This is a genomic window from Streptomyces sp. NPDC094034 (genome assembly GCF_040303865.1).
Taxonomy (GTDB): domain Bacteria; phylum Actinomycetota; class Actinomycetes; order Streptomycetales; family Streptomycetaceae; genus Streptomyces.
Genome location: NZ_JBEOUD010000001.1, coordinates 402,849 through 518,191 on the forward strand (window position 1 = coordinate 402,849; position 115,343 = coordinate 518,191).

Here is a 115,343-nt window from a genome sequence, read left to right on the forward strand (position 1 = left end):
CGGACGCGCTGTCGAACGCGCTGGTCGAGGCGACGATCGCCGGTTTCGCCCGGTCGAACCAGCGGGAGCTGCTCGCGCCGTACGCCGCGACGTACTTCGAAGTGATCGAGCGGGTGTGGGCCGAGCGCTCGATCCAGATCGCCATGGATGTGGTGCGCGGACTCTTCCCGGGACTCCAGGGGGACCGTCGGACCCTGGACGCGGCGACGGCGTGGCTCGACGCGCACCGGGACGCGGCGCCCGCCCTGCGCAGGCTGGTGCTGGAGGCGACGGACGATCTGGCGCGTGCGCTGCGCGGTCAGGAGTGCGACACGGCGGCGGCCGGCTGACGGGCGGCGTTCGGACACCTCGTCCCGGGGTGCGGTGCCGGGCGTGCTCGCGGGCCTCTGATCGGCAGTCGAACGCCCTTACTTTAGGACGATCTTGTCCGGTTTTGCCGACAAACGGGTAACGGGGGTTAGAGGGACGCCTGAGGAGGGGGAGACACCGGGACATGAACAACAACACCCCGGTCTCCCCCCGCCCCCTCGGCCACCTCTCCGATGATGTGCGGAGTCGTGTGCTCTCGCTCGCGCAACTGCGTGAGCGCGGTGTCCCTGGTGGCCGGGCCACCGCCCAGTGCCGGCCCGGCGGCCCCTGGCAGCAACCGCTGCCCGGGGTCTTCCTGTTGCACGCGGGTCCCCCGACCGCGGATGAGCGGCTGCGGGCGGTACTGCTGTACGCGGGGCGGCCGAGCGCGGAGAGTTCCCGGGGGGTGCCTGCCCAGCCGGGCCGGCAGACCCCGTCCGCCCCTCCTGTCTCCTCCTCCGCTTCCTCCTCCGTCTCCTCCGCCACCTCCGCCTCCTCGTCGGCGACTTCGGCGTCCCCGTACGGCGCGGTGATGATCACGGGACTGGCGGCGCTGGCGCTGTACGGATTCACGTCCGCTCCCCCGCTGCTGTCGCTGGAGCGGATCGATGTGCTCGTACCACGTACCCGGCGGCTGCGGTCCACCGGGTGCGCCCGGCTGATCCGGGCCCACACCCTGCCGCGGCCCGAGGAGTTCGACGGGATGCCGGTGGCACCGGTGGGGCGTGCGCTGGCCGACGCGGTCGCGGAGCTGTCCGACGCGGACGCCGTCGTCGCGCTGCTGACCGAGGCGGTACGCGCGGGACACTGCGAACCGGCCCTGGTGGTACGGGAGCTGAGCCAGTCCGGGCTGTTGGCGCGGCCGCATGTGGTGGAAGCGGTGGACTCCCTGCTCGCCGAGGGGCGGACGCTGGCCGAGGGCCGGCTCTATGAACTGGTGCGGGTGTACGGGTTCCAGGAGCCGCTGTGGAACGTGGATCTGCGACTGCCGGGCGGACCGCGGCTGGGCGGCGTGGACGCCTACTGGCCCGACCAGGCGGTCGCCGTCGAGCTGGACACCCGGGCGCCGAGGCCGGGCGGCCGGGCCGCCGACCTGACGGACGACGAGGACGACGAGCGGTGGTCCGCGGCCGTCCGCAAGCGCGAGCATCTGGAGCGGCTGGGGATCACGGTCGTCCATCTCACGCCCAGAAAGCTGCGGGAGGCGCTGGATCAGCAGGCGACGGTGGTCCGTACGGCCCTGATGGCGGCGAACGACCGGGATCCGGCCGCACAGGTGGTCATCCTGCCGAGATGACCGCGGCGGGGCGGGGGCGGTGCCGGCCGTAACGGAGACACCGGCCCCGGCCCCCGCACAAGCACCCGTACCCGGCACCCGCGCCCGCATCACCAGCGTCACCAGCGTCACCAGCACGCGGATTTCGCCCCATTGGTCCCCGATGGCGCACACGCCGCGCTGGCGGGTCTACGCCACGACTGAAACCCGCCCCTGACAGCTCTCCACAAACCCCCGCCCTTGCGAAAAAGTGAGCGGTCATCCGGTACCGAACTCCGGACTGTCTCTTTCACCACACAGGGATGCTGATGACCTCCGAATCCGAGAGCTCCATATCCGGGCCGAGACGCGTGGCCAGGATCGCGGCGGCCGCCGGTCTGGTGGCCGCGCTGATAGCCACCGGCGCGGTACCCGCCTTCTCCGCGACGGGCGCCGACGACCCGGCCGCACCCGTCAAGTCCTCCCCCGTCTCCGGCTCTTCCGACAAGCTCGGGGCGGCCGACGCCGATCTGCTCGACAAGGCGAAGGCCAAGGGCGAGAAGAACATCACGATGATGGTCGCCACCGCGCCGGGGGCGACCGAGCAGGTCGCCGGTCAACTGGACGCCGTCGAAGGCGCCATGGTCGGCAAGACCGATGACAAGCTCGGCTATGTACGGGCCACCCTCCCGACCGCCAAGGCGGACGCCGCGATCAGGGCGGCCCAGAAGCTCTCCTCCGTCCACGGCATCGATCTCAACCAGGAGATCATGCTGGACGACCCGGCGCCCGCGGCGGACACGGTCAAGGCCGCGAAGGGCGCCACCGGTTCGGCCGCCCAGAAGTACCCGGCGCCGAGCAGCAGGACCCCGGCGAAGAACCCGTACAACCCGTCCTTCGAGACCGGCGCGGTGGACTTCGTCAAGAAGAACCCGAAGGCCGACGGCCGCGGTGTCACCATCGGCATCCTGGACTCGGGGGTCGATCTCGGCCACCCCGCGCTCCAGAAGACCACCACCGGCGAGCGCAAGATCGTCGACTGGGTGACCGCCACGGACCCGGTGTCCGACGGCGACGGCACCTGGCGCCGGATGGACACCGCGGTGTCGGGCCCGTCCTTCACGGCGGACGGCCGTACGTGGAAGGCCCCGGCCGGCTCGTACAAGTACCGCGCGTTCCGCGAGGACGCCACCCTGGGTGGCGACATGGCGGGCGACCTCAACCGTGACGGTGACACCACCGACGCCTGGGGCGTGCTCTACGACCCGGCCAACGGGACCGTACGCGTCGACCTGGACAACGACGGCGACTTCACCAACGACACCGTCATGAAGCCGTACAAGGACGGCTTCCAGATCGGCTACTTCGGCAAGGACAACCCGGCCACCCCGGTGGTCGAGCGCATCCCGTTCGTCGTCGAGATCCGCAAGGACGTCGTCTACAACGCGGCGGGCGCGAAGTCCGACTTCGTCAACATCGGTGTCATCGAGGGCGCGCACGGCTCGCACGTCGCGGGCATCACCGCGGCCAACGGCCTCTTCGGCGGCAAGATGAACGGCGCGGCCCCCGGCGCCAAGCTGGTGTCCTCGCGCGCCTGCTCCTGGAGCGGCGGCTGCACCAGCGTCGCGCTGATGGAGGGCATGATCGACCTCGTCGCCAACCGCGGTGTGGACATCGTCAATATGTCGATCGGCGGTCTGCCGCCGCTCAACGACGGCAACAACGCCCGCGCCCGGCTGTACACGCGCCTCATCGACACGTACGGCGTGCAGCTCGTGATCTCGGCCGGTAACGACGGCCCCGGCACCAACACCATCAGTGACCCGGCCCTGGCCGACAAGGTCATCTCGGTCGCCGCGTCGATCTCCAAGGAGACCTGGGCCGCCAACTACGGCTCCGGAGTGACGACGAAGTACGGCCTGCTGCCGTTCTCGTCCCGCGGCCCCCGCGAGGACGGCGGCTTCACGCCGACCCTCACCGCTCCGGGCGCGGCCATCAACACCACCCAGACCTGGACCGCCGGCGGCCCGGTCGCCGAGGCGGGCTACCAGCTGCCGCCCGGCTACTCGATGCTCCAGGGCACCTCGATGGCCTCTCCGCAGGCCGCCGGCGCGAGCGCGCTGCTGCTCTCCGCCGCCAAGCAGAAGCGGATCAGCCTCACCCCCGCCACCCTGCGGACGGCGCTCACCAGCAGCGCCACCAAGATCCCCGGTCTCCAGGCCCATGAGCAGGGCGCCGGTCTGATCGATGTCGTGGGCGCGTGGAAGTCCATCGAGAAGGGCGCCACCGCCCACGAGTACACGGTCAGGGCGCCGGTCGACACGGCGCTCGACCAGTACCTGGCGACCCCCGGCTTCGGCACCGGTCTGTACGACCGCGAGGGCGGTCTGAAGGCCGGCCAGAGCCGGACCTACGACATCACCCTCACCCGGACCACCGGCGCCGAGGGCGCGCTGGAGCACCGGCTGAAGTGGAAATACGACAACGGCAACGACAAGACCTTCCGGCTGCTGGGCAGTGACCGGATCAAGCTGCCGCTGAACCAGCCGGTGACCGTGACCGTGCAGGCCAGGCCCGGTTCCGCCGGGGTGCACAGCGCGATTCTGGAGATCGACGACCGTCGTACGGAGGGTGTGGACAAGCAGGTCCTCGCCACCGTGGTCGTCTCGAAGGAGCTGGCCAAGCCGGCGTACGCGTTCTCGGCGTCGGACTCGGTGCAGCGCAACGCCTCGAAGTCGTACTTCGTGACGGTGCCGGCGGGCGCGAAGACCCTGGAGGTGGCGCTCGGCGGACTCGCCAAGGACAGCCAGACCCGGTTCATCGCCATCAGCCCGTACGGCGTGCAGATGGAGGACAGCTCGACGATCTTCTGCTACCCGAACTACCCGAACCCGGCCAACACCTGCCGCCCGGACGTGCGTTCGTACCCGGACCCGCTGCCGGGTGTCTGGGAGATCGAGGTCGAGTCGCGCCGTACGTCGCCGCTGCTCGACAACCCGTACACGCTGGACACGACCCTGATGGGCGCGGTCTTCGACCCGGCGGTCACCACGATCCCCGAGGCGAAGATCGGCACCCCCGCCCCGGTGTCCTGGAAGGTCACCAACGGCTACGCCGCCATCGACGGCACGCTCGGCGGCGGCTCGCTGGGCTCGGCGAAGGTCGCCCGTCCGACGATCGCGGACGGCGAGGTGCGGGAGACGACCGTCACCATCGGCGCGGGCGTCGAGCGGCTCGACATCGCGATCGGCGGCGCGGCCGACACGGGGGCCGACCTCGACCTCTATGTCGCGAAGGACGGCCGTACGGTCGGTCAGTCCACGACGGCCAGCTCCGAGGAGTCCGTCAGCCTGGTCAACCCGGCGGCCGGTACGTACACGATCACCGTCGACGCCTACGCGGTCCCGGCCGGGTCCACGGCGTACGACTACCGCGACGTGTACTACTCGGACGCGCTCGGCTCGATCAAGGCGGACGGCGCCGTCAGGCTCGACAGCGGTGCTTCCGCGCAGGTCGCGGCCGAGGTGCTGGTGAGCAGCGCGGCCCCGGCGGGCCGGCAGTTCTTCGGCGAGGTCCAGCTGCTCAACGCGCGCGGCACCGCCGCGGGCACCGGCAGTGTGATCATCGAGAGCGTTACCCCGTAACGGGACGTAACGTATGAGGTGGTACCAGGGGGCGGGCGTCCGTACGGGCGCCCGCCCTCTGTCCGCTCCCTGGACAATGGATTGGACAAGCCGCCCCGGGACAGACGCATGATGAATGGGACGCGTGCCCGGGACAGTCGCGAATGAAGGAGCCCCAGTGAAGGTCGGAATCGTCGGAGCCACCGGTCAGGTCGGCACAGTCATGCGCAGGATTCTGGCCGAGCGGCGCTTCCCGGTCGCCGAGCTGCGGCTCTTCGCCTCCGCGCGGTCGGCGGGGTCCGTCGTCGAGTGGCAGGGCACGGCGATCACCGTCGAGGACGCGTCCGCCGCCGACTACTCCGGGCTCGACATCGTGCTCTTCTCCGCCGGGGGCGCCACCTCGAAGGTGCTCGCGGAGAAGGTCGCCGGCCAGGGCGCCGTCGTGATCGACAACTCCTCCGCCTGGCGGCGCGACCCCGAGGTCCCGCTGGTCGTCTCCGAGGTCAACGCGCACGCGATCAAGAACCGTCCCAAGGGCATCATCGCCAACCCGAACTGCACCACGATGGCCGCCATGCCCGTGCTGCGCGCGCTGCACGCCGAGGCGGGGCTGACCGCGCTGGTCGCCACGACCTACCAGGCGGTGTCCGGCTCCGGCCTCTCCGGCGTGGCCGAGCTGCACGGACAGGCGCAGAAGGTCGTCGCCGAGGCCGACCGGCTCACCCATGACGGCGAGGCCGTCGACTTCCCCGAGCCCAGCGTCTATCAGCGTCCCATCGCCTTCAATGTGCTCCCGCTCGCGGGCTCCCTCGTGGACGACGGCTCCTTCGAGACCGACGAGGAGCAGAAGCTCCGTAACGAGTCCCGCAAGATCCTGGAGATCCCGGACCTGAAGGTCTCCGGGACCTGTGTCAGGGTGCCGGTCTTCACCGGCCACTCGCTCCAGGTCAACGCCCGCTTCGCCCGCCCGATCAGCGTGCAGCGCGCCTATGAGCTGCTGAAGGACGCGCCGGGGGTGGAGCTGTCCGAGATCCCGACGCCGCTCCAGGCGGCCGGCAAGGACGCCTCGTACGTGGGCCGGATCCGGAACGACGAGACCGTGGAGAACGGTCTGGCGCTGTTCCTCTCCAACGACAATCTGCGCAAGGGCGCGGCGCTCAACGCCATCCAGATCGCGGAGCTGGTCGCGGCCGAGCTCAACGGCTGACGGTCCGCTCACTCGGCGGGCGGGGCGGGATTCCGTTACGTACGGGCCGGGAGGCGCCGTACGGGGACCCCGCCCCGCCGCCATGACCGCCCGCGCACGGCGATTACTGCCGGGCGTCGAGCCCGATCCCCGTGGAAGGATGGCCGCAAACGTCACGAACCGAGGAGATGAACCGGGTGCCTGGCACAAATCTGACCCGTGAAGAGGCGCAGCGGCGCGCACGCCTCCTCACCGTGGACTCGTACGAGATCGATCTCGATCTCAGCGGCGCGCAGGAGGGCGGCACCTACCGGTCCGTGACCACGGTGCGCTTCCTGAGCGCGGAGGCCGGGGCGGAGACCTTCATCGATCTGGTGGCACCCGCGGTGCACGAGGTCGTACTCAACGGCACCTCCCTGGACGTCGCCGCCGTCTTCCGTGATTCGCGGATCGCGCTGGCGCATCTGCACGAGGGCCCCAACGAGCTGACGGTCGTCGCGGACTGCGCCTACACCAACACCGGCGAGGGGCTGCACCGTTTCGTCGACCCGGTCGACGAGCAGGCCTATCTGTACACGCAGTTCGAGGTGCCGGACGCGCGGCGTGTCTTCGCCTCGTTCGAGCAGCCCGACCTGAAGGCGACCTTCCAGTTCACCGTGAAGGCGCCGGAGGGCTGGACGGTCGTCTCCAACTCGCCGACGCCGGAGCCCAAGGACCACGTCTGGGTCTTCGAGCCGACGCCGCGCATCTCGTCGTACATCACGGCGCTGATCGTCGGTCCGTACCACTCGGTGCACAGCTCCTACGAGAAGGACGGCCAGTCCGTGCCGCTGGGCGTCTACTGCCGGCCCTCGCTCGCGGAGTATCTGGACTCGGACGCGATCTTCGAGGTCACCCGGCAGGGTTTCGACTGGTTCCAGGAGAAGTTCGCCTACGACTACCCCTTCGCCAAGTACGACCAGCTGTTCGTGCCGGAGTTCAACGCGGGCGCGATGGAGAACGCGGGCGCGGTCACCATCCGCGACCAGTACGTCTTCCGTTCGAAGGTGACGGACGCGGCGTACGAGACGCGGGCCGAGACGATCCTGCACGAGCTGGCGCACATGTGGTTCGGCGATCTGGTCACCATGGAGTGGTGGAACGATCTGTGGCTGAACGAGTCTTTCGCCACCTACACCTCGATCGCCTGCCAGGCGCACGCGCCGGGCTCGAAGTGGCCGCACTCCTGGACCACGTTCGCCAACTCCATGAAGACCTGGGCCTACCGGCAGGACCAACTGCCCTCCACACACCCGATCATGGCGGACATCCGTGATCTGGACGATGTGCTGGTCAACTTCGACGGCATCACCTACGCCAAGGGCGCCTCCGTACTGAAGCAGCTGGTCGCGTACGTCGGCCAGGACGAGTTCTTCAGCGGCGTGCAGGCGTACTTCAAGGCGCACGCGTTCGGGAACACCCAGCTGTCCGATCTGCTGGGCGCGCTGGAGAAGACCTCGGGCCGTGATCTGAAGACCTGGTCGACGGCGTGGCTGGAGACGGCCGGTATCAATGTCCTGCGCCCGGAGATCGAGCTGGACGCCTCGGGCCATGTGGCCTCGCTCGCCGTACGGCAGGAGGCGCCGGCGCTGCCGGCCGGGGCCAAGGGTGAGCCAGTACTGCGCCCGCACCGGATCGCGATCGGCTGCTACGACCTGGACGGGAACGGCAAGCTGGTCCGCACGAGCCGGATCGAGCTGGACGTGGACGGCGAGCTGACGGAGGTGCCCTTCCCGGCGGACAGCCCGCGTCCGGCCGTCATCCTGCTCAACGACGACGATCTGTCGTACGCGAAGGTCCGGCTGGACGAGGAGTCGCTGCGGGTCGTCACCGAACACCTCGGCGACTTCGAGGAGTCGCTGCCGCGCGCGCTGTGCTGGGCGTCGGCCTGGGACATGACGCGCGACGGCGAGCTGGCCACGCGCGACTATCTGGAGCTGGTGCTCTCGGGTATCGCGAAGGAGTCGGACATCGGGGTGGTGCAGTCGCTGCACCGCCAGGTGAAGCTGGCGCTCGACCTGTACGCGGCGCCCGCCTGGCGCGAGGCCGGGCTGACCCGGTGGACGGACGCCACGCTGGCGCATCTGCGGGCGGCCGAGCCGGGCGGCGACCACCAGCTGGCCTGGGCACGCGCGTTCGCCGCGACGGCGCGTACGCCCCAGCAGCTCGACCTGTTGCAGGGCCTGCTCGACGGCACGGAGACGGTCGAGGGCCTGACCGTCGACACCGAGCTGCGCTGGGCGTTCGTACAGCGGCTGGCGGCGGTGGGGCTGCACGACGAGGAGGAGATCTCGGCGGAGTACGAGCGCGACCGCACGGCGGCGGGCGAACGCCACGCCGCCGCGGCCCGCTCGGCGCGACCGCTGGACGAGGCCAAGGCGGAGGCATGGGCGTCGGTGGTGGAGAGCGACAAGCTGCCGAACGCGCTCCAGGAGGCGGTGATCAGCGGCTTCGTCCAGACCGACCAGCGTGAGCTGCTGGCCCCGTACGCGGAGAAGTTCTTCGCGGCGGTCGGGGAGGTCTGGGAGTCGCGCTCGCACGAGATGGCCCAGCAGATCGCGGTCGGTCTGTACCCGTCGCTCCAGGTCTCCCGCGCCACGCTGGACGCGACGGACGCCTGGCTCGCCTCCGCGAGCCCGAACGCGGCGTTGCGGCGGCTGATCTCGGAGTCGAGGTCGGGCGTCGAGCGCGCGCTGAAGGCGCAGGAGGCGGACGCGGCGGCCGCCGTCGCGTAACCCGGTTCCGAGGACGGGCGGGCCGGGGCGGATCCTGTGGGAGCCGCACCCCGGCCCGCCGGTCAGCGGCGGAGGTCCGGCCGGTCAGCTCGACGCCGTACGGCCACGACGACGGCGCCGGGCGCACGAAAGCGCCGCCCGGCACAGGAGGTGCCGGGCGACGCCCAGGAAGTCCGGGTGGGTCAGGCCTGCTTGCGCGACTTGTCGAGCACGATCACCAGACCGGCGATGATGCCGAAGATCACCAGCGGCGCGGCCACGAACAGGCCGAGGGTCTCGCCCACACTCAGGCCCGGACCCGGGTCGTCGCCGTCGTCCCGGGTCAGCGCGAGCGCCGGGGACGACATGAGCAGCATCATCAGCGTCGTACCGGTCGCCAGGGCGCCGGCGCGCAGAGCGTTCTTCTTGTCCACGGTGCAAACGTAGCGAACCCGTCCGCGGGCCGCGCGCCCGGGGTGCCTTAGGCCCTGTCTGAGGCCACCCCTCCCCGTCGGCGCGCGCGGCCTCCACCAGTGCCTCAGTCGCCGCGCAGGGCCTCCATCAGGCCGTGCAGCCGGGGCGAGGCGGCCAGTTCCTCCAGGCTCATCGGGCGGCCCTCCGCGTCGGCCACCGGCAGCCGCCAGTTCGGGTACTGGTTCCAGGTGCCCGGCAGGTTCTGCGGTCTGCGGTCGCCGACCGCGTCCGGCAGCCAGACCCCGATCATCCGCGCGGGGGTGAGCGTCAGGAAGCGGTAGAAGGCGCGGATCTCCTCCTCCTCGTCCCCGTCGCCCCCGGGCAGCAGCCCCAGGCGCGCGAGCCGGCCCAGCCACTCCGCGATCTCCGCCTGCTCCTCCGAGCGCTCCTGCTCCAGCGGACGGGTGAGCAGACCGAGCCGGTGGCGCAGCTCCGCGTACTCACCGGTGAGCCGGGCCGCCGTGGGCGGCAGATCATGGGTGGTGGCGGTGGCCACACACCCCTCGCGCCAGCTCTCGGGCGGCAGCGGGCGGCCCGTGCCCACCCAGTCGCGCTCGAACCAGAGCACGGACGTGCCGAGCACCCCGCGCCGCTGGAGCGCCTCGCGTACGCCGGGCTCGACCGTGCCCAGATCCTCCCCTATGACGACGGCGCCCGCGCGGTGGGCCTCCAGGGCGAGGACCGCGAGCATCGCCTCGGCGTCGTATCGGACATACGTTCCCCGGGTGGGGTCCTGGCCCCGGGGAACCCACCAGAGCCGGAACAGCCCCATCACATGGTCGATCCGCAGCGCTCCCGCGTGCCGCAGCAGACCCTGGAGCAGCCCGCGGAACGGGGCGTAGCCGGACGCGGCCAGCACATCGGGGCGCCAGGGCGGCAGGCCCCAGTCCTGGCCGAGCGCGTTGAAGGCGTCCGGGGGCGCGCCGATCGAGATGCCCGCGGCGAACGCGTCCTGCTGGGCCCAGGCGTCGGCGCCGCCCGGATGCACCCCGACGGCGAGGTCATGGACGATCCCGACGGCCATCCCCGCGTCCACGGCGGTCCGGGAGGCGGCGGCCAGCTGCTCGTCCGTCAGCCAGGCCAGCCGGCAGTGGTAGTCGATCCGGTCGAGCAGTTCCCGGCGGGCCGCGGCCGTCTCGGCGGAGCGCGGGTCGCGCAGCGGCTCCGGCCAGTCGTGCCACTCCGGGCCGTGCACCTCGGCGAGGGCTCCCCAGGTGGCGTGGTCCTCCAGGGCACCGCCCTGCGCGGCCAGGAAGTCCCAGTAGGCGGCGCGCCGCCCGGGGCCGAGCGGGACCGTGTCCAGGATGTCCAGGGCCGCGCGCTTGAGCGCCCACACGGCGTCGCGGTCGATCAGCGCGCCCTCGCCCGGGGTCTTGTCGAGAACGGACTCCCGCAGCGCCGCGGCCCGTTCCACCAGCGCGTCGAGGCGCGCGCGGTCGGGTCCCCGTACATACGCGTACTCGGGGATGTCCTCGATCCGCAGATGCACCGGGTCGGGGAAGCGGCGTGAGGAGGGGCGGTAGGGGGACGGGTCGGTCGGATCGCCCGGTACGGCGGCGTGCAGCGGATTGATCTGGACGAACCCGGCCCCCAGGGTCCGGCCCGACCAGCCGGCCAGCTCGGCGAGATCGGCCAGATCGCCCATGCCCCACGAGCGCGCGGAGAGCAGGGAGTAGAGCTGCACCAGAAAGCCGTGGGTGCGGGCGGGCGGGCGCGGCACCCGGGCGGGCGCGACGATCAGCACCACCCAGGCGGTACGCCCGTCGGGGGCCTCGACGGCCAGCCGGTGCACTCCGAGCGGGATCCGCGCCCACGCGGCGGGCTCCTCGGGGGCGGAGTGCGGCAGCTCCAACGACTCGCCCTCCTCCGTCTCCACCCGGAGCACCGAGCCCGGCGGGAGCGTGGCCAGGGCGGGCGGCAGCTCGGGGGACGGCGGGGCCGGTGCGGGACGGGAGGCGGCGGATTCCTCCGGGGCGCCCGGGGCACCGTCCCGCGCGGTCCACAGCACGAGCGTCGCGGGCAGCAGCCGCCTCGCCTCGGCGGACTCGGCGTCGCTGAGCGCGTCGTCCACGGCCCCGGGCGTGGCCGCGTCGACACCCAGTGCGGCGAGCACCGCGACCACGGTGTCGTCGGGGACCGGGACGGTGACGCCCGGGGAAGGTGAGTGCGCGGTGGCGACACCGTGCAGCTCGGCGAGCCTGGCCAGACCCATACGCACTCCGTTCAGACGGTCAGACTCCTGGGGACTCCGTGCCGCCCGCCGTGCCGGGAGCGGTCGGCTCGCTGGTCAGGGGGGCGGTGTCGGCGAGCGGGGGCTCGCTGGTGAGGGGCGCCGCGTCGGCGAGCGGGGGCTCGCTGGTCAGGGGTCCCGCGCCGATGCCGCCGAGCGGGGGCTCGCTGGTCAGCGGGGCGTGCTCCGCCTGTTTGGAGAGGGCGGAGAGCAGAAGCTGTGCGGATGCGGCCATGACGGCGCCTCCAAGGAACAGGGAACAGGTCATCGCAGCCCTACCCAGCGGGCGGAGCCGCAGACGTGTACGCCCCGTAAACGTGTGTCGAGTCACGATCCGTTCCCCGTGCGGCAGTTGAAGGTCCTGCCTATCACAAACGGGCATTTGCGACACAACGGCCACGCGCATGGCCACTGTCACCACGGGAGGCCCCGCCGCGGCTTTCGGGGGGCCGGAGGACGGCCGGCGACGAGGTGCGGCCCTGGCCGAACCAGCTCGGCGAAGCCGCCTTCCGGCATTCGGGTGACGGTGCCCAGGCGGACGCGGGTGCCGCGTACAGGGGGCGCGCTGGGCTGTTCCGGGCGCGAGCCCGGCGCGCGCCCCGGGGACAACCCGCGCCCGGAAACCGGCCCCCGCCACGGGCCGTCCCCGACCACCGCCTAAGACGCTCGGGGCGCGCTCCCTAAGACGCTCGGGGCGCGTCGATCCGGGCCACCGCGTCCTCCGCCCCGTACGGCTGGAGGTACGGCATCCAGCGCGGATCACGGTGGCCCGTGCCGATGATGCGCCAGGCCAGGCCCGACGGGGGTTCGGGCTGGTGATTGAGGCGCCAGCCCAGTTCACGCAGGTGTCTGTCCGCCTTGACGTGGTTGCAGCGGCGGCAGGCCGCCACCACGTTGTCCCACCGGTGCTGTCCGCCGCGGCTGCGCGGGATGACGTGGTCGACGCTGGTTGCGACGCCACCGCAGTACATACAGCGACCGCCGTCTCGGGCGAAGAGGGCACGGCGGGTCAGCGGAACGGGCCCCCTGTAGGGGACCCGCACGAAGCGCTTGAGCCGTACGACGCTGGGGGCCGGGATGACTCGGGTTTCGCTGTGCATGAAGGCGCCGGATTCCTCTAGGCAGAGTGCCTTGTTCTCCAGAACGAGGACGAGCGCGCGGCGGAGCGGTACGACGCCGAGTGGCTCGTACGACGCGTTGAGGACCAGGACATGCGGCACGGATGCCTCCTTGTACGCCGGCGGCACGTGGCTCGCGCCGGGACGATCTGCTCTCAGTCTCTCCTCATGCCTGGTCGAAACGCCACCACGTCCAGGTAACGGGCCATGAGTGTTTTCGACCACATGACGGCTCGGCCCCGTGTGCGGGCCCGCTCAGGGGCCGGGAAGAGGCCGGGAAGGGGCCTTGGGAGGGGCCTTGGGAGGGGCGGATACGTGAGGCACGTCTCTCCGGCCTCCGGGGCGGCGGTCGCGCGGGACCTCCCCGTTAGTGTGGTTGGTCCACCCCTGCCGATACCCGGAGGTTTCTGTCGTGTCCTGGTCCGCCCCGCAGGCCGCCGGCCCGTCGTCCGACCCCGTCACATTCGACGAGGCCGCGGACCGGGCGAACGACGCCGCGAGCTGGGTCGGGGACAACTGGGCCACCTGGCTGAGCACCGGCCTGCGCATGCTGCTGATCCTGGTGATCGCGCTGGTGCTGCGCCATGTCATCCGCCGCGCCCTGACCAAGCTGATAGACCGGATGAACCGCAGCGTGCAGACGGTCGAGGGCACCGCGCTCGGCGGGCTGCTGGTGAACGCGGAGCGGCGCCGGCAGCGTTCCGAGGCGATCGGGTCGGTGCTCCGCTCGGTCACGTCGTTCCTGATCCTGGGCACGGCGGCGCTGATGATGCTGGGCGCGCTCAATATCAATCTCGCCCCGCTGCTGGCCTCGGCGGGCGTCGCGGGGGTGGCGCTGGGGTTCGGTGCGCGCAATCTCGTGACGGACTTCCTGTCCGGGGTCTTCATGATCCTGGAGGACCAGTACGGCGTCGGGGACACCATCGACGCGGGGGTCGCCTCCGGTGAGGTGATCGAGGTCGGTCTGCGGGTCACCAAGCTGCGGGGTGACAACGGGGAGATCTGGTACGTGCGCAATGGTGAGGTGAAGCGGATCGGCAACCTCAGCCAGGGCTGGGCGACGGCGGGTGTCGATGTGATGGTGCGGCCGACGGAGGACCTGGAGACGGTCCGTACGGTCATCACGGCGGTCGCGGAGAAGATGGCCAAGGACGACCCGTGGAACGAGCGGCTGTGGGGCCCGGTCGAGGTGCTTGGTCTGGACGCCGTGCTGCTGGATTCGATGACGGTGCGGATCTCGGCGAAGACGATGCCGGGCCAGGCGCTCGGGGTGGAGCGCGAGCTGCGCTGGCGGATCAAGCGCGCGTTCGACGAGGCGGGCATCCAGATCGTTGGCGGTCTCTTCCCGGCGGTGGAGACAGCCGCCGCGGCGCCGGACCCGGCGGCGGGTGTCGCCGCCCCCTCGGCGCTGGCGAGTCCGACGTCCCCGCAGTCCCTGGCCGCGGCCCCGATCGCGCCGCCCCCGAACCTCGCGAAGTAGCACGGCCCTTTCCGGCCCTCCTTTCGACCACCCCCGCAGGTAACGCTTTGGTTGCCGCGGGGGTGTCTTGTGCTGGAGAGTATTGACGCCTTCGAGCCTTGCGGCCTACTTTCCTCGCACCCGATAGGAAACTTTCCTAACAGTGTCATCGGGTGAGCGAACAGTGGAAGGGCAGGTGCCGGGTCCATGACCGATGCGACCGGATCACCCACTCCGTCACCGGGGACGCCGCGTGTGCTGCGGGCCATGAACGACCGGGCCGCGCTCGATCTGCTGCTCGCCCACGGCCCGCTCTCGCGGACCCGGATAGGCAAGCTCACCGGCCTCTCGAAGCCCACCGCCTCCCAGCTGCTCGCCCGTCTCGAAGCGGCCGGTCTGGTCGTCGCCACCGGGACCACCGAGGGACGGCCGGGGCCCAACGCCCAGCTGTACGCGGTCAACGCGCACGCCGCGTACGCCGGGGGGCTCGATGTGAATCCGCGCCGGATCCTGGCCGCCGTCGCCGACATCACCGGAACGACCGTCGGGGAGTTCGAACTGCCCACCCCGGGCCGCCGCGCCGACAGTGTCGTCCGTCAGGTCACGGACGCGCTGGAGGGGGCCGTGAAGGCAGCCGGTCTCGCCACCGCCGACGTGCGCCGGGTCGTGATCGGCACGCCCGGCGCGTTCGACCCGTCCACCGGCCGGCTGCGGTACGCGTCCCATCTGCCCGGCTGGCACTCCGCCACGCTCCTCGACGAGCTGGCCGCGGTCCTGCCGATGCCCGTCGAGTACGAGAACGACGTGAACCTCGCGGCGGTCGCCGAGCAGCGCCTCGGAGTGGCCCGCGGCGACGAGGACTTCGTCCTGCTGTGGAACGAGGACGGCCTCGGCGCCGCCCTGTTCATCGGCGGGCGGCTGCACCGGGGGTTCACCGGCGGCGCCGGCGAGGTCGGCTTCCTGCCGGTCCCCGGAACTCCGCTGGTACGCCAGGTGGTCCGGGCGAACAGCGGTGGCTTCCAGGAGCTGGCGGGCGCCCAGTCCGTGCCGAGGCTCGCGAAGACCCTCGGCATCGACACCCCGGAGACGCCCTACGCCGAGGTCGCGGCCGGGCTGCTGACCCGCGCCGCCGCCGGGCACGAGCGGGACGAGCGGCTGGCCGAGCTGCTGCGGCTGTACGCCCAGCGGCTCGCCACCGGTCTCGCCTCCGTGACCGCCGTACTCGACCCCGAACTGATCGTCCTGGCGGGCGGGGTGACCGCCGCCGGCGGTGAGCCGCTGCGCGCCCTCGTCCAGGCGGAGCTGGCCGAACTGGCCGCGTCCCGCCCCCGGCTCCTCATCGGCGAGGTCCAGCACCGTCCGGTTCTGCGGGGCGCGCTGGAGAGCGCCCTGGCGACCACGCGCGACGAGGTCTTCGACACCGCCCGCTGATCACCCTCCGACTCCGCCCGTCCCCTTCCGCCGCACACCCCCCCGTATCTCCCTTACCGACCCCGTACCCATCACCGGGAGTACCGCCATGCTCAGAAACCGTCGTCTCGCCGCCTCCGCCGTCGCCGTCGCCGCGATATCCGTGCTCGCCACCTCGTGTACCGGGCAGTCCGGCGCCGACGCGTCCGATGATCCGAACGCCAAGACCTCCATCACCTTCTGGCACGGCTGGAGCGCGCCCGGCGAGGTGAAGGCCATCCAGGACAACATCGACCGGTTCGAGAAGGCGCATCCGAACATCACGGTGAATGTCGTCGGCAACATCAACGACGACAAGCTCAACCAGGCGCTGCGCGCGGGCGGTTCCAAGGGGCCGGACGTGGTGTCCTCCTTCACCACCTCGAACGTCGGCAAGTTCTGCTCGTCGGGCGCCTTCGCCGATCTGGCCCCGTTCATCGAGAAGTCCAAGCTGGATCTGGCGAAGACCTTCCCCAAGGTGCTGCTGGAGTACACACAGTTCGAGGGCAAGCGCTGCGCGCTGCCGCTGCTCAGCGACGCGTACGGGCTCTACTACAACAAGGACGCCTTCGAGAAGGCCGGGATCACCGCCCCGCCGAAGACGATGTCGGAGCTCGCCTCCGTCGCCAAGAAGCTCACCAAGACCAAGGGCGACAGCTACGAGCAGGTCGGTCTGATGCCGACGTACCACGGCTACGAGACGGTCGTCGACCACTACATGTCGAGCTGGGACCACGCGTACTTCGACGAGGACGGCAAGTCCAACGTCGCCAAGGACCCGGCCTTCGCCAAGATGTTCACGTACCAGAAGAAGCTGGTCGACGACCTCGGGGGATACGAGAAGCTGGAGAAGTACCGCTCCACGTTCGGTGACGAGTGGGGCGCCAAGCACCCGTTCCACACCGGCCAGGTCGCCATGCAGCTGGACGGCGAGTGGCGGCTCGGCATGGCCGAGGACGCCAAGGTGCCGTTCGAGATCGGTGTCGCGCCGATGCCGGTGGCGGACGACGAGGCGGACAGCTACGGCAAGGGCTTCCTCTCCGGCACGATCATGGGGATCGCACCGCAGAGCAAGAAGCAGAACGCCGCGTGGGAGCTGGTGAAGTACATGACGACCGACACCGAGGCGGTCGTCCAGTTCGCGAACGGCATCCGCAATGTGCCCTCGACGCTGGCGGCGCTGAAGTCCCCGAACCTGAAGTTCGACCCGCGCTTCACGACCTTCCTCGACATCGCGCAGCACCCGAAGTCCAACACCCCGCCGGCCGCCGTCAACGGCTCGACGTACCAGCAGACGCTCCAGGACTTCGGGTACCAGTACGAGCAGGGCAAGGTGAAGGATCTCCAGGCGGGTCTGGAGAAGACCGCCCAGCAGATCGACCGTGACATCGAGCAGGCCAAGTAGCGGGCCGGGACGTCACCGATGTCCACGCACACGCTCCGTTCGAAGCGCCGCGCGTCGGCGCTTCGGACGGCGGCGTTCATGTCGCCCTGGTTGATCGGCTTCACCGTCTTCTTCGCGTATCCGCTGATCTCGACCGTCTACTTCTCCTTCATGAAGTACGACGGCTTCAACTCGCCCGTCTGGAACGGCCTGGGGAACTGGTCGTACGTCTTCAACGACTACCCAATGTTCTGGCCGTCCCTGCGCAACACCCTCTGGCTCGTCGTGATCATGGTGACCTGCCGGGTGGTCTTCGGACTCGGCGTCGGCATGCTGATCACCAAGATCAAGACGGGCACGGGGATCTTCCGCACCCTCTTCTATCTGCCGTATCTGGCGCCGCCGGTCGCCGCGACGCTCGCGTTCGTCTTCCTGCTCAACCCGGGTACGGGGCCGGTCAACACCATTCTCGGGGACCTCGGCCTGCCGACCCCCGGCTGGTTCAACGACCCCGGCTGGTCCAAGCCCGCGCTCACCCTGCTGGCCGTCTGGGGCATCGGCGACCTGATGGTGATCTTCATGGCCGCACTGCTCGACGTACCCAAGGAGCAGTACGAGGCCGCCGAGCTGGACGGCGCGTCGGCCTGGCACCGTTTCCGGTACGTGACCCTGCCGAACATCTCGCCGATCGTGATGTTCGCCGTGGTCACCGGCGTGATCTCGGCGATGCAGTACTACTCGCAGCCGCTGGTCGCGGGCAAGGTCGCCTCCGGGGTCATCGGCGGCTCCGGCCAGGCGTTCGAGCCCGGCTACCCGGACAAGTCCACGCTGACGCTGCCGCAGCTGGTCTACAACCTGGGCTTCCAGCGCTTCGACTACGGCGCCGCGTGTGTGGTCGCGCTCGTGCTGTTCGCGCTGGCCATGGCCTTCACGGCGCTGCTGATGCGGCGGCGCGGCGGACTGATCGGATCGGGTGACTGAGATGACACAACTCCTCGGCCGGCCCGGCTCGCCGACGACGGCGGCGCCCGACGCGCCCGACCGTACGCCCGCCGCCCGCAGCGCGCGCCGCAAGGCGTTGCTGCACTGGATCGCCGTGCACTCCCTGGGCGTCGCGGCCGCGCTCTTCTTCGTGCTGCCGTTCGTCTTCCTCTTCCTGACCTCGGTGATGAGCGACCATCAGGCGCTCACCCGCGATCTGACCCCCAACTCCTGGGAGTGGGGCAACTACGCCAAGGTGTTCGACACTCCGGGCTTTCTGACCTGGTGGAAGAACACCCTGCTGTACGCGGGGCTCGGCACCGTCCTGTCGGTGCTCTCCTCGATCCCGGTGGCGTACGCGCTCGCCAAGTTCCGCTTCCGCGGCCGGCAGCTCTCGCTGATGCTCGTCATCTCGATGATGATGCTGCCGCCTCAGGTGATCATCATTCCGATGTATCTGTTCTGGGCGAAGCAGCTCGATCTGTCGGGTTCGCTGTGGCCGCTGATCATCCCGATGGCGTTCGGTGACGCGTTCTCCATCTTCCTGCTGCGCCAGTTCCTGCTGACGATCCCCAATGAGTACCTGGACGCCGCGAAGGTCGACGGCTGCGGCGAGTTCCGTACGCTGATCAGGGTCGTCCTGCCGATGGCCAGGCCCGGGATCGCGGCCGTGGCGCTGTTCCAGTTCTTCTACGCCTGGAACGACTACTTCGGCCCACAGATCTACGCTTCGGAGAACCCGGCCGCCTGGACGCTCAGTTACGGCCTGGAGTCCTTCAAGGGCGCACACCATACCGACTGGAATCTGACCATGGCCGCGACCGTACTGGTCATGGCCCCTGTGATCCTCGTGTTCTTCTTCGCCCAGAAGGCGTTCGTCGAGGGAGTCACACTGACCGGAGTGAAGGGCTGAGAACCATGAAGCTCGCCGTGGTAGGCGGAGGATCCACCTACACACCCGAACTCATCGACGGATTCTCCCGGTTGCGGGACACCCTGCCGATCGAGGAACTCGTACTGGTCGACCCCGCGGCCGACCGCCTTGAGCTGGTCGGGGGGCTGGCCCGGCGTATCTTCGCCAAGCAGGGCCATCCCGGCCGTATCACCACCACCTCGGACGTGGACGCGGGTGTCGCCGACGCCGACGCGGTCCTGCTCCAGCTGCGGGTCGGCGGACAGGCCGCGCGCCGGCAGGATGAGACCTGGCCGCTGGAGTGCGGCTGCGTCGGCCAGGAGACGACGGGCGCGGGCGGTCTCGCCAAGGCGCTGCGCACGGTCCCGGTGGTCCTCGACATCGCGGAACGGGTGCGGCGCGCCAACCCTGACGCGTGGATCATCGACTTCACCAACCCGGTGGGGATCGTGACCCGGGCGCTGCTCCAGGCTGGTCACAGGGCCGTGGGGCTGTGCAACGTGGCGATCGGTTTCCAGCGCAGGTTCGCGAAGCTGCTGGAAGTAGCGCCCTCCGAGGTGTACTTGGAGCATGTGGGGCTGAACCATCTGACCTGGGAGCGCGGCGTACGGCTCGGCGGCCCCGACGGCGCCGATCTGCTGCCCAAGCTGCTGGCCGAGCACGGCGACTCGCTCGCGGCCGATCTGCGGATGCCACGCGTGCTGCTGGACCGGCTCGGCGTGGTGCCCTCGTACTATCTGCGCTACTTCTACGCGCACGACGAGGTCGTACGGGAGCTGCGGACCAAGCCCTCCCGGGCCGCCGAGGTGGCCGAGATGGAGAAGCGGCTGCTGGAGATGTACGGCGACCCCGCGCTGGACGAGAAGCCCGAGCTGCTCTCCAAGCGCGGCGGCGCCTTCTACTCGGAGGCGGCGGTGGATCTGGCGGCTTCGCTGCTGCGCGGCGGCGGGAGCCCGGTCCAGGTGGTGAACACCTACAACAACGGCACGCTGCCGTTCCTGGCGGACGACGCGGTGATCGAGGTCCAGGCGCGGGTGGACAGGTCGGGCGCGGTGCCGCTCCCCGTGTCCGAGCTGGATCCGCTGTACGCCGGCCTGATCGCGGATGTCACGGCGTACGAGGACCTGGCGCTGGAGGCCGCGCTGCACGGCGGCCGGGACCGGGTCTTCAAGGCGCTGCTCTCGCACCCGCTGATCGGCCAGTTCGAGTACGCCGAGGCGCTCACCGACCAGCTGATCGCGCACAACCGGGAGCATCTCGCGTGGGTGTGAGCGTGGCGGTGAGCACCGCCGGTGAGACGGTGGGACGCGCGAGCGTCCTGGCCGTCGACGCCGGGAACAGCAAGACCGATGTGGCCGTGATCGGTGCCGATGGCTCGGTGCTCGGCACGGCCCGCGGGGGCGGCTTCCAGCCGCCGGTCGTCGGGATCGAGACGGCGATCGACGCGCTGGCGGTGACGGTCGCCGAGGCCGCCTCGGCGGCCGGGCTGCCGGAGCGCGACCTTGTCGGGCATGTGTCGGCCTGTCTCGCCAACGCCGATCTCCCGGTCGAGGAGCGGGAATTGGCCGAGGCCGTGCAGGCGCGCGGCTGGGGGCGCACGACGGAGGTGCGCAACGACACCTTCGCGATACTGCGCGCCGGTCTGCCGAGCGGCGCGGAGCCGCGGGGCGTGGCCGTCGTCTGTGGCGCGGGCATCAACTGCGTGGGGATGCTGCCGGACGGCCGTACCGCGCGGTTCCCGGCGATCGGCCGGATCTCCGGTGACTGGGGCGGGGGTTCGGGTCTCGCGGAGGAGGCCCTGTGGTTCGCGGCGCGGGCCGAGGACGGCCGCGGCGAGCCCACGGAGCTGGTACGGACCCTGCCCGGCCACTTCGGGCTCGGCACGATGTACGAGCTGATCGAGGCGCTGCACCTGGGGCATATCCCGTTCGTACGCAGGCATGAGCTGACGCCGGTGCTGTTCGCGACGAGCGCGGCGGGCGACGCGGTCGCGCATTCCGTGGTCGACCGGCTGGCCGAGGAGGTCGTCGTGCTGGCCGCGGTGGCGCTCGGGAAGCTCGGGCTGCTCGACGAGGAGGTACCGGTGCTGCTCGGCGGCAGCGTCCTGGCGGCCCGTCATCCGCAGCTCGACGCCCGGATCGCGGAGTTGCTCGCGGCCAGGGCGCCCAAGGCGGTCGTCGAAGTCGTGACGGCGCCGCCGGTGCTGGGAGCCGCGCTGCTCGGTCTCGACCAGGTGGGGGCGAGCGCGGAGGCGCACGCCAGGCTCGGGGCCCATTACGCCTGACCCGGGAGCCGCCGGACGGGCGCCGGACGGCCTTCTGGCGTGCTCCTGATGGCCCTTGGGGGTGCTCCTGATGGCCTTGGGGCGTGCTCCGGGTGGGCTTGGGGTGGGCATTGGGTGGCCGTACGCGTAAGGAAAGCCCCGTGAACGGGAACCGCTCACGGGGCCCCGGCGTATTCATGAAGAGGAGATGGTGGGGAGATCGACCGGCCGCGGTCGGCGCGAGAAGGACAAGATCCAGTCAACCCTGGTGTAGTTGTCAGTGCCTGCGGCCATACTGCTGACCTGGAGTTGTCCTCCGACCCGCAGGGGGCGGGCCGCCGACGTCCATGACCGAGGGGGAGGTCACGTGACAAACCCGCCGAATGTGCGCCCCGCGCCACCGTCGGCTCCGCAGCACGCGCCCGCGCGGCCGCCGATGCCACCGTCGGCTCCGGCGGCCGGTCCGGTGCCCGCGCGGCGGGCGGCGTGGGCCGAGGCCTCGGAGCGGCTGCGCGCCGCCGCGACGACCGAGCCCGGCCGGCTGCGGATCATCGGAGCCGCCCTGGCCCTGCTGGTCGTCGCGTTCGGGGCGGTGACGGCATGGGAGGCGTCGGACCGCTTCACCGCGGCCGACGACGTGGTGAACCGCAGTCAGCCGCTGAGTGTGGACGCGGCGGACATCTACCGCTCGCTGGCCGACGCCGACACGGCCGCGGCGAGCGGCTTCCTGGCGGGCGCGCCGGAGCCCGCGGATGTGCGGAAGACGTACAGCACGGACATCACGACCGCGTCCGGGCTGCTGATCACGGCCGCCACCCACACGGACGGGGCCAGCGAGTCGGGCCGCCAGATCGCCACGCTCAACGAGGGACTTCCCCGCTACACCGGCCTGATCGAGCAGGCCCGCGCCTACAACCGGCAGGGGCTGCCGCTGGGCGGCGCCTATCTGCGGTACGCGAACCAGCTGATGACGAACGAACTGCTGCCCGCCGCCGAGAAGCTGTACGCGGCGGAGACGGACCGGCTCGTCGCGGACAACGACGACGCGCGGCTGTGGCCGTATGTCTCGACGGCACTGGGGGCGCTGGCGTTCGGCGTCCTCTTCTGGGCTCAGCGGCGCAACTATCTGCGGACGAACAGGGTGTTCAACCACGGTCTGCTCGCCGCCACCGCCGCCTCCACGGTCCTGCTGCTCTGGCTGGCCGCCGCGCAGACCGTGGCCCGCTCGGAGCTGGACAACGCGCAGACGCAGGGCCAGGCGTCGCTCAAGGTCCTCAACGACGCGCGGATCAACTCGCTCAAGGCCCGCGCGAATGAGAACCTCACCCTGGTCGCGAGGGGCGCCGTCCTCAACGAGGACAACAAGGACAAGTACGAGACGGACTACAACACGGGCATGGACGAGCTCAGCGCCGCGCTCGGCAGGGCCAAGGGGCTCGCCGACAACAGCGAGAGCCGGGCACCGGTGAGCGACGCGATCGCCTCGGTCTCCGAATGGCGCGGGCGTCACGCCCTGGCCAGCGAGGCCGACAAGACCGGTGACTACAAGACCGCGCTGGCGAAGGTGATCGGTACGGAGGACTCCACCGGCGAGTCCTTCCGCCAGGTCGACTCGTCCCTGAAGCTGGCGATCGACCTGGAGCAGAAGGAGTTCGACTCCTACGCCTCGGACGGTCTCGGCGCGCTGAACGGGCTGGCGATCGGGGCGGGCGCGCTGGCGCTGGTGGCCGCGGTGGGCGCGATCCTGGGGATCGGCCGCAGGCTCTCGGAGTACCGGTGAGAGGGGAAGGGGACGGGATGACCTCGACGGACAGGCCGCGCCGGCTCCGCGGACCCGGCCCGTTCCGTGGGCTCCGTGGCTGGGGCGGTGTCTCGGCCATGGCGGGCGCCTGTGTGCTGACGGCCGTGCTCACCCTGCTGCCACTGGCCCATACGACCTCGGAGGGGCTGGAAGACTCCGAGCAGCGCACCTCCACGGCCCTGCCCGCGAAGGCCGACGACTGCCCGTCCCCGGAGGCCAGTCTCCGGCCCGTCAATGACAACAACGCCCCCGGCGTCAAGGCGATCAGAGACCGTAAGGGTGATGACCGGAAGCTGATCGTCGGAGTCGACCAGAACAGCTACCGCTGGGGCGCCCGCAACCCGGACACCGGCGATCTGGAGGGCTTCGACATCGATCTCGCGAAGGCCATAGCGGCGGACATACTGGGCAGTCCGGACGCCATCGTCTTCCGTACCATCCCCACCAACCAGCGAACAGAGGCGCTGAAGAGTGGCACGGTGGACCTGGTCGTCCGGACGATGACGATCACCTGTGACCGGCTCAAGGACGTCTCCTTCTCCACCGCCTACTTCCAGACGGGCCAGCAGATACTGGTCCCCAAGGGGTCGACCATCAAGGGGTACGACGAATCGCTGGCCGGGAAGCGGGTCTGCACGGCCGAGGGTTCGATCGCGAACGAGACGCTGAAGAGTGAATCGTTCGGCGCGATATTCGAGGACGAGAATGAGGGGAAGCCTTCGGACGAGGATCAGTTGACGGTGCCCAACCAGCTCGACTGCCTGGTCCGGCTCCAGCTGGACGAGGTCGACGCGCTGATGACGGACAACGCCCTCGCGGCCGGCCAGGCGGCCCAGGACCCGGCGGTGGAGCTGCGCGGGAAGCCGCTCAAGCCGGAGTACTACGGCGTCGCGGCCAAGCGTGGCAACGACGACCTGGTGCGCCGGGTGAACCATGTGCTGGAGGAGTACCGCGCGGGCGGGCCCAACAGCCCCTGGATGAAGTCGTACGAGCGGTGGCTGGCGGCGGGGCTGCCGGGCATCACGAAACCGCCCACGGCCACATATAAGGACTAGGCGGCCAAGGACCTGGCGGCCCAGGACTGGACGGCCGGGGACCGGGCGGCCGAGGACTTGGGTGCGGACCGGGCGCCGACGGCCGGCGGGCACACGGTGCGCCGGCCGGTCCCCGCGCCGACAGGGCCGAAGAGACGAGCGGAGAGGTGAGCGATGAGCGTCACGGGTTCCTTCCCCGACTCGACGGGGAGGCCACCGGGACCGGTGATGGACCGGGACGAGGTGGACCGCGCCCTGTCACGCCTCGAAGCGGAGTACGAGGCGATCGAGACCTCGCTGCTCGCCCTCCAGGACCACGCGGGCCGCAGACTCCTCGAAGGCGCCGAGCTGACCGGTGTCACCAAGGACCGCTGGGCCGCCGCCGAGCTGTCGATCACCCTGCTCTGGACGTACTTCGACAGCTACACCGCGGCGCTGAACGGAGCGCGTGAGGCGCGCGCCAGACGGCGCTGGCCCAACCGCGACGATCTGCTGGAGCTGACGGAGACGCTGCGCGGCCGCGGTGTCGTGGTCGCGGGCACCGCCGGAGCGCGGCCCGCCTCCCTCGGTGGTCCGGCCAGGCTCTCCGAGCGCTTCACCCTCGCGGAGCTGGTGGCCAGGATGAACGAGCTGTACGCGTCGTCCCTGGACATGGTCGTGGCCGCGGACTCGGTGTGGTCCGCGCTGCCCGCGCGCATCGATCTGCTCGCCGCCGAGCTGCGGCGCACCCGCTCGCTCGCGCACTCCGTGGGCGTACGGCCCGGCGAGCATCCGGCCGGTGACGACCTGGAGTCGATCACGCGGGAACTGACCATGCTGCGTGACCAGGTCGTCTCCGACCCGCTGGCGTTCTGGCGGCCCGCGCCCGGCAGTTCGGCTCCGGGCGGCGGCCGGCCCGACACCGAGCGCTACGACCGCGCGGCTCGCGCGCTGGAGGACGTACGGCGGGAGATCGAGGCGGTGCTGCGGGTGCGCCAGGACTCCGAGGAGCGGCTGATGCGACTGCGGGACGTACTGTCGCGTGCGGACCGTACGCTCACCGAGGCCCGGTCGGCGCGCGGCGAGGTGCTGGCGAAGATCGCCGCCTCCGAGGTGCCCGCGGTGAGCGGTCCGCCGACGGCCCTTCAGGAACGGCTCTCGACCGCCGCCGAGTACCGCAGACATGCCCAGTGGCACCGGCTCTCACCGCTCCTGGAGTCGCTGGAGCGGGACGCCGAGGACGAACTGCTGCGGGCCCGCGAGTCGTTGACCGCGGTCACGGCGCCGCTCGCGGTCCGCGCGGAGCTGCGCGGCCGGCTGGACGCGTACAAGGCGAAGGTCGCCCGGCACGGACTGGCCGAGGATCCGGTCCTGATCGAGCGATACGACGCGGCGCGCCGGATGCTGTGGAGCGCGCCCTGCGATCTGCGCGTGGCGGAGGAGGCGGTGCTGCGCTATCAGCGGGCGGCGGCGGATGTGCTGGTCCCCCGCGGGCCCGGCCCCGCCGACCGCAGGGGGGACACATGAGGGCGCCGTACGCGGTGGCGGAGGTCACGGCCGGGGCACGGGCGGCCGGGAGACGGGCGGCCGTGAGACGGGCGGCCGTGAGACGGGCGACGGAGCGAGTCGCGACAGAGATGTCGGCGGGCCAACGGGGGGACAGATGAGCGGGACGAACGCATGCCAGCGCCCCGGCTGCGAGGGTTCGTACGAGGACATGGGCGGCGGTGAGCTGTACTGCGACACCTGCGGTCTGGCGCCCGTCGTCTCGCCCAGCGGATCGCTGTCCTCGCCGCCCACCGGCATCACGGTCGGCGGGCGGAGCAGCGGTTCCGGGCGTGGCGCGTCCTCACGGTCGTCGTCCGGCTCCTCCGCGCGGACCTCCTCGCGCGGCTCCGCACGCTCCTCGCGCTCCTCCACGTCCCGGCGCTCGGTCTCCGGCCGGCTCTCGCGCTCCCTGTCGGGGCGGCTGTCGACGCAGTCGGTGTCGGTACGCAGCTCCGGCTCGTCCACGGCCGCCTCGGGCCGTAACCGCCTCGGCGCGGGCCTCGTCTCCGTACCGGACGTACCGCGCCCGGACCCGCGCTCCGCGGTGATGGAGCACCCGGAAGTGCCCGAGCGCAAGCGGTTCTGCTCGCGCTCGGACTGCGGTGCGCCGGTGGGCCGCGCGCGGGGGGACCGGCCGGGGCGTACGGAAGGGTTCTGCACCAAGTGCGGGCACCCGTACTCGTTCGTACCGAAGCTGCACGAGGGCAATGTCGTGCACGGCCAGTACGAGGTGGTGGGGTGTCTGGCCCACGGCGGTCTGGGCTGGGTCTATCTCGCGATCGACCGCGCGGTCTCGAACCGCTGGGTGGTGCTCAAGGGCCTGCTGGACACCGGCGACCAGGACGCCATGGAGGCCGCGATCTCCGAGCGCCGCTTCCTCGCGGAGATCGAACACTCCAACATCGTCCGCATCTACAACTTCGTGGAACATCTCGACCAGCGGACCGGCTCCATGGACGGCTACATAGTCATGGAGTACGTCGGCGGCAAGTCGCTGAAGGAGATCGCCAACGAGCGGCGCACGGCCGCGGGCAGGCGCGATCCGCTGCCGGTGGAGCAGGCGTGCGCGTACGGCATCGAGGCGCTGGAGGCGCTCGGCCATCTGCACAGCCGCAATCTGCTCTACTGCGACTTCAAGGTGGACAACGCGATCCAGACCGAGGATCAGCTCAAGCTCATCGACATGGGCGCGGTCCGCAGGATGGACGACCACGAGTCGGCGATCTACGGCACCGTCGGCTACCAGGCGCCCGAGGTCGCGGAGCTCGGCCCGTCGGTGGCCTCCGACCTGTATACGGTCGCCCGCACGCTGGCGGTGCTGACCTTCGACTTCCAGGGCTACACGAACGTGTTCGTGGACTCGCTCCCCGACCCGGACAACATCGAGGTCTTCCGGACGTACGAGTCCTTCTACCGGCTGCTCGTCCGGGCGACGGACCCGGACCCGGCGCGGCGCTTCTCGTCGGCGCAGGAGATGGCGGAGCAGCTGACGGGCGTGTTGCGGGAGGTGGTGGCGCTACAGACGGGGCGTCCGCGTCCTTCGCTGTCCACGCTGTTCGGCCCCGAACTACGGGTCACGGACACGGAGTTGTTCGCGGAGCTGACCGAGGAGGTCTCACGGCTGGGGGTACGCGCCGAACGGGCGCGGGGCGGTGGCCTGCTCGGGCGGCGCGCCCGAGCGGCGAAGACCGGGGCGGCCCTCACGGGTGGCGACGGGACGGCGGCCGCGCCGGTGCTGGCGCCGGGGGCCGGGGCGGGTGCTGGTGCGGGTGCGGTGGCCCTGCCCGCGCCGGGCGCGCGGCCCGGTGTTCCGGGAGCCGGTGGACTCGCCCCGGCGGCCCCGCCATTTCTGCCGTCGCCCCGCGCCGAGACGGGTCCTGGCGGGGTGACTCCCGGTGCGGTGGCCGCCGGTGCGGTGGCTCCCGGTGCGGTGGCTCCGGGCGCGGTGGCTTCCGGTGGGCTCGCGATGGGCGTCACAGGTTCGGGCGTGCCCCGGCTCGCGCCGCTCGACACCCGCGCGGTCGCGCTGGCCCTGCCCGTACCGCGAGTCGATCCGAACGACCCGAACGCTGGCTTCCTCGCGGGTCTGCTGGCCTCGGCCCCCGCCGAGCTGATCACCGCGCTGGCCGCCGCCCCCGCCGACTCCCTGGAGCGCGGCCTGCGCGAGCTGCGCGCCCGGCTGGAGATGGGCGAACTGAGCACGGCCGCCGAGTCGCTGGCCGCCCTGGAGGAGCGGCGTCCGGACGACTGGCGGGTGGTCTGGTACCGGGGAGTCGCCTCGCTCGCCACGGGCGACCACGAGACGGCGGCGCTCTCCTTCGACGCGATATACGACGCGTTCCCCGGCGAACCGGCCCCGAAGCTGGCCCTGGGCGTCTGCGCCGAGGTGCTCGGCCAGCTGGACAACGCCGCCGAGTACTACCGCCTCGTCTGGACGACCGATCCGAGCTATGTCAGCGCGGCGTTCGGTCTCGCCCGGGTGCAGCTGGCCGCGGGTGACCGGGCCGGCGCCGTACGGTCCCTGGAGTCCGTGCCCGAGGCGTCGATCCACTACACGGCGGCGCGGGTCGCGGCCGTACGGGCCAGACTCCGGCAGCGTGGAGCGCCGACGGCCGCCGTCGGCCTTGGCCAGGAGGGGCCGCTGATCGACGATCTCACAGCGGCGGCCCATCAAGTGTCCGCGCTTCAGCAGTTCGGTCTGGACGCGGTACGGCGCGAGCGGTTGTCGACGGAAGTACTGGGGACGGCCCTGGACTGGGTACTCTCCGGTAGTCCCGGCTCCCGTCCGGTGCGGGCCGTACTGCTCGGCAGCGAACTGGACGAGCGTGGGCTGCGTTTCGGACTGGAACGCTCGTACCGGGTGCTCGCCCGGCTCGCTCAGCGCGGCGAGGAGAGGATCGAACTGGTGGAACGGGCCAACCGTTTCCGCCCCCGGACGTGGGTGTGATTGATGTCCCAGAAGCCCAAGTCGGCGCAGCTGCCGACCTGCCCCAGTTGCGAGGAGCCGCTGGAGTCCGGCGACCTGTTCTGCGGCGCGTGCGGTTACGACCTGTCGGTCGTGCCGCCGCGCCCGGACGACAGACCGACCCTCGTCATGAACGGCCTGGGTCCGGCGGTCCCCGACACGCGCTCGCCCGAGGCACCGGCGGCCGCTGCTCCGGCGGCCGCTGCTCCCGTAGTCGGCGCTCCGGCGGCCGGTGCCCCGGTAGCCGCCGCTCCCGTGGTCGGTGCTCCGGCGGCCGGTGTGGAGTGGCCCACGGTCTCGGGGACCGACGGCTCGGGCACACCGCCGCCGCAGCTGCCCGAGGAGTTGCCGGGGCTGGAGTCGAGCGGCTCGCGGCTGCCCACCCATCCAGGTGATTTCGAACTGCCCGCCCCCAGCGCCCTGATCCGTGACAGCTCGGCGCGCGACCACGCGACCCCGGAGACCACGACCCCGGAGACCACAGACCAGGAGAGCGCGGCCCAGGAGAGCGCGGGCCCAAAGAGCGCCGACCCCGAGAGCGCCGACCCGGAGGGCCCGAGCCGGGAGGCCACCGATCCGCGCACCGCGGACCCCGGCGCGGCCCTTACGGCCGGCGGCAAACTCTGTGTCGCCTGCCGGGCCGGCCGGGTCGACACGGACGGCTACTGCGAGAACTGCGGCCACGCCCAGCCACGCGAACGTGACCATGTGGAGCAGGAGTTGGGCGCGGTGGCGGCCGTCAGCGACCGCGGGCTGCGGCATCACCGCAACGAGGACGCGTTCGCCGTGTCGTCCGCCGCCCTGCCGGACGGCTCCCCCGCCGTGGTCGCGGTCGTCTGCGACGGTGTGTCGTCCGCGACCCGCCCCGACGAGGCCTCGGCGGCGGCGGCGGGCGCGGCGAACGAGTCTCTGCTGACCGCGCTGGAGCGCGGTACGCATCCCCAGCAGTCGATGCACGACGCGATCGTGGTCGCGGCCGAGGCGGTCAATGCCCTGGCCACGGCCCCGGGCGGGACGGAGCACGACCCGCACCGCCACCAGAACGCCCCCGCGTGCACCATCGTCGGCGCGGTGGTCGCGAGCGGTCTGCTGGTCGTCGGCTGGGTCGGCGACAGCCGGGTCTACTGGGTCCCCGACGATCGCGGCGGCCCGCCGGCCCGGCTCACCGAGGACGACTCCTGGGCCGCGCAGATGGTGGCGGCGGGGCTGATGAACGAGGCGGAGGCGTACGCGGACGCCCGCGCCCACGCCATCACCGGCTGGCTCGGCGCCGACGCGTACGAACTGGAGCCGCACACCGCGTCGTTCAAGCCGGACCGCCCCGGTGTGGTGGTGGTCTGCACGGACGGTCTCTGGAACTACGCGGAGGGCGCGGACGAGATGGCCAGGGTCCTGCCGGCCGACGCGGCGCGACGGCCGCTGCACGCCGCCCAGGTACTGGTCGGACACGCGCTCGACGGTGGGGGCCACGACAACGTAACAGTGGCGGTGCTGCCGTTCGCCCTGCCGTCGCAAGGGGCAGGATCCGCCTACAGCTCGACGTGAGTCTTGATTTCGGTCACGCATGCCCGAAACGGACCAACCACTGACCAATTACTGATCAATTAATGGCCAATCACTGATCAACGGAAGACCTTTTACTGCCCTTTCACCGACTTGTCTCTGCTGTGTGGAGCGTCAAGGAGCCGATACAGATGGCGAACTTCGCCAAGTCGAACGTGCCGCGGTTCTCCGTCGACGTGTACCAGAACGAGTACCTGCCGGAAGGCGGGCGCGAGGTCAACGCGATCGTCACGGTCACCTCGACGGGCGGCGGCACCACCGGTGGAGTGCCACTGGCAGGAGCCTCGTCCACACCCTCCGCCCTGCCCCGCCAGGGCCCGAACGCGGCCGTGGTGATCATGGTCGACTGTTCGGGGTCCATGGACTACCCGCCGACGAAGATGCGCAACGCGCGCGACGCCACGGCCGCCGCCGTCGACACCCTGCGCGACGGCGTCGCCTTCGCGATCGTCGGCGGTACGCATGTGGCGAAGGAGGTCTTCCCGGGCAACGGAAGACTCGCGATCGCCGACAGAGGGACCAGAGCCCAGGCCAAGGAGGCGCTGCGCCGGCTCAGCGCGGGCGGCGGTACGGCCATCGGCACCTGGCTGCGGCTGGCCGACCGGCTGCTGTCCACCGCCGATGTCCCCATCCGGCACGCCATCCTGCTCACCGACGGCCGTAACGAGCACGAGGCGCCGGAGGATCTGAGGGCCGCGCTCGACTCCTGCGCGGGCCGGTTCACCTGCGACGCCCGCGGGGTCGGCACGGACTGGGAGGTGAAGGAGGTCACGGCCATCGCCTCCGCGCTGCTCGGGACGGCCGATATCGTCGCCGATCCGGCGGGCCTGGCCGCGGACTTCACCAGCATGATGGAGAACGCGATGGGCAAGGAGATCGCGGATGTGGCGCTGCGGATGTGGACACCCGTCGGCGTGGAGATCACCTTCATCAAGCAGGTGGCGCCCACCGTCGAGGATCTGACCGGCCGCCGTACGGAGGCGGGTCCGCGGGCCGGAGACTATCCCACCGGTTCCTGGGGTGACGAATCGCGCGATTACCACGTGTGTGTACGGGTTCCGGAGGCCGGCATCGGCCAGGAGATGCTGGCCGCACGGGTCTCGCTGATCCTTCCCGCGCCGGGCGACGGAGCCCCCGAGGTGCTGTCCCAGGGGCTGGTACGAGCGGTGTGGACGGCTGACATGGCGGCCTCCACCTCGATAAATCCCCAGGTCGCGCACTACACGGGTCAAGCCGAACTGGCGCAAGTCATCCAACAGGGTCTGGACGCCCGCAAGTCGGGCGATTTCGACGGCGCGACCGCGAAACTGGGACGCGCGGTGCAGCTCGCCGCCTCGTCGGGGAACGCCGATACCGCGAAATTGCTTTCGAAGGTGGTGGACGTCGTCGATGCGGCGACAGGTACTGTGCGACTGAAGGCGAAGGTCGCGGACGCGGACGAGATGACCCTCGAAACGCGCTCCACCAAGACCGTTCGCGTCAAGAAGTAGTGGTAACCGCGTCACCGCGTCACCGCGTAACGAAGAGTCCGCGGCCCGGAGACACAGAGAACAGCGGCCTGCGGGCCGAACGAGGAGAGGGGGAAGCGCCGACATGCCGACCTGCCCGAACGGACACCAGTCGGGTTCCGACGACTGGTGCGAGGTCTGCGGCCATCGCATGGCCGGACCCGGCGCTCCCACGGGTGCCGTACCGCCGCCGCCTCCCCCGCCGCCCGCGCCGGGCTACGGCTACCCCCCGGGGCCGGGGCCCAGCGCCACCGTCCAGGCCGAGCTGTGCCCGCAGTGCCGCACTCCGCGCGAGCCGATGGCTCCGTTCTGCGAGGAGTGCCGCTGGAACTTCCTGACGAACACGGCGACGTCGTACACCCCGCTGGCTCCGCAGCAGCCGGGCCCCGGCGGCCCCGTGCCCGGGCTGAACCTGCCGCCGGGCTTCCAGGCCCAGCAGCCGCCCCGGCCGCCGGCGGATCCGTACGAGTACCAGAGCTCGCGCCCGTCACAGCTGAACCGGCCCGCCGAGCCGCTGTCGCCCGAGCCGCCGTCTCCGCCTTCCGCGACGTCGCCGCCCCCGCCGGGGAACCCGCACCAGCAGGGGCCGCCGCCCCCGCCGCCGTATCAGCAGCAGGGACCGCCGCCGCCACCCGCCTTCCAGCAGCAGTCCGCCGCTCCGCAGGCGCCCTCTCCGACGCGGCCGGCCGGTGACGACGACTGGATGCTGCCGCCGCCCTCGGCGGCATCGGCACCGGCCCAGCCGGCGGCCCCGGGATCGCAGCAGCACGTGCCGTCGCAGTCGTCACAGCAGTCCCAGGCACACGCGCGGGCCCAGGTGCCCCAGCAGCACGACCCGATGCGGCAGTACCAGCAGCCGGCGGCCGGCTGGACCGCGGTCATCGGCCCCGACCGTGAGTACTTCATGGCGATGATGCAGCGCAGCGGCCCCGAGGCCACCGGGCTGAATCTGCCCGCGTACTCCCCCGAGCAGCGGCTGCCGCTGGCCGGGAACCAGGTCACCATCGGCCGCCGTCGGCACTCCACCGGTGAGTCACCGGAGATCGATCTGTCGGTCCCGCCGGAGGACCCGGGCGTCTCGCATCAGCACGCGGTCCTGGTGCACCAGCCGGACGGCAGCTGGGCCGTGGTCGACCAGAACTCCACCAACGGCACCACGATCAATGGCGCCGAGGACCCGATACAGCCCTATGTCCCCGTCCCGCTCAAGGACGGCGACCGGGTGCATGTCGGCGCCTGGACGACGATCACGATCCGTCGAGGCTGACCCCACCGGGGCTGAGGGGCCACACATACGGCCCCGCGGGGTCGTCCAGCCAGGCCCACTGGCGGCCGCCGGTGATGGTGACGCCGAACCGGTCCCGTTCCGGGCGGCGCTCTCGCTCCCAGAGGGAGAGCGCCTCGTGCGGATCCAGGCTGCCCGCGGTCAGGGTCAGCAGGAAGCGGAAGAGTTCGTTCTCGCTCGCGCGTCTCGGCAGTCCGCCGAGGGGCCGGCGTGCCAGGGCCCTGCTCCCCGGCACGCCGCGCAGCGGTACGAAGTAGGCGGCGGTGTTCAGGAAGTGCCCTTCCGCACACGTGCCGCGCTCCCCTTCGCCGCGTCCTCCCCCACCACCATGTGCGCCGTTTCCGTGGGTTCCGTTCCCCTGGGTCCCGTTCCCGTGGGTCCCGTTCCCGTGGGGTCCACCGCCGACGACAAGGCTGATCAGCCCGGTGGCGAGCGGAGCGAGGATCCGTGCCCCCGGCCGGCACTGCGCCAACCAGGACGTCGGCACCGACGGAAGGGTGCAGGTCGCGATGATCCGGTCGAACGGAGCGCGCTCCGGGCAGCCGCGCGCGCCGTCACCGGTGATGACGGCGGGCCGGTAACCGGCCGTGGCGAGATGGCTCCGGGCCGACTCGGTGATCTCCGGATCGACATCGACGGTGGTGACGAGTTCGTCGCCCAGCCGGTGACAGAGAAGGGCCGCGTTGTAGCCACTGCCCGCGCCGATCTCCAGGACGCGGTCCCCGTCCCGTACATCCAGTTCCCCCAGCATCCGGGCCATGAGCGAGGGCTGGCTGCTTGAGGAGATCAACTCGCCGTCGCGCACCCGGGTCGCGAGCGGCCCGTCCGCGTACGCCCCGCGCAGCCAGCGCCGGCGCCGCGCCGGGTCGGGGTCGCCGCTCCACAGCCGGTCGTAGCCGCCGGGCCTGCCGACGAAGTAGTACGGCACGAAGAGATGGCGCGGTACCGCCTCGAACGCGGCCCGCCAGGCCGGGTCGTCGAGCGCCCCGGTCAGTGCGATCTCCCGGATCAGTCCGGCGCGTGCGTCGGCGACGTCCGCCTCGTCCGGCCCGTACACGTCCTCCCGGTGTGCGCCCATCCCTCCACTGTCCTGGGTGAGCGGCCCGGATGCGAGTGGGCCTTGGCATCTGCGCGCCACTATCGGACAGGGCCCGAGGAGGCGGACTGGCGCCGGACATGGAGGAAAGGGCCTAGGGCTGAGGTCCTCCGCCGGTCCGTCTGAGACCATGGACAGGTGAACGAGATTCCGCGAGGCACGCTTCAGGAGCAGACCTTCTACGAGCAGGTCGGCGGCGAGGAGACCTTCCGGCGCCTGGTCCACCGGTTCTACCAGGGGGTGGCCGAGGATCCGCTGCTGCGGCCGATGTACCCCGAGGAGGATCTGGGCCCCGCCGAGGAGCGGCTCGTGCTCTTCCTGATGCAGTACTGGGGCGGTCCCCGCACCTACAGCGACAACCGCGGCCACCCGCGGCTGAGGATGCGCCACGCCCCGTTCACGGTGGACAGCGCCGCGCACGACGCCTGGCTCAAGCACATGCGGGTGGCCGTAGAGGAGCTGGGGCTCTCGGAGGCGCACCAGCGGCAGCTGTGGGACTACCTCACGTACGCCGCCGCCTCGATGGTGAACACGCCGGGCTGACCCCTCCCCCCCTCTCCGGTCGCACCGATCCCGCGCGTCCGCGATCTCCCCGGTCCCCAGGGGCCCGTTCAGACCGGGGTGACCGTCAGGCCGCCGATGCCCGCGCGCCGCACCGCGATCGAGCCGTACGGCGTGCGAAGCCGAAGCCAGCTGCCCGACTCCAGCAGCGCCACCGGCTGTTCCTCGACGGGCGCTGAGGCCGGCACCATGGCGCGGACCGGCCGCAGGAACCCCAGCGACCGCGCCGCGTGTACCGCCCGCAGCGGCAGATGGGTGTCACCGAGGGTCCGGGACCAGATCTCCCGGCCGATCCGGTCGCGTTCCGCGCGCGTCCCGTCGCCGGGCGTCAACCGTTCGTCGCGGGACCGGAATTCGGCGACCGCGACGGTCAGCGCACGGCGCATGGCGTCCGTGCCCGGCAGCCCCGGCACCTGCCGCCAGCCGCCGCGCGGTGGCAGCACCCCGGCCCAGGGCGGGCCGGTGACGGCTGCCGGGACGACCACGCTGCCCGCCGTCTCGTCGATCGCTTCGAGGAGTTCCCCGGCCGAGACGGTGACATCGAACGCGTACGGCGCGGCCAGTCTGGCCGTACGGATGGCGAGCACCTCGAAGGACGCCGGCCGGCCGAAGACGGCGAGCGCGCCGCCCCCGGCCTGGAGCCTTACGGCGGCGGCGCGGTCGTAGTGGATCAGCCGGGCGAGGAAGGCGCCGAGATCGGCCGCCTCCCGCGCGTCGGCGAACTCCACTGTCCGTTCGGGCCCGGTCATGCCGCGAGCGCGTCCTTGTCCTGGGCGTCGTCGAGGTACTTCAGGAGATGCGTCCTCTCCTCCTCGGTGATCCGCCGGGGCCGCCCGGCCGCCAGGTCGTACGGCACGACGACGGTCGAGGCCCGCACATACACCTGGTCGGCGTCGTCACCGTCCTTGATCTCGTACGCGATCGTCAGCGACGCGGCGTTGATCTTCGTCACCCACGACTCGATGGTCACCGGCTCGTGCCGGTGGACCAACGGCCGCTTGTAGTCGATCTCGTGCCGGGCCACCACGGACCCGCCGGAGAAGGACGGCGAGCCGTCCCCCGGCGCCAGCCGGAACATGAAGTCGATCCGGGCCTCCTCCAGATAACTGATGAAGACCGCGTTGTTGACATGCCCGAAGGCGTCCATGTCCGACCAGCGCAGCGGGCAGCTGTAGTAGTGGCGGGCCATCTCAGCCTCGCGTCAGCTTCTTGTAGGTGGCGCGGTGCGGACGGGCGGCGTCCGCGCCGAGCCGCTCGACCTTGTTCTTCTCGTACGACTCGAAGTTGCCCTCGAACCAGAACCACTTGGATTCGCCCTCGTACGCCAGGATGTGCGTGGCGACCCTGTCCAGGAACCACCGGTCGTGGGAGACGACCACGGCCGCGCCGGGGAACTCCAGCAGCGCGTTCTCCAGCGAGGACAGTGTCTCGACGTCCAGGTCGTTCGTCGGCTCGTCGAGAAGCAGCAGATTGCCGCCCTGCTTGAGGGTCAGCGCCAGGTTCAGCCGGTTGCGCTCACCGCCGGAGAGCACACCGGCCGGCTTCTGCTGGTCCGGGCCCTTGAAGCCGAAGGCGGAGACATAGGCGCGCGAGGGCATCTCGACATTGCCGACATTGATGTAGTCCAGCTCGTCGGAGACGACCGCCCACAGCGTCCGCTTCGGGTCGATGTTGTCGCGACCCTGGTCGGCATAGCTGATCTTGACGGTGTCGCCGACCTTGATGGAGCCCGAGTCCGGCTCCTCCAGGCCCTGGATCATCTTGAAGAGCGTGGTCTTGCCGGCGCCGTTGGGGCCGATGACCCCGACGATGCCGTTGCGCGGGAGCGAGAACGACAGGTCGTCGATCAGCACCTTCTCGCCGAACGCCTTGGAGAGGTTCTCCACCTCGACGACGACGCTGCCGAGCCGGGGGCCCGGCGGGATCTGGATCTCCTCGAAGTCCAGCTTCCGCATCTTGTCGGCCTCGGCGGCCATCTCCTCGTAACGGGCCAGTCGGGCCTTGGACTTGGCCTGGCGCCCCTTGGCGTTCGACCGCACCCACTCCAGCTCGTCCTTGAGCCGCTTGGCGCGCTTGGCGTCCTTCTGGCCCTCGACCTTGAGACGGGCCTGCTTGGTCTCCAGGTACTTGGAGTAGTTGCCCTCGTAACCGTGGAGACGGCCGCGGTCGACCTCGCAGATCCATCCGGCGACATTGTCGAGGAAGTACCGGTCGTGGGTGACGGCGACGATGGTGCCGGGGTACTTGGCGAGGTGCTGCTCCAGCCACTGCACGGACTCGGCGTCCAGGTGGTTGGTGGGCTCGTCGAGGAGCAGCAGGTCGGGGGCTTCGAGCAGCAGCTTGCAGAGCGCGACGCGACGGCGCTCACCACCGGAGAGGTTGGTGACGGGCCAGTCGCCGGGCGGGCACCCGAGCGCGTCCATGGCCTGTTCGAGCTGGGTGTCCAGGTCCCACGCGTTGGCGTGGTCGAGGTCCTCCTGGAGCTTGCCCATCTCCTCCATCAGCGCGTCGGAGTAGTCGGTCGCCATCAGCTCGGCCACTTCGTTGAAGCGGGTGAGCTTGCCCATGATCTCGGCCGCGCCGTCCTGGACGTTCTGCAGCACGGTCTTGGACTCGTCCAGGGGCGGTTCCTGGAGGAGTATGCCGACGGTGTAGCCCGGGGACAGGAACGCGTCGCCGTTGGACGGCTGCTCCAGACCCGCCATGATCTTCAGCACAGTGGACTTACCGGCGCCGTTCGGACCCACCACACCGATCTTCGCGCCCGGCAGGAAGCTCTGCGTCACGTCATCGAGGATGACCTTGTCGCCGTGCGCCTTGCGCGCCTTGCGCATCGTGTAGATGTACTCAGCCAAGAGAAACCGTCCGGCAATCGAGAAGGGCCAATGTGCGGCTCCGCCGCGTGAGGGCAGATACACGCCATCTTGCCGCATGTCCATCCCCTGATGGAAACCAGTACCGCTCCCCGGACGGCTCCCACGCCCGTGGCCCCCGGTCTTACGCCCGTGGCCCCCGGTACGCGGGTGCGTACCGGGGGCCACGGGACCGGGAATCTCACTCAGCGCGAGAGATACCTCACTCTCCGGAAGCCGGAGGCGTCGAGGCGTTCTTCTTGCGGAGGAGGAACACGGCGCCGCCACCGAGCACCACGAGCGCGATGGCGATGCCCGCGATGATCGGGGTGGCGCTGGAGGAGCCGGTCTCCGCGAGATTGTCCGTGGCCGCCGAGGAGCCGCCGGCCGAGGCCGGGAGGGGCTGCGCGGACTCCTGCTGGGTCACGGGGCCCGAGTCGCTGGTGGTCAGGCAGTCCAGGACGCCCTTGAAGTTCTGGGTGAACCCGGCGGGCCCGGTGATGGTGAAGTCGTACGCCTCGTCCTCGCCGACCGGAACGGTGACGGTCTTGGACTCACCGGCCGGGACCGAGTGCTCGGTGCCCTTGAGCTCGAACACGAACGGCTCGTCGCCCTTGTTGGTGGCGGTGATGTCGACGCCGCCCTCGGCGCAGTTCTTCTGAGCGGTCACGGCGGGGATCGCGCCCTGCTCGGCCCATGTCGCGGTCGCCGTCGCCGAGACAGTGGACTCGCTGGACCCGGCCAGGATCTGCGTCTGGCTCTTGGTCACACCGGCGAAGGCCCGGCCGACCGGTACGGAGGTGGTGGCCTGCACACCGAGCTCGGCGGTGCCGTCGGAGGCGTCGGACGGCACGTCGAAGTACAGCTCCGTGCCGTTGACGGCGGTGGTGACCGGGGCGCCGTCCTTGTCCGTGATCGTGACGCCGCTCGCGGCGGCGTCGGCGGGCGGCGTGACGGTGGCACCGGCGGCGTTGGTGCGGACGGTGATCGGCCCGAGCTTCTCACCGGCCTTGCCGGAGACGGCGCCGGGCTCAAGGGTGAGGGACGCCTTGGGCTCGGCGGCGTCCTGAGCGCTCTTCTCCAGCCAGTCGGCGAGCTTCTCGGCCGCCGGGTCGCTGGCGTCGACATCGGCGTTGTCCGAGTAGCGCCAGATCGCGACCTGGGTGCCCGCCGCCGCCGTCTTCTCGGTGAGGGGCCCGGTCTCCGCGCTCTGGGCGAGCGCCGAGAGGTCGTCTATCTGCGGGTAGGAATGCTCCAGGATCCAGCGGATCTTGCCGGCGTTCTTGTTGGCACCGAGCGAGGTCTGGTTCCAGGGGGTCTCCAGGTACTTCGCCTGGTCCTGTGTGGGGTTGTGGATGTCGATGCAGTAGGTCTTGAGCTTGCCGCCGCCGTCCACGGTCATCTCGAACAGTCCGGCGGGGAGTTGCTGGTCCTTGCCGTCGGTGTGCAGCACGGCGCCGTCGTAGGTCTTCAGTCCGTCCAGGGTGGCAGCGGCGCCGCCCTGGTGCTGCGGGACCTCGTCGGCGGCGGCCGCGCCGGCGCCGGCCACCGAGCCCATCGCCACCAGACCCGAGACGAGAACCGCGGCGGCGAGACGGGCGGCGCCTCGCCTCCGTACGGATGACGCAGATATCGCAGAAAACACAGAATTCCCCTTCGGGCGAGGTTCTTCCGCGTTGAACGCGTGGGGGGATGCCTCGCCGGCAGACTCAAGTGCCCCATGAGTACTGCGAATCCTATGGACGGCGCGAACCACCGGAGTCCACTCACGCACTCTGCTAACCGTTCCGAATCGGAATCGTTATCGACACTCCGACAGAGCTATGCAATGCGACCGGGTATATCGACATGTCTCCACAACCTCCGCTCAGGAAACCGCGGTCGACGCCACCACCAGCGCGCGGGCGGGTGCCGCGTCCGGCGCCTCCTCCCGCACCCCGTCCGGTGGCCCGTCCGAGAAGTGAAGCCGCGTCGGATGCCGCTCCCGATCCGGCCCCTGAGGCCGCGCCCGCCCTCGCTCCTCCCCCTCCGTCGTGGACTTGTGACGCTCCGTCAAGGAGGGAGTGGCCCTGGTCACACGCCTGAACGCGGCGGTCCCGCGCGTCAGATCGTGTCCGACCGCCACCGCGTCGATCTCCACGGACGTCCGGCGCTGCCCTTCCCGTTCGTCCTCCCGCACCCGCAATCGGCCGTGCACGACCAGAGGCTCACCGACGGAGACCGAGGCCGCCAGATTCGCCCCCAGCATCCGCCACGCCCATACCGTGTAGAAGCTCGTGGGCCCGTCGGCCCAGCCGTTCTTCTGCCGGTCCCACCTGCGCCCCGTCACCGCGAATCGGAAACGGGCCACCCCGCCCGTGGCCGACTCCCTGAATTCCACACCTGTTGCGACATTCCCCACCACGGTTACCACGGTGTCGTTCATAACGGCCTCTCCCCGTCCGGCTGCATTGACTGATCCCATGCTGGACCGGATGGAAAGAATGCGCTGCCGCCTGTGTATTACCTGTGAGTTGTGGAAAACCGCGTCACCCGCTCGTGCGGGAAACGGTCACGTACTGCTCCCGCACCTCTCGGTAGCGCATCAGCTCGGCCGAGATCGGGTCCAGCACCCTCGCCCGCCCACAGGCCGCCGCCGCCTCACGCAGCCGCCGCTCGGCGTCCTGCCCGTACCGCCGCGCCGGCCCCATCGCGGCCGCCCCGCACGCCCACTCCACGAACGGCCCGCCGACGATCCCGGCGAGCATCACCAGCACGGGCGGGAGCAGCCCCGGTTCCAGTACGCCGAAGATCTGGCCCACCAGCCAGAGCGCGCCGAAGATCTGAAGCAGCGTCATGGACGCCTGTGCCAGCACGGCCGCCGGCCACCAGGCGGGCCGGGGCGGCCGGCTGCTCGGGGTGGCCGCCGTCATCGCCAGTTCGTCCAGCGCCTCGGGCAGCCCCTCCGCGCCCCGTGCCGCCGCCTCGCGTACGGAGTGCGCCCAGGGCCCGGGCAGCCCGGCGGACGCCTCCTCCGCCACCGTACGCACGGCCTGTTCGACCCGCTGACGTGCCGTCAGCTCCTCCTCCGCGATCGCCGGGGGCCGCTGCGTCTTGCCGCCGGGCATCCGCGTCGACTCGTACCACCGCCACAGCCGCAGCCAGGGTGTCCCGCACGCGCGGCCCGCGTTCCTGCGCCAGGCACGCTCCGCCGACTGGCCCGCGGCCACCGCCCCGACCGCCCAGGCCAGCCGGTCGGCGAACTGTTCGCGGGAGCGCTCGCCGAGTCCTGCCCGCCCTTCGGCGACATACGCGGACCGCAACCGCCACGCCGCCGCGTCCACATCGGCGGACAGCCGCCGCTCCGCGGCGTTCCGCTCCTGGACAAACCGCCCCAGCAGCTCGCGCAGTTCGCCCACGCCGTGCCCGCTGAGCGCGGATACCGCGAGCACCGTCGCGCCGGGCTCGCCGTGTTCGCCAAGGGCCATCCCGTCCTCGTCCAGCAGCCGGCGCAGATCGTCGAGCACCTGGTCGGCGGCCTCGCCTGGCAGCCGGTCGATCTGGTTGAGCACGACGAAGGTGATCTCCGCGTGGCCGGCGAGCGGCCGCAGATAGCGCTCGTGCAGCGCGGCGTCCGCGTACTTCTCGGGGTCGACGACCCAGATCACCGCGTCCACGAGCGCGAGCACCCGGTCCACCTGCTCACGGTGGCGGACTACGGCCGAGTCGTGGTCGGGGAGATCGACGAGGACCAGGCCGTGCAGTTCCTCGTCGCCGTCCCCGCCCGCGAGCGGCTTGCGCCGCAGCCGTCCGGGGATGGCCAGCCGGTCGAGCAGCCCCGCCGCGCCCTCGGACCAGACGCAGGCGATGGGCGCGGAGGTGGTGGGCCTGCGCAGGCCCGTCTCCGAGATGGGCACCTCGGCCAGGGCGTTGAACAGCGTCGACTTGCCGCTGCCCGTCGCTCCCGCGATGGCGACGACGGTATGGCGCGAGGAGAGCCGCTGCCGGGCGGACGCCTCGTCCAGTACGCGCCCTGCCTCGGCGAGTACGGACCCGTCGAGCCGGGTCCGCGAGAGTCCCACCAGCTCGCCCAGGGCATCGAGGCGTAGGCGCAGCGAGCCGCCGTACGCGCCTCCGATGGGCGTGTGGGCCTCGGACTCGTCGGAACCGGCGCCCGGAATGCCGTCGAGGCCGTTCACGCCGCTGAGGCCGTCCAGGGAGTCCTTCTCGGAGGCGCGGCGGGCGATCAGCCCGTCGTCCCAGCTGCCCGCGGCGGGACCGGACTCGTCGGGGGCGGGGAACGCGACCGGCTCGGAGTATTCGGCGGACGTGGCGTACTCCACGGACTCCACGGACTCGGCGTACTCCGCGGACTCACGTGCCCCTTGGGCCTCTTGGACCTCTTGGACCTCCACGGCCACGTCGGGCCCATGGGATTCCACGGACCTCGCCGACTTCATGAATTTCGCGGGCTTCATGAATTTCGCGAGCATCGCGGACTTCCCGGGTTCCATGGAACCCTCGACGCCCTCCACTCCGTTCTCAGGAGCCTTATCGGCCCGGCCGACTCTGTCAGCTCCCCCAGCGCTGTCAGCTCCCCCAGCGCTGTCAGCTCTGTCATCTCTGTCGGCTCCATCAGCCTCATGAGACCTGCCGGACTCTTCGACCCCATTGACTTTGTCGATCTCGTTGGCCTCATCAGCAACATCAGTCACCTGAGACACATCGGTCACCTTTCCCTCTGGAGTACGGACAGCGCGGCGATCAACTCGGCCTGTGGCTCCGGGGTCACCTCAAGCGCGTCGAGGGGTCCCAGCCGCCGGTCGCGCTCCGCGTGCAGTACGCGATCGATGTACGTCGTCACCAACTCGCCGCCCCGGTCACGCAGCCGCAGCGCCACGTGCGCCCCGACCCGCTCCGCGAGCCGCTCCCCCGCGAGCCGGGCGCGCCGGCCGCCGAGCAGGGCCGCCGCGAGCAGGGCGGCGACGGTCTCGGCGTCGGGCGCCGGAGTCCGTTCGAGCTGCCGGATCTCCTCCTCGGCCAACTCCTCAAGGACGCGCCGCCAGCGGCGTACGGCCATCCCGACCCGTTCCGCCGTCTCGCCGTCCGGTCCCGGCATGGGCAGCGCCCCGGCGGCCGGCTCACGTTGCCATACCTCCTCCACCCGTTCCTCGGCCGCGGCCACCGCGCACTGGAGGAGGGCGCCCATGCTCTCCACCAGTGAGTCGAGCAGCTCACGCGCCGAACTGTCCCGGGGGTAGCCGCGCCAGCGCGTGCGCGCGTCCCCGGCGAGCACGGCCCCGCGCTGGAGCTGCCGCCGCACCCGCTCGCCCTCGGACGCGTAGGCCTCCTCGACCGCGCCCGTCAACCGCACGGCGGCGGCGTACTGCGCGGCCACCGCCCCCGCCAGCTCCGGCATCCGCGCGTTCAGCGAGTCGATGACCCCGGCCGCGGTGCGCACCAGGGCCTGCTGACGAGCCGCCGGATCCTGTACCCGGTGCGCCAGCCAGGCGAGCAGAGGTGCGACGGCGGTGGTGGGCAGCAGGCCCCGCCCGGCGCCCGCGGACTCGGGCAGTTCGGGGATGGTGAACCGCGGTACGTCACCGAGCCCGGCCCGGGTCAGCAGCGCCGCGTACTGCCGTGACACCTCGTCGATCATCTGGTGCGGCACCCGATCGAGGACCGTGACCAGGGACGCGTCGTACTCCTTCGCGGTACGGAGCAGATGCCAGGGCACGGCGTCCGCGTACCGGGAGGCGGTGGTCACCATGACCCACACGTCAGCGGCGCAGATCAACTCGGCGGCCAGCAGCCGGTTCTCCACCACGAGCGAGTCGATGTCGGGTGCGTCGAGCAGTGCGAGCCCGCGGGGCAGTGCGGCCGCGGTGTCGATACGCAGCGCGCTTTGCTCCACGGGCCCCGTGCCGTCCGTACCCATCCCCCCTTCGTCCTCCTGCTGCGGCAGCCAGACGCGCGTCAGGTGCGGCAACACCCGCATCCCGGCGAACCAGTGGTGGTCATCGGGGTGGCAGACGAGAACGGGGGTACGTGTGGTGGGGCGGAGCACCCCCGCCTCACTGACCCGCCGCCCCACAAGGGAGTTGACGAGCGTGGACTTTCCAGCACCGGTGGATCCCCCGACGACCACGAGAAGAGGTGCTTCGGGGTCCCTGAGCCGCGGCAGCAGGTAGTCGTCAAGCTGCGCGAGCAGCTCGGCCCTGGTCTGCCGGGCACGCGGCGCCCCGGTGAGAGGCAGTGGAAGACGCACGGCAGCGACACGGTCGCGCAGTGCGGAGAGTGCGTCGATCAGCTGAGGCCGTACGTCCAAGGTCACCACATGCGAAGAATGCCCAATTTTGGAGCCTTTTTGAAGCGTATGGACATCTCTGCGCGCCGATCACATACTCGGGACAGACGGGACGAGTGGGGCACAGGCATAACGACTGCACAACACCCGGGGCGCCGAGGGCCAAAAGCGATGCGTGAATCGCACCTGCCTGCGATTATCGGTTCGCTTCACTGAACCTCCACAACGTGCCACGGGCGTGAAGCAACCGGGTCAAGGTGATCGGAGCCCTATCCTTGTCCCGGCAAGGTCGCGGAACCACCCAACCCGGGCTCCAGGTATACCGAGGCCACCACCCGGCCCCCGTAGCTCAGTGGATAGAGCAGGTGCCTTCTAAGCACTTGGCCGCAGGTTCGAGTCCTGCCGGGGGCGCTTTTCTACGCGCGGTGCACGGCCCTCCCCAAGGGAGGGCCTTTCCGCAGGTCAGAGGCACCCTAGCGGGTACGGCGTAGCGCTGGCGTAAGCACGGGCGCCACCGACGCCGACGCCCGGGGTTGTTTCCCGGCCTCGCCGAACCCCTGCCACGCGCGGACGCCTTCGCGACACCACCAGGACCGGGCCCGCGACAGAGCCCCTGTCCGTCCCCGGCGCCCGCTCGCACGCGGCGCCCCGCGCGGCCGGCCGGGACCGCTCGGCGCGTCGCGTGCGAGGGCGTCGGCAGGTCGGGGCGCGACGGGATCCGGCCGGACCGCGACAACGACCGGGCAGCCCCGGGTGTGCCCGTACCCCCGTTGCCCCCGTCGCACCCGTCGCTCCCCGGCCCCCGGCCTCGGCCCCCGGCACTCGACGCGGCGACGCGGCGACGCGGCGACCGCCCGGCATGATTGCGTGGGCCATGGAGAATGAATCACATCATGCGTAGCGGATTACGTATTGATTTGGCGAGGCAATGCCAAATATCACATTGATTCCCGGCGTGCGCCGGAGCTTTCTCCTCGCGTGAACGCCGTATTCGACGGTGCCATGGACTCGTACGGATGACATGCGCTCTCTCCCTCTTCCCTGCGCGCTTTCCGAGGTGTCATAAAGGGCGAGGGAAATTCCCCGTCAATGGAATGAGGGAAGCATGCGTAGATTACGCGGCAAGGCCGGTGTCCTCACGATTCTCGCCGTACTCGCGGTCGGCGGCACGGGAATCGCCTCAGCCGTACAGACAGAGAGCTCCGGCTCCGGCTCCGCCTCCGGAGCGCCTCGTGGTGCCATGGAGCCGCAGGCGGTGTACACCGGCGTCATCAAGGGCCCCCAGAACGCGAATGTCCACAAGGCCAAGCACCTCAACGCCGAGGAGTGGGGGCTGATCTACAACACGGAGACGGTCCATCTGAAGTGCAAGGGCCGCGGCGGCGGATACACCTGGTACCAGCTTGAGGGGCAGCCGAACAGGTGGATCGTCGGCTTCAAGCTCGAAAAGCTCACCCCCGGAATTCCCAACTGTCTGTGATGGTTCCGCGAATCCACCGAACATATGCGGCCGGCCGCGGCGGCACACTTCAGTGACCTGCCCCCACGGCCACGCCGGATCACCGGGTGTCAGGTCCCCGGTGATCCGGCACCCACGGGCCACCGCCCAACTGTCGTCAGTGAAAACCGAGATGAACGACGCGCGGGCGCGGGGGGCGTATGCCGGGGGGGATCCCCGGTGGACGGCTGGCGACAGGTCCGCTGAAGCCGCTGGCCGACGGCTCGCTCAACACCCGAACGGCCCAGTACCACGAACCGGATCCTGGCATTCCGTGCGGCGGCCCCGGGGAGTGCGTCTCCCGGCCGGAGAGCCTGCCGGGTCGTATCGTGGACAGCGTGGCGGGCCGCCCCGGGGGGCACAAGGGGGCCTCGCGACACGCCCTGGCCGCCGCGGTCACGTCGGTACGTCCGCTCTGGTGGGCCGTGTCCGCCCTGCTGGTGGCCGCCGCCGTGGTCGTCACACTCACCCGGCGCCACGAACTGGTCACCGCCGTACATCTCATCGATGACGTCCGGCTGCCCAGGCTGCTGATCGCCGCCGGGTTCGAGGCGGCTTCCCTGGCCTGTCTGGCGGCCGTGCAGCACTGGCTGCTGCGCGCGGGGGGTGCGCGGATCCGGCTGCGGGTCGTCTGCGCCGTCGTGCTGGCGGCCAACGCCATCGCGGGGGCGCTGCCCGGTGGGGCGGCGTTCGCGGCCGCGTGGGTGTTCCGGCAGTTCCGCCGCAGGGGCGCGGGGCAGGTCCTCGCCGGGACCGTGCTGGTGGTCGCGGGGCTGCTGTCCGGGCTGAGCCTCTTCGTCCTCCTGATGGTGGGCGTACTGGCGGCCGGTTCGTCGGGCCCGGTCGCCGGGGTACGGCCGGTGGTCATCGGGCTCGCCGCCGTGGCGGCCCTGGTGGCGGGCGTGGCGGCCGGCCTCTTCCGGTTTCCCCGGGTAAGGCGCCGGGCCCGGCGGGTGTGGCGGCGGATCGGACTGCGCTCCCGACGGCTGTGGGACATCGAGCGGGCGCTGTCGCGTCTGCGCCAAGAGGTCCGTACCACCAGGCCGGGGATACGCCCGTGGCTGTGGCCGTCGTCGCTGGCCGTGCTCAACTGGTGTTTCGATCTCGCGTGTCTGGTCGCGTGCGTGTGGAGTCTCGGGATCGCCGTACCGTGGCACGGCGTTCTCGCCGTCTACGCGCTGACGCAGTTCGCCGGAAGTCTGCGGCTCACGCCGGGCGGTCTCGGCGTGGTCGAGACGAGCCTGACGGCGCTACTTGTGCTGTACGGGCTGAGCACCGAGCAGGCGATCGCCGTCACCCTCCTGTACCGGGTGCTGAGTTACTGGGTGCTCCAGCCGATCGGCTGGGTGAGCGGGCTCGGACTGTCGCTGAGCCGCGGCCACGCCGGTCCCGGTGCCGATACCGGCCCCCAGGACGGATCCGGATCCGGATCCCACGGCGGATCCGACGACGGCTCCGACGGCAAGTCCAACGGCGGGTCCGCCGCCGACAACCGCGCCTGACCTGGTCATACCTCTCAAGATGCTCACATCCACCCGGTGCGGCTACGCTTTATGCGGTGGCTTGACCGATTGACCGGCTGGACCGGTGAGAACGCCCCGTCCGGCATCCCGCGCCACCGACAGGACCGGCCGCCCCGGCCGCCATCGACGCCTCTCGGGCCCGAGCCGGGGCCCTCCTCCCAACAGGAAGAGGAATCGAAACCATGAAGTCCTCCCGCATCCGAAATACCGTCGTGGCCGCTGCCGCCGTGGTGGCCCTCCCGGTCTCCCTGGGCGTCCTGGCACCCCAGGCCATCGCGGACCCCGCCGCGCCCGGCACCCCCACACCGCCGAGCGCGCCCGTGACACCCAGCGCGCCCACGTCGCCCGGCGAGCCCACGTCACCGAGCGCCTCCGCGTCGCCGAGCGAGTCCCCCTCGCCCAGCCCGTCCACCTCGCCGAGCAAGACCGCGGTGCCCAACGAGGCCGTCCCGTTCGGTCCCGGATGCTCGTCGATCCCGAAGACCGGCGCCGGCAGTTTCGTCGAGATGGCCAAGGAGCCGGTGGGGACGGCCATTTCACACAACCCGGACTTCAGCACGTTCGTCTCCCTGGTGAAGAAGGCCGGGCTGACCGACAGGCTGAACACCGCGCAGGACATCACACTCTTCGTGCCGACCAACGAGGCGTTCAAGAAGCTCTCGACGGCGGAACTCGACCAGATCAAGAACAACGAGGCGCAGCTCAGGAAGGTCGTGAAGTACCACATCGCGGAAAAGCAGGTCGCCCCCGACCAGCTTCCCAACGGCGTCTTCTCGACCTGGGAGGGCACGACCCTCTCCACCTCGGGGTCCGACCGGACATTCAAGGTGAACGACACGGCGAAGATCCTGTGCGGCAACATCAAGACGGCGAACGCCAAGGTGTACACCATCGACACCGTCCTGACGCCGAAGTAGCGCGTCACGCCTCGCCGTACGCACATCGTCGTACGCACATCCCGGATGGGCGGGCTCGTGGACCGGGCCCGCCCATCCGTCGTGCCGAGGAGCGTCAGATGCCCGCCGAGGCCATTTCGATGGCGGAGCGGTAATTCAGCGCGGTCGCCTTCACGCAGACGCCGTACGTACGGTCGTTGGTGACCACGAGGAAATAGTCACGCAGGTTCTTCCAGTAGTTGACGAGATATCCCAGTCCCGGAATGAAGCCCGCGGGACGGGGTACGAGGGCGAAAGCCTCGGAGCACTTCAGGATTTCGCCGGTGGCCGTCGAGAGAACGGCCGCCACATCGCTGTTCATGTTCCAGCCGGCGGCCAGCGAGTCGTTCCAAATGGCGCCGGCTATCTGCCGAAGCCGCTCCTGCTCCTCCGGCGTGGGATCGCTACTGAACGCGACGCTCCCCGCGGAGGCGGCTCGCGCCGCCGGTGCCTCGGGAGCCCCGCCCGCCGCGTGTGCCGCGCCCGCCGTGCCGACGGACAGGACCGCCCCGGCGGCGACCAGCGCCACCGCCGACGCGCATCGGGATACTCTCCGCCCAACCATGTTCTCCACCCCTCCCCTGCAGCTGTCCCGAGGTCCGAATTGGCCCTCGTCGGACGCTGCCGCGCCGAGCCTCCCGTTTCGCCCCCTGGCCGTCAACGGTGCAGATCAAGCCGCGTGGCGCTCCCCAATTCATCGAACATCTGTTCTATGATTCCCCCGGTGTGCCCCGTTACACGCCCTTGATCAGGGCCGTTGTCCGGGCGCCCACTCCAACACCCCGCGCTCCGGAGGAATCATGCGACCTGTTCCCGCCCTCGCCCGTCTCGTTCCCGTCCCTCTCGTTCCCGTCCCTCTCCCCGCGCCTCCCGCGCCTCCCGTACTTCCCGCGCTTCCCGTCGCGGCCGCCACGGATCTGTCATCACGACCGTCACCGAGGTGGGGCGCATGAGTCACGGTCACGCCAAGTCCCTGCCGCCGTCGCTGCGAGTCTGGGCGGAACACGTCGTCGGGCCCCTCTCCGCCGTCCTGGACGCGTCACACCCACGCGAGACCTCGCGGGTCTGGGATGTCACCGACAGTCGCGGCCGGCACTTCTTCGTCAAACAGTCGGCGAGCGCCGCGTTGTACGAGAGGGAGACCTTCGGGTACCAGTCCGCGGTACCCGCCCTGGGATTCGGCCGCGCCCCACGGCTCGTGGAGACCGACCCCCGACAGCTGGCGCTGCTGCTGACCGCCGTGCCCGGCACCCCCGTATCACGGCTCACCCTCCCCGGTCCGGAACACCGCTCGGCACACCGGCAGTTCGGGGCACTGCTGCGCCGACTGCACGGCACGGACAAAATGCCAGGTGCCGGGCGGCGAGAGGCCAGGGCCGCGCTGGAACGGCTGGCCGACGACGCCGAGCACCACCTCACCCGCGCCGGTGACCTGATGTCCGAGGGCCGGCGCGCGCTCGTACGCCGCTCGGCCGACCACGTACGGAAACTGACCGATCTGCTCGCGCCCGCCCATATCCACGGCGACGCGCAGGAGCGCAACGCCCTCTGGACCGGCCCGGCGGTGCCAGGACAGCGGGCATCGACGCGGGAGGCGTCGGGACAGCTGGCGGTCATCGACTTCGAGCGGTCCCGGTACGCCCCCGCCGTACAGGACTTCGTACGGCTGGCCTGCGGCCCCTGGCAGGACCGCGACGATCTGCGCGCCGCGTTCTTCCACGGGTACGGCCGCCCGCTGACCGACGCGGAGCGCCAAGCACTGCCGTGTCTGGCGGCGCTCGACGCCGCGAGCTGTCTCGCGTACGGGCCGGACCATGGCGAACACGACGTCACGGCCCGGGGGCTCCGTACGCTGGCCCGTCTGGAGAACGGCGCCCTGGGGGCGTTCGTATGACCGGACGGCACACGAGCGTGACCGGACGGCGCGCGCGTGGTGCCGGCCGCCGCTACGGTTTGCGCGCCACGCCCGCGTAGATGGAGACCGCCGCATCGGTGGCGCCGTCCTGCGGTTCGCCGTCCGGACGCCAGCGATGCGGCACCGCCAGGCCGGGTTCGACCAGATCCAGCCCGTCAAAGAAACGGAGGACGTCACTCCGGGAGCGCACCTGAGCGGGAATACCGCCGCGGTGGTACACGCCGATCACCCGCTCCCACATCTCCGGGGCGAAGTCCGGAGTGCAGTGGGAGAGAACCAGGTAGCTCCCGGAGGGCAGCACGTCGACCAGACACCCGACGGTCTCGTACGGACGGAACTCGTCCGGCACGAAATGCAGCAGCGCGTTGAGGGACAGCGCGACCGGGCGGGTCAGGTCGATCGTGTCCCGCAGCCGCTCCGACTCGATGATGGTCTTCGGTTCCCGGACGTCGGCGTGGATGTACGCGGTACGGCCCTCGGGCGAGCTGCGCATCAGGGCCTCGGCGTGCCGCAGGACGATCGGGTCGTTGTCGACGTACACGACACGGGAGTCCGGGGCGGCCTCCTGGGCTATCTGGTGGAGATTGGGCCGGGTGGGGATACCCGTACCGATGTCCAGGAACTGCCGGATACCTGCCTCGGTCGCGAGCCAGCGGGTCGCCCGGTGCATGAAACGGCGGTTGGTCCGCGCGCAGATCTTGACGGTGGGGAAGACCGACTCGACGGTGGCCGCGGCGAGTTGGTCGGCTTCGTAGTAGTCCTTTCCGTTGAGATAGAAGTCGTACATACGGGCCGGGTGGGGCTTGGTGGTGTCGATCTCGTCTACCGACGGGTGGTCGAGGTCCGTCATGCGGGGCCGTCCGTTTCTGGCTCGTGGGGGGTTTGAGGGCTTTGGAGCTTTGGAGCTTTGTAGCTTTGGGGCTTCAGGGCCGTGGGGGTTCGCTGGGGGGACGGGGTGTCTGAGGGGGGAGCGGGGAATAGCCGGGCGGGCCCGGCAGAGGTGGCGACTACAGCAGGAAGTCGGCGAGACCGTTCTTGGCGCCTGCGACGAAGTCGGCCATGGCCGCCGCCGTGCAGATCAGGGTCGGCCCCGACGGATCCGCCGACTGGCGGATCGCGACATGCTCGCCGTCCACCTTCTTCGTCTCGACGCAACTGCCGCCGTTGGGACCGCTCCACGGCTTCTCCCAGCCGTCGGTTCCCAGTTCGTCGGCCGGCATACCGTTGGAAATCTCCCGCATTAGAGCTCCTTGCGTATCCCTAGGAGAAAAGCTCTGGTTTCGTCAACGGGGGCCGCCCGGGCGGACATATTGTCCAGGACTTCCAGATAGGCGGCGATATCGGGGCGCTGATCCATGTAGACGGCGCCGGTGAGATTCTCGGTGTAGACGACATCGGGCAGTTCGGGTATGTCGAACCGGAAGAGATGGAACGGTCCGAACGCCCCGAGATGCGGTCCGATCGCGAACGGCATGATCTGCAAGGTGACGTTGGGGATCTCGGTGGTTTCCAGCAGCCGGTCGACCTGCGCCCGCATCACCTCCGGATTGCCGACGGGTCTGCGCAGGACCGCTTCTTCCATCAGAATCCACAGAAACGGCGCGTGTGTCTTGGTGAGCAGCTGCTGACGCTTGACGCGCAGCGCGACGCGCCGCTCCAGTTCCTCGGCGTTACGGTGCGCGCCCGCCCGCAGCACGCCGCGGGCGTACTCCTCGGTCTGCAACAGGCCCGGCACATAGTGGGGTTCGTACGTCCTGATCAGACTGGCCTGATCCTCCAGGCTGATGTACGCGCTGAACCAGCCCGGCAGCGCGTCCCGATAGCGATGCCACCAGCCGGGCCGGTTCGCGACCTTGACCAGCTCGGCGAACTCCTCGGCCTCGCTCTCCGTGACTCCGTACGCCTGTAACAGCAACAGCACATAGGGGAGTTTGAGGCTGACCTCGGAATTCTCCATACGCCGAATGGTCAGCGGAGCGACATCCAGGACTTTCGCCGCCGCCTCACGAGACACCCCCGCTTTCTCGCGGAGTGCCCCGAGCCGCTTGCCCAGCACGATTCGGAGGACGGTGGGCGCGGTTCCCGGACGAGCCTCACTCATGTGGGGTCTCCTGACGTCGACTCATCTCATCGAGTCTGACAGGTGAGTGGTGCTCTATCCAGAGAGATGTGGAGCATTGTGAAATTATCAGAACGATCGGTTGCGGCCTGTGACCGCCAACGCTCATAGTGAACTCGTGGCTCACATCACGGATCACCGTGCACACAAGCAACCCCAGCCCCTCGCAGGGGAGTTACAGGTGCGGGCTCGGCACCCCTGGGGCGCCTGGTGTGCCTCGGTCAGCCGACGGGACGAGGGAACCGGCCCCGGCCTCCGTGCGCGTACGCACGGTCACGACACCTTCGGTCATGACACGCATGGGCATGAGGCGTACCGGCACGACACCTGCGGACATGAGGCGCCCGGGCACGAGGCCTACCCGCACGACGCGTACGGGCACGAGACGTACGGGCACGACGCGTACGGGCACGACGCGTACGGGCACGAGGCGTACGCGCACGACCTGCGCGAACACGGCCGGCACCCCGCGTACAGAAGCGCCTTCACGCTCCCCAGCCGGCGGGACTCCGTCTCCAGAGCGCGGCACTGGCTCCGTGATGAGCTTCAGCGGTGGAGACTCCACACGGATCTGTGCGATGTCGCCGTTCTCGTCGTCTCCGAACTGTTCACCAACGCGGTGCTCCACACGGCCAGCGCGCTGATCAGTTGTGAGGTCCGCCTCCTCGCCGAGCATGTACGGCTCGACGTCCACGACCAGGGTGCGCGGGAGGGGGGACCGACCCCCCGCAGCCCCGACTTCCGCGCGGAGAACGGGCGTGGACTGCTGCTGGTGGAGAGTCTGGCCGAGGCATGGGGCGTCGGATCCCGCGAGGGCGGGGTGGGGCGCACGGTCTGGGCGATGCTCCCGCTGAGTCACGGTCACGAATCCGGCATCTGAACGGCGTGTCGGGACGCGGGCTGCCGCCGTCCCGACCGGCAGTACAGGGGTCTGCCGATCGGGTCGGTCCGGCCGGGCCGGCCCGGGGCCGCCGCGGATTACGCGAGCGCGGCGCCGACCACCAGCGCGAAGGCCGCGACGGAGAAGAGCGTGCGGATCAGGTGGAAGGTGTTCCACCGGGACTCGAAGGCCGCGCGTGCCACTCCGTCGGGTGAAGAAGTGGCCGAGGCGAGCGCGTTGTTGAGCGGTACGTTGCCGCCGATGGTCACCAGATGATTGAGGACGGCGCAGACCAGCCCGGCCACCAGGAGCCAGCGCTGTGTGTCCGAGCGCCCGTCGACGGGTACGGCGAGCGCCGCGGCCGGGAACGCCACCACGGCGAGGAAGGTGAGCAGGAAGACCGGGCGGGGAACGTACTCGTTGACCCGACGCATGGCCGCGACGAACTGCTCGTCGTTCAACCGGCCCAGGGCGGGCATGATGCCGGTCTGGAAGATCAGGAAGTACCCCGCGAACAGACCCGTGGAGATCGCGGCGAGAGCGAGCAGCAGAGTGGCCATGCGCACATCATGGCGCACGGAAAGGCCGGCAGGGCAGGGTTCTTGAGGGCTTCTCGATCACACCGGTTCGATCGGTGCCGATCACCCAGACTGCGGGAGTATGGGCCGGTTGTGGAAGCTCTGGCATGGAGTCGCCACTCTCCGTACCGGCACTTGTCACGGTGAGCAATGATGTGCGTACATGGAGTGGCGTACGGCTCCGAGGGGATGGCGGGGGTGGTCAGCCGTGGCAGAGGTTTCGGGTTCTGTGCTCAACAGGTCGACATTGCCGGTGGGCGGAGCGCGGGAGGACGTGGTGGACACGCCCCATCCGCCCGGCCGACCGATCCAGGGCGTGCGGGAGGTGACGGCGACACTGACGGCACTGGTCCGGTCCGCCCGCCGGGAGCTGCTGATCTTCGACGACCCGGGCAGTTGTCTGGGGCAGTGCATCCCGGAGCAGTTCCTTGAGTTCGCCGGTGCCTGTGTGCGTGCGGCGGGCGAGCAGAGCTGGCACGACGGCGGCCCGGGAGGCAGAGCGCGCGGACGGTCGAGCGCGGTCGGCGTCCGCAGGATCGTGCCGCGCCATGGGCTCGCCGGGCTTGCGTATCCACTCCCCCGGGACCTGCCCGGCCGGGCCAGGCAGACGGACTCCATCCCGTTCAAGATGGTCCTGGTGGACCGCTCGGTCGCCGCGGTCCCTCTCGATCTCCAACTCCACTATCACGGGCTGCTGTTGATCCGCGATCCGGTGGTCGTCCAGGCCCTGGTCCGTACGCACCAGACGTGGTGGGACACGGGCGAGGAGCTGCCGACCGCCGCGCTCCCCTCGCCCGGGGGTCTGCCGGGACATCTGAGGCCCGTCCTGGAGGCGCTGCTCGCCGGTCTCACCGATGAGACGGCCGCGACCCGGCTGGGCATGTCCAGCCGTACGTACAGCCGTCGGGTGGGCGATCTGCTCACCGCCCTCGGCACGACGAGCCGCTTCCGGGCGGGTGCGGAAGCGGCTCGAAGGGGGTGGATCTAACACGGATCCAGCACGGATCTGGCAGGGATGACTCTGCCCAGCGGCTATGAAACGACGTCCTTGCGCGAGAAGCCACGGAAGGCCAGCGCGAACAGGACCACGGCGTAGGTCACCGAGATCGCCGCGCCCTTCACCATGCCGCTCCACTCCAGCTGCGGCTGGAGCGCGTCCGCCCAGGCGAACTGCCAGTGCGCCGGCAGGAAGTCCCGCCAGGAACCAAGCGCCGTCACGGCGTCCAGCACGTTACCGATGATTGTCAGCCCGACCGCCCCGCCGACCGCGCCCAAGGGTGCGTCGGTCTTGGTGGACAGCCAGAACGCGAGGCCCGCGGTCACCAGTTGGGAGACGAAGATGAAAGCGACGACGAGTGCCAGCCGGGGCACCGCCTCGGCAGTGGCCAGGGAGCCGCCCGTCGGCAGTTCGAGTGGCTTCCAGCCATAGGCCGCGGTGCCCGCCGCCAGGGCGACCAGCGGCAACAGCAGCATCGCCGCCGCGCTCATACCGAGCGCCACCGCCAGCTTGCTCCAGAGCAGCCGGGCCCGTGGCACGGGCGCGGCGAGGAGATAACGCAGCGAGGACCAGCTCGCCTCGGAGGCGACCGTGTCCCCGTGGAACAGCGCGACGGGGACCACCAGGAGAAAGCCCGCGGAGACAAAGAGGCAGGTGGCCGCGAAGTTGGCGCCGGAGGCGGTCGCGGTGTCCATCAGGGTCACCCGGTTGTTCTCGCCGTCCGAGCCCGGGGTGCCGCCGATCGCGAACGCCACGATCAGGATGAAGGGCAGGACGGCGAGCAGGATGCCCATCGCCAGCGTCCGTCTGCGCTTCAGCTGGCGCAGCGCCTCGACCCGCAGCGGCAGGGTGCGCCGGGCCCGGTAGCCGGGGGCCGATTCCATCAGCGCGCTCATGCGGTGCCTCCTGAGATCAGGGTGAGGAACGCGTCCTCCAGGCGGCGGTGCGGTCCGACACCCGTCAGCGGGACATCCAGCCGGATCAACTCGGTGACCAGCGCGTTGGTGCTCGCCCCGTCGAGTCGTACGAGCAGACCGAGTCCGTCGTCCGTGCGGACCGCCGAGCCGATGCCCGCCAGCGCGGTGATCTTCTCGACGACGGGCTCCGGCACCTCCTCGGCGGTGGTGACGAGCAAGGTGTCGCCCGCGCCGGTGATCTCCGCGACCGGACCGGCCTGGACGAGCTGCCCGCGATCCATGACGACCAGATGGGTACAGGACTGCTCGACCTCGGAGAGGAGGTGGCTGGAGACGATCACGGTCCTGCCATCGGCCGCGTATCTGATCATCACGTCCCGCATCTCACGGATCTGGGGCGGGTCGAGACCGTTGGTCGGTTCGTCGAGGATCAGCAGATCCGGCATGCCGAGCATGGCCTGGGCGATCGCGAGCCGCTGTCGCATGCCCTGCGAGTAGGTGCGTACGGCCCGTGCCAGCGCGTCGCCGAGCCCGGCGATCTCCAGGGCCTCCTCGATATGGGAGTCCTCGGCGGGCCGGCCGGTGGCCCGCCAGTACAGCTCCAGGTTGGCCCGGCCCGACAGATGCGGCAGGAAGCCCGCGCCCTCGACGAACGAGCCGACCCGGGAGAGCACCGGAGCGCCCGGCCTGATGGCGTGCCCGAAGACACGGATCTCGCCCGCGTCGGGGCTGATCAGCCCCATCAGCATGCGCAGGGTGGTGGTCTTGCCGGCGCCGTTCGGGCCGAGAAGACCGAGCACCTGACCCTTTTCGACCTGGAAGGAGAGATCACGGACCGCGTAGCGGTCGGCGGCTCCGGCGTACCGCTTCGTCAGCCCGGTGATCCGCAGCGGCACCTCCGCGAGCGCGGGATCGGGCGCCGGTGCGCTGGTGCGGCGCCGGGCGGTGAGGAGCAGTGCGGCCGCGATCAGTACGCCGGCGGCCGGCAGCCCCCAGGTCCACCAGGGCAGTGCGGTGGATCCGGCGGTGAGCGCGGGCACGGTCGGTACGGTCAGCGGGCCGTCGACGGAGACCCGGTAGGTGGCCGGGGTCGCCGGGGAGGCATAGCCGAGGTCGGTGGCGGCGAGCACGACGCGGAGCCGGTGCCCCGGCACGACCTGATGGTCCACGGCGGGCAGGGTGAGCTCCACCGTTCTGCCGTTGCGCGCGTCCTCGACCCGTACGGGCGAGACGAGTTGCTTGGGCAGCACCTGCTGGCGGCCGTCGGGCCCGACGTCGTACAGCTTGGCGAAGAGAACCGCGTCACCGCTGTCCGAGGTGACGGTGGCCCGGACGGTCGGCGAGCCGGTGATCCGCAGTGACCGGTCGAGCGGAGCGGAGTCGAAGCGCGCGTGCTGTCCGGGGAAATCGAGGGAGAGCCCGACGCCGAACGAGGAGAGCTGGGAGAGTCCGCCGCCGACGCCCGGTACGGCGGAGATGGCGGGCGGGCTTCCGCCCGCCGGATTGGCGAAGGTCTGCGTGCCGCCGTTGAGCGGGACGCTGGTGGTGCCGCTGTCCAGGCCGGGGTAGCGGTCGCTGCTCGCGCCCCGCAACAGGGCCTGACCGTCGGTGGAGTCGATGCCTCCGGTCCGGCTGACGCGGAACGCGGGTCCGGTTTCGGCACCCTCGTCATCCTTGAGATAGCGGTCGAACCAGGAAGAGATCCGCCCCTCCAACCGGGCGCTCTCGCGGTCACCGCCGTCGTGCCCGCCCGCCATCCAGTCGACGTCGACGGGTGCGCCATTGGCGCTGATCGCCTTCGCCATGGCGTCGGCCTGGCCGAGCGGGAAGAGCGAGTCGGTCTGCCCCTGGACGATCAGCGCGGGCACGTCGATACGGTCACCGACGGCGGATGGACTGCGTTCTTCCAGGAGCTTGCGGGCGGCCTCGTCCGGCGTACCGGAGACGGCGACCCGCTGGTACATGTCGCAGAGTTCCTTCTGGAAGGTCTCGCAGCCACCGCCGGTGGAGAAGAAGATCCCGGCCCAGAGCTTCTTGAAGACACCGTTGGGGAAGAGCGCGTCGGCGAGGTTCCAGTACGTGATCAGCGGGGCGATGGCGTCGACCCGCTTGTCGTATCCGGCGGCGAGCAGCGAGATGCCGCCACCGTACGAGGCGCCGGTCACCCCCACCCGGGGATCGCCCTTCGCGTCGAGCCGCACCTCGGGCCTGGCGGCGAGCCAGTCGATCATCCGGGAGACGTCCTTGACCTCGTGGTCGGGGTCATTGAGCCCGATCTCACCGGTCGACTTCCCGAAACCACGCGCCGACCAGGTCAGCACCGCGTAACCGTCCCGCGCGAGCTTCTCGGCCTGGGCCCGTACGTCGTCCTTGCTGCCGCCGAAACCATGCCCGACCAGCACCGCCGGCCGCCGCCCGCTGCCTGCGGTGAAGTACGAGGTGTCGATCCGGGCGCCGTCCATCGACAGCACCTGATCCGTACGGTGCACGGCGGGCGCGCCATCCGAGGCGACCGCGGTCCAGGTCCCGGCTCCGACGAGCACGGCGGCGACGCCCAGGCCCGCGAGCCATCGCGTGCGCGGCCGAAACCGGCGGGGGGTTCGTAGCTCCATGATTGAACCCTAAACGGGCCCCGGCCCCGGCCCTACTGACGCCGGTCGGAACTCGCATGTCTCCCCGGGTAGTACGGACAGCGTCTCCGTACACCAGACGCGGTATGCGGAACCTCACCGAGGCGACGGAAAAGGGATGGGAATGGTCGCGAGCCGGCGCCCGCCCTGCCGCCCAGCCGACTGTCGGCGATTCCGGCAGCCGGCCCTTCAGCTGAGAGTGATCTCCGGGTTGTACATGTCCAGCCAGATCGCCAGGTCCAGCATGCGTTCCAGACCGCGGCGCGATGCCTGGGTGATCTGGGGGGTGTCGCGCTCCGTCACCTGCCGGATGCGGTCGGCGTCCACCAGGTCGAAGACCCGGTGGGACGGGTGCGCGAGCAGGTCCTTGGCGAGTTCCTGGAGGGCGACGGCGTACTTCGGGTCCTGGGTGGACGGGTAGGGGCTCTTCACCCGGTCGTACACCGATTTCGGCAGCAGATCGGCCGTCGCCTCCCGCAGCAGGGTCTTCTCTCTGCCGTCGAAGGACTTCAGGGACCACGGGGCGTTGTAGACGTATTCGACGAGCCGGTGGTCGCAGAACGGCACCCTGACCTCCAGGCCGACGGCCATGCTCGCGCGGTCCTTGCGGTCCAGCAGGATCCGTACGAAGCGGGTCAGGTGGAGATAGCAGATCTTGCGCATCCGGTACTCGAAGTCACTCTCACCGCTGAGGCGTTCGATGCCGGTGACGGCCGTGACATAGCTCTCGTGAAGGAAGTCCGGCAGGTTCACGGCCGCGCTCACATCGGCGCGCAGCACGTCGGCGTCATCGCCGAAGTGGTCGGCGAAGCGCACCAGCCACGGGAACATCTCGGCCTGCCTGGCCTCCTCGTCGAAGAACTGGAGGTAGCCGCCGAAGACCTCGTCGGCCGATTCGCCGGAGAGCGCGACCGTCGAGTGCTTCCGGATGGCCCGGAAGAGAAGGTAGAGGGAGGAGTCCATGTCGCCGAAGCCCATGGGGAGGTCGCGGGCCCGGATCATCCGGCTGCGCACCTCCGGGTCGGCCAGGGCGTGGGAGTCGAGCATGATGTCCTGGTGCTCCGTGTCCGACGCGCGCGCGACGTCGTGGACGAACGGGGCGTCCGGAGTCGTGCGCAGTTCGTCGGCGACGAAGTTCTCGGTCTGGCCGAGGAAGTCGACGGAGAAGCTGCGGACCCGCTCGCCGGTCTCGGCGAGTTGACGCGCGGCCAGCGCCGTCATGGCGGAGGAGTCGAGACCGCCGGAGAGAAGCGTGCAGCGCGGTACGTCCGCGACGAGCTGACGCCGCACGATGTCGTCGAGGAGGGTCCGTACCCGCGCCACCGTGGTGTCACGGTCGTCGGTGTGCGGCCGGGTCTCCAGCGACCAGTAGCGCCGCCGGCGCAGTCCGGCCCGGTTCAGGGTCAGTACGGTGCCGGGTTCGACCTCGTGCATTCCGTCCCACACGGCGTGACCGGGCGTTTTCACGAAGGAGAAGAGTTCACGCACTCCGTCCAGCCGGACACGGGCGCGTGCGAGCGGGTTGGCGAGGATCGCCTTGGGCTCGGAGCCGAACAGCACACCGTCGGGGGTCGGATAGTAGTAGAAGGGCTTGATGCCCATCCGGTCGCGGATCATCACGAGCGCTTCGGTACGGCCGTCCCAGATCGCGAAGGCGTACATGCCGTTGAGCCGTTCCGCCATCGCCTCGCCCCACTCCTGATAGCCGTGCAGGACGACCTCGGTGTCGGAGTCGGTGAGGAACCGGTGGCCCCGGTCCGTCAGCTCACGCCGGAGTTCGGTGAAGTTGTATGTCTCGCCCGAGTAGACGAGCGCCAGGGTGCCCTGCGGGGTGTCGAGCGTCATGGGCTGACGTCCGCCCGGCAGGTCGATGATCGCCAGTCGGCGGTGGCCGAGGGCCGCGGGGCCGCTGATCCAGGTGCCTCGGTCGTCGGGGCCCCGGCAGGCCATGGTTTCCGTCATCGCATCCAATGTCTCGGACGCGGAACGCAGATCACGGTCGAAGGAGACCCAGCCGGTGATGCCACACATGTGTGTCCTCCTGCTTCCGATCCCAGGCCGGAGCGCAGGTCAGAGACCGTGGACAAGCCTGGGGTTCACGGCAGGACGGGGCACCGGGCCAGATCAGTTGTATCCAGCACCTATATTACGAGCGTGAGTCATACGACTGCGCCCGGTCAACGTGGTCGCCCGGCGCCCGGTTACGCGAACCGGGCGCTTTCAGCCGTACGCCGCGAAAGGTAATGAATTGCTCTGGAACGGGATCCCGGGGCGCACCAGGGCCGCGGCGGTGCCGGCGGCGCCGGCGGCTCCAGGGAGAGTCCCGATCAGGCCATGGGCAAAGACTTCATCAACCGGCCGGAGACCGGACGAACGCGGTACACGCCCGTGGCCCGTACGACGCGGGACGTCGTACGGGCCACGGCTGCGATCGGGACCGGGAGCGGTGCGTTCCCAAAGTGGTGCGCCCCGGGTGGTGCGTCAGTGGTTGCGCGGGAACCCGAGGTCCACACCCGCCGGAGCCTCGGACGGGTCCGGCCAGCGGGTGGTGACCACCTTGCCGCGCGTGTAGAAGTGCACACCGTCGTTGCCGTAGATGTGATGGTCGCCGAAGAGCGAGTCCTTCCAGCCACCGAAGGAGTGATAGCCGACGGGCACTGGGATCGGTACGTTCACCCCGACCATGCCGGCCTCGACCTCCAGTTGGAAGCGGCGGGCGGCACCGCCGTCGCGGGTGAAGATGGCCGTGCCATTGCCGAAGGGGGAGGCGTTGATCAGGTCGACGCCCTCCTCGTAGGTCTCCGTACGCAGCACGACCAGCACGGGGCCGAAGATCTCGTCACGGTACGCGTCCGAGTCGATGGAGACCTTGTCGAGCAGCGAGAGCCCGATCCAGTGGCCTTCCTCGAAGCCCTCGACCGTGTGCCCCGTACCGTCCAGGACGACTTCGGCGCCCTGGGCCGCGGCGCCCGTGACATATCCGGCGACCTTGTCGCGGTGGGCCTTGGTGATGAGCGGGCCCATCTCGGAGGCCGGGTCGTTGCCGGGCCCGATCTTGATCTTCTCGGCGCGCTCGCGGATCTTGGCGACCAGTTCGTCGCCGATCGCGCCCACCGCCACGACCGCGGAGATCGCCATGCAGCGCTCGCCCGCGGAACCGTAGGCGGCCGAGACCGCCGCGTCCGCGGCGGCGTCGAGGTCCGCGTCCGGCAGGACCAGCATGTGGTTCTTGGCTCCGCCGAGCGCCTGGACACGCTTGCCGTTGGCGGCGGCCGTCGTGTGGATATAGCGGGCGATCGGGGTGGAGCCGACGAACGAGACCGCCGCCACATCCGGGTGGGCGAGCAGGGCGTCCACCGCGACCTTGTCGCCGTGCACGACATTCAGCACTCCGTCGGGCAGCCCGGCCTCGGCGGCCAGCTCCGCCAGCAGGTTCGCCGCCGAGGGGTCCTTCTCGCTGGGCTTGAGTACGAAGGTGTTGCCGCAGGCGACCGCCAGCGGGAACATCCACATCGGCACCATCGCCGGGAAGTTGAACGGCGTGATGCCCGCGACGACGCCCAGCGGCTGGCGGATCGAGGAGACGTCGACGCGGTGGGAGACCTGTGTGGACAACTCGCCCTTGAGCTGGGTGGTGATCCCACAGGCCAGTTCGACGATCTCCAGGCCCCGGGCGACCTCGCCGAGCGCGTCCGAGTGGACCTTGCCGTGCTCAGCGGTGATCAGGGCCGCGATGTCCTCGCGGCGGGCGTCCAGCAGCGCGCGGTAGCGGAAGAGGATGCCCGTGCGCTGGGCGAGGGACGAGGTTCCCCAGGTGGCGTAGGCGGCCTTGGCGGCGGCGACCGCGCTGTCCACCTCCTCGGCGGAGGCGAGCGCGACCTGTGTGGTGACGGCGCCGGTCGCCGGGTCGGTCACCGGGCCCCAGTTGCCCGACGCGCCCTCGACGGTCTTGCCACCGATCCAGTGGTTGACGGTCTTCATTCCGTTGTGCTCCTTCACAGCTGGCGGCGGCGGGCGGCTACGTGCCGGTCGTACTGCTCACGGGCCTTGACCGCGGACGGACGCGTCGCGGTCTCGGCCACGGGGACATCCCACCACGCCTGGGCCGGAGGGACGCCCGACACAGTGTCTGCCGTTTCGGTCTCCACGTAGACACATGTGGGAACGTCGGCGGCGCGCGCCTCGGCCAGGGCTTCACGCAGGTCACGAACAGTCTTGGCACGGATCACCCGCATGCCGAGAGAGGCCGCGTTGGCGGCGAGATCGACGGGCAGCGGTGCGCCGGTGTAGGTCCCGTCGGGGGCCCGGAAACGATAGGCCGTGCCGAACCGTTCCGCGCCGACCGTCTCGGACAGGCCTCCGATGGAGGCGTAGCCGTGGTTCTGGAGGATCACCACCTTGAAGGGCAGCCGCTCCTGGACGGCCGTGACGATCTCGGTGGGGTTCATCAGATACGTACCGTCGCCGACGAGCGCCCAGACCGGCCGGTCCGGTGCCGCGAGTTGCACGCCGATGGCCGCCGGGATCTCGTAGCCCATACAGGAATAGCCGTACTCCACGTGATACTGGTCGCGGGAGCGGGCCCGCCACAGCTTGTGGAGATCGCCGGGGAGCGATCCGGCCGCGTTGATGACGATGTCCTCGCCGGTGACCAAGGCGTCGAGCGCGCCGAGGACCTGGGCCTGGGTGGGGCGTACAAGATCCTCGTCGGCGGTGAACGCGGCGGCGACGCGATACTCCCAGCGCTCCTTGTCCTCGGTGTACTCGGTCGCGTAGGCGGGCGCGACACGGTGGCCGACGAGCCCCGCGGCGAGCAGTTGCAGGGCCGTACGGGCGTCCGCCACCAGAGGGTCGGCCGCGAGCTTGTGGGCGTCGAAACCGGTGACATTGAGATTGAGGAAGTGGACGTCGGGGTTCGAGAAGAGCGTGCCGGACGCGGTGGAGAAGTCCGACCAGCGGGTGCCGACGCCGATCAGCAGATCGGCGGTCCTGGCCAGTTCATTGGCAGTGGCCGTGCCGGTGTGGCCGATGCCGCCGACCTCGCAGGGGTGGTCGTACGGCAGCGAGCCCTTGCCGGCCTGGGTGGCGGCGACCGGAATCCCGGTCGCCTCGGCGAACGTGGCGAGCACGTCCTCCGCCGCGCTGTGATGCACTCCGCCGCCCGCGACGAGCAGGGGACGGCGGGCTTCCCTTACCAGCCGTACCGCCTCGGCGAGTTCGTCGGGATCGGGCGCCTGACGGCGGACTCGCCAGACCCGTTCGGAGAAGAACTCCTCCGGCCAGTCGTACGCCTCCACCTGCACGTCCTGGGGCAGGGCGAGGGTGACGGCGCCGGTTTCGGCGGGGTCGCTGAGCACGCGCATCGCGGCGAGCGCGGCCGGGATCAGCGCCTCGGGGCGGTTGACTCGGTCGAAGTACGTGGAGACGGGCCGCAGGGCGTCATTGACGGTGATGTCGCCCGCGCTGGGGGGTTCGAGCTGTTGCAGGACGGGGTCGGCGGGACGGGTGGCGAAGACGTCACCGGGGAGCAACAACACGGGGAGGCGGTTGATGGTGGCGAGAGCCGCACCGGTGACGAGGTTGGTGGCGCCGGGACCGATGGAGGTGGTCACGGCATGGGCGGACAGGCGGTTGCTCTGGCGGGCATAGCCGACGGCGGCGTGGACCATGGCCTGCTCATTGCGTCCCTGCAAGTACCTCATCTCGGGGGCGGACTCGACAAGGGCTTGGCCGATACCCGCCACGTTGCCGTGGCCGAAGATGCCCCAAGTGGCGTTGATCAAACGTTGCTTGTGGCCGTCCCGCTCGGTGTACTGCCGGGACAGGAAGCTGATCAGCGCCTGGGCGACGGTAAGACGACGCGTACTCATCGTGAATCCTCCTCGGCTCCGGCTCCGGCGGTTGCGGTTCCGGCGGTTCCGACTCCGGCTCCGGCGGTTCCGACTCCGGCTCCGGCGGTTCCGTCTCCGGCCGCGGGTGCGTCTCCGGCCGTAGTTGTGGATGTGGCTGCGGCCCCGGGCTCCGCGGCCGTGCCTTCAGGCTCGGCCGCGGAGCCCGCCTCGTACAGCGGCAACCGAGGGTCGACGGCCAGCCCCGGCCACGTATCCCTGATCCAGCCGTGGTCGGGGTGGTCGCTGATCAGCCACTCCCGCGACTCCCCCGGCCCCGCCATCACGTTGAGGTAGTACATGTCCCGGCCCGGCGAGGCGATGGACGGGCCGTGCCAGCCGTCCGGGATCAGGACCGTGTCGCCCGTACGGACCTCGGCGAGGACATCCGTCCCGCCGGGCCGGGACGGCGAGACCCGGTGATAGCCGAGACCGTCGCCGTCGATCTCGAAGTAGTAGATCTCCTCCAGCTCGGACTCGACACCCGGCCGGTATTCGTCGTGTTTGTGCGGCGGGTACGACGACCAGTTGCCGCCCGGGGTGAGCACCTCGACCGCGATGAGCCGGTCGCACGCGAAGACCCCCGCCGCGCCGAAGTTGTTGACCTGGCGCGAGCAGCCGCCCGCGCCGCGCAGCTCGACCGGAACCTCCGGCGCGGGGCCGTAGCGAGCGGGGAGTCGTCGCTCGCACTTCGCTCCTGCCAGGGCGAAGCGGCCTCCCGCACCGGAGGCGATCTGTGCGTGGGCATCACGCGGCACATACGCGAAGTCCGTGACTCCGCTGAACACGCTTTCCCTGCCCCGCAGTTCAAAGAGCTTGCCCTGCGTGCCCACCGTGCAACCGCCGGTGAGCGGAAGAACGATCCACTCACTGTCCCCGGCGGCCAGCGTGTGTGTACCGCCGGGCGGGAGCTCCAGGACGCGCAGACTGCTGTGTGACCAGCCGGCCCGCCGTGGATCGATGTCGAGGGCGTACGGTCCCGACGCGGCGCTGCCCGCGGGTACGTACCGGCCGTACGGTTCGTGGTTGGTCGTCATGAAGTCTCCGTACCCCCTAGAGCAGACCCACGGCCGTATCGACGGCACGGGCCACGTCCCCGTCGACCGGATAGAGCAGCGAACGGCCGACGACCAGCCCCCGGACGGTGGGCAGTTGCAGGGCCTTGCGCCATTTCTCGTACGCGCCCTCCTGATCGCCCCCGATCTCGCCGCCCAGCAGGACGGCCGGGAGTGTCGAGGTCTCCATCACCCGCGCCATATCGTCGGGGTCCTGGGTAACGGGAACCTTCAACCAGGTGTACGCGGAGGAACCGCCCAGTCCGGAGGCGATGGCGATCGAGCGCGTCACCGCGTCCGCGCCCAGATCGGTGCGCAGCCGGCCGTCCGCGCGGTAGCAGATGAACGGCTCGACGAAGACCGGCAGCCGGCGTTCCGCCATGGCGTCGACGGCGCGGGCGGTGGCGTGGAGGGTGTCGAGGGAGCGCGGGTCCTCGTAGTCGATACGGAGGAGCAGTTTGCCCGCGTCGAAGCGGAGCCTGGCGAGGTCCTCGGGGCGGTGTCCGGTGAAGCGGTCGTCGAGTTCGAACGCGGCGCCGGCGAGCCCGCCGCGGTTCATGGAGCCGACGACGACGCGGTCCTCCAGGGCTCCGAGGAGCAGCAGGTCGTCGAGGATGTCCGCGGTGGCCAGGACGCCGTCGACACCGGGGCGGGACAGCGCCAGACAGAGCCGCTCCAGCAGGTCGGCGCGGTTGGCCATGGCAAGGCGCCGGTCCCCGACGGCCAGGGCGCCGCGGGCGGGATGGTCCGCCGCGATGATCATCAGCCGGCCGCCGGCGCGCAGCAAGGGGCGGCGGGTACGGCGGGCGGCGGCCTCGGCGACGGCCTCGGGGTGGTACGTACGCAGCCTGACCAGCTCGGACACGTCGACGCCGGTCACGACAGGGCCTCGGGGGATCGCGCCGAAGAGCGCACCGCGGACGGCGCGGCGGCGGACGGCGTCATGGCGGAGGCGGCGGGATCCCCCGCGACGACCCGCCCGCCCGCGAGCGTCCGGGTGACCTCCTCGTCGTAGGGCATCGCGGAGGAGCAGGCGAGGCGGCCCGCGACGATGGCACCGGCGGCGTTCGCGTACCGCATGACACGCTCCAGATCCCAGCCGGCGAGCAGTCCGTGGCAGAGGGCGCCGCCGAACGCGTCCCCCGCGCCGAGTCCGTTGACGACATCGACGGGGACGGGCGGCACCTCGGCCCGGGTGCCGTCCCGATGGACGGCGAGCACACCCTTGGGCCCCTGTTTGACGACGGCCAGTTCGACCCCGGCGGCGAGCAGCGCCCGCGCGGCGGCATCGGGTTCACGCTCGCCCACGGCCACTTCGCACTCGTCGAGATTGCCCACGGCGACAGTGGCGTGGCGCAGGGCGCGCGCGTACACCGCGCCTGGCTCCGCGTCCGGCTCCGTGCCGTCCGGCCAGAACATCGGTCGCCAGTCGAGATCGAAGACGGTGATCCCCGATTTTCCGCGCGCCTCCAGCGCCGCGAGGGTCGCCGTACGGCTGGGTTCCGCGCACAGGCCGGTGCCGGTCATCCAGAAGATCCGGGCCGAGCGGATGGCGTCCAGGTTCAGTTCGCCCGGGTGGATCTCCAGGTCGGGAGCCTTGGGCAGTCGGTAGAAGTAGAGCGGGAAGTCGTCCGGGGGGAACACCTCGCAGAAGGTGACCGGGGTCGGATACGCGTCCACCGCCGTCACCCAGCGGTCATCGACCTCGAACTCCCGCAGCGCCTGGTGCAGATAGTCCCCGAACGGGTCCCGGCCGGTACGGGTGATGACGGCGGTGCGCCGGCCGAGCCGGGCCGCCGCGACGGCGACATTGGTCGCGGAGCCGCCGAGGAACTTCCCGAAGGTGTCGACCTGGGCCAGCGGGACCCCGGTCCGCAGCGGATAGAGGTCCACCCCGATCCGGCCCATGGTGATGACGTCGTACGGCTCAGGCATGCGTGTCCTTTCGGTTCGGCGGTCACTCCGACGTCACTCCCACGTCCACGTCACCCCCAGGTCTAATGCCGCTCCGAGGCCCTGTCAACGTTTTGTCCTTACATTCGGACCTAGGGCTTGACACTCTTTCCGCATGGCCGGAAAGCTGACCGGTATGACCTCTTCCGTACCCACGTCCAACCGCATCCGGGTCGGGTCGGCCCCCGATTCCTGGGGCGTGTGGTTCCCCGACGATCCCCAGCAGGTTCCCTGGCGGCGCTTCCTCGACGAGGTCGCCGAGGCGGGCTACGAGTGGATCGAACTCGGCCCGTACGGCTATCTCCCCTCCGATCCCGCCCGGCTGGGCGAGGAGACCACTCGGCGCGGCCTGAAGGTCTCCGCCGGAACCGTCTTCACCGGGCTGCATCACGGCCCCGCCGTCTGGGAGAAGACCTGGGCGCATGTCGCGGACATCGCCGCGCTCACCCGGGCGATGGGTGCGGACCATCTGGTCGTCATCCCGTCGTTCTGGCGCGACGACAAGACCGGCGAGGTGCTGGAGGACCGCACCCTGACGGCGGAGCAGTGGCGCGATCTGACGGCGCAGACCGAGCGGCTCGGCCGTGAGGTGCGGGACCGGTACGGACTGCGCATCGTCGTCCATCCGCACGCCGACACCCATATCGACAGCGAGGAGAACGTCAGCCGCTTCCTCGACGCGACCGATCCCGATCTGGTCTCGCTCTGTCTGGACACCGGGCACTACGCCTACTGCGGCGGCGACAGCGTCAAACTGATCGAGACCTATGGCGAGCGAATCGGCTATCTCCATCTCAAGCAGGTGGACCCCGAGATCCTCGCCGGGGTCGTCGCGGACGAGGTGCCGTTCGGGCCGGCGGTCGGGCGCGGGGTGATGTGCGAGCCGCCGGGCGGGGTTCCCGCGCTTGAGCCGGTGCTCGCCGCGGCGCGGCGGCTGGATGTGGACCTCTTCGCCATCGTCGAACAGGACATGTATCCGTGCCCTCCCGACAAGCCGTTCCCGATCGCCGCACGCACGCGCCGCTTTCTGCGCAGCTGCGGCGCCTGACGCGACGCGTCCGCGCGGCACCCTGACGCCCGCGCGCGCCCCCAGACGCCCGGACTGGACCGCGAGGTCCCGTCCGGGCGTTTCCGTGTCTCCCTCCAACGGCCCCACCGGCCTCATTGATCCGATCTTTCCTCGCTTTGACTTCTTGACAGGGACACGACTGCGGCAGGATCGTCCTAGTAAAGGAGATTCCTGAGCCGAAGACAGGGGGCGTCGTGCCTTCATCTATTCCTCCACCTTCATCGCGTCCCGAATTCCTCGGAGGTATCACTCGGGCGGGGCGCCTCTCACGGCGTACGTTCATGACGGCGGCGGGAGCGGCGGCGTTCGCGGTCTCCTCGCGCACCGCCTGGGCGCGGACATCCGACGGTGACGGCGACGGCGGTAGCGCCGACGGCAGGGACGCACACCGCGGCATCCTTCTCGACGCGGCCATGAAATGGCGGAGGCTGCCATCCGGTTGGCAGTCCGCGCCCTTCTTCGGAAACGGCTTCCTCGCCGCGCATCTCTACAGCAAGGCGGGCGAGGGCAACACCCTGCGGATCATGCTCAACCACTCCCTGGTGCAGGACCAGCGTGGGCAGTGGGAGGCGGCCATCGGCTACTCCCGGCTGCCGGTCGGCTATCTCACCCTGAGCTTCGCCGGCACGGTCACGGATGTCGACTGGTCCCTGGATCCGGCGACCGCCGAGTTGAACGGCACGGTCACCACGACGGCCGGCGGCGTCCGGATGCGCGTACTGATCCTGCGTCAGAGCGATGTGCTCCTGGTGTCCCTGGAGCCCACCGCGGGCGAGCGAACGGCCGCTTGGGGGTTCACCGCGCTGCCGTCGGCCACCACCAGGACCACCCGCGTCCCACCGGAGTACACCGCCAACCCCGATCCGGCCGCGGGTCCCGGTTTCGTGGAGCAGCCACTGCACGCCGGCGGCGGGTACACCACGGCCTGGCGGGAGATCCACGAGGGCAGCGGACGGCTGCTCGCGGCCGCCATCGCCTACGGCTTCCCGGATTCGACCGGTCGCGAGCGTGCGCTGGCGGCCGTGGACCGCGCACTCACCACCGCCCCGGACAGGCTCGTCCGTGAACACCGGGCGTGGTGGGGCGACTTCTACCGGCACAGTCTGGTCTCGGTCCCGGACAAACATCTCCAGCGCTTCTACTGGATCCAGCTCTACAAGATGGCGTCGTCCACCGGGAAGGGCTCCCCCGTACTGCCCGTCTTCGGGCCGTGGTTCCCGGAGACCGGCAACAACTGGACCAATATCTGGTGGAACCTCAACACCCAGGTCGCGTATCCCCTGATCAATGGCTCCAACCATCTTGAACTGGACGCGATCACCCCCACCTTCCGTACGTACCACCGCAATCTGGAACTCAACATCGATCCGGCCCATCGGGACGGCGCGAGCTACGCGCTCTGCCACCCGGGCGACCGGGAACTGCGTCCGGGCCCGCGCTATGTGGGAGTGCCCGGCGTCAGCCCCAACGACCACACCGGCAATCTCACCTGGGCCATGCACAACGTGTGGCTCTCCTACCGCCATTCCATGGACCGGCGGATTCTCCAGGACGTGCTCTATCCGGTGCTCAGCCGGGCCATCGCTTATTACGCGCGCTTCCTGACCGAGGGGTCCGACGGTCTGCTGCATCTGCCGGAGACCCGGTCACCGGAGTACGCCAACGCCTCCGACTGCACCTACGACCTCTCGTTGATCCGCTGGGGCTGCCGGACACTGCTGGAGGCGGCGCGGGCGCTGCGGATCGATGACGCGCCGACCGCGCGCCTGCGCGACATCCTGGCCCGGCTGGTGCCCTACCACCGGGGCGAGCAGGGTGTGCTGATCGGTGCGGAGGTACCGCTCGCGGAGTCGCACCGGCACTACTCGCATCTGCTGTGGCTCTACCCCCTCCAGGAGTCGCTGGACCGTCAGAGCTTCGAGCACTGGGCGGGTATGAGGGAGCGCTGGCACGGCTACAGCTTCGCTGCCGCCGCCTCGATGGAGACCCTCTTCGGCAACGCGGACCGGGCGCTGTCGTATCTGAAGTTCTTCACCGACGGGAACACCGTCGACAGCACGCAGTTGACGCCGAACACCATGTACCGGGAGGGCTCCAACTTCGCCATCGAGAGCCCGCTCGCCGCCGCCCAGTCGCTGCTGGACATGCTGGTCCAGAGCCATGGCGGTACGGTCCGCGTGTTCCCCGCCGTCCCCTCGGGCTGGGCGGACGCGTCTGTCCAACGCCTGCGTACCCAGGGCGCGTTTCTCGTGGACGCGTCGCGTTCGGCCGGCCGCACGGACTGGGTGACGGTACGGAGCGAGGCGGGCGCGCCGCTGGCGCTGGAGCACGGCATCGAGGGCGCGATCGACGTACGTGACGAGCACGGCCGGAAACTGCCGTACCGAGGCACCGGGACCATCACCGTCGATCTGCCGAAGGGCCGTACCGCCGTCGTCACCCGAAGGGGCTCGAACCCGGTTCTACGACCGCGCGACGTACAGGCGGACGGCACATACCCGCGCTGGGGACTGCCCGAGCCGGACTGATGATGCGCCTGGCCTCATGCCTCTGACGCGGCCCATCCCTGTCACTTGAGGCGCGCGCCTTATGTGCCGCATGCGCCACAAAGGTCCCTCTACCGTCACGCATATCTCCATTACATGGCCCTTCCGTCACAGGGAGGTGACAAATCCTCTCTCCTCATCACTCTGTGTCGCTCGGGGGGCACAGGGTGGGTGATCACCAGCGTCGTGCCGCAGCTCCCCAGACGGCCCACCGGCCTCCCTGCGGCGGACGCGGGGAGGTGTCACTGATGACGGACAGAAGGCTCTGGTCATACAAGGAGATCGCGGCGCACATCAGGGTGCAGCCGGACACCGTCCGCTCGTATCGCAAGCACGGACTGCTTCCGCCTCCGGACCATGTGGAGAACGGAAAGCCCTACTGGTACGCGGACACCGTCCGCGTCTGGGTGGCCCAGCGTCCCGGCAACAGAAGCAACAGAAGCTGAGCGAGGCACCGGCCGCCCGCCCGCCGTGGGCCCGCCGTGCGCCCGCACCGATCCGGACGCTGTTGGCGCGTCCGATCCGGTACGGGCCCACGGCGCCCGTTGCGCCTCGGTCAGGCGTCAGACGCCCGCCGTGTCCCGGTCCCGGGCAGGGGGCTCCGTCCGAGCCGGATCCCCCGCGCCCTTATCAACGATCGGTTTCGACTCGCCCTCACTCAGCCCGAACCGGTCATGGAAGCGGCGCAGCGGCCCGGGAGCCCACCAAGTCGCCCTGCCGGTCAGCTTCATCACCGCGGGCACCAGCAGGCTGCGGACCACCATCGCGTCCATGAGTACGGCGAGCGCGATACCGAGCCCGAGCATCTTCGTGTTGGTCACCCGGGAGGTGCCTATGCCCACCATGACCACCGCGAGGATCACGGCCGCCGCCGTGATCAGTCCACCGGTACGCCGGAGGCCAAAGGTCACGGCTTGTTCGTGGTCACCGCTCCGGTCGTGCTCCTCCTTGATCCGGGAGAGCAGGAAGACGCCGTAGTCCATGGAGAGTCCGAAGGCGACACAGAACATCAGGACCGGCAAGGTCGTCTCGATGTCACCGGTGGCGGTGAAGCCGAGCAGCCCGGAGAGGTTGCCGTCCTGGAATATCCAGACCACCGCCCCGAACATCGCGGTAAGACTCAGCGCGTTGAGCACGACAGCCTGGACCGGAATCAGCACGCTTCCGGTGAGAAGGAAGACCAGCAGCAGGGTCACCACCACGATGATGGCCACCGCCCAGGGCAGCCGGTCGGCAATCGCGTCCTTGGAGTCGACCAGGACGGCGGCGGTGCCGGTCACCGATGTGTCGAACGCGGCCGGTTCCCCGCGGATGTCACGGACAAGCCGCTGGGCCTGGGGCCCCACGGCCTCTCCCTCGGCCCGCACCGTGAAGTACCCGTGCTCGCCCGAGGTGACGGGACCCTCGACCCCGAGCACCCCCGGCAGAGCCGCTATCCGGCCCCGGTAGTCGGCGTATTCGGCGGGCGTGGCAGCGCCCTCCACGAACACCTCCAGGCTCCCGCTGGGACTGCCGGGAAAGCCGTCCCGTATCTCCTCCTGGACCACCCGGGAGTCGGCGCTCGCCGGCAGCTGCCGGTAGTCGGCGGTGCCGAACGTGGCTCCCAGGAAGGGCAGTCCGAGCACGATCAGCCCGGCCGCCGTGGCGAGGGCGAAGACCGGCGCCCGACGCATCACCAGTGCTGCCATACGCCCCCAGCCGGCCCCCGGCTCGGCGGACGCGCCCGCGGCTCCCGATCCGTCCGGCGCCCCGGACTTCCGCCGCCCCCGGCGCAGCAGCACCCGTAGATCCAGCGCGTTGACGCGGTGGCCCAGCAGCATCAGCGCGGCCGGCAGCAGTATCAGCGCGGCGGCCGCCGCCAGCAGCACCACCGCGATTCCGGCATAGGCGAAGGAGCGAAGGAAGTACTGGGGGAAGACCATCATGGCGGCCAGCGACACCGCCACCGTCAGCGCGGAGAACAGCACCGTCCGCCCGGCGGTGCGCAGCGTGACGCCCACGGCGTCCCGTACCTCGGCTCCCCCGGCCAGCTCCTCGCGGAACCGGCGCACGATGAACAGGGCGTAGTCCACGGCCAGTCCGAGGCCCAGGGCCGTGGTGAGATTCTGTGCGAAGACAGAGACGTCGGTGAGCTCGGTGATCCCGCGCAGTACCGCGTTCGTCCCCAGGATGGCGACGATGCCGAGCCCGAGCGGCAGAAGTGCTGCCACCGCGCTGCCGAAGACCATCACCAGCAGGACCAGCGTCACCGGCAGGGCGATCAGCTCGGCCCGGAGCAGATCCTCCTTGATGAGGTCCTGCATCTCGTGCTGCACGGCGACGGGTCCGCCGAGCGAGACCTCCAACGGTCCGTGCGTACCGCGGAATTCGGGCGCTATCCGGTCCAGGGCCGCGGCGGCCGTCTTCTCATCGCCCTCGATCCTCGCCGCGATCAGCGCTTCCCGGCCGTCCTCGGCGCGCAGCGCGGCCGATCCGGTCCCCCAGTAGGACCCCACCCCGGTGATGCCCGGCTCGGCCGCGAGCCGGTCCGTGAGCCGCTTTGCCTCCGCGGCCACCGCGGGGTCGTCCACACTCCGGCTGCCGCTGTCGACGAGCAGCAACAGATTGGGCTGGGAAGCCGGGAACTCCCGCTCCAGCGCCCGCGTCGCGTATGTCGACTCGGCGGCCGGATCCGCCCAGCCGCCGCTGCCCATCCGGTCGGCGACGCCGCTTCCGGCAAAGACGGCCAGGGCCGTGATCACCAGTGCGACCAGTAGAGAGAGCCTCGGGCGCGCGGTGACGAACCGGGTCCATCCCCCAAGACTCGGTTCCGTATTGACTTCGGACATGGTGCGGTGTCCCCTTCACCGTGACCCGTGGCATGGGTCAGTCATTGCCATAGAATGGAAAACACGAGTCATCGCTCGCATTAATCAATAATGCGAGCCACCACTCGCGTTTGTCAACCGATCCAGGAAAGCCGGGGATGCACATGCCGGAGGCCAAGAACGGCAGCGAGAACGGGACGGGAAAGCCGCGCCGCCGTCAGGCCCGCGGCGAGCGCCGCATCGCCCAGCTCCTCGAAGCGGCGGCCAACGTCTTCTGCACCACCGGCTACACCGCGGCGAGCACCAACTCCATCGCCCGCGAGGCCGGAGTCTCCCCGGGCACGCTCTACCAGTTCTTCCCGAACAAGGAAGCCATCGCGGTGGAGCTGGGCGATCAGCTGCTGACGCGCTGGCGCGCCACCTACGGCCAGGCGTTCACCCCGGCCCACCTCGAACTGCCGCTGGACCAGCTGCTGGACGCCGTCCTCGACCCGCTGATCCAGTTCAACTTCGAGAACCCCGCCTTCGGCGTCCTCATGCACGGCCCCGACATTCCCGGCCAGGTCACCCGTGAGCACGACGCCCTGCACTCCTCCATGCTCACCCGGGTCGAGGAAGTCCTCGCCGGCTACCTCCCCGCGACACCCGAGCCCGACATCACCCGGGTCGCACGCATGGTCTTCACCGTGTTCAAGGCGGGCATGGACGTGGTCCTCGCCGCGGAGCCCGCGGAACGGGACGCGTACATCGCCGAGCTGAAGACGATCCTCTTCCGCTACATCGATCCGCTCGTCGGGGATTGCTGAGCCGGCGGCCATCGCCGGGCCGGATTCCGCAACATACCCCCTAGGGGTAAAATCGCGGTTGTCGGGGAGTCGCGCGACCCACGCGCACCCCCGACACGCCATCCGGACCCACGTCAGCCCCGAAAGAGGAGAAACGCCATGACTGCCGAGACGAAGAACCAGGTCACCACCGTCTACCAGGTCACCGGCATGACCTGCGGACACTGCGAGGGTGCCGTCTCCAGCGAGATCTCCGGGATCGAGGGCGTCACGTCCGTGGAGGCCACGGCCGCCACGGGCCGGGTGACCGTCGTATCCCAGACTCCGCTGGACGAGGAGGCCGTCCGCGCCGCCGTCGACGAAGCCGGGTACGAGCTGGCCGGACAGGCCTGACCGCACGATCAGAGGCAGGGACTCGCCCACTCCTCCGTTTATGCGGTTAGCACCTTCTATGCGCCTGCGGTCCTTCACATGCACCACAGGACCTTCACAAAGAGATCTAGATCACATAGATTGAGGGGTAACCATTAGGTCGACTCGCGAGTCTAAGAGGACGATGCCAGAGAACGTCTTGGGGGACGTTCGACGGGATCGTGTGGGATGTCTTGGGGGACGTCTCATGCACGCGATTGGCCGGGGCACGTGCACCGGGGAGCTTTGAGCGGCCCTCCCGTACGTACCCCGGTCCGACCGCTAGTAGCCGTTGATGGTTACGGCAGACGCCCGGCCCGGATCCCGTGGGGGGAATCCGCTCCGGGGATATGGAAAGCGCCCCGTTCGCCGACCCGTGGGGGGATCGGCGGCGGGGCGCTTTTCGCTGCGTACACCCGGCGTACACCGGCGTGCGCGATAAGAGCGGCGCGCCGGGCCCTCGGGGGCCCGGGCGCGGGGAAGCGTGGGTCAGCGGGACTCGACCGGGACGAAGTCGCGCAGGACCTCACCCGTGTAGATCTGGCGCGGACGGCCGATACGGGAGCCCGGCTCCTTGATCATCTCGTGCCACTGGGCGATCCAGCCGGGCAGCCGGCCGAGCGCGAAGAGAACGGTGAACATCTCGGTCGGGAAGCCCATGGCCCGGTAGATCAGACCGGTGTAGAAGTCCACGTTCGGGTAGAGCTTCCGCTCGACGAAGTAGTCGTCGGCAAGTGCGTGCTCTTCGAGCTTGAGCGCGATGTCGAGCAGTTCGTCGGACTTGCCGAGAGCCGAGAGGACGTCGTGCGCCGCCGCCTTGATGATCTTCGCCCGGGGGTCGAAGTTCTTGTAGACGCGGTGCCCGAAGCCCATGAGCTTCACGCCGTCTTCCTTGTTCTTCACCTTGCGGATGAAGGAGTCCACATCGCCGCCGGACGCCTGGATGCCCTCAAGCATCTCCAGCACCGACTGGTTGGCGCCACCGTGCAGCGGGCCCCACAGGGCGCTGATGCCTGCGGAGATCGAGGCGAACATGTTCGCCTGCGAGGAGCCGACCAGACGCACGGTCGAGGTCGAACAGTTCTGCTCGTGGTCCGCGTGCAGGATCAGCAGCTTGTCGAGGGCGGCGACCACGACCGGGTCCGGCACATACTCCTGCGCGGGGACCGAGAAGGTCATCCGCAGGAAGTTCTCGACGTACCCCAGGTCATTGCGCGGGTAGACGAAGGGGTGGCCGATCGACTTCTTGTACGCGTAGGCCGCGATGGTGGGCAGCTTGGCGAGCAGCCGGATCGTGGAGAGATGACGCTGCTTCTCGTCGAACGGGTTGTGGCTGTCCTGGTAGAACGTGGACAGCGCGCTGACCACGGAGGACAGCATCGCCATCGGGTGGGCGTCGCGCGGGAAGCCGTCGTAGAACCGCTTGACGTCCTCGTGCAGCAGCGTGTGCTGGGTGATCTCGTTCTTGAACGACGCCAGCTGGTCGACCGTCGGCAGCTCGCCGTTGATCAGCAGATACGCCACCTCGACGAAGCTGGAACGCTCCGCCAGCTGCTCGATCGGATAGCCGCGGTAGCGCAGGATGCCCTGCTCGCCGTCGAGATAGGTGATCGCGGACTTGTAGGCGGCGGTATTGCCGTATCCACTGTCCAGTGTCACCAGACCGGTCTGAGAACGGAGCTTCCCGATGTCGAAGCCCGTATCGCCGACGGTGCTGTTGATCACCGGGTAGGTGTACTCGCCGTCGCCGTACCGCAGTACTACCGCGTTGTCGCGTTTCTCGCTCACGTCATCCCTCACCGACGTAGTGCCTCTTCTTCGAGGTGCCCTGACTGTCTCTACCATCCCCCATTTGGCTCAGGAGAGTGCACTCGGGGTCGACCTTTAGGCCTTTTGGCGGCACTCAGTGCCGCCAACTTGTTCATCCTGCCCCCTTCGCCCCAGTTGTGGGAAGCCGAGGTGCGGAAAGTCCCGTCAGCCGGTGGTCGAGGGCTGTGAAGCGTCTGCCCGCGGAAACCGTGCGCACCGCCTGTCCTATGGCCTTGCGGGAGCCGACCAGCACGACGAGCTTCTTGGCGCGGGTGACCGCCGTATACAGCAGATTCCGCTGGAGCATCATCCAGGCACCGGTGGTGACCGGAATGACCACGGCCGGATACTCGCTGCCCTGGGAGCGGTGGATCGTCACGGCGTACGCGTGCGCCAGCTCGTCCAGCTCGTCGAAGTCGTACGGAACCTCCTCGTCCTCGTCCGTCAGCACCGTCAGCCGCTGGTCGTCCATGCTGAGTGAGGTGACGACGCCGACCGTGCCGTTGAAGACGCCGTTCTCCCCCTTCTCGTAGTTGTTGCGGATCTGCGTGACCTTGTCGCCGACGCGGAAGACCCGGCCGCCGAGCCGCTTCTCGGGAAGGTCGGGCCTGGCGGGGGTGATGGCCTGCTGGAGCAGGGCGTTCAGCGCGCCCGCGCCGGCCGGGCCGCGGTGCATCGGCGCCAGCACCTGCACATCGCGCCGCGGGTCGAGTCCGAATTTGGCGGGAATCCGCTGGGCCGCCACCTCGACGGTCAGTCGGCCCGCGTCCTCGGTCTCCTCCTCGACGAAGTGGAAGAAGTCGACGAGGCCCTGCGTGATCGGCGGTACCCCGGAGTTGATGCGGTGCGCATTGGTGACCACCCCCGACTGCTGGGCCTGCCGGAAGATACGGGTGAGCCGGACCCGGGGCACGGGGCCGCCTTCGGCCAGCAGATCGCGCAGCACCTCGCCGGCCCCGACCGAGGGAAGCTGGTCCACATCCCCGACAAGCAGCAGATGCGCCCCCGGGGCCACCGCCTTGACCAGCTTGTTGGCCAGCAGCAGATCGAGCATCGACGCCTCGTCGACCACCACCAGGTCGGCATCCAGCGGGCGGTCCCGGTCGTACGCCGCGTCCCCGCCCGGCTTGAGCTCCAGCAGCCGGTGGACCGTGGACGCCTCGGCTCCGGTCAGCTCCGCGAGCCGCTTGGCCGCCCGTCCGGTCGGCGCGGCGAGGACCACCTTGGCCTTCTTGGCCCGCGCGAGCTCCACGATCGAGCGGACCGTGAAGGACTTTCCGCAGCCGGGGCCGCCGGTCAGAACGGCGACCTTCTCGGTGAGCGCGAGCCGCACCGCCTGCTGCTGCTCGGGGGCCAGCTCGGCGCCCGTACGGCCCGCCAGCCAGGTCAGCGCCCGGTCCCAGACCACGTCCTGGAAGGCCGGCATCCGGTCCTCGCCCGTGCGCAGCAGCCGCAGCAACTGAGCGGAGAGGGACAGCTCGGCGCGGTGGAAGGGGACCAGATAGACGGCCGTGACCTCCTCCTCGCCGCCGTCCGGCCCCGGCACCCTTTCCCGTACGACTCCCTCGTCCTCGGCGGCCAGCTCGGCGAGGCAGTCGATGACCAGGCCGGTATCGACCTGGAGCAGCTTCACGGCATCCGCGATGAGCCGATCCTCCGGCAGGAAGCAGTGGCCCTGATCGGTGGACTGGGACAGGGCGTACTGGAGCCCGGCCTTGACCCGCTCCGGGCTGTCGTGCGGGATCCCGACGGCCTGGGCGATCCGGTCGGCGGTGAGGAAGCCGATCCCCCAGACGTCGGCCGCCAGCCGGTACGGCTCGTTCTTGACGACGGAGATCGAGGCGTCCGCGTACTTCTTGTAGATGCGGACGGCGATGGAGGTGGAGACACCCACCCCCTGGAGGAAGACCATGACCTCCTTGATGGCCTTCTGCTCCTCCCAGGCGGCGGCGATCCGCTTCGTCCGCTTGGGGCCGAGGCCGGGAACTTCCACGAGCCTCTTGGGCTGCTGCTCGATGATGTCGAGGGTGTCCAGGCCGAAGTGCTCGACGATACGGTCGGCGAACACGGGGCCGATGCCCTTGATCAGACCGGAGCCGAGATAGCGGCGGATGCCCTGGATCGTCGCCGGCAGGATCGTGGTGTAGTTCTCCACCGTGAACTGCTTGCCGTACTGGGGGTGCGAGCCCCAGCGGCCCTCCATACGCAGTGACTCACCGGGCTGTGCGCCCAGCAACGAGCCGACCACGGTGAGGAGATCGGCGCCGCGGCCGGTGTCGACGCGGGCGACCGTATAGCCGTTCTCCTCATTGGCGTACGTGATCCGCTCAAGGACGGCTTCGAGCACAGCGGGATTGGACATGATCCGACGCTACCGCCAGGCTCCGACATCCCGGCCGCCCTGTGGACAACTCCCCGTCTGTGGACAACTACCAGGGGCCCGGTCCCACTGGACCGGGCCCCGCGCGCTCCCCCTCGACAGAGCTTTCCTGATCCCCCCGGATCCCTCCCCCGAAAGCCCTGTTGACGTATACGACTCACGTCACCCCAGAAGGGTTGCACGATTCCTCTGAGTAATTTTCCGGGCCCGGTATCGGGCGACCGTGTCTACAGGGCGTGCCGTACATACCGCTCGATGACCTCGGTGAGCAGTTCCACGCCGTCCCGCGCCCACAGTGCGTCGTTGAACAGCTCCACTTCGACCGGACCGGTATAGCCCGCCGCGTCGACCCGTTCTCGCCAGGCACGCATATCGACGGCGCCGTCCCCGATCTGGCCGCGGCCGTTCAGCACCCCGGCCGGGAGCGGTGTCGTCCAGTCGGCCAGCTGGAAGGTGAAGATCCGCGAAGCCGCGCGGGCGACGGCCGCGGGCGCCCGGTCGTCCCACCAGATGTGGTACGTGTCGACAGCCACCCCCACCTGATCGGCGGGAAAGCGTTCTGCCAGGTCAAGAGCCTGATCGAGGGTGGAGACCACACAGCGGTCGGCCGCGAACATCGGGTGCAGCGGCTCGATGGCGAGCCGCACCCCGCGCTCCGCCGCGTACGGCGCCAGTTCGCCCAGGGCGTCGGCGATCCGTTCCCGCGCCCCGGGGAGATCCCGGCTTCCCTCCGGGAGCCCGCCGGAAACCAGGACGAGGGTGTCCGTGCCCAGCGCCGCGGCCTCGTCGATCGCCGCGCGGTTGTCGGCCAGCGCCTCGGCCCGCCGGCCGGGGGCGATCGCGGTGAGGAAGCCGCCGCGGCAGAGCGTGGTGACCGCGAGGCCCGCGTCGCGTACGAGCTTGGCGGTGGCCTCGATTCCGTATGCCTGGACGGGCTCGCGCCACAGCCCGAGCCCTGGCACACCGAGACGTACACACGCCTCGGTCAGGTCGGGCAGCGACAGCTGTCTCACCGTCATCTGGTTGATGCTGAAGCGCTTCAGCTCCGGCACCGGCCGATCGGTCACTGGTCCACTCCGTACACGCCGAGCAGGGATGTCATTCGCGCCTCCGCCACCGCCGGGTCGGGGAACAGACCGAGCCCGTCGGCCAGTTCGTACGCCCGCGCCAGATGGGGCAACGAGCGGGCCGACTGGAGGCCGCCGACCATCGAGAAATGGTCCTGGTGTCCGGCCAGCCAGGCGAGGAACACCACGCCCGTCTTGTAGAAGCGGGTCGGCGACCGGAAGAGATGACGGGACAACTCGACAGTGGGATCGAGAAGTTCCCGGAAGCCCTTCGTGTCGCCCGTGTCCAGGACGCGTACGGCTTCCGCGGCGAGCGGCCCCAGGGGATCGAAGATCCCGAGAAGGGCGTGGCTGAAGCCTCGGTCGTCGCCCGCGATCAGCTCGGGGTAGTGGAAATCGTCACCGGTGTAGCAGCGCACGCCCCTGGGCAGTGCGCGACGCAGCTCGATCTCGCGCCCGGCGTCCAGGAGGGAGATCTTGACGCCGTCGACCTTGTCCGGATGTTCGGCGATGACCTGGAGGAACGTCTCGGTGGCCGCGTCGAGGTCCGTACTGCCCCAGTAGCCCTCCAGCGCGGGGTCGAACATCGGGCCGAGCCAGTGCAGCACGACCGGCTCCGACGCCTGGCGCAGGAGATGGGCATACACGGTGAGGTAGTCGTCGGGGCTCTTGGCGGTCGCGGCGAGGGCCCGGGAGGCCATCAGGATCGCCTGTGAACCGGTCTCCTCGACGAGCGCCAACTGCTCCTCGTAGGCCGCACGGACCGCGTCCAGGGAATCGGAACCGTCCGCACCGGGGACCAGTTGGTCGGTGCCCACGCCGCACGCGATCCGGCCGCCCACCGCCTTCGCCTCGGCGGCGGAGCGCCGGATCAGCTCGGCCGCGCCCGCCCAGTCCAGGCCCATGCCTCGCTGCGCGGTGTCCATGGCCTCGGCGACACCGAGGCCGTGCGACCAGAGATGACGGCGGAAGGCGAGCGTGGCGTCCCAATCGACGGCGGCGGGCGCGTCGGGGGCGACATCGGCGTACGGATCGGCCACGACATGGGCCGCGGAGAAGACCGTACGGGAGGCGAGGGGCGCCCCGCCCGGTGCGAGGCGGGCGGGTTCGGAGCGAGGCCTGTACATACGCGATCCGCCGCCCGGGGAAGGCAGTCGGAGCGTCACAGTGCCAGCTCCGGTACCTCGAAGCGGCGGCCCTCCGCCGAGGACCGCAGCCCCAGTTCGGCGAGTTGTACACCGCGCGCGCCCGCGAGCAGATCCCAGTGGTACGGCTCACCGAGCGCCACATGGCGCAGGAACAGCTCCCACTGCGCCTTGAAACCGTTGTCGAACTCGGCGTTGTCCGGCACTTCCTGCCACTGGTCGCGGAAGGATTCGGTGGCGGGCAGATCCGGGTTCCAGACGGGTTTGGGGGTCGTGGCGCGATGCTGGACGCGGCAGCGGCGCAGACCCGCGACGGCCGAGCCCTGTGTGCCGTCGACCTGGAACTCGACCAGCTCGTCGCGGTTGACCCGGACCGTCCAGGAGGAGTTGATCTGGGCGACCACTCCGCCGTCCAGCTCGAAGATGCCATAGGCGGCGTCGTCGGCGGTCGCGGCGTACGGCTTGCCCTGCTCGTCCCAGCGACGCGGCATGTGTGTGGTGATGTGCGCCTGGACCGTGGTGACCCGGCCGAACAGCTCGTGCAGGACGTATTCCCAGTGCGGGAACATGTCCACGGTGATGCCGCCGCCGTCCTCGGTGCGGTAGTTCCAGGAGGGGCGCTGGGGGTCCTGCCAGTCGCCCTCGAAGACCCAGTAGCCGAACTCTCCCCGCACGGAGAGGATCTCGCCGAAGAAGCCGCCGTCGATGAGGCGCTTCAGCTTGAGCAGACCCGGCAGGAAGATCTTGTCCTGGACGACGCCGTGCCTGATCCCGGCGTCACGCGCCAGCCGGGCCAGTTCGAGGGCGCCGTCGAGATCGGCCGCCGTCGGCTTCTCGGTGTAGATGTGCTTACCGGCGGCGATCGCCTTCTTGATGGCCTCGACCCGCGCGGCGGTGACCTGGGCGTCGAAGTAGATGTCGATCGTGTCGTCCGCGAGGACGGCGTCAAGATCGGTGGACCATTCGGTGAGGCCGTGTCGTTCGGCGATCTCCCCGAGGGCGTGTTCGCGGCGGCCGACGAGTACGGGCTCGGGCCACAGCGCCTCGCCGCCCCCGAGGTCCAGTCCGCCCTGCTCGCGGATCGCGAGGATGGAGCGGAGCAGATGCTGCCGGTACCCCATCCGCCCCGTGACGCCGTTCATGGCGATCCGCACTGTCCTGCGTGTCACGAAGGTTCCTCCATATTGCCGTAGCAAGCGCTTTCTATTCGGTAAGAAGCTAGCCTGCGACAGCGAGCCGGACAAGAGCCCGGCTCCGATCCCGCACTGATCCCGTACCGGTCTCGTCCCGAATCCCGTCCCGAATCCCGTCCTGAACCTCGTCCTGAACCTCGTCCTGAACGCACCTCGATCACCCTCGTCCCCTCGGAGGAAAGCGATGACAGTCACCCTGGCGGATGTGGCGGCCCGCGCCCGGGTGTCGCCCGCCACCGTCTCCCGCGTACTGAACGGCAACTACCCGGTCGCCGCCGCCACCCGGGAGCGTGTGCTGCGCGCGGTGGACGACCTGGATTACGTGCTCAACGGGCCCGCGAGTTCGCTTGCCGCCGCCACCTCCGATCTGGTCGGCATCCTCGTCAACGACATCGCGGACCCGTTCTTCGGGATCATGGCGGGGGCGGCACAGACCGAGATCGGTGGCCATGAGGGCACCGGCCGGGCCGGCGGCGAGAAGCTCGCCGTCGTCTGCAACACGGGAGGTTCACCCGAGCGTGAACTCACCTATCTGACCCTGCTCCAGCGCCAGCGGGCCGCGGCCGTCATCCTCACCGGCGGTGCGCTCGAAGACCCGGGCCATATCGCCGCGATGACCACGAAGCTGGCGAAACTCGCGGACGCGGGAACCCGGGTGGTGCTGTGCGGACGACCGCCGTTGCCGGGCAGCGACGCGATCGTGGCCTCGCTGGCCTTCGACAACCGCGGCGGCGGGCGGCGGCTGACGGAGCATCTGCTCACGCTGGGGCACCGAAGGATCGGCTATGTCGCGGGCCCGCTGGAGCGGACGACGACCCGGCACCGGCTGGAGGGACACCAGGCGGCGATGGCGGCGGCGGGGCTTGGAGGTCCGGCGGCGGGCACGGGATCCGGCGCGGGGCGGGCGGGGCGGGAGGAGCTGATCGTGCACGGCCCCTACAGCCGCCGGTCCGGATACGAGGCGACGCTTGAACTGCTGCGCCGCGCACCGGATCTGACCGCCGTGGTCGCCGCCAACGACACGGTGGCGCTGGGCGCGTGCGCGGCGGTACGGGATCAGGGGCTGCGCATCCCGGAGGACGTCTCGGTGGCGGGCTTCGACGATCTTCCGTTCTCGGTCGACGCGACGCCGGCGCTGACGACGGTGCGGCTGCCGCTGTACGAGGCGGGAGCGCGCGCGGGCCGGCTGGCGATGGGCACGGAGACGCCGCCGCCGGGCGGGATCGCCACGATCACGGCCGAGTTGATGGCACGGGCGTCGACGGCGCCGCCGCGGGTGGACCGGGGCCGGGGCCAGCCGACCGGCTGACCAACTGACCGGCTGACCGGCGACCGGCAGACCGGTCAGCCGGGCGGGTGGCGCGCGGCGATGGCGGGCAACTGGTGGCGGGCGGCGGTGTCAGGCGGCGGGTGGCGGGCGGCAAGCGCCGGGTGGCAGGTGGCGGTGGCGGGCGGCAAGCGCCGGGTGACAGGCGGCGGATGGCGAGCTGACGCCAATGCGCGGATGGGGCCTTGCCGAGCGTCGATGGCGCGACGTAGCGTTGACTCAGTCAAAGAAAAGCTCGGGGGTTGATCATGGCCGTCCAGGAAATCCGCGCGTTCAACCGCTTCTACACGAATCTCATCGGGGCGCTCGACTACAGCAGGCACCTCTACACCCCGTACACGCTCACCGAGTCACGGGTGCTGTACGAGCTGGCCCACGCGCCGCGCACCGACGCCGCCGATCTGCGGGTCGAGCTGTCGCTCGACGCCGGCTATCTGAGCAGACTGCTGACCAAGTTCGAGAAGGACGGGCTGGTCGGACGCGCGCCGTCCGAGCGGGACTCCCGGCGCCAGCGGATCACGCTCACACCGCAGGGGCGCGAGGCCGCGGCACTGCTCGACGAGCGGTCACGGGAGGCAGTGGGCTCGCTGCTCGCCCGGGTCGAGCCGGAGCAGCGGCCCCGGCTCGCGGACGCGATGCGGACTGTGCAGGACATCTTCAGCGCCGACGGCCTGGGGGCGCCGCACCGCGACGAGCCGGTCCTGCGTGATCCGATGCCCGGCGAGCTGGGCTGGATCGTGCAGCGCCATGGCGCCGCGTACGCCGCGGAGTACGGCTGGAACACCGAGTTCGAGGGGCTCGTCGCCCGGATCGTCGCGGACTTCGCGGAGGACCACGATTCCCGGCTGGAGCGAGTCTGGATCGCCGAGCTCGACGGCATCCCCGTGGGGTCCGTGATGTGCGTACGAGACGACGCGCCGGAGGCACGGGACCAGGCTCCCGGCACCGCGAGGTTGAGGCTGCTGCTGGTCGAGCCCGGCGCCCGGGGACACGGCCTCGGGAAGCGGCTGATCGGGACAGTGGTGGATTTCGCGCGCGCGGCGGGGTATCAGGAACTGACGCTGTGGACCAATGACGTCCTCGCCGCCGCCCGCGTTCTTTACCAGCGCGCCGGATTCACGCTGGTCGCCGAGACCCCGCACCACTCGTACGGAGCGGATCTGGTCGGTCAGGACTGGCGGCTCCCACTCAGGACAGGAGCCACCTCGTCTCAGGAAGGGATAACACCGTGAAATTCGCCTTCTCCACCCTCGGGGTACCGGGTCTGCCCATCCCCGACGTCCTCGCGCTCGCCGCCGGGACCGGCTACCACGGGGTGGAGTTGCGCGCCCACCCGGAGGAGCCGGTCCATCCGGGCATCGGGCCAGGCGAACGGGCCGCGGTGGTTGAGGAGTTCCAGCGCGCCGGAATCGAGATCCTGACGGTTGCCGGGTATGTGCGGGTGGCGGAGGCCGACGCCGATGAGGAGCGGCTGCGGCAGGAGATGGACGAACTGCTGGGGCTGGCAGGGGATCTGGGTGCCTCCTTCGTCCGGGTCTTCCCGGGCGGCGGCGACCAGCCCTCGGCCGAGGCCGACGCGACGGCCGCGCGACGGCTGGGCGCGGCGGCCGAGCGGGCGGCGGACGTCGGCGTACGGATCCTGCTGGAGACACATGACTCGCACCGCACGGGTACGGCCGCGGCCCGGGTGCTCGGGCCGGTGGGGCACAAGCACGTGGGGGCGCTGTGGGACGTGATGCACACCTGGCTGGGCGGCGAGGCGCCGGCCACCACGCACGCGGCGCTCGCCCCGTACCTGGGCTATGTCCAGGTGAAGGACATCGCCTCGGCGGAGGATACGACGCCGCTGGCGCTGGGGGCGGGGGTGCTGCCCCTGGGCGAGTGCCTGGCGCTCCTCGATGACGACAGCTGGGTGTGCTGGGAGTACGAGAAGCGCTGGTATCCGGGGGTGGAGGAGTTGCCGGGGCTGCTGGCGGCGGGGCGGGAGCATCTGGAGGGGCTGGTCTAGGACTTCGGTGTCAGGGGCCCGGCGGGGGTGTTCGGGAGGTGGCCGGAGGGGGCGGAGGCGGCGGAGGACGGCTCGGCGAGCGCTGATCCGGCGGAGGCGGAAGCGGCGGGTATCGGCTCATCGGAGGCCGGTCCGGTGGGCAGCGGCTCGGGGTGGGGCGATGGGGCGGGGCGATGAGGTGGGTCCCCGGCGCGGGAGAGTGAGGTGAGGGCCACTCCCGCGACCAGCAGCGCCGCCGCGCACCAGCGCAGGGGGCTGATGGACTCGCTCAGCAGCAGCGCCGCCGAGGACATCCCGAAGACCGGGACGAGCAGTGAGAAGGGCGCGACGGACGAGGCGGGGTAGCGGCGCAGCAGGAAGCCCCAGGCACCGAAGCCGAAGACGGTCGTGACCCAGGCGACGTAGAGGATGACACCGACGCCGGTCCAGTCCAGGGCGCGCAGTGCTGTCAGGTCGGCGTCCGGGCCCTCGAACAGCAGCGAGAGACCGAGCAGCGGCAGTACGGGCACGGCGGACACCCACACCATGAAGTTCAGCGCGTCGGGTGGGGACGCCTTGCGGGTGAGCACGTTGGAGACGCCCCAGCAGGCCGCGGCGGCGATGACGAGCGTGAAGGCGAGCAGCGGGCCCGAGGTTCCCTCGTCGACCGCCGCGACCGCGATACCGGCCAGTGCGACAGCCATGCCCAGTAGCCGTACGCGGCCCGGCCGTTCGCCGAGGGCGACCGCCGCGAACAGGGCCGTGAAGACGGCCTGGATCTGGAGGACAAGCGATGAGAGACCGGCCGGCATGCCCTGATCCATACCGACGAAGAGCAGCCCGAACTTGGCCACACCCAGCACCAGCCCCACCCCGATCACCCACTTCCAGGCGACCTTCGGCCGACCCACGAAGAAGACCGCGGGCAGCGCCGCCGCCAGAAAGCGCAGAGCCGAGAAGAGCAGTGGTGGGAAGTGGCCGAGCCCGACCTCGATGACGACGAAGTTCACTCCCCAGACGGCGGTGACGACAACGGCGAGAGCGATATGAGTGGTGCGCATGCACAGAGGATCACCGGGCCGGACTATGTAGCACCAGCGCGGATTTCTTCATAGTGGAATTCAGCGATGCTTATGATTCTCCGGGAAAGGGGGCAGCGATGCTCGATCTGGCCAGACTGCGCGCGCTGCACGCCGTCTCCGTCCACGGTTCCGTAGCGGCGGCGGCCGCCGCTCTCGGCTATACGCCCTCGGCCGTGTCGCAGCAGATCACCAAGTTGGAGCGGGAGACCCGTACGACCCTGCTGGAGCGGCGCGGGCGCGGCGTGGCGCTCACCGACGAGGCACGCCACCTCGCCTCCACCGCCGAGGAGTTGCTCGCGATAGTGGAGCGCGCCGAGACCACGCTGGAGGAGCGCAGGGGGCAGCCGACCGGGCAGCTCGTCGTCGGGGCGTTCGCCTCCTCGGCGCGTGGCCTGCTCCCCGGCGTTCTGGCGGAGCTCGCCGTGCGGCACCCCACCCTCGATGTCCGGCTGCGGGAGATCGATCCGCATCTCTCCATCGATCTGGTGGCCCGCGGCGCGATCGATCTGGCGGTCGCCCATGACTGGGACATCGCGCCGCTGCCCGCCCCCGAGGGCGTGGAGCAGGCCGTCATCGGGGACGACCTGTGCGATGTGCTCGTGCCGGTGGCGCATCCGCTGGCGGCGCGGCCCTCCGTACGGCGGGAGGATCTGTCGCGGCAGCGCTGGATCTGCCAGCCGCCCGGGACGGTCTGCCACGACTGGCTGGTGCGTACGCTGCGCGCGGCCGGGTGCGAGCCCGATCTGGCGCACCAGGCGGAGGAGAACCACACACAGCTGGCGCTGGTGGCGGCGGGGCTCGGCATCGCGATGATTCCGCGGTTGGGGCGCGGGCCACTGCCCGAGGGGGTACGCGCGATCGCCCTCGACCCCGTACCGATACGCAGGCTCTACGCGCTCTGGCGGACGGGAGCGGCCAGACGTCCGGCGGTCACGGCGACCGTGGAGACATTGCGGCGGCACTGGCCGGTGGTCGCCGCCGCCTGACCGGCGGGCCGGGCCCGGTGACAGCCAGGGCCCGGTGGTGGGCCGGCCGTCGTGGCTCTGGGGCGCTTTCCGTGGCGCGTCCCTTGACTGGCATTTATTTTCCGGATATCCGTAAATCTTGGAAGTTTCCTTCACTTCCCTCGCAGCGCACGGCCGGAAGGAGCACCAGTGCACGACCGGACCATCTCCAGACGCGCCCTCCTCACCGCAACCGCCGTAGTGGCGGCGGCTGTTGCCACCGCCACCGTCCCCGCGGCCGCCGTTCCCCCGCCCCATGAGCGAGCCCCCGACCGGCTCCCCCTCGACCGCCGCGACCGGCTCCGCCGTCTCATCAGCCGGATGAGCCTGGAGGAGAAGGTCGGCCAGCTCTTCGTCATGCGGGTGTACGGCCACTCCGCCACCGCGCCCGACCAGGCCGACATCGACGCCAACCTCGCCGAGATCGGGGTCCGCACGGCCGCCGAGCTGATCTCCACGTACCACGTCGGCGGGATCATCTACTTCGCCTGGGCGCACAACACCCGTGATCCGCATCAGATCGCCGGTCTCTCCAACGGCATCCAGAAGGCCGGCCTGGCCCAGCGCGTTCCCGTGCCCCTGCTCATCGCCACCGATCAGGAGCACGGCATCGTCGCCCGGGTCGGCAAGCCCGCCACGCTGCTGCCGGGCGCGATGGCGCTCGGCGCGTCCCGTTCGCACTCCGACGCCCAGGAGGCCGCCCGGATCGCGGGCACAGAGCTGGCCGCCATGGGCATCAACCAGAACTACGCGCCGGACGCGGACGTCAACGTCAACCCGGCCAATCCCGTCATCGGCGTACGGTCCTTCGGCGCCGATCCACAGGCGGTGGCCGGGATGGTCACCGCCCAGGTCAAGGGGTACCAGAGCGCCGGGATCGCCACCGCCGCCAAGCACTTCCCCGGTCATGGCGACACCAAGGACGACAGCCACTACGCGCTGCCCACCATCCACCACACCCGCGAACAGTGGACGGAGCTGGACGCGCCACCGTTCCGCGCCGCGATCGCCGCCGGTGTCACCTCGATCATGACCGCGCACATCGTCGTCGCCGCCCTCGACCCCAGCGAGGACCCCGCGACCCTCTCGCACCCCATCGTCACGGGCGTCCTGCGCGAACAGCTCGGCTACGACGGCCTGGTGATCACCGACGCGCTCGGGATGGCGGGCGTACGGCAGAAGTACGGCGACGACCGGGTGCCCGTCCTCGCGCTGAAGGCGGGCGTCGACCAGCTGCTCAATCCGCCGGACCTCCGGGTGGCGTGGAACGCCGTCCTGACGGCGGTCAGGAGCGGCGAACTCACCGAGCGGCGCGTCGAGGAGTCGGTCCTGCGCATCCTCGAACTGAAGGAGCGCCTGGGGCTGTTCCGCGGCGATCCCTATGTCTCGTCACGGGACGTGGACCGCGAGGTCGGCACCCGGGCGCATCTCACCGCCGCCGACCGGATCGCCGACAGCACCACCACCCTCCTCGTCAACGGGCGCGGACTGCTGCCCCTGAGCCGCCGCCGGGAGAGGAATCTGCTGGTCGTGGGCGCCGATCCGGCCTCGCCCTCCGGGACGACGGGTCCACCGACGACCGTTCTGGCCACCGTCCTGACCGAACTGGGCTTCACCGCCACGGCCCTGTCCACCGGTACGGCGCCGACCGCGGCGCGTATCGAGGCGGCGGTGGAGGCCGCGCGGGGCAAGGACGCGGTGGTCGTGGCCACGTACAACGTCTCGGCCACCAGCACACAGCGGACGCTGGTCAGCGCGTTGGCCGCGAGTGGTGTGCCCGTTGTCACGGTCGCCATCCGCAATCCGTACGACATCGCGCAGCTGACCGGTGTCACCGCCTCCCTCGCCGCGTACTCATGGACCGATGTCGAACTGCGCGCCGCGGCACGGGTGATCGCGGGCCGGACGCGGCCCAAGGGCCGGCTGCCGGTGCCGGTGCAGCGCGCGGACGATCCGGCGCGGGTGCTGTATCCCATCGGCCATGGACTGGGCTACTGAGCCGACCGGCACCGACCCCCACCGACCGGGCGCCCAGGACAGCGAAGTGCCCGCCGTTCACCGGACCTGATGGCCTGGTGAACGGCGGGCACCTCACACAACTGTCCGGCTACGGCCTCAGGGTCTGCTGCCGCTCCACCTTCTGGCGGTCGAGCTTGGAGTCGAACGGAGCCAGCGGCTTCGCCTTCGACTCGTCCTGCTGCACGGCGGCCGGGGCGACGCCCGCCCAGGCGAGGATCCTGGCCGTGGCCTTCGCCTGCTGGTCCGGGACCAGACCCGCGACATTGGCGCCGTGGTTGGCGCCCGGCGCCACATACACATAGCTGTCACGCGCGCCATGACCGAGACGGAAGGGCTCCGCGCCCCACGGGTCGTTCTCGCCGTACACGAAGAGCATCTGGTTCGCGTGGTGACGGACCCAGTTGTCGACGTCCGGCATCGTCAGCGGGTTGAACCTCATGGGGATGTCGCGCGGTACGAAGTTCCGCGGCGGCTGGTAGCCGTACCGGCTCAGATCGCCCAGGTGCGGCTGCTTGATGTCGGGCGAACCCAGCTGGGTGCCGGCCTGGTAGTAATACGGCGTGTACGTCGTCAGGCCCTGGTCCGTATAGGCCGAGAAGCCGGAGATCGAGTCGACGATGTCGTAGATCTCCTGGTCGGAGACGGTGGCCGCCGGGATGCTGTCGCAGTCCGAGAGCAGGCTGTACTGCCAGAAGCCCCAGACGAAGTCGAGCACCGTGGCCTCGTAGGCCTTGTCGAGCGTGCCGATCGTGTTGAAGGTGGCGCCGTTGGCGTCCGCCCACTCCTTGAACTTCTGCTCCAGCGGCTCGCGCCGGACCAGCGCCTCACGCTGCACCGCGTTGAGCTTGTCGCGGCACTCCTTGGTGCCGACGCGCTCGAAGAACCGGTCGTACGCGGAGTCCTCGTTGTTCCACACGTCGTTGGGCGCGACATACGCGACGACGCCGTCCATGTCGCGCGGGTAGTAGCGCTCGAAGTACGTGGCGGTCATACCGCCCTTGGAACCACCCGTGGAGAGCCACTTCTTGGGGTAGATCTTCTTCAGCGCGGTGAAGATCCGGTGCTGGTCGCTGGCCGCCTGCCAGATGTCCAGCTTCGACCAGTCGGCCGGCTGCGGGCGCGACGGGGTGAAGAAGCGGTACTCCATCGAGACCTGGTTGCCGTCGATGATCCGGGTCGGCTCACTGCGGCTCGGGTTGGTGGAGACGTTGTAGCCGCTGGTGAAGAAGACCGTGGGCCGGCTGGTGTCCTTGTGCAGCAGCGTGATGCGCTGCTGGAACGTGCCCTTGGACGGCTTCCGGTGGTCCACCGGCTGCGTGTAGTTGAGAACGAAGTAGCGGTAACCCTCGTACGGCTTCTCCTGGATCAGGCTCATCCCCGGGATCGCGAGGATTCGGTCCTTGATGTCAGCGGTGTCGGCGGCGGTCTTTTGATCCGCACTCCGATCGGCGGCGGTGGCCGCGCCGGCTGTGGCCACCGTGCCTATCACCAGCACGAGCGACAGCACCCATCTCAGCGCCTTGCGCATTCACACTCCCTGTGTTCATGACAGACGCCGTGAACCTAGCCCGGTCGCTGCCCGGCCCGCCAGTCCCCTTGACCGTTTTATCCCGCCGGGCTCCCGCGCAATCCTCAGCAGAGGATCCAGCCGGTCGATCCTTTGCGCCCCGAGACGACCCCCGTCGCCCGTACGCAGCGGTTCAGCGCGTGCACCGTGACCGGGCCGGCCCGCCGTGTGTAGTCGCCGCTGTCCACGACCGGGCTACCGCCGCGCGGTTGGAGACTGACCGACATCGCGCGCCTGGGTCCGGGGTTCTTGGCGACGGTGACCGCGCAGGCGTAGGCGCGGTCCTTGTAGACCCGCAGCTCACCGGTGGCGAAGCTGACCGTCTTCTGTGGTCTGCCCGAACAGACCGACGCGGCCTCGGCGCCTGACGCACCGGGACCGGCCAGGACCGAGGCTCCCGTGGCGATCAGCACCACCAGACAGTGCAGAAGCGCTCTTACGATCCCGCTTCCGCTCCGGGCCGTCCCCGCCGAACCGAACACGAATGCCCCCCATGACTACTCGGGTGTACATGCGTACGACGCCTGGGGCGTCCGGACGGTTGCGGAACCGCGCCCCGTACCACCGCGTACCCCCTCCGCACGCCCCCGTCGCGCCCCCGCGGCCCCCGTCGCGCCCCCGCACCCCCGTCGCGCCACCGCGCCCGCGTCGCGTCCTACCGCACCACCGCGGGCTCCTCCTCGCCGATGAAGCTGCTCCACAGGCGCGTGTACCGGCCGTTGAGCGCGAGCAGTTGCTCATGTGTGCCGTCCTCCACGACCCGGCCGTGGTCCATCACTATCACCCGGTCCGCGCGGGCCGCGGTGGTCAGCCGGTGGGCGACCACCAGGGTGGTACGGCGGCCGGTGAGCCGGTCGGTGGCCTGGTTGACCAGCGCCTCGCTCGCCAGGTCCAGCGCGGCGGTCGCCTCGTCGAGCAGCAGGATGTCCGGGTCGACCAGTTCGGCACGGGCCAGGGCGATCAACTGGCGCTGCCCGGCGGAGAGATTGCGGCCGCGCTCGGCGACCTCGTGCAGATAGCCGCCGTCCAGCGTGGCGATCATCTCGTGGGCGCCGACCGCGCGGGCCGCGGCCTCCACCTCCGCGTCGGTCGCCTCGGGGCGCCCGTACGCGATGGCGTCCCGGACCGTACCGGCGAAGAGATACGCCTCCTGCGGTACGACACCGAGCCGGTGCCGGTACGCCGTCATGTCCAGCTCACGCAGATCCGTACCGTCCGCGGTCACCCGGCCCGCGGTCGGGTCGTAGAACCGCGCGACCAGCTTGACCAGCGTGGACTTGCCCGCGCCGGTCTCACCGACGAAGGCGACGGTCTGGCCGGCGGGTATGCGCAGATCCACCCCGGTCAGCGCGGCCTCCGCACCTCCGTCGGAGGGGACTTCGCCGCGGGAGACGCCGTCGACGGTGGTCCCGTCGGCGGGCTCGCCTCCGTACGAGAACTCGACGCCCTCGAAGGCGATCTCACCGCGCAGCGACAGCACGTCCAGCGGCTCCTTCGGGGCGGCCGTCGACGTCCGCTCCCGCAGCAGTTCCTGGATCCGGCCCAGCGAGACGGTCGCCTGCTGGTAGCCGTCGAAGACCTGCGAGAGCTGCTGCACCGGCGCGAAGAACAGATCGATGTAGAGGAGGTACGCGACCAGCGCACCGGTCGTCAGCGTGCCCGCCTCCACCCGTCCCGCGCCCACGATCAGCACCGCGGCGGCGGCCACCGAGGAGAGCAGCTGGACGAAGGGGAAGTAGACCGATATCAGCCACTGACCCCGTACCCGCGCCGAGCGGTAGTGGTCGCTGCGGGCCGCGAAGCGCTCGCCGCCGTCCTTCTCGCGCCGGAACGCCTGGACGATCCGCAGCCCGGACACGGACTCCTGGAGGTCCGCGTTGACGACGCTGATGCGCTCGCGGGCCAGTTCGTACGCCTGCACGCTCTTGCGGCGGAAGAAGTACGTACCGACGATCAGCACGGGCAGGGTCGCGAAGACCACCAGCGCCAGTTCCACATCGATCACCAGCAGCGCCACCAGGATGCCGAAGAAGGTGACGACGGAGACGAACGCGGTGACGAGCCCGGTCTGCAGGAAGGTCGACAGTGCGTCGACATCGGTCGTCATACGGGTCATGATCCGGCCCGTCAGCTCACGCTCGTAGTAGTCGAGTCCGAGCCGCTGGAGCTGGGCGAAGATCTTGAGCCGCAGCGCGTAGAGGACCCGTTCGCCGGTGCGGCCGGTCTTGCGGGTCTCACCGATCTGCGCCGCCCACTGGACGAGGACGGTCAGCAGACCGAGCGCGGCGGCCGTCCAGACGGCACCGAGGGCCAGCTGCTCGACGCCCTGGTCGATGCCGTGCCGGATGAGGACGGGGAGCAGCAGGCCCATACCGGCGTCCACGGCCACGAGCGCCAGGCTGACCAGCAGCGGCAGTCCGAACCCGCGCAGCAGCCGGCGCAGCCCGTACGCGTCCTCGGCGGCCACGGCGCGCGCCTCGTCGATCGCGGGCAGGTCGATGGCCGGGGGCAGCGCCTCGACCTGGGCGAGCAGTTCGGGCGTGGCACCGGGGGCCGCGGAGTCGGAGGAGCCGTCCCCGCGTGCCTCGTTCCGTTCCCACAGGGCGGGGGTGACGCCTCGCTCGGCGTCGAACTCCGCGTCGATCTCGGCCTGGAGGGCGCGGGCGTCCTCCACGGACCCCGGGGACCCTGGAGACCCCACGGACCCCGGGGACTCCAGGGACTCCAGTGGCTCCAGGGATTCGACCGATGTCTCGGACTCGGCCGCGACCGGGGTGTGACCGGGCGAGACCCCGCCCAGTTCGTCGGGCTCGGTCAGCAGCCGCCGGTAGAGGGCGGAGCGCCGCTGAAGCTCCTCATGCGTACCGATGTCGGCGAGCCGGCCGCCGTCCAGTACGGCGATACGGTCCGCCAGTCCGAGGGTGGAGCGGCGGTGGGCGATGAGCAGCGTCGTACGGCCGGCCATCACCGCCCGCAGCGCGTCATGGATCTCGTGCTCCACCCGGGCGTCCACGGCGGAGGTGGCGTCGTCGAGGACGAGCAGCCGGGGGTCGGTGAGGATGGCCCGTGCGAGCGCGATGCGCTGGCGCTGTCCGCCGGAGAGCGTGAGGCCCTGCTCGCCCACCTTGGTGTCGTAGCCCGCGGGCAGTTCCGAGATGAAGCCATGGGCCTGGGCGGCGCGGGTCGCCCGGAGGATCTCCTCCTCGGTGGCGTCCGGCTTCCCGTAGGCGATGTTGGCGCGGACGGTGTCGGAGAAGAGGAAGCTGTCTTCCGGTACGAGCCCGATGGCGGCCCGCAGCGAGTGGAGGGTCAGCTCGCGCACGTCATGGCCGCCGACGAGGACCGCCCCGTGCGTCACATCGTAGAAGCGGGGCAGCAGCAGCGAGACGGTGGACTTTCCGCTGCCGGACGAGCCGACGACGGCGACGGTCTCGCCGGGCCGCATCTCCAGCGAGAAGCCTTCGAGTACCGTCCGCCCGTCCTCGTACGCGAACGACACGTCGTCGAACTCGACCGATGCCTCGGCGTCCGCCGGCAGCTCCTTCGTACCGTCCTGAAGGGTCGGTTCCGTATCGATCAGCTCCAGCACCCGTTCCACCCCGGCCCGCGCCTGCTGCCCGATGGTCAGCACCATGGCGAGCATCCGGACGGGGCCGACGAGCTGGGCGAGATAGGTGGAGAAGGCGACGAACGTGCCCAGGGATATCTGCCCCCGGGTGGCCAGCCAGCCGCCGAGCGCCAGCATCGCGACCTGCCCGAGCGCGGGGACGGCCTGAAGCGCGGGGGTGTAGCGGGCGTTGAGCCTGACGGTGCGCAGCCGCCCGGCGAACAGCTTGCGGCCGGCCTCGCGGAGCTTGCCCGTCTCCTGGTCCTCCTGGCCGAACCCCTTGACCACGCGTACGCCGGAGACGGCCCCGTCCACGACCCCGGCGACTGCCGCGGCCTGCGACTGGGCGTACCAGGTGGCGGGGTGCAGCCGGGTGCGGCTGCGGCGGGCTATGAACCAGACGGCGGGGGCGACCGCCAGCGCTATCAGCGTCAGCGGCGGCGACAGCCACGCCATGATCACCAGGGAGATCAGGAACAGCAGCACATTGCCGATGGTCATCGGCAGCATGAAGAGCAGGCCCTGGATCAGCTGGAGGTCGCTGGTGGCGCGGCCGATGACCTGGCCGGTGGAGAGCGTGTCCTGACGCCGCCCGTCGAGCCGGCCGATGGTGTCGTACATCTCCGTACGCAGATCGTGCTGGACGTCGAGGGCGAGCCGCCCGCCGTAGTAGCGGCGGATGAACGTCATGACGTAGACGGCGAGGGCCGCGACGATCAGCAGACCGGTCCAGACGAGGAGGGAGCGGTCGCCGCTCCCGATGACATCGTCGATGACGACCTTGGTGATCAGCGGGACGAGAGCCATCACCGCCATCCCGGCGAGCGAGGACCCGAGAGCGAGCACCACATTGCGCCGATACCGCCACGCGTACCCGGTGAGCCGCCGTGCCCAGCCCTGCTCCGCCGCCGCCACTGAGTTCCTCCCGATCGACCTGAACTGCCGGAAGGCACCAACGCGGGCCGTCGCGGATTTCATCCCTCCGCAACACATACCGTTCCATGGGCGCAGACGCACTCGGCGGCGAGTCCTAGGACCCCGGTGCCCGGACCTCGTTGCCGGGGCCTCTCGGTACTGAGACCTCCGGGCGTCCTTCAGGCGCCGGCCCGGACGAGGTCCTTGTGGACGGCCCTGGCGACGGCCTGGACGGTGTTGATGCCGTCGTTCATCGTCCTGTCGTCGTGGGTGAGCACGGCGATCGTGTAGTCGTGGCCCTTGCCCGTGAACGCGCCCACACTGTGTACGCGCCAGCCGTGGGTGGACCGCTGGAGCCAGCCGTTCTTGAGCTGGACGGTGGCGCCGGCCGGGGCGCCCGCCGGTACGCCCCAGCGCTGGGACGGGACGACCTCGCGCATCCGGTCCAGGATGAAGGTGCGCGAGTCGGTGCTGAGCACGGTGTTCTTGGCGGTGATCAGGGACAGCAGCCGCCTCTCGTCCTCCGCGGTGATCTGCGTGAGACCCCAGGAGCCTCCCGCGCCCGGCACGGTCCGGGTCATCCCCGCCGCCTTGAGGAAGCCCTTGACCTTCGTGGGGCCGAGCTGTTTCCACAGTGCGCTGGTCGACGCGTTGTCCGACTTGGTGATCATGGCGGTGGCGAGCTCGGTCTCACGCTCGGTCAGCTCACGCTCGGTCTTCTGGGCGTCCCAGAGCAGGGTCGCGAGGACAGTGACCTTGACCACACTGGCGGAGTCGAACTGCTGCGTGGCACGCAGGCCGCACCGGGTATTGGTCGTGCGGTCGTCGACGGCGACGGCCGTGGTGGACTTCCGGCCCTTGAGCGACGCGGTGATGTCCTTGGCCAGCTCAGCCCCGAGCCCGGTCCTGTCCGAGGTGCAGGCGACGGCCGGAGCCGCCGCCGCGGCGGGCACCGCTCCCGCGGTCACCGGCGCGAGTACGCCCGCCGCCAGGGCGGCGGCGAGCGGGCCCCGGGCGCGCCGGAGTATTCGCTGGTGAGTCATGAAGGATTCCCACCCCTGGTGCGTCAGCGAGCGCGCTCTTCGCGGCGCGCTCGCTGAACATGATGCACACGTACGGGTGAATGGTTGTACGGCCAATCGATGTCGCGATTGTCACAACTGTCGCCCTTGCCACAGTCGCCACCCCACATCCCCGCCACGCCCGCGCCACCCCCCGACCCACACCCGCGCCACGCCCGACCCACCCCCCGACCCACACCCGCACCATCGCCCCGCACACCCGGGGGCGATCGGTCAGAGGTGGGTCGGGGCGAACATCCTGAGCAGGGCGGGCAGTACGACCACCGAAGGACCCGGTTCCGAGAGGGCCTTGGCCAGGTCCTCGCGCAGGGACTCCGGGGTGGTACGGACCGCCGGGACACCGAAGGACTCGGACAGCGCCACGAAGTCCGGGCGGGACAGCTCCGTGCCGGTCGCCTCGCCGAAGGCGTCCGTCATGTACTCGCGCAGGATCCCGTAGCCGCCGTCGTCCACGATCAGCCACGTGACGGGCAGGTCGTACTGCCGGGCGGTGGCCAGCTCCGCGAGCGAGTACATCGCGCCACCGTCGCCCGAGACCGCGAGGACCGGTTTCGTACGGTCGGCCGCCGCCGCGCCCAGGGCCGCGGGGAAGGCGTAGCCGAGGCCGCCCGCCCCCTGGCCGGAGTGCATCGGGCCCGGCCAGGCGGACCAGGCCCAGTAGGCGAGGATCGTCATGTCCCAGAAGCTGGGGGCCGCGGCGGGCAGGGCCTCGCGGACGGAGGCCAGCACCCGCTGCTCCAGGCTGAGGTCCTGGGCGGCGATCCTCGCCCGTACCTTCGCCAGGACCGTACGGACCGACTCGGCGCCCGTCGGGTCCCGGCGCTCGCGCACCGCGTCCAGCAGTGCGGCCAGCGCGTCGCGGGCGTCGGCGTGGATACCGAGGGCGGGGTGGTTGGACTCCAGCTTGCCGAGGTCCGCCTCGATCTGGATCACCTGGCCGCGCGGGCGGAACGTGTGGTAGTTCGAGGAGAGTTCGCCGAGTCCGGAGCCGACCACCAGCAGGACGTCCGCGTCTTCGAGGAAGTCCGTGGTGTGGCGGTCCTCCAGCCAGGACTGGAGCGAGAGCGGATGCTCCCAGGGAAAGGCGCCCTTGCCGCCGAAGGTGGTGACGACCGGCGCGGACAGCTTCTCGGCGAGCGCGCGGAGCTTGCCTGCGGCGTCGGCGCGTACGACTCCACCGCCCGCGATGATCGCCGGGCGGGCGGCGTTGGACAGCGCGTGCGCGGCCACGGCGGTCAGTTCGGGACGGGGCGGCAGCTCGCGCGGCGTGGCGTCCATGGCGGTGACGACCGGCAGGGACGTCCCGGCGAGGAGGACGTCCTGCGGGATCTCGACCCAGACCGGGCCGTGCGGCGCGGTGAGCGCGGACTGCCAGGCGGCGGCGATCGCGGACGGGATCTGGGAGGCGGCGCGCACAGGATGCACGGACTTCACGATGTCGCGGAAGGACGCCTGCTGGTCGCGCAGTTCATGCAGATAGCCGTGCCGGCCGCCGCCGAGCCCGGCCGTCGGGACCTGACTGGAGATCGCGAGGACGGGCGCCGAGGCGGCCGCCGCCTCCTGGAGCGCGGCGAGCGAGGTCAGGGCGCCGGGGCCGGTGGAGAGCAGCAGCGGGGCGACCTCGCCGGTGACCCTGCCGTACGCGTCGGCGGCGAAGCCCGCGTTGTTCTCGACGCGGAGGCCGACGTACTGGAGCGAGGACCGGCGCAGGGCGTCGAACATGCCCAGCGCGTGCTGTCCCGGCAGCCCGAACACAGTGGTGGCACCGAGCCCGTGGAGCGTCTCGACGACCAGGTCACCGCCGTTGCGCCCGGCGGGCGGGGCCAGGGCCGCGGCGGTCTGTTCCGGGGTGAGGGGCCGGGGCCCGTGGTCGTGCTCGTGGTCGTGGGTCACTTCGACGCCCTTCCGGCGGCGATCTGCCGGGACATGATCGTCGTCAGTTCGTACGCCGTGTGGGAGGCGGCGACGGAGGTGATCTCCGCGTGGTCGTACGCGGGCGCGACCTCGACGACATCCGCCGAGACCAGTCGGCAGGAGGCCAGTCCCCGCACTATTTCGAGGAGTTCGCGGGAGGTCAGCCCGCCCGCCTCGGGAGTGCCCGTGCCCGGCGCGTGCGCCGGGTCGAGCACATCGATGTCGATGGAGATGTACAGCGGCCGGTCCCCGATGCGCTGCCGCAGCTGGTCCGCGATCTCGTCGACGCCCCGGCGCATCACATCGGCGGATGTGACGATCCCGAAGCCCATCTTGGCGTCGTCGTCCAGATCCCGCTTGCCGTAGAGCGGGCCGCGCGTACCGACGTGGGAGAGCGCCTCCGTATCGAGGATGCCCTCCTCGACGGCCCGGCGGAACGGCGTGCCGTGGGTGTACTCGGCGCCGAAGTAGGTGTCCCAGGTGTCCAGATGGGCGTCGAAGTGGAGCAGCGCGACCGGGCCGTGCCGCTTCGCCACCGAGCGCAGCAGCGGCAGCGCGATGGTGTGGTCGCCGCCGAGGGTCATCAGGCGTGCGCCGGTCCCGAGCAGTTCGTCGGCGGCGGCCTCGATGGTGTCGACGGCCTCGTTGATGTCGAACGGATTGGCGGCGATGTCCCCGGCGTCGGCGACCTGCGCCAGCGCGAACGGGGAGGCGTCCTGGGCCGGGTTGTACGGGCGCAGCAGGCGCGACGCCTCCCGGATCGCGTTCCCGCCGAAGCGGGCACCTGGACGGTAGGAGACGCCTGTGTCGAAGGGGACACCGACGACGGCGACATCGGCGGTGCCGACCTCGTCGAGGCGGGGCAGCCGGGCGAAGGTGGCCGGGCCCGCGTACCTCGGGATCCGGGACGAGTCGACCGGACCGCGTGGACCGCCGTCGCCGCCCCCGGCGCCGGGGACCTGGGATTCGTTTCCGTTGCTGCTCATCGTCGGGCCTCTCCGGGTTCTGCTCGCGCGGCTCGGTGCTGCCGTATATAGGTCAACGCCGCCGCGTGCCGCTGTGTGGTGCTCTGTCAAGAATGGACCGGCCCACTGACAAGGGGGCCGGTCCGGATGGGTGTCCGGCGCCCTCAGCCCACCGGTACGGCTGGTTCCGACGGGGTTTCGGGGGTCTCGTCATCGGCCTCGCCCGCGAGCCGGCGCCGCCACGCGGCCAGCACCGCTTCGTCCGTCGGCCTGGTCGCCAGGCTGACGATCAGATAGGCGGCCAGCGAGGACAACAGCCCGTAGTAGACGGGCTCGTTGGCGAGGATGCCGTAGGCCGCCATCAGCCCCACGACGGCCAGGCCGCCGACAATCACGCCGGCCAGTGCGCCGTGCACCGTCCCGCGCTTCCAGAGCAGACCGCCGAGGATCGGCACCAGCAGTCCGCCGACGAGCAGGTTGTACGCGACGGTGAGCGCCTCGACGACATCGTTCAGCGCGATCGCGATGACGATGACGCCGATCCCCATGATCAGGATGAACAACCGGTTCCCCCTGACCTCGTCGTGCTCGGCGCCGTCCGCCCCGCCGCGCCGGCCGCCGACGCCCCGCAGCCGCGACCAGATGTCGTTGTTCGCGACGGTGGCGCAGGCGATCAGGGCACCCGAGGAGGTCGACATCACGGCCGCGAGGGCGGCGGCCAGCACCAGCCCCCGTACGCCCACCGGCAGTTCGTCCTTGACGATGGTGGCGAACGCGTCGTCCGCGCTGCCCAGGTTCGGGTAGAGCACCTTGGCGGCGGTCCCGATGACCGCTCCGGCCAGCGCGTACGCCAGACAGTACGTACCGGCGACGGTGCCGCCCCAGCGCGCCACCTTGTCGCCGCGCGCCGTGAACACCCGCTGCCAGATGTCCTGTCCGATCAGCATGCCGAAGGTGTAGATCAGCACATAGGTGAAGATCGTCTCGCCGCCGATGCCGAACGGCGCGAAGTACTCGTCCGGCAACTGCGCCCTCATCTCACTGAACCCGCCCGCCTTGACCACCGCGATAGGCAGCAGAAGCAGCAGCACGCCGACGGTCTTGACGACGAACTGCACCATGTCGGTGAGCGTGATGGACCACATGCCGCCGAGCGTCGAGTACGCGACGACGATCGCGCCGCCCAGGACGATCGAGACGGTGCGGTTCAGATCGAAGAGGACGTCGAAGATCGTGGCGTACGCGATGGTCGAGGTGACCGCGAGCATCAGCGTGTACGCCCACATCACGATGCCCGAGATGACCCCGGCCCGGCCGCCGTAGCGCAGATCGAGCATCTCGGAGACGGTGTAGACCTTCAGCCGGGCGATCCGCGCGGAGAAGAAGACGGAGAGGGCGAGCAGGCCGAGACCGATGGTGAAGACCATCCAGGCGCCGGACAGCCCGTGCTTGTAGCCGAGGCCGACCCCGCCGATCGTGGACGCCCCGCCGAGGACGATCGCGGCCATCGTGCCGGAATACATCCAGGGGCCCAGCCTGCGGCCCGCGACCAGGAACTCGCTCTTGGACTTGGCGCGGCGCATGCCCCACCAGCCCATGGCCAGCATGCCGGCCAGATAGACGACGATCACCGCGTAGTCGACAGCCATGGGCTCTCTCCGTCTCGACTCGGACTCTTCATCCCGCGTTCTTGTGGGTCATGACGGTAGGTGGCCGGAAAGCATCGCTGAAGTGTACGTTTCATCCATCTCGCGTACGAAAGATGGATGGAACATCCATGACGAACCCCACCGCGCGCCCCGCCGGTCCCCCGCCCACCCCACCGATTCCGCTGACCGCACTGCTGGCGGACCGGGATCTCGGGCTGCGCCGGATCGCCGGACCGCCGGACGACGGCTCCCAGGTGGTGCACTGGGTGCACACCTCCGAGATGGCCGATCCCTATCCGTATCTGCTCGGCGGGGAACTGCTGCTGACCGCCGGTGTCCAGCTCAGCGACGCGTACGCGGACGAGTACGCGGCGCGGGTGGTCGAGGCGGGCGCGGGGGCGCTCGGTTTCGGGGTGACGCCGGTGTTCGACACGGTGCCGCCCGCGCTCGTCGAGGCATGCGACCGGCACGGTCTGCCCCTGCTCGAAGTACCGCCGAGTACCCCGTTCACCACTGTCGCACGCGGGGTGTGGCGGCTGATGGCGGAGGCACGCCACCGCGAGCTGCGCCGGGTGACCCAGGCGCAGCAGGGCCTGGCGGCCGCCGCCGCGCGTCAGGACCCGGTGCCCTCGGTGCTGCGGCAGCTGGCGACGCGGCTGAGGGGCCGCGCGGTGCTGTTCGCGCCGGACGGCGCGGAGCTGTACACCACGGGCCAGGCGCCGTCGCCGGGGACGCGTACGGCTCTCGCCCGGCTGGCCCGGGTGGTACGGGGCGGACCCGCGTCCGCCACCGACACCGCCCACGGTGCCCATCTCGCCGCCTACGCGCTCGGCGGCGGCCAGGGCCTCGTCCTGGGCGTGGTCACCGAGGCACGCGCGGCCGGGGACCACACTGTCGCCGGCGTCGCGGTCGTCCTTCTGTCCCTGCTCACGGCCCCCCATCAGAGCGCGGCCGAGGCGGGCCGCTCGGCGGCGCTCGTACGGCTGCTGCTCGGGGCCACGCCCGAACAGGCCGCGCCGCTGCTCGGGCCCGGGCCATGGAGCGTGGTGCACGCGCGCGGCGGCGCCACGCCCTTCGCGGCGGGCGCGCTGGCGGCGGCGCTGGGCAGCGCGCTGGTCGAGTCGGACGGCACCACGACCCGGATCGTCACCGACCGTGAGGTCACCGCGCGGCCCGGCTGGGCCCTGGGCGTCAGTGAACCGGTGGAACCGTCGGGACTGGCCGCCGCCGACGCCCGCGCCGAGCGCGCGCTGCGCCGCGCCGAGGCCACCCGTACCCCGCTCGTACGCCACCAAGGGGAGGGCCTGACCGGTCTGTTCGCCCCCGAGGAGGCCGCCGCCCACGCCCGCACCCGCCTCGCGCCGCTCACCGGCTCCCCGGCCCTGGCGGAGACGCTGCGCGCCTGGCTCTCGCTGCACGGCAGCTGGGACCGTACGGCGGTGGCCCTGACCATCCACCGCAACACCGTCCGCCAGCGGATCGCACGCTGCGCGGCGCTGCTGGACGTGGATCTGGACGACGCCGATGTACGGATGGAGCTGTGGTTCGCGCTGCGCTGGGTGTGACAGGGGCGGACCGGCCCCCGGCCGTACGCGGGCCGCACGCTGAACACCCGGGCCGAACGTCGCGTCCGAATTCCGCCAGCGCGCCGACGGCCGGACGCCGACGCTGGGGCTCATGACCACGTACACACCCCTGCCCATCCCTCCCTCCGCGCTCAAGGAACTGCGCGACATCGACGACTCCGGGCGGCCGGCGCGGCCGTACATCGCGCGCGAGGACGGCGTCCCCCTCGATTGCGTGGGCAGCCCGCTGCGCTGCTGTCTGCGGGCCGTCGAGCCGGGCGACCGGGTCGCGCTCGTCTCGTACGCGCCGCTGCGCCGCTGGGCGTCGCAAACCTGGGCCCAGCCCGGCGCCTATGACGAGGCCGGGCCGGTGTTCATCCACGCCGACGGGTGCGAAGAGCCACCCGGCCACCGGGGGTACCCCTTCGCCCGCCCGGGGGCACTGCGCACCATCCGCCGCTACAACCACGACGGACACATCGTCGGGGGCCGCCTCTTCGAGATCCCGGACAACGCCGAGGCCGGGTTCGACCGGGCTTTCGAGGAAGCGTTCGCCGACCCGGAGGTGGCACTGGTGCATGTGCGGGCTCTGGAGTACGGCTGCTTCCAGTTCGAGGTCCGCCGACCGTAGGCGGTGGCCGGCGGGTGCGCCGGCCTTCTCGGGGCCTGGACACCGCGACGAACCGCCGGGTAACTTGGATGAGCAAGCGCTTAGGTCCTAGCCGAGCCCGCGGAAACCGACAGCCGACAGAGGAGGCACCTCGTGCGCCGCACCGTGTACAACGAGGACCACGAGGCGTTCCGGGAGACCATCCGCGCCTTCATCGAGGCCGAGGTCGTCCCCGTCCACGACGAGTGGTACGCGGCGGGCCAGGCGCCGCGCGAGTTCTACCACCAACTCGGCGAGCTGGGCGTCTTCGGGATAGAGGTCCCCGAGGAGTACGGCGGCGCGGGCGAGGAGTCGTTCAAGTTCCAGGCGGTCATCTCCGAGGAGTGCGCACGCGCGGGAGTCTCCTTCGGCGGCTCCGGGGTCCATGTCGCGCTCTGTCTGCCCTACTTGATGGCGTACGCCACCGACGAGCAGAAGAAGCGCTGGCTGCCGGACTTCGCCAGCGGCCGGGCGATGTACGCCATCGCCATGACCGAGCCGGGCACCGGCTCCGACCTGGCCGGTATGAAGACCACCGCCAAGCTCTCCGAGGACGGCACGCACTACGTCCTGAACGGCTCGAAGACCTTCATCACCGGCGGGGTGCACGCCGACCGGGTCATCGTCTGCGCCCGTACCGCCGCCCCGACCGCCGAGGAGCGCCGGCACGGCATCTCCCTGCTCGTCGTGGACACGAAGTCCGAGGGATACGCGGTCGGCCGCAAGCTCGACAAGCTCGGCCTGCGGATCTCCGACACCGCCGAGCTGTCCTTCACCGACGTCAAGGTCCCGGTCGGGGATCTGCTCGGCGAGGAGAACGAGGGCTTCGCCTACCTCGGTCAGAATCTGCCGCGGGAGCGGCTGGGCATCGCCGTCGGCGCGTACGCGCAGGCAGCCGCCGCGGTGCGGTTCGCGCAGGCGTATGTCCAGGAGCGGACGGTCTTCGGCAAGAGCGTCGCGTCGTTCCAGAACACGAAGTTCGAACTGGCCGCGTGCAAGGCCGAGGTGGACGCGGCGGAGGCGGTCGTCGACCGCGCGCTGGAGGCCCATGACCGGGGCGAGCTGTCCGCCGCCGAGGCCGCGTCGGCGAAGCTCTTCACCACCGAGGTCGCGCACCGCGTCATCGACACATGCCTCCAGCTGCACGGCGGCTACGGCTATATGAACGAGTACCCGATCGCCCGGCTCTACGCGGACAACCGCGTCAATCGGATCTACGGCGGCACCAGCGAGGTCATGAAGATGATCATCGCCAAGTCGATGGGGCTGTAACACGCCGCGGCAAGGGGGCGGGCCGGCGCGGCCGTACGGTCAGAGCAGGCCCGCCTCGTTCAGCAGGTAGGCGGTCATCGGGTCGTAGAAGCGCGGGTCCGTGACATGGTCGTCCAGCGGAACGGTCACCTCCACCGTGCCCTCCGCCTCGGCGATGAAGAGCGCCGGGTCGTTGCAGTCCGCGTATCCGACCGAGTCCAGTCCGCGCTGGCCCGCGCACCCCGCCCAGCCGTGGTCCGCGACCACCAGATCGGGCTGCGGTCTGCCCTCGCGCTCCAGACCGTCCAGAATCGCCCGCATCGGCTCCGGCGAGTGCGTGTGCCAGAGGGTCGCGCCGCGCTCCAGCATCGCGACATCGGCGAACTGGAAGACCATGCCCTCGTCGGCGGTGAGCCCGCCCGGGATCCGGATGATCTCGCAGCCCGCGGCCCGCAGGGCGTCCGCGGTCTGCCGGTGCACGTCCAGCAGCCCGCCCGGGTGGCCGGTCGCGAACAGCACGCGCTGCTTGCCCGCGGCGGCCTTGCGCAGCCGGGCGGCCAGCCGCTCCAGGCCGTCCACGGTCAGCTCGGGATCGATGGTGTCCTGGCCGGCCCGGTGCTCCGGGTCGTCGCTGACCCCGCACCGCTCGGCCATCACGGCGAGCACGTCCTGCTCGTCGGTCCAGCGGTCCCCCAGCTCCAGGCCCAGCCAGTAGTGGCGGTCGCCGTTGGCCAGCTTGCGGTAATGGGAGAGGTTGTTGTCACGGGGTGTGGCGACATCCCCGGCGATACGCGTTCGGACGAGATGGTCGACAAGGGCGGCGCGGCTCGGTATCGGCATGAGCCCATTGTGCCGTCCGGTCCGCGCGCCGCGCCGGGTGTCCCGGTTCCCGGACGGTCTTCGGCCGGTCTTCGACCAGCCCGGACACCGCTGCCACCCCGTTGGCGTGGTACGCCCGCCCTCACCCGCGACCGGCGGCGCCCCCGGCTCGCCCCGTACCGCTCGTCTCCCCCGCCTCGGCCGTCTCGCCGAGCGCCGCGAACGCGCCGTGCGCCAGGCGGCGCAGCAGGGACTCCGTCGCCGCGCGGCCCGGGAGGCCGCCGCCCGGTGAGCCGAGGTGCGGCGTCGAGTTCAGCAGGCCGAAGACCGCGTGGACCGCGCCCCGCGCCTGGGATTCCGGGACGCTCGGGTGCAGCTCCCGTACGACCGTGACCCACAGCTCCACGTACTGCCGCTGGAGCTGGCGCACCAGCTTGCGGTCGCTGTCCCTGAGCCGGTCCAGCTCCCGGTCGTGGAGGGTGATCAGCGGGCGGTCGTCGAGCGCGAAGTCGATGTGCCCGTCGATCAGCGAGGCCAGCACGGCGGCCGGGTCGCCGGCCGTGCCCGCGCCCCGTACCCGCAGTTTCCCGCCGTCCAGCAGCCGTCCGCTGATGCCGACCAGCAGCTCGGCGAGCATCGCGTCCTTGCCCGCGAAATGGCGGTACAGACCCGGCCCGCTGATGCCGACGGCCGCCCCTATCTCGTCGACACCGACGCCGTGGAACCCCCGCTCGGCGAAGAGGCGCGCGGCCTCGCTGAGGATCTGTTCGCGGCGGGTCGGGGCCGCGGTCCTGGTGCTCATGGGAAATCATTCTAGACAGGGCCGTTAGCGGTCGTTAACCTGAAGACAACACGTTAACGCTCACTAACTCACCGAACCCGGCCACCAGTGAACCCAGCGAAGGGGCTACGAGCGATGCGGCAGGCACCAGTGCTGGCGAGCGCCGCCGATCCGGCGTCCGAGGCATGGCAGGCCAATGAGGCGGCCCATCAGGAGCTGGCCGACGGGCTGCGCTCCCGGCTCGTCGCGGCACGTCTCGGAGGCGGCGAGAAGGCGCGCGCCCGGCACACCGCGCGCGGGAAGCTGCTCCCGCGCGACCGCGTCGACACCCTCCTCGACCCCGGCTCGCCCTTTCTGGAGCTGGCGCCGCTCGCGGCCGAGGGAATGTACGGCGGAGCCGCCCCGGCCGCCGGGGTGATCGCCGGGATCGGCCGGGTCAGCGGGCGCGAGGTGGTGATCGTCGCCAATGACGCCACGGTCAAGGGGGGCACGTATTACCCGATGACGGTGAAGAAACACCTCCGCGCCCAGGAAGTGGCGCTGGAGAACCGTCTCCCCTGCCTGTATCTGGTGGACTCCGGCGGCGCCTTCCTGCCGATGCAGGACGAGGTCTTCCCCGACCGCGACCACTTCGGCCGGATCTTCTACAACCAGGCCCGGATGTCCGGCGCCGGTATCCCGCAGATCGCCGCGGTGCTCGGCTCCTGCACGGCGGGCGGCGCGTATGTCCCGGCGATGAGCGACGAGGCCGTGATCGTCCGCGGTCAGGGCACGATCTTCCTGGGCGGACCGCCGCTGGTGAAGGCGGCGACCGGCGAGGTCGTCACGGCCGAGGAGCTGGGCGGCGGTGAGGTGCACTCCCGCGTCTCGGGGGTCACCGACCATCTCGCCGAGGACGACGCGCACGCGCTGCGCATCGTCCGCACGATCGTCTCGACGCTCCCCGCGCGCGGGGAGCTCCCCTGGTCCGTCGAGCCGGTGGAGGAGCCCAAGGCCGACCCCGCCGGGCTGTACGGCGCGGTGCCGGTGGATTCCCGTACGCCCTACGACGTCCGCGAGGTGATCGCGCGGCTGGTCGACGGCTCCCGGTTCGCCGAGTTCAAGTCCGAGTTCGGGACGACGCTGGTCACCGGCTTCGCGCGGATCCACGGCCATCCGGTCGGCATCGTCGCCAACAACGGCATCCTGTTCTCCGAGTCGGCCCAGAAGGGCGCGCATTTCATCGAGCTGTGCGACCAGCGCGGCATCCCGCTGCTCTTCCTCCAGAACATCTCGGGCTTCATGGTCGGCCGGGACTACGAGGCGGGCGGGATCGCCAAGCACGGCGCGAAGATGGTGACGGCCGTCGCCTGCGCGCGGGTGCCGAAGCTGACGGTCGTGGTCGGCGGTTCGTACGGGGCGGGCAACTACTCGATGTGCGGCCGGGCCTACTCCCCCCGCTTCCTGTGGATGTGGCCCAACGCCAAGATCTCGGTGATGGGCGGCGAGCAGGCCGCCTCCGTGCTGGCGACCGTCAAGCGCGACCAGATCGAGGGGCGCGGCGAGGAGTGGCCCGCCGAGGACGAGGAGTCCTTCAAGGACCCGGTCCGCGCACAGTACGAGACCCAGGGCAACGCCTACTACGCGACCGCGCGTCTCTGGGACGACGGTGTGATCGACCCGCTGGAGACCCGCCAGGTGGTGGGTCTGGCTCTGACCGCGTGTGCCAACGCCCCGCTGCCCCCAAGGGACAGCGCGGCGCAGGGCTTCGGCGTCTTCCGGATGTGAGGGTGGGAATGTTCGACACGGTTCTGATCGCCAACCGCGGCGAGATCGCGGTCCGCGTCATCCGTACCCTGCGGGCCCTGGGCGTGCGCTCGGTCGCGGTGTTCAGCGACGCGGACGCGGACGCCCGGCATGTACGGGAGGCGGACACCGCCGTACGGATCGGGCCCGCCGCCGCGACCGAGAGCTATCTCCGCGTCGACCGGCTGCTTCAGGCGGCGGCCCGTACCGGCGCCGGCGCGGTCCACCCCGGCTATGGCTTCCTCGCCGAGAACGCGGGCTTCGCGCGCGCCTGCGCGGACGCGGGGCTGGTCTTCGTCGGCCCGCCCGCCCCCGCCATCGCGCTGATGGGCGACAAGATCCGCGCCAAGGAGACCGTACGGGCCGCCGGGGTCCCGGTGGTGCCCGGCTCCTCGGGCGGCGGGCTGAGCGATGACCAACTGGCCGAGGCGGCGCGCGGGATCGGGATGCCGGTGCTGCTGAAGCCCTCGGCGGGCGGCGGCGGCAAGGGCATGCGGCTGGTGCGGTCCGAGGCGGCGCTCGCCGAGGAGATCGCGGCGGCCCGGCGCGAGGCGCGCTCCTCCTTCGGGGACGACACGCTCCTGGTGGAGCGGTGGGTGGACCGCCCGCGCCATATCGAGATCCAGGTCCTGGCGGACACCCACGGGAATGTGGTGCATCTGGGCGAGCGCGAGTGCTCGCTCCAGCGCCGCCACCAGAAGGTCATCGAGGAGGCGCCGTCCGTCCTGCTGGACGAGGCGACACGCGCGGCGATGGGCGAGGCCGCGGTCCGGGCGGCGCGCTCGTGCGGCTACGCGGGCGCGGGGACGGTCGAGTTCATCGTCCCCGGCGGGGATCCGTCGTCGTACTTCTTCATGGAGATGAACACCCGTCTCCAGGTCGAGCACCCGGTGACCGAGCTGGCGGTGTCGGTCGGCGGGCGGCGCGGCCTGGATCTGGTGGAGTGGCAGCTGCGGATCGCCTCCGGTGAGGAACTGCCCTTCGGCCAGGACGACATCGCGTTCGACGGCCACGCGGTGGAGGCGCGCGTCTGCGCCGAGGATCCCGCCCGCGGCTTCCTGCCCTCCGGCGGTACGGTGCTCGCCCTGCGCGAGCCGGAGGGCGACGGCGTACGGACCGACTCGGGCCTATCCGAGGGCGCGGAGGTCGGCAGCGCGTACGATCCGATGCTCTCCAAGGTCATCGCGTACGGCCCCGACCGGGCCACGGCCCTGCGCAAGCTCCGCGCGGCGCTCGCGGAGACGGTCACGCTCGGGGTCCCGACGAACGCCGGATTCCTGCGCCAGCTGCTGGCCCATCCCTCGGTGGTCGCGGGCGAGCTGGACACGGGCCTGGTCGAGCGCGAGGCGGCGGGGCTGCTGGCGCAGACGATCCCGCCCGAGGTGTACGCGGCCGCGGCGGCGGTCCGTCAGGCGGGGCTGCTGCCGCCCGCGACGGCGCGATGGGTGGACCCCTTCTCCGTACCGGACGGCTGGCGGCTGGGCGGCGTACCCCACCCGGTCAGCCATCCGCTGCGGGTGCCGGGGCTCGAACCGGTGACGTGCGAGGCGCCGCCCGCGGACCGGTCCCGGGTGGAGCCCGGCCGGGTCACGGTGACCGTGGACGGGGTGACCCACACCTTCCACCGCGCGGGCGACTGGCTCGGCAGGGACGGGGACAGCTGGCACGTGGAGGACTTCGACCCGGTGGAGGCCGCCCTGCGCGGGGCGGCGGGGGCGGGCGGCCTGGACGCGCTGACCGCGCCGATGCCCGGGACGGTCACCGTCGTCAAAGTGGCCGTGGGCGACGAGGTGACGGCAGGTCAGAGTCTGCTGGTCGTCGAGGCGATGAAGATGGAGCACGTCATCTCCGCCCCGCACGACGGCACGGTCACCGAGTTGGACGTCACCCCCGGCTCCACCGTCGCCATGGATCAGGTGCTGGCCGTCGTCGCGCCGGCCGGCCCCGCCGAGGAGGAGTCATGACCGAAGGACTGCCCATGGAGGTGCCCGCGCAGGGCGTGCCGCCCCGGGTACGCATCCATGAGGTGGGCGCGCGTGACGGGCTCCAGAACGAGAAGGCCGTCGTACCGACCGAGGTCAAGGCGGAGTTCATCCACCGGCTCGCCCACGCGGGGCTGACCACCATCGAGGCGACCAGCTTCGTCCGCCCCGAGTGGGTGCCCCAACTGGCCGACGCGGAGCAGCTGTTCCCGATGCTCGCCGACCTCGGCGGCGCCCCCGACATCGAGCTTCCCGTGCTCGTGCCCAACGGCCGCGGGCTGGACCGCGCGAAGGCGCTGGGCGCCCGCCGTATCGCCGTGTTCGGCAGCGTCACGGAGTCCTTCGCCAAGGCCAATCTCAACCGGACGGTCGACGAGTCGCTCGCCATGTTCGAGCCGGTCGTCGCCCGGGCCAAGGACGACCGGATGTGGGTCCGCGGCTATCTCTCGATGTGCTTCGGCGACCCCTGGGAAGGCCCCGTCCCGATCCACCAGGTCGTCCGGGTCGCCAAGGCCCTGCGGGACATGGGGTGCGACGAGCTGAGCCTCGGGGACACCATCGGCGTCGCCACCCCCGGCCATGTGCAGACGCTGCTCGCCGAGCTGAACGAGGAGGGGGTGCCGACCGACGCGATCGCGGTGCACTTCCACGACACCTATGGCCAGGCGCTCGCCAACACCCTCGCCGCGCTCCAGCACGGAGTGACCACCGTCGACGCCTCCGCGGGCGGCCTCGGCGGCTGCCCGTACGCGAAGAGCGCGACCGGAAATCTCGCCACCGAAGACCTCGTGTGGATGCTCGACGGCCTCGGTATCGAAACCGGCGTCGATCTCGGCCGGCTCGTCGCCACCAGCGACTGGCTGGCCGAACGGCTGGGCCGCCCCAGCCCTTCCCGTACCGTACGCGCCCTCTCCCACAAGGAGTGACCATCGATGTCGCTGGACCACCGGCTCTCCGCCGAGCACGAAGAACTGCGCCGCACCGTCGAGGCGTTCGCCCACGACGTCGTCGCGCCCAAGATCGGCGACTTCTACGAGCGGCATGAGTTCCCCTACGAGATCATCCGTGAGATGGGCCGGATGGGGCTGTTCGGGCTGCCGTTCCCGGAGGAGTACGGCGGCATGGGCGGCGACTATCTGGCGCTCGGCATCGCCCTGGAGGAGCTGGCCCGCGTCGACTCCTCGGTGGCGATCACCCTGGAGGCCGGGGTCTCGCTGGGCGCGATGCCCCTCCACCTCTTCGGTACGGAGGAGCAGAAGCGCGAGTGGCTGCCCCGTCTCTGCTCGGGCGAGCTGCTCGGCGCGTTCGGTCTGACGGAGCCGGACTGCGGCACGGACGCGGGCGGCACGCGCACCACCGCCGTGCGCGACGGCGACTCGTGGGTGATCAATGGCAGCAAGTGCTTCATCACCAACTCCGGTACGGACATCACCGGCCTGGTCACGGTCACCGCCGTCACCGGCCGCAAGGAGGACGGCCGTCCGGAGATCTCCTCGATCATCGTCCCGTCGGGCACCCCCGGCTTCACGGTCGCGGCCCCGTACTCCAAGGTCGGCTGGAACGCCTCGGACACCCGTGAGCTGTCCTTCGCGGACGTCCGCGTCCCGCTGGCCAATCTGCTCGGCGAGGAGGGCCGGGGCTACGCGCAGTTCCTGCGCATCCTCGACGAGGGCAGGATCGCGATCTCCGCGCTGGCGACCGGGCTCGCCCAGGGGTGTGTGGACGAGTCGGTGGCATACGCGCGCCAGCGGCACGCGTTCGGCCGGCCGATCGGCGCCAACCAGGCCATTCAGTTCAAGATCGCCGACATGGAGATGCGCGCGCACATGGCGCGGATCGGCTGGCGGGACGCGGCCTCCCGGCTGACGCACGGCGAGCCCTTCAAGAAGGAGGCGGCGCTGGCGAAGCTCTACTCCTCGACGGTCGCCGTCGACAACGCCCGTGAGGCCACCCAGATCCACGGCGGATACGGCTTCATGAACGAGTATCCGGTCGCCAGGATGTGGCGGGACTCCAAGATCCTGGAGATCGGTGAGGGGACGAGCGAGGTCCAGCGGATGCTGATCGCACGGGAATTGGGGCTGGCGGAGCTGAGCCCGACGGGCTGAGGCCCGGCCGGTCCGCCCGCACGGCGCGCGGCGTGGCGGCCCTCGTACGAGCGGGCGCCGGAGAGTGGTGGAGCCCCCGGCGCCCGCCTCTTCTCCGGCTCTGTCAGCCCGCCGGCCAGTTCACCAGCGGTGAGCGGTAGTAGTCGATCCCGAGCGCCGCCATGCGCGGCCCCTGCGCCGCGAGCCGGACCTTGTACGTGTCCCAGTCGTGCGTGGCGGCCGGAGACCAGCCCAGTTCGGCGATGCCGGGCAGCCGCGGGAAGGCCATGGACTCCAGCTGGTCGCTCGTCGCGAGGGTCTCGGTCCAGAGCGGCGCCTCGACCCCGAGCACCGCGTCCTCGGGCACGCCCGCGCCGGCGAGATAGGTGGCCGGGTTCCAGTCGTAGGAGCGGTCCACCTCCGTATAGCCGGCCCAGGACTGGCCCAGCACGGTGGTCCTGTCGTACTTCATGTCCAGGTACGCCCGGTCCGCCGGGGAGAGGATCAGCCGGGTGCCCTTCTTGGCCGCCGCCGCGACCTGCGCGCGCTCGGCGGCGCTCGTGGCGTCGTACCCCCAGTACTGGGCGACGGCCCCCGGCGCCGGGGTGGCGCCGGTCAGCTGATGCCAGCCGACGACGGTCTTGCCGTACTTCCGGACGACGGCCTGTGTCCGCTCCATGAAGGTCACATAGTCGGCGTGGCTGGTGGAGTGGGCCTCGTCGCCGCCGATATGGAGATACTTCCCCGGCGTGAGGGCGGCCACCTCCCGGATCACATCGTCCACGAAGTCGTAGGTCACCTCCTTGGGCGCGCACAGCGAGCTGAAGCCGACCGCCGTACCGGTGTAGAGCGGGGGCGCGACGCCGTCGCAGTTCAGCTCGGCGTACGAGGCGAGCGCGGCGTTGGTGTGGCCCGGCATGTCGATCTCCGGGATCACCTCCAGATGACGGGAGGTCGCGTGGTTCACCAGCTCCCGGTACTGGGCCTTGGTGTAGTAGCCGCCCGGTCCGCCGCCGACCTGGGTGGAGCCGCCGTAGGTGGCCAGCCGCGGCCAGGAGTCGATGGCGATCCGCCAGCCCTGGTCGTCGGAGAGATGCAGATGCAGTTTGTTGATCTTGTAGAGCGCCAACTGGTCGATGTAGAGCTTGACCTGATCGATCGTCAGGAAGTGTCGTGAGACATCGAGCATCGCGCCGCGGTAGGCGTAGCGCGGGGTGTCGGTGACGGTGCCGCCCGCGACCGTCCAGGGGCCGCGCTGGGCGGTCCGCTTCTCCACGGCGGCGGGCAGCAGCTGGCGCAGGGTCTGGACGCCGTGGAAGAGCCCGGCGGGCTCCTGGGCGGTGATGGTGACTCCGCCGCGGCCGGACTCCAGGCGGTACCCCTCCTCACCCAGCCCCCGGTCCCTGCCTGGGGCGCGGCCTGGATCGCGGTCGCCGTCGGAGCCGACGAGCCGTAGCCGGATGCCGTCCTCGCCTCGGCGGCCGGTGACGGGCAGCGCGTAACCGGTCGAGGGCCGCAGCAGCCCGGCCAGATACGAGCCGATCCGGCGGGCCTCGCGGGCGTCCTCGTGCGACCGGCCCTCGACCTGGATCCGGCTGCGCGCGGTGAGGGTGTACGCCGCCCCGCCCGCCCTGACCTGGGCGGGAGCGGGCACGATCTGATCGAGCGGGCGCGCGGCGGGCTCATGGGCGGGGCCTGGTGCGCCGCCCGACGCGCCGCCGGGAGCGGCTCCGATGCCGGCGATACCGGCCGCCACGACGAGCAGCAGCGAACCGAACAGACGGGGTAACGTGCTGTGCTGTCTCACAAGATTGTCCCTTCGACGGGGCGATGGGGTACTCACCTGCGGTGCCTGGGGCCTGTCCATGGGACCCGCACGTCCCACCGTCGGTCAAGGTGTAGACCAATCTCCGCGCACCTGATGGAAGAATCCCCGCATGGCGGAAATCATCCAGAAGTCCGGCACATGGACCTTCGACGGGGACACGGTCCGTATCGTGCCCGGCACGGACAAGGGCGTGAGCCCGCTCCGCAAGGCCCTCGGTGAGATCGCCGTGCCGCTGGGCGCGTTGGCGGGGGTCTCCTTCGAGGCGGGGCGCAGGTCCGGGCGGCTGCGGCTGCGACTGCGGGAGGGCGCGGACCCGCTGCTCCAGATCACCGGAAGCCGGCTGGGCGACAGCTCGGACCCGTATCTGCTGACCGTCGACAAGGACCGCGCGGGGGTCGCCGAGTACGTCGTCGACGAGGTACGGAACGCCCTGCTGCTCGACCAGGTGGAGTCAGGACCCGTCGACCGCTATCTACTGCCGGGGCCCGCCCTGCCGGTCACCGCGAGCGCGGGCGACGCGAGCGTCACCTTCGACGGGGAGCGGATCCGGCTGGAGTGGAACTGGAAGACGGAGGAGTCGAAGTCCTCCGGTGGTCCCCGCACCCTCGCGCTGAGCGAGGTGGCGGCGGTGGAGTGGCTGCCGAGCGCCGGTCTGGAGAACGGCTATCTGCGCTTCCTCACCAGCAGGGCGCCCGTGTCCACCCCGCCGAAGTACGACCCGCACGCGGTGGATCTGTACGGGTTCAGGAAGGACCCGCTGATGGCACTGGTCGGCGCGGCGGTGGTGGCCCGGCTGCCCCATCCGCGCGCCACGGCCGCCGAGCCCGCCGACACCCCTGCTCCGCGTCCGAGCCTCACCAAGGCCGCGGCGAACCCCGCGGACCCCACGGGCCCGGCGGCGAGCGGCGACGACCATGACGCCCTGCTGCGGCGGCTGCGGGAGCTGGGCGAGCTGCACCAGTCGGGGATTCTCACCGCCGAGGAGTTCAGCACGGCGAAGCGGGCCATCCTCAAGCGGCTCTGATCCTCGGTCGTCCATGTCCCGGATCCGATCCCCGGATCCCCGCTCCTTCCCCCGCCCATCCCTCTTTCGGCCCCCGTTTCCAGAGCATCCTGCCCGATTCCGGGCAGGATTCTTGCAAACCTCCTTCGTCGCGTTCAATATCAACACGTGCTCGAACGCCGCTCGTCACACGACGACCTCATCGACCATCTGGTCCGCAGCACCGCGCTCCAGCGCGGTGAGGCCGCCCGGGTGGTGCTCGACGTGCTGGCGTACTTCGACGAGACGACCGAGGAGTTCGTCCGCCGCCGCCACCGGGAGATGCAGTCCGGCGGGTCCACGAACGCGGAGATCTTCGAGCGGATCGCGGCGGAACTGCCGCACCGCGCGGTGGCGCCCCCGGCGCTCTCGCTGCGCCAACTGCGCCGCATCGTCTACGGCTGACACGGCCGACACGGCTT

88 protein-coding genes and 1 tRNA gene (2 of these 89 cut by a window edge) are annotated in these 115,343 nt (G+C 70.6%); 46 read left to right on the forward strand and 43 right to left on the reverse strand.

Annotated features, from left to right (window positions below; genetic code table 11):
- From pepN (ABTZ59_RS01785) to pepN (ABTZ59_RS01805), 5 genes are all read left to right on the forward strand, one after another.
- Positions 1–329, forward strand: partial view of an aminopeptidase N gene (gene pepN / locus ABTZ59_RS01785; RefSeq protein ID WP_351388181.1) — the 3' portion only. 2,272 nt of this gene lie to the left of the window's left edge; only the last 329 of its 2,601 coding nucleotides appear in the window; the start codon falls outside the window, past its left edge; its stop codon occupies positions 327–329.
- Between the two features lie 164 nt (positions 330–493).
- Positions 494–1,645 carry a hypothetical protein gene (locus ABTZ59_RS01790; RefSeq protein ID WP_351388185.1) on the forward strand — a complete coding sequence of 384 codons (1,152 nt, stop codon included), beginning with the start codon at positions 494–496 and terminating at the stop codon, positions 1,643–1,645.
- A gap of 281 nt (positions 1,646–1,926) precedes the next feature.
- A complete protein-coding gene (locus ABTZ59_RS01795) occupies positions 1,927–5,247 on the forward strand; it encodes a S8 family serine peptidase (protein ID WP_351388187.1) in 3,321 nt (1,106 codons plus the stop codon).
- Between the two features lie 157 nt (positions 5,248–5,404).
- Positions 5,405–6,433 (forward strand): aspartate-semialdehyde dehydrogenase, encoded by a 1,029-nt coding sequence (locus ABTZ59_RS01800; protein ID WP_351388194.1) that lies wholly within the window; start codon positions 5,405–5,407, stop codon positions 6,431–6,433.
- Positions 6,434–6,609: 176 nt separating this feature from the next.
- Positions 6,610–9,186: an aminopeptidase N gene (pepN, locus tag ABTZ59_RS01805; RefSeq protein WP_351388199.1), complete on the forward strand. Its 2,577-nt coding sequence runs from the start codon at positions 6,610–6,612 to the stop codon at positions 9,184–9,186.
- A 182-nt stretch (positions 9,187–9,368) separates the two neighbouring features.
- On the opposite strand, the gene ABTZ59_RS01810 is transcribed toward pepN (ABTZ59_RS01805), so the two are convergent.
- The 4 genes from ABTZ59_RS01810 to ABTZ59_RS01825 form a co-directional block, all read right to left on the reverse strand.
- Positions 9,369–9,599: a hypothetical protein gene (locus ABTZ59_RS01810; protein ID WP_249949384.1), complete on the reverse strand. Its 231-nt coding sequence runs from the start codon at positions 9,597–9,599 to the stop codon at positions 9,369–9,371.
- Between the two features lie 104 nt (positions 9,600–9,703).
- Positions 9,704–11,851: a 4-alpha-glucanotransferase gene (gene malQ, locus ABTZ59_RS01815; RefSeq protein WP_351388204.1), complete on the reverse strand. Its 2,148-nt coding sequence runs from the start codon at positions 11,849–11,851 to the stop codon at positions 9,704–9,706.
- 19 nt (positions 11,852–11,870) lie between these two features.
- Positions 11,871–12,104, reverse strand: coding sequence for a hypothetical protein (locus ABTZ59_RS01820; RefSeq protein ID WP_351388207.1), 234 nt, complete (start codon positions 12,102–12,104; stop codon positions 11,871–11,873).
- Positions 12,105–12,549: 445 nt separating this feature from the next.
- Complete coding sequence (locus tag ABTZ59_RS01825) at positions 12,550–13,089, reverse strand: HNH endonuclease (RefSeq protein ID WP_249949387.1); 540 nt, start codon at positions 13,087–13,089, stop codon at positions 12,550–12,552.
- Positions 13,090–13,399: 310 nt separating this feature from the next.
- Between ABTZ59_RS01825 and ABTZ59_RS01830 the strand changes: the two genes are divergently transcribed.
- The 14 genes from ABTZ59_RS01830 to ABTZ59_RS01895 all read left to right on the forward strand — a co-directional run bounded on the left by ABTZ59_RS01830 (position 13,400) and on the right by ABTZ59_RS01895 (position 33,101).
- On the forward strand, positions 13,400–14,467 hold the full coding sequence (locus ABTZ59_RS01830; RefSeq protein ID WP_249949388.1) for a mechanosensitive ion channel family protein: 1,068 nt from the start codon (positions 13,400–13,402) through the stop codon (positions 14,465–14,467).
- A gap of 186 nt (positions 14,468–14,653) precedes the next feature.
- Entirely contained in the window at positions 14,654–15,877 is a 1,224-nt protein-coding gene (locus ABTZ59_RS01835) for an ROK family transcriptional regulator (RefSeq protein WP_351388214.1), read from the forward strand.
- Positions 15,878–15,965: 88 nt separating this feature from the next.
- The gene (locus tag ABTZ59_RS01840) at positions 15,966–17,300 is read left to right on the forward strand and encodes an ABC transporter substrate-binding protein (protein ID WP_351388219.1); all 1,335 of its coding nucleotides are present in this window, start codon (positions 15,966–15,968) and stop codon (positions 17,298–17,300) included.
- A gap of 18 nt (positions 17,301–17,318) precedes the next feature.
- On the forward strand, positions 17,319–18,260 hold the full coding sequence (locus ABTZ59_RS01845) for a carbohydrate ABC transporter permease (RefSeq protein ID WP_351388224.1): 942 nt from the start codon (positions 17,319–17,321) through the stop codon (positions 18,258–18,260).
- A 1-nt stretch (position 18,261) separates the two neighbouring features.
- A complete protein-coding gene (locus tag ABTZ59_RS01850; protein ID WP_351388227.1) occupies positions 18,262–19,173 on the forward strand; it encodes a carbohydrate ABC transporter permease in 912 nt (303 codons plus the stop codon).
- 5 nt (positions 19,174–19,178) lie between these two features.
- A complete protein-coding gene (locus ABTZ59_RS01855) occupies positions 19,179–20,444 on the forward strand; it encodes a 6-phospho-beta-glucosidase (protein WP_351388234.1) in 1,266 nt (421 codons plus the stop codon).
- Positions 20,435–21,457: an N-acetylglucosamine kinase gene (locus ABTZ59_RS01860; RefSeq protein WP_503001762.1), complete on the forward strand. Its 1,023-nt coding sequence runs from the start codon at positions 20,435–20,437 to the stop codon at positions 21,455–21,457. Before ABTZ59_RS01855 ends, ABTZ59_RS01860 begins: the two co-directional genes overlap by 10 nt.
- A gap of 346 nt (positions 21,458–21,803) precedes the next feature.
- Positions 21,804–23,216, forward strand: a complete 1,413-nt coding sequence (locus tag ABTZ59_RS01865; RefSeq protein WP_503001764.1) for a GlnX family signal transduction membrane protein — start codon at positions 21,804–21,806, stop codon at positions 23,214–23,216.
- A gap of 17 nt (positions 23,217–23,233) precedes the next feature.
- A complete protein-coding gene (locus tag ABTZ59_RS01870; protein ID WP_351388237.1) occupies positions 23,234–24,292 on the forward strand; it encodes a glutamate ABC transporter substrate-binding protein in 1,059 nt (352 codons plus the stop codon).
- Between the two features lie 153 nt (positions 24,293–24,445).
- On the forward strand, positions 24,446–25,777 hold the full coding sequence (locus ABTZ59_RS01875; protein ID WP_351388241.1) for a hypothetical protein: 1,332 nt from the start codon (positions 24,446–24,448) through the stop codon (positions 25,775–25,777).
- A gap of 136 nt (positions 25,778–25,913) precedes the next feature.
- Positions 25,914–28,745: a serine/threonine-protein kinase gene (locus ABTZ59_RS01880; RefSeq protein ID WP_351388245.1), complete on the forward strand. Its 2,832-nt coding sequence runs from the start codon at positions 25,914–25,916 to the stop codon at positions 28,743–28,745.
- A 3-nt stretch (positions 28,746–28,748) separates the two neighbouring features.
- Complete coding sequence (locus ABTZ59_RS01885) at positions 28,749–30,308, forward strand: PP2C family protein-serine/threonine phosphatase (protein ID WP_351388250.1); 1,560 nt, start codon at positions 28,749–28,751, stop codon at positions 30,306–30,308.
- A gap of 149 nt (positions 30,309–30,457) precedes the next feature.
- Entirely contained in the window at positions 30,458–31,816 is a 1,359-nt protein-coding gene (locus ABTZ59_RS01890; protein WP_351388252.1) for a vWA domain-containing protein, read from the forward strand.
- Between the two features lie 103 nt (positions 31,817–31,919).
- The gene (locus tag ABTZ59_RS01895) at positions 31,920–33,101 is read left to right on the forward strand and encodes an FHA domain-containing protein (protein ID WP_351388256.1); all 1,182 of its coding nucleotides are present in this window, start codon (positions 31,920–31,922) and stop codon (positions 33,099–33,101) included.
- Here ABTZ59_RS01895 and ABTZ59_RS01900 read toward each other — a convergent pair.
- Positions 33,082–34,197, reverse strand: coding sequence for a methyltransferase domain-containing protein (locus ABTZ59_RS01900; protein WP_351388258.1), 1,116 nt, complete (start codon positions 34,195–34,197; stop codon positions 33,082–33,084). The two genes, ABTZ59_RS01895 and ABTZ59_RS01900, sit on opposite strands and share 20 nt — an antisense overlap.
- A gap of 156 nt (positions 34,198–34,353) precedes the next feature.
- Between ABTZ59_RS01900 and ABTZ59_RS01905 the strand changes: the two genes are divergently transcribed.
- Positions 34,354–34,758, forward strand: a complete 405-nt coding sequence (locus tag ABTZ59_RS01905; protein ID WP_351388261.1) for a globin — start codon at positions 34,354–34,356, stop codon at positions 34,756–34,758.
- Positions 34,759–34,826: 68 nt separating this feature from the next.
- Here ABTZ59_RS01905 and ABTZ59_RS01910 read toward each other — a convergent pair whose 3' ends face one another.
- The 7 genes from ABTZ59_RS01910 to ABTZ59_RS01940 form a co-directional block, all read right to left on the reverse strand.
- Positions 34,827–35,525 carry a DUF8010 domain-containing protein gene (locus tag ABTZ59_RS01910; protein ID WP_351388263.1) on the reverse strand — a complete coding sequence of 233 codons (699 nt, stop codon included), beginning with the start codon at positions 35,523–35,525 and terminating at the stop codon, positions 34,827–34,829.
- The gene (locus ABTZ59_RS01915; protein WP_351388267.1) at positions 35,522–35,965 is read right to left on the reverse strand and encodes an acyl-CoA thioesterase; all 444 of its coding nucleotides are present in this window, start codon (positions 35,963–35,965) and stop codon (positions 35,522–35,524) included. Before ABTZ59_RS01915 ends, ABTZ59_RS01910 begins: the two co-directional genes overlap by 4 nt.
- Position 35,966: 1 nt before the next feature.
- A complete protein-coding gene (gene ettA / locus ABTZ59_RS01920) occupies positions 35,967–37,631 on the reverse strand; it encodes an energy-dependent translational throttle protein EttA (RefSeq protein ID WP_351388272.1) in 1,665 nt (554 codons plus the stop codon).
- A gap of 220 nt (positions 37,632–37,851) precedes the next feature.
- Positions 37,852–39,273, reverse strand: coding sequence for a Cys-Gln thioester bond-forming surface protein (locus ABTZ59_RS01925; RefSeq protein ID WP_351388281.1), 1,422 nt, complete (start codon positions 39,271–39,273; stop codon positions 37,852–37,854).
- A gap of 222 nt (positions 39,274–39,495) precedes the next feature.
- The gene (locus ABTZ59_RS01930; protein WP_351388286.1) at positions 39,496–40,053 is read right to left on the reverse strand and encodes a single-stranded DNA-binding protein; all 558 of its coding nucleotides are present in this window, start codon (positions 40,051–40,053) and stop codon (positions 39,496–39,498) included.
- A 103-nt stretch (positions 40,054–40,156) separates the two neighbouring features.
- Entirely contained in the window at positions 40,157–42,100 is a 1,944-nt protein-coding gene (locus ABTZ59_RS01935) for a GTPase (RefSeq protein WP_351388291.1), read from the reverse strand.
- A gap of 236 nt (positions 42,101–42,336) precedes the next feature.
- The gene (locus ABTZ59_RS01940; RefSeq protein ID WP_351388779.1) at positions 42,337–43,935 is read right to left on the reverse strand and encodes a dynamin family protein; all 1,599 of its coding nucleotides are present in this window, start codon (positions 43,933–43,935) and stop codon (positions 42,337–42,339) included.
- A 317-nt stretch (positions 43,936–44,252) separates the two neighbouring features.
- On the opposite strand from ABTZ59_RS01940, the gene ABTZ59_RS01945 reads away from it, so the two are divergent.
- The 4 genes from ABTZ59_RS01945 to ABTZ59_RS01960 all read left to right on the forward strand — a co-directional run bounded on the left by ABTZ59_RS01945 (position 44,253) and on the right by ABTZ59_RS01960 (position 47,852).
- Positions 44,253–44,325: transfer RNA gene (locus ABTZ59_RS01945), tRNA-Arg, on the forward strand.
- Between the two features lie 694 nt (positions 44,326–45,019).
- A complete protein-coding gene (locus ABTZ59_RS01950) occupies positions 45,020–45,394 on the forward strand; it encodes a hypothetical protein (protein WP_351388294.1) in 375 nt (124 codons plus the stop codon).
- Positions 45,395–45,573: 179 nt separating this feature from the next.
- On the forward strand, positions 45,574–46,914 hold the full coding sequence (locus ABTZ59_RS01955) for a lysylphosphatidylglycerol synthase transmembrane domain-containing protein (protein ID WP_351388297.1): 1,341 nt from the start codon (positions 45,574–45,576) through the stop codon (positions 46,912–46,914).
- A 203-nt stretch (positions 46,915–47,117) separates the two neighbouring features.
- Complete coding sequence (locus ABTZ59_RS01960; RefSeq protein WP_351388301.1) at positions 47,118–47,852, forward strand: fasciclin domain-containing protein; 735 nt, start codon at positions 47,118–47,120, stop codon at positions 47,850–47,852.
- 94 nt (positions 47,853–47,946) lie between these two features.
- Here ABTZ59_RS01960 and ABTZ59_RS01965 read toward each other — a convergent pair whose 3' ends face one another.
- Positions 47,947–48,435 carry a hypothetical protein gene (locus ABTZ59_RS01965; protein WP_351388304.1) on the reverse strand — a complete coding sequence of 163 codons (489 nt, stop codon included), beginning with the start codon at positions 48,433–48,435 and terminating at the stop codon, positions 47,947–47,949.
- 384 nt (positions 48,436–48,819) lie between these two features.
- Here ABTZ59_RS01965 and ABTZ59_RS01970 point away from each other — a divergent pair, with 384 nt between their 5' ends.
- On the forward strand, positions 48,820–49,764 hold the full coding sequence (locus ABTZ59_RS01970; protein ID WP_351388310.1) for a phosphotransferase enzyme family protein: 945 nt from the start codon (positions 48,820–48,822) through the stop codon (positions 49,762–49,764).
- Between the two features lie 52 nt (positions 49,765–49,816).
- Here ABTZ59_RS01970 and ABTZ59_RS01975 read toward each other — a convergent pair whose 3' ends face one another.
- The 3 genes from ABTZ59_RS01975 to ABTZ59_RS01985 form a co-directional block, all read right to left on the reverse strand.
- Positions 49,817–50,635 (reverse strand): SAM-dependent methyltransferase, encoded by an 819-nt coding sequence (locus ABTZ59_RS01975; RefSeq protein ID WP_351388315.1) that lies wholly within the window; start codon positions 50,633–50,635, stop codon positions 49,817–49,819.
- Positions 50,636–50,792: 157 nt separating this feature from the next.
- A complete protein-coding gene (locus ABTZ59_RS01980; RefSeq protein WP_351388318.1) occupies positions 50,793–51,026 on the reverse strand; it encodes a DUF397 domain-containing protein in 234 nt (77 codons plus the stop codon).
- A complete protein-coding gene (locus tag ABTZ59_RS01985) occupies positions 51,026–51,886 on the reverse strand; it encodes a Sco1979 family transcriptional regulator (RefSeq protein WP_351388324.1) in 861 nt (286 codons plus the stop codon). Before ABTZ59_RS01985 ends, ABTZ59_RS01980 begins: the two co-directional genes overlap by 1 nt.
- A gap of 199 nt (positions 51,887–52,085) precedes the next feature.
- Between ABTZ59_RS01985 and ABTZ59_RS01990 the strand changes: the two genes are divergently transcribed.
- On the forward strand, positions 52,086–52,784 hold the full coding sequence (locus ABTZ59_RS01990) for an ATP-binding protein (RefSeq protein WP_351388329.1): 699 nt from the start codon (positions 52,086–52,088) through the stop codon (positions 52,782–52,784).
- A gap of 98 nt (positions 52,785–52,882) precedes the next feature.
- On the opposite strand, the gene ABTZ59_RS01995 is transcribed toward ABTZ59_RS01990, so the two are convergent.
- The gene (locus tag ABTZ59_RS01995; protein WP_351388334.1) at positions 52,883–53,344 is read right to left on the reverse strand and encodes an anthrone oxygenase family protein; all 462 of its coding nucleotides are present in this window, start codon (positions 53,342–53,344) and stop codon (positions 52,883–52,885) included.
- Positions 53,345–53,639: 295 nt separating this feature from the next.
- Between ABTZ59_RS01995 and ABTZ59_RS02000 the strand changes: the two genes are divergently transcribed.
- Positions 53,640–54,350: a helix-turn-helix transcriptional regulator gene (locus tag ABTZ59_RS02000; protein ID WP_249949504.1), complete on the forward strand. Its 711-nt coding sequence runs from the start codon at positions 53,640–53,642 to the stop codon at positions 54,348–54,350.
- 44 nt (positions 54,351–54,394) lie between these two features.
- Here the strand turns inward: ABTZ59_RS02000 and ABTZ59_RS02005 are convergent, their stop codons facing one another.
- The 8 genes from ABTZ59_RS02005 to iolC form a co-directional block, all read right to left on the reverse strand.
- Positions 54,395–55,255 carry an ABC transporter permease gene (locus ABTZ59_RS02005; protein ID WP_351388339.1) on the reverse strand — a complete coding sequence of 287 codons (861 nt, stop codon included), beginning with the start codon at positions 55,253–55,255 and terminating at the stop codon, positions 54,395–54,397.
- On the reverse strand, positions 55,252–57,819 hold the full coding sequence (locus ABTZ59_RS02010; protein ID WP_351388784.1) for an alpha/beta fold hydrolase: 2,568 nt from the start codon (positions 57,817–57,819) through the stop codon (positions 55,252–55,254). The genes ABTZ59_RS02005 and ABTZ59_RS02010 overlap by 4 nt, the downstream gene beginning before the upstream one ends.
- Before the next feature lie 276 nt (positions 57,820–58,095).
- Complete coding sequence (gene asnB, locus ABTZ59_RS02015) at positions 58,096–59,937, reverse strand: asparagine synthase (glutamine-hydrolyzing) (protein ID WP_351388342.1); 1,842 nt, start codon at positions 59,935–59,937, stop codon at positions 58,096–58,098.
- Positions 59,938–60,387: 450 nt separating this feature from the next.
- The gene (gene mmsA / locus ABTZ59_RS02020) at positions 60,388–61,887 is read right to left on the reverse strand and encodes a CoA-acylating methylmalonate-semialdehyde dehydrogenase (RefSeq protein ID WP_351388349.1); all 1,500 of its coding nucleotides are present in this window, start codon (positions 61,885–61,887) and stop codon (positions 60,388–60,390) included.
- Between the two features lie 14 nt (positions 61,888–61,901).
- A complete protein-coding gene (gene iolD / locus ABTZ59_RS02025) occupies positions 61,902–63,776 on the reverse strand; it encodes a 3D-(3,5/4)-trihydroxycyclohexane-1,2-dione acylhydrolase (decyclizing) (RefSeq protein ID WP_351388353.1) in 1,875 nt (624 codons plus the stop codon).
- Entirely contained in the window at positions 63,773–64,831 is a 1,059-nt protein-coding gene (gene iolB / locus ABTZ59_RS02030) for a 5-deoxy-glucuronate isomerase (protein ID WP_351388357.1), read from the reverse strand. Before iolB ends, iolD begins: the two co-directional genes overlap by 4 nt.
- Positions 64,832–64,847: 16 nt before the next feature.
- Positions 64,848–65,714 (reverse strand): Cgl0159 family (beta/alpha)8-fold protein, encoded by an 867-nt coding sequence (locus ABTZ59_RS02035; protein ID WP_503001830.1) that lies wholly within the window; start codon positions 65,712–65,714, stop codon positions 64,848–64,850.
- Positions 65,715–65,725: 11 nt separating this feature from the next.
- Positions 65,726–66,784, reverse strand: coding sequence for a 5-dehydro-2-deoxygluconokinase (gene iolC, locus ABTZ59_RS02040; RefSeq protein ID WP_351388362.1), 1,059 nt, complete (start codon positions 66,782–66,784; stop codon positions 65,726–65,728).
- A gap of 154 nt (positions 66,785–66,938) precedes the next feature.
- Here iolC and ABTZ59_RS02045 point away from each other — a divergent pair, with 154 nt between their 5' ends.
- From ABTZ59_RS02045 to ABTZ59_RS02055, 3 genes are all read left to right on the forward strand, one after another.
- Positions 66,939–67,850, forward strand: coding sequence for a sugar phosphate isomerase/epimerase family protein (locus ABTZ59_RS02045; RefSeq protein ID WP_351388787.1), 912 nt, complete (start codon positions 66,939–66,941; stop codon positions 67,848–67,850).
- Between the two features lie 302 nt (positions 67,851–68,152).
- Positions 68,153–70,399, forward strand: a complete 2,247-nt coding sequence (locus ABTZ59_RS02050; protein ID WP_351388370.1) for a glycosyl hydrolase family 95 catalytic domain-containing protein — start codon at positions 68,153–68,155, stop codon at positions 70,397–70,399.
- Positions 70,400–70,665: 266 nt separating this feature from the next.
- Positions 70,666–70,863 carry a helix-turn-helix transcriptional regulator gene (locus tag ABTZ59_RS02055; protein ID WP_351388374.1) on the forward strand — a complete coding sequence of 66 codons (198 nt, stop codon included), beginning with the start codon at positions 70,666–70,668 and terminating at the stop codon, positions 70,861–70,863.
- Between the two features lie 117 nt (positions 70,864–70,980).
- Here ABTZ59_RS02055 and ABTZ59_RS02060 read toward each other — a convergent pair whose 3' ends face one another.
- Positions 70,981–73,245, reverse strand: coding sequence for an MMPL family transporter (locus ABTZ59_RS02060; protein WP_351388377.1), 2,265 nt, complete (start codon positions 73,243–73,245; stop codon positions 70,981–70,983).
- A gap of 137 nt (positions 73,246–73,382) precedes the next feature.
- Here ABTZ59_RS02060 and ABTZ59_RS02065 point away from each other — a divergent pair, with 137 nt between their 5' ends.
- The gene (locus ABTZ59_RS02065; protein ID WP_351388380.1) at positions 73,383–74,030 is read left to right on the forward strand and encodes a TetR family transcriptional regulator; all 648 of its coding nucleotides are present in this window, start codon (positions 73,383–73,385) and stop codon (positions 74,028–74,030) included.
- 51 nt (positions 74,031–74,081) lie between these two features.
- Positions 74,082–74,402, forward strand: a complete 321-nt coding sequence (locus tag ABTZ59_RS02070) for a heavy-metal-associated domain-containing protein (RefSeq protein WP_503001833.1) — start codon at positions 74,082–74,084, stop codon at positions 74,400–74,402.
- Positions 74,403–74,909: 507 nt separating this feature from the next.
- On the opposite strand, the gene ABTZ59_RS02075 is transcribed toward ABTZ59_RS02070, so the two are convergent.
- The 5 genes from ABTZ59_RS02075 to ABTZ59_RS02095 all read right to left on the reverse strand — a co-directional run bounded on the left by ABTZ59_RS02075 (position 74,910) and on the right by ABTZ59_RS02095 (position 81,990).
- The gene (locus ABTZ59_RS02075) at positions 74,910–76,208 is read right to left on the reverse strand and encodes a citrate synthase (RefSeq protein ID WP_351388391.1); all 1,299 of its coding nucleotides are present in this window, start codon (positions 76,206–76,208) and stop codon (positions 74,910–74,912) included.
- A gap of 133 nt (positions 76,209–76,341) precedes the next feature.
- Positions 76,342–78,591 (reverse strand): SF1B family DNA helicase RecD2, encoded by a 2,250-nt coding sequence (gene recD2 / locus ABTZ59_RS02080; RefSeq protein ID WP_351388397.1) that lies wholly within the window; start codon positions 78,589–78,591, stop codon positions 76,342–76,344.
- Positions 78,592–78,836: 245 nt separating this feature from the next.
- Positions 78,837–79,628, reverse strand: a complete 792-nt coding sequence (locus ABTZ59_RS02085) for a sugar phosphate isomerase/epimerase family protein (RefSeq protein ID WP_351388792.1) — start codon at positions 79,626–79,628, stop codon at positions 78,837–78,839.
- Positions 79,629–79,672: 44 nt separating this feature from the next.
- Entirely contained in the window at positions 79,673–80,842 is a 1,170-nt protein-coding gene (locus tag ABTZ59_RS02090; RefSeq protein ID WP_351388404.1) for a dihydrodipicolinate synthase family protein, read from the reverse strand.
- The gene (locus ABTZ59_RS02095; protein WP_351388407.1) at positions 80,839–81,990 is read right to left on the reverse strand and encodes a Gfo/Idh/MocA family protein; all 1,152 of its coding nucleotides are present in this window, start codon (positions 81,988–81,990) and stop codon (positions 80,839–80,841) included. Before ABTZ59_RS02095 ends, ABTZ59_RS02090 begins: the two co-directional genes overlap by 4 nt.
- Before the next feature lie 208 nt (positions 81,991–82,198).
- Between ABTZ59_RS02095 and ABTZ59_RS02100 the strand changes: the two genes are divergently transcribed.
- From ABTZ59_RS02100 to ABTZ59_RS02110, 3 genes are all read left to right on the forward strand, one after another.
- Positions 82,199–83,323 (forward strand): LacI family DNA-binding transcriptional regulator, encoded by a 1,125-nt coding sequence (locus tag ABTZ59_RS02100; RefSeq protein WP_351388414.1) that lies wholly within the window; start codon positions 82,199–82,201, stop codon positions 83,321–83,323.
- 266 nt (positions 83,324–83,589) lie between these two features.
- Complete coding sequence (locus ABTZ59_RS02105; protein WP_351388417.1) at positions 83,590–84,573, forward strand: bifunctional helix-turn-helix transcriptional regulator/GNAT family N-acetyltransferase; 984 nt, start codon at positions 83,590–83,592, stop codon at positions 84,571–84,573.
- Positions 84,570–85,349 carry a sugar phosphate isomerase/epimerase family protein gene (locus ABTZ59_RS02110; RefSeq protein WP_351388422.1) on the forward strand — a complete coding sequence of 260 codons (780 nt, stop codon included), beginning with the start codon at positions 84,570–84,572 and terminating at the stop codon, positions 85,347–85,349. Before ABTZ59_RS02105 ends, ABTZ59_RS02110 begins: the two co-directional genes overlap by 4 nt.
- Here the strand turns inward: ABTZ59_RS02110 and ABTZ59_RS02115 are convergent.
- On the reverse strand, positions 85,346–86,389 hold the full coding sequence (locus ABTZ59_RS02115) for an EamA family transporter (protein WP_351388426.1): 1,044 nt from the start codon (positions 86,387–86,389) through the stop codon (positions 85,346–85,348). The genes ABTZ59_RS02110 and ABTZ59_RS02115 overlap by 4 nt on opposite strands.
- Before the next feature lie 98 nt (positions 86,390–86,487).
- Between ABTZ59_RS02115 and ABTZ59_RS02120 the strand changes: the two genes are divergently transcribed.
- Positions 86,488–87,396 (forward strand): LysR family transcriptional regulator, encoded by a 909-nt coding sequence (locus tag ABTZ59_RS02120; RefSeq protein WP_351388431.1) that lies wholly within the window; start codon positions 86,488–86,490, stop codon positions 87,394–87,396.
- A 168-nt stretch (positions 87,397–87,564) separates the two neighbouring features.
- Positions 87,565–89,412 carry a glycoside hydrolase family 3 protein gene (locus tag ABTZ59_RS02125; RefSeq protein WP_351388435.1) on the forward strand — a complete coding sequence of 616 codons (1,848 nt, stop codon included), beginning with the start codon at positions 87,565–87,567 and terminating at the stop codon, positions 89,410–89,412.
- 109 nt (positions 89,413–89,521) lie between these two features.
- On the opposite strand, the gene ABTZ59_RS02130 is transcribed toward ABTZ59_RS02125, so the two are convergent.
- The 7 genes from ABTZ59_RS02130 to ABTZ59_RS02160 form a co-directional block, all read right to left on the reverse strand.
- Positions 89,522–90,961 (reverse strand): S28 family serine protease, encoded by a 1,440-nt coding sequence (locus ABTZ59_RS02130; protein ID WP_351388439.1) that lies wholly within the window; start codon positions 90,959–90,961, stop codon positions 89,522–89,524.
- Positions 90,962–91,065: 104 nt separating this feature from the next.
- On the reverse strand, positions 91,066–91,419 hold the full coding sequence (locus ABTZ59_RS02135; RefSeq protein ID WP_374402765.1) for a hypothetical protein: 354 nt from the start codon (positions 91,417–91,419) through the stop codon (positions 91,066–91,068).
- Between the two features lie 236 nt (positions 91,420–91,655).
- On the reverse strand, positions 91,656–95,522 hold the full coding sequence (locus ABTZ59_RS02140; protein ID WP_351388444.1) for an ABC transporter ATP-binding protein: 3,867 nt from the start codon (positions 95,520–95,522) through the stop codon (positions 91,656–91,658).
- A 179-nt stretch (positions 95,523–95,701) separates the two neighbouring features.
- Entirely contained in the window at positions 95,702–96,565 is an 864-nt protein-coding gene (locus tag ABTZ59_RS02145) for a serine hydrolase (RefSeq protein WP_351388447.1), read from the reverse strand.
- A 252-nt stretch (positions 96,566–96,817) separates the two neighbouring features.
- On the reverse strand, positions 96,818–98,497 hold the full coding sequence (locus tag ABTZ59_RS02150; RefSeq protein ID WP_351388451.1) for a thiamine pyrophosphate-binding protein: 1,680 nt from the start codon (positions 98,495–98,497) through the stop codon (positions 96,818–96,820).
- Positions 98,494–99,504 carry an agmatinase gene (speB, locus tag ABTZ59_RS02155; protein ID WP_351388454.1) on the reverse strand — a complete coding sequence of 337 codons (1,011 nt, stop codon included), beginning with the start codon at positions 99,502–99,504 and terminating at the stop codon, positions 98,494–98,496. The genes ABTZ59_RS02150 and speB overlap by 4 nt, the downstream gene beginning before the upstream one ends.
- 143 nt (positions 99,505–99,647) lie before the next feature.
- Positions 99,648–101,132, reverse strand: a complete 1,485-nt coding sequence (locus ABTZ59_RS02160) for a sodium:solute symporter family protein (RefSeq protein ID WP_351388456.1) — start codon at positions 101,130–101,132, stop codon at positions 99,648–99,650.
- Positions 101,133–101,245: 113 nt separating this feature from the next.
- On the opposite strand from ABTZ59_RS02160, the gene ABTZ59_RS02165 reads away from it, so the two are divergent.
- From ABTZ59_RS02165 to ABTZ59_RS02175, 3 genes are all read left to right on the forward strand, one after another.
- Positions 101,246–102,697, forward strand: a complete 1,452-nt coding sequence (locus tag ABTZ59_RS02165) for a PucR family transcriptional regulator ligand-binding domain-containing protein (protein ID WP_503001785.1) — start codon at positions 101,246–101,248, stop codon at positions 102,695–102,697.
- A gap of 112 nt (positions 102,698–102,809) precedes the next feature.
- Positions 102,810–103,328, forward strand: a complete 519-nt coding sequence (locus ABTZ59_RS02170; RefSeq protein WP_351388463.1) for a DUF1203 domain-containing protein — start codon at positions 102,810–102,812, stop codon at positions 103,326–103,328.
- A 132-nt stretch (positions 103,329–103,460) separates the two neighbouring features.
- The gene (locus ABTZ59_RS02175; RefSeq protein ID WP_351388468.1) at positions 103,461–104,618 is read left to right on the forward strand and encodes an acyl-CoA dehydrogenase family protein; all 1,158 of its coding nucleotides are present in this window, start codon (positions 103,461–103,463) and stop codon (positions 104,616–104,618) included.
- A 39-nt stretch (positions 104,619–104,657) separates the two neighbouring features.
- Here ABTZ59_RS02175 and ABTZ59_RS02180 read toward each other — a convergent pair whose 3' ends face one another.
- Together ABTZ59_RS02180 and ABTZ59_RS02185 are read right to left on the reverse strand one after the other, a co-directional pair.
- On the reverse strand, positions 104,658–105,437 hold the full coding sequence (locus ABTZ59_RS02180) for a phosphatase (RefSeq protein ID WP_351388471.1): 780 nt from the start codon (positions 105,435–105,437) through the stop codon (positions 104,658–104,660).
- Between the two features lie 121 nt (positions 105,438–105,558).
- Positions 105,559–106,218 carry an SACE_7040 family transcriptional regulator gene (locus tag ABTZ59_RS02185; RefSeq protein WP_351388477.1) on the reverse strand — a complete coding sequence of 220 codons (660 nt, stop codon included), beginning with the start codon at positions 106,216–106,218 and terminating at the stop codon, positions 105,559–105,561.
- Positions 106,219–106,332: 114 nt separating this feature from the next.
- On the opposite strand from ABTZ59_RS02185, the gene ABTZ59_RS02190 reads away from it, so the two are divergent.
- The 4 genes from ABTZ59_RS02190 to ABTZ59_RS02205 are packed head-to-tail and all read left to right on the forward strand — an operon-like array spanning position 106,333 to position 112,072.
- Entirely contained in the window at positions 106,333–107,964 is a 1,632-nt protein-coding gene (locus ABTZ59_RS02190) for a carboxyl transferase domain-containing protein (RefSeq protein WP_351388482.1), read from the forward strand.
- A gap of 8 nt (positions 107,965–107,972) precedes the next feature.
- Positions 107,973–109,946, forward strand: a complete 1,974-nt coding sequence (locus tag ABTZ59_RS02195) for an ATP-binding protein (protein ID WP_351388488.1) — start codon at positions 107,973–107,975, stop codon at positions 109,944–109,946.
- Positions 109,943–110,890: a hydroxymethylglutaryl-CoA lyase gene (locus tag ABTZ59_RS02200; protein WP_351388493.1), complete on the forward strand. Its 948-nt coding sequence runs from the start codon at positions 109,943–109,945 to the stop codon at positions 110,888–110,890. Before ABTZ59_RS02195 ends, ABTZ59_RS02200 begins: the two co-directional genes overlap by 4 nt.
- Before the next feature lie 6 nt (positions 110,891–110,896).
- The gene (locus tag ABTZ59_RS02205; RefSeq protein ID WP_351388498.1) at positions 110,897–112,072 is read left to right on the forward strand and encodes an acyl-CoA dehydrogenase family protein; all 1,176 of its coding nucleotides are present in this window, start codon (positions 110,897–110,899) and stop codon (positions 112,070–112,072) included.
- 103 nt (positions 112,073–112,175) lie between these two features.
- Here ABTZ59_RS02205 and ABTZ59_RS02210 read toward each other — a convergent pair whose 3' ends face one another.
- Positions 112,176–113,858 carry a beta-N-acetylhexosaminidase gene (locus tag ABTZ59_RS02210; protein WP_351388501.1) on the reverse strand — a complete coding sequence of 561 codons (1,683 nt, stop codon included), beginning with the start codon at positions 113,856–113,858 and terminating at the stop codon, positions 112,176–112,178.
- Positions 113,859–113,988: 130 nt separating this feature from the next.
- Between ABTZ59_RS02210 and ABTZ59_RS02215 the strand changes: the two genes are divergently transcribed.
- Together ABTZ59_RS02215 and ABTZ59_RS02220 are read left to right on the forward strand one after the other, a co-directional pair.
- On the forward strand, positions 113,989–114,903 hold the full coding sequence (locus ABTZ59_RS02215; protein WP_351388504.1) for a DUF4429 domain-containing protein: 915 nt from the start codon (positions 113,989–113,991) through the stop codon (positions 114,901–114,903).
- 147 nt (positions 114,904–115,050) lie between these two features.
- Complete coding sequence (locus tag ABTZ59_RS02220; protein WP_249949545.1) at positions 115,051–115,326, forward strand: hypothetical protein; 276 nt, start codon at positions 115,051–115,053, stop codon at positions 115,324–115,326.
- Here the strand turns inward: ABTZ59_RS02220 and ABTZ59_RS02225 are convergent.
- On the reverse strand, positions 115,317–115,343 hold the final stretch of the coding sequence (locus tag ABTZ59_RS02225) for a hypothetical protein (RefSeq protein ID WP_351388508.1). Its footprint extends 102 nt past the window's final position; 27 of the gene's 129 nt are visible here — the last part of the coding sequence; its start codon lies off the right edge, out of view; it ends in the stop codon at positions 115,317–115,319. The two genes, ABTZ59_RS02220 and ABTZ59_RS02225, sit on opposite strands and share 10 nt — an antisense overlap.

Coding starts and splice junctions, on each gene's coding strand:
- ABTZ59_RS02160 (WP_351388456.1), bottom strand. CDS start 101,132: ATGGCTGTCGACTACGCGGTGATCGTCGTCTATCTGGCCGGCATGCTG.
- ABTZ59_RS02050 (WP_351388370.1), top strand. CDS start 68,153: ATGACGGCGGCGGGAGCGGCGGCGTTCGCGGTCTCCTCGCGCACCGCC.
- ABTZ59_RS01900 (WP_351388258.1), bottom strand. CDS start 34,197: ATGGGCGCACACCGGGAGGACGTGTACGGGCCGGACGAGGCGGACGTC.
- ABTZ59_RS02005 (WP_351388339.1), bottom strand. CDS start 55,255: ATGAGCGCGCTGATGGAATCGGCCCCCGGCTACCGGGCCCGGCGCACC.
- ABTZ59_RS01980 (WP_351388318.1), bottom strand. CDS start 51,026: ATGCGGGAGATTTCCAACGGTATGCCGGCCGACGAACTGGGAACCGAC.
- speB (WP_351388454.1), bottom strand. CDS start 99,504: ATGAGCAGCAACGGAAACGAATCCCAGGTCCCCGGCGCCGGGGGCGGC.
- ABTZ59_RS02060 (WP_351388377.1), bottom strand. CDS start 73,245: ATGTCCGAAGTCAATACGGAACCGAGTCTTGGGGGATGGACCCGGTTC.
- ABTZ59_RS01935 (WP_351388291.1), bottom strand. CDS start 42,100: ATGCTCGCGAAATTCATGAAGCCCGCGAAATTCATGAAGTCGGCGAGG.
- ABTZ59_RS02100 (WP_351388414.1), top strand. CDS start 82,199: ATGACAGTCACCCTGGCGGATGTGGCGGCCCGCGCCCGGGTGTCGCCC.
- ABTZ59_RS01950 (WP_351388294.1), top strand. CDS start 45,020: ATGCGTAGATTACGCGGCAAGGCCGGTGTCCTCACGATTCTCGCCGTA.
- ABTZ59_RS01790 (WP_351388185.1), top strand. CDS start 494: ATGAACAACAACACCCCGGTCTCCCCCCGCCCCCTCGGCCACCTCTCC.
- ABTZ59_RS02165 (WP_503001785.1), top strand. CDS start 101,246: ATGGATGGAACATCCATGACGAACCCCACCGCGCGCCCCGCCGGTCCC.
- ABTZ59_RS01960 (WP_351388301.1), top strand. CDS start 47,118: ATGAAGTCCTCCCGCATCCGAAATACCGTCGTGGCCGCTGCCGCCGTG.
- ABTZ59_RS01870 (WP_351388237.1), top strand. CDS start 23,234: ATGACCTCGACGGACAGGCCGCGCCGGCTCCGCGGACCCGGCCCGTTC.
- iolD (WP_351388353.1), bottom strand. CDS start 63,776: ATGAGTACGCGTCGTCTTACCGTCGCCCAGGCGCTGATCAGCTTCCTG.
- ABTZ59_RS01890 (WP_351388252.1), top strand. CDS start 30,458: ATGGCGAACTTCGCCAAGTCGAACGTGCCGCGGTTCTCCGTCGACGTG.
- ABTZ59_RS02115 (WP_351388426.1), bottom strand. CDS start 86,389: ATGCGCACCACTCATATCGCTCTCGCCGTTGTCGTCACCGCCGTCTGG.
- ABTZ59_RS02180 (WP_351388471.1), bottom strand. CDS start 105,437: ATGCCGATACCGAGCCGCGCCGCCCTTGTCGACCATCTCGTCCGAACG.
- ABTZ59_RS02205 (WP_351388498.1), top strand. CDS start 110,897: ATGTCGCTGGACCACCGGCTCTCCGCCGAGCACGAAGAACTGCGCCGC.
- ABTZ59_RS01965 (WP_351388304.1), bottom strand. CDS start 48,435: ATGGTTGGGCGGAGAGTATCCCGATGCGCGTCGGCGGTGGCGCTGGTC.
- ABTZ59_RS02065 (WP_351388380.1), top strand. CDS start 73,383: ATGCACATGCCGGAGGCCAAGAACGGCAGCGAGAACGGGACGGGAAAG.
- ABTZ59_RS01885 (WP_351388250.1), top strand. CDS start 28,749: ATGTCCCAGAAGCCCAAGTCGGCGCAGCTGCCGACCTGCCCCAGTTGC.
- ABTZ59_RS01845 (WP_351388224.1), top strand. CDS start 17,319: ATGTCCACGCACACGCTCCGTTCGAAGCGCCGCGCGTCGGCGCTTCGG.
- ABTZ59_RS02120 (WP_351388431.1), top strand. CDS start 86,488: ATGCTCGATCTGGCCAGACTGCGCGCGCTGCACGCCGTCTCCGTCCAC.
- ABTZ59_RS02145 (WP_351388447.1), bottom strand. CDS start 96,565: ATGACTCACCAGCGAATACTCCGGCGCGCCCGGGGCCCGCTCGCCGCC.
- ABTZ59_RS02085 (WP_351388792.1), bottom strand. CDS start 79,628: ATGACGGTGAGACAGCTGTCGCTGCCCGACCTGACCGAGGCGTGTGTA.
- ABTZ59_RS01995 (WP_351388334.1), bottom strand. CDS start 53,344: ATGGCCACTCTGCTGCTCGCTCTCGCCGCGATCTCCACGGGTCTGTTC.
- ABTZ59_RS01955 (WP_351388297.1), top strand. CDS start 45,574: ATGCCGGGGGGGATCCCCGGTGGACGGCTGGCGACAGGTCCGCTGAAG.
- ABTZ59_RS01875 (WP_351388241.1), top strand. CDS start 24,446: ATGAGCGTCACGGGTTCCTTCCCCGACTCGACGGGGAGGCCACCGGGA.
- ABTZ59_RS02170 (WP_351388463.1), top strand. CDS start 102,810: ATGACCACGTACACACCCCTGCCCATCCCTCCCTCCGCGCTCAAGGAA.
- ABTZ59_RS01850 (WP_351388227.1), top strand. CDS start 18,262: ATGACACAACTCCTCGGCCGGCCCGGCTCGCCGACGACGGCGGCGCCC.
- ABTZ59_RS02105 (WP_351388417.1), top strand. CDS start 83,590: ATGGCCGTCCAGGAAATCCGCGCGTTCAACCGCTTCTACACGAATCTC.
- ABTZ59_RS02130 (WP_351388439.1), bottom strand. CDS start 90,961: ATGCGCAAGGCGCTGAGATGGGTGCTGTCGCTCGTGCTGGTGATAGGC.
- ABTZ59_RS01840 (WP_351388219.1), top strand. CDS start 15,966: ATGCTCAGAAACCGTCGTCTCGCCGCCTCCGCCGTCGCCGTCGCCGCG.
- ABTZ59_RS01835 (WP_351388214.1), top strand. CDS start 14,654: ATGACCGATGCGACCGGATCACCCACTCCGTCACCGGGGACGCCGCGT.
- asnB (WP_351388342.1), bottom strand. CDS start 59,937: ATGTGTGGCATCACCGGCTGGGTCTCCTTCGACCGTGATCTGCGTTCC.
- ABTZ59_RS02195 (WP_351388488.1), top strand. CDS start 107,973: ATGTTCGACACGGTTCTGATCGCCAACCGCGGCGAGATCGCGGTCCGC.
- ABTZ59_RS02215 (WP_351388504.1), top strand. CDS start 113,989: ATGGCGGAAATCATCCAGAAGTCCGGCACATGGACCTTCGACGGGGAC.
- ABTZ59_RS01915 (WP_351388267.1), bottom strand. CDS start 35,965: ATGGCCCGCCACTACTACAGCTGCCCGCTGCGCTGGTCGGACATGGAC.
- ABTZ59_RS02045 (WP_351388787.1), top strand. CDS start 66,939: ATGACCTCTTCCGTACCCACGTCCAACCGCATCCGGGTCGGGTCGGCC.
- ABTZ59_RS01895 (WP_351388256.1), top strand. CDS start 31,920: ATGCCGACCTGCCCGAACGGACACCAGTCGGGTTCCGACGACTGGTGC.
- ABTZ59_RS01880 (WP_351388245.1), top strand. CDS start 25,914: ATGAGCGGGACGAACGCATGCCAGCGCCCCGGCTGCGAGGGTTCGTAC.
- ABTZ59_RS02200 (WP_351388493.1), top strand. CDS start 109,943: ATGACCGAAGGACTGCCCATGGAGGTGCCCGCGCAGGGCGTGCCGCCC.
- malQ (WP_351388204.1), bottom strand. CDS start 11,851: ATGGGTCTGGCCAGGCTCGCCGAGCTGCACGGTGTCGCCACCGCGCAC.
- ABTZ59_RS01970 (WP_351388310.1), top strand. CDS start 48,820: ATGAGTCACGGTCACGCCAAGTCCCTGCCGCCGTCGCTGCGAGTCTGG.
- iolC (WP_351388362.1), bottom strand. CDS start 66,784: ATGCCTGAGCCGTACGACGTCATCACCATGGGCCGGATCGGGGTGGAC.
- ABTZ59_RS01930 (WP_351388286.1), bottom strand. CDS start 40,053: ATGAACGACACCGTGGTAACCGTGGTGGGGAATGTCGCAACAGGTGTG.
- ABTZ59_RS01855 (WP_351388234.1), top strand. CDS start 19,179: ATGAAGCTCGCCGTGGTAGGCGGAGGATCCACCTACACACCCGAACTC.
- ABTZ59_RS01795 (WP_351388187.1), top strand. CDS start 1,927: ATGCTGATGACCTCCGAATCCGAGAGCTCCATATCCGGGCCGAGACGC.
- ABTZ59_RS02055 (WP_351388374.1), top strand. CDS start 70,666: ATGACGGACAGAAGGCTCTGGTCATACAAGGAGATCGCGGCGCACATC.
- ABTZ59_RS02190 (WP_351388482.1), top strand. CDS start 106,333: ATGCGGCAGGCACCAGTGCTGGCGAGCGCCGCCGATCCGGCGTCCGAG.
- ABTZ59_RS01985 (WP_351388324.1), bottom strand. CDS start 51,886: ATGAGTGAGGCTCGTCCGGGAACCGCGCCCACCGTCCTCCGAATCGTG.
- iolB (WP_351388357.1), bottom strand. CDS start 64,831: ATGACGACCAACCACGAACCGTACGGCCGGTACGTACCCGCGGGCAGC.
- mmsA (WP_351388349.1), bottom strand. CDS start 61,887: ATGAAGACCGTCAACCACTGGATCGGTGGCAAGACCGTCGAGGGCGCG.
- ABTZ59_RS01910 (WP_351388263.1), bottom strand. CDS start 35,525: ATGACCGGGCCCGAACGGACAGTGGAGTTCGCCGACGCGCGGGAGGCG.
- ABTZ59_RS02185 (WP_351388477.1), bottom strand. CDS start 106,218: ATGAGCACCAGGACCGCGGCCCCGACCCGCCGCGAACAGATCCTCAGC.
- ABTZ59_RS01975 (WP_351388315.1), bottom strand. CDS start 50,635: ATGACGGACCTCGACCACCCGTCGGTAGACGAGATCGACACCACCAAG.
- ABTZ59_RS01820 (WP_351388207.1), bottom strand. CDS start 12,104: ATGGCCGCATCCGCACAGCTTCTGCTCTCCGCCCTCTCCAAACAGGCG.
- recD2 (WP_351388397.1), bottom strand. CDS start 78,591: ATGTCCAATCCCGCTGTGCTCGAAGCCGTCCTTGAGCGGATCACGTAC.